This window comes from Rhodococcus sp. GA1, assembly GCF_024321955.1.
GTDB lineage: Bacteria > Actinomycetota > Actinomycetes > Mycobacteriales > Mycobacteriaceae > Rhodococcus > Rhodococcus pyridinivorans.
Genome location: NZ_CP097186.1, coordinates 2867609 through 2981847 on the forward strand (window position 1 = coordinate 2867609; position 114239 = coordinate 2981847).

A 114239-nucleotide genomic window follows, 5' to 3' on the forward strand; every position below is an offset into this window, starting at 1 on the left:
CCTGTTCCTTCGGGTTGTCGTCCCGTTCGTGGAACTGGACGACACCGACGCGTCGGCCCAGGCTTACACCGACGCCGTTGAACCCGAAATCGAGGTTCGCGGGTTCTTCACCGGCGATACGGCTGAGAACCGTATCGGCCGCAGCCAGGCCGGTGGGCAGGGCGGACTGGCATGCCATCCGCACCGGCTCTCCCGACGGTGCCGCGCAGTCACCGGCGGCGATCACGCGGTCGTCGTCGATGCTGGTCATCGTTTCGTCGGTGAGGATCCGGCCGAGTTCATCCGTCCTGAAGCCGCTGGAGTGGGCCAGTTCGGGAACGCCGAATCCGGCGGTCCAGACGGTGATCGCACTCTCGAGGACGGTGTCGTCGTCGAGCGTGAAGCCGTCGGGTCCGACGAGAGTGACACGCGCGTTCTCGATGATCTCCACCCGCAGGTCCGCGAGCCGTTCGTAGGTTGCGGCACGGGCCTTCTCGGACAACATCGGGCCGATGACACCGCTGCACACGAGGCGCACGCGACGTCCCTGTTCGGCCAGCTCGCCGGCTGTTTCGAGCCCTGTGAGTCCGGCGCCGACGACGGTGACGACGGCATCCGGCCCGAGGCTGCTCAGCGCGTACTGCAGGCGCTCGGCATACTCGAATTCGGCCACCGGAAAGGCGAACTCCTCGACGCCAGGAACGGTGGACCGTCTTGTGGCGGTACTTCCGACGGCGTAGACGAGATAGTCGTAGTCGACCGTTCCACCGGATGCGAGATGGACGGTGCACGTGCCGGGTTCGATGCGGGTCGCGGTATCGACCAGAAGGTCGACTCCTTTCGCCAGAAGTTTGCGGTAGTCGCCGGATGCATGGTGGTTGCCGACCGCGAACTGGTGCAACCGGGTTCGCTGGACGAAGTGCGGCCGGGGATTGACGACGGTGACCGCAGCCTTCCTGCTCATGCGGTTGGCGGCGACCGTTCCGGCGTATCCACCGCCGATGACGACGACACGGGGGCGTGTGTTGAACATGGCTTCTCCGATCCGTTCGTTGGCTCTGTGGGGAGCCCTCGTCATCTAGGACCGGACAGCTACGTCGTTTGTGACATGCCGCGCCGAACAATCGGGAGGATTCAAGGTCGTTGCAGGTCACGGAGCTTCTGGGCGAGCACCCGCACATCGGCCACTCGCCCCAGGTGGGCGAGCTTGTCCGGGTTGATCAGCACCCGGACCGCGCCGATCTTCCCGTCCGTCACGTCGAACGTCATGACCTGCACGATGGCGCCGTCGGCGTCCCGCACGATCAGGCCGGGGAGCCTGTTGATCTCGTGGGATTCGAGCGACATGCCGAGCTGGTCCATGGGCGAGACGAACGAGGCCAGCAACCGCATGACCTTCTCGCCGCCGACCACGATCTTGCGGATGGCGGGTGCCTTGCCACCGCTGTCGGCGACGAGTTGCACATCGGCGGCCAGCAGGTCGCGCAGGGCGTCGACATCGCCGTCCTGGAACGCCGTGAGGAATCGTGCGGTGAGTTGCTCGTGCGCCTGCGGGTCGGTGTCGAACCGCGCCGAACCTTGATCGACGTGGCGTCGCGCCCGCACCGCGAGCTGCCGGCACGCCGTTTCGGAGCGGTCGACGATCTCGGCAATCTCCGAGAAACCGAATCCGAATGCCTCGCGCAACACGAAGACGGCGCGTTCGAGCGGACTGAGACGTTCGAGCAGTACCAGCGCTGCCGTCGAGATCGATTCCCGCAGTTCGGCCGAGCGCGCCGGATCGTCGTAGGGCTCCTCGAGTATCGGTTCCGGTAGCCACTCGCCCACATATCGTTCGCGCCGCGCCCGGGCCGATTCGAGCATGTTGATCGACACCCGGGTGACGACGGTGGACAGGAATGCTCGGGCCGAATCCGGTTCGACGCCGGAGGTTTCGTATCGCACCCAGGTCTCCTGGACCGCGTCCTCGGCTTCGGTCACGCTCCCGAGGATGCGGTAGGCGATGGCGAACAACAGTGGACGCAGGTTCTCGAACTCTTCGACGCCGGTCACGTCGGCCCCTCCCGTAGACCCGTGCTCCGATCACAGCACTCCACCCGGGGTTCGCGCAACGAGGATGAATTCGATCGGGAACGAATCGGGCGCCCTGCGGGCGGCTGCCCTCGACCGATCGGAGACCCTTCGGGTCCCTGAGTCGTCGTCCCCTTCCCCAAGGCTGCCCGGTCGCCATACCCCGATAGACCGTCTCGGCCAGCACGGATAGCCCCACGTCGCGGAGGACGTGCGGCTCGCACTGGACCCGGTCGTTCGTGTCGACCCGCACGATCGGGTGCTCCACCACCAGCTGTGGAGACGAAGGATACTGGTGCCCAGTCGGTTTCGAGACAGGGAACGACCCCGGCTCGCAGCGTCGGCGCGCTGACGTCGGACTGTGGGAGACGAGCGACGAGCTGCGTCGACGCGCCTCGGCTACCGGAACAGCCCTCGTGCGCGGCGATGCAGGTGAAACGCCTCGAGCCCTCCGATCACGGTGGATCGGAGGGCTGGAAAGTCAGGACGTCGGGCGTGAACCCGGGGGAGCGGGTGTGCGGCGACCGGCGCGGACGAATGCGCTCGCGGCTCGTTGCTGGAATACGCCTCTCGAAGGCGTGTGGATAGACTCCACCCTACGGTGCATGACAGTCCCTATCTGTCTTGTGCCCAGACCCCGGTGAGGTGTTGGCGCACCTTCCGGGGTCGACCTGTTTTCAGGTCGGTGGAGGGATGGTCGCACGGGTGTGCGAAGTCGTCAACTCGAACACACGTTCTGTTTCTGTCTGTTCTGCAAGTGCGGAAAGCGCAGTGATTCGTCCGAATGGCGCCTCTTGCAACGATTGTCGCGCTTGTTCATGGATAGACCAGTGGTTCGGATGTAAAACCGATTGTCAGCCGTCATCGAATCCGACGCGGCCTATGGTGAGACTTCTTCGCGTCGAGCTCCAACTTCCCACAAGTGCGCGTCGAGATGGCACAGTGCGGCACGGCCGACATCCGAGAAGAAGGGGACTCGCGTGGGAGCTGTGCGACGCACGGTGGTGGCGACCGCAGTCGCGGCCACAGCCGCGGTAGGTGTATCGACGGGGCAGGCAGCGGCGACTCCTGCAATCGACACCGTCGTGAACGGTGCACTGTCCGTCACCCCGCTGTGCCAGGGAACCATCGACGCGCTGATCATCGCGTGCACCGAGCTCGAGAAGCTGACACCGCACTTCCCGCTGATGCTCGACCTGAATCCGCGGGGTACGCATCTCGTCGTGCTCGGGGCCGGACTCACCGATGACGGCAAGATCCGGCCGGTGCTCGAAGAACGGCTCGAGGCAGCTCTCCGTGCAGCGCAACGCTATCCGGAATCTCCGATCGTCGTCACCGGTGGCGTGCCGCGCAACGGCGTCACCGAAGCGCAGGCCATGAAGGACTGGCTGGTCGTGCGAGGCATTCCGCCGGAGCGCATCACCGAGGAATCGCAGTCGACCTCCACCGTCGAGAACGCACGCTTCACCAACGACGTTCTGCTCGAACGGCGAGCCACGGGCGCTGTGCTGGTGACGAACCGCGACCACCTCGAACGCGCGATGATCAACTTCCGGCAGGCGGTCGACGCACGTATTCCGGTCGCGGGCATCGTCGCAGCGTGAGCGCCGGAATTCTCAGCCCGGCGTGTTCGTCTTCCGCGCCAGTACCTGACTGATCTCCGAAACATTCTTCGCCAGTTCGAAGTTGACCCACCCGGCTACTTCCCACAGAGGTGAAGGTTCGGGCATGAGGCCGACGATCGTCTTCTCGATGTCGGCAGTCTCGAGAAGCGCGGCCCATTCGGTGCGAAGAGCCCGGATGCGGCCGGTCGAGCCGGACCATTCGTAGGCGTCCGGCCCGACCGCAGTTCCCCCACTGCAGACCGCCACGGTGTTCGTCCACCACCACTCGATGTGCCAGAGCAGCCACGCAATCGTGGGCTCGGGGAGGGCCTCGGCCGTCTCGTCCGGCCAGTCGGCGACGAGGCGACCGTCGACTGGTCGAACGCCCACACAGTTCGACGACGGCTCCCAGTGCACGGCCGTCTCGTCGATCCGCGGCAGTACGTGTTGTTCCGTGAAGAGCCAGACCAGGTCGAGTTGCTTCAGCAGCGTGCGCGCCGCGAGGGCGGGGCCGTCGGAAGTCATATTCGAATGATCCGGGACGATCGAGGCCCGATCAAACAGGTTTCGTGAGAAGGTCTATCAGTTCTGGGGCAGCGGCAGGGGTGCGGGATCGATACCGGTGTAACCGCACTGCTGCAGTGGAGTTCCGGTGATGAGGCAGTTGATCGCAGCCTCCGCCAGGTGCGGCAGAATCTGGATGTAGTTGTTGGCGACCTGGGCGCTTCCGGAATCCGCACTTCCGGTAGGAGCAGCGGACGCTGTTGCCGGGGAGACGAGCACGGCGGCCAGGCACGCGACACCGGTTGCGAGGATGCGACGCTTCATTCGATAGTTCCCTTCGACGTACGGACAGTCATTGGGAAATCGTTACATTCGTCCCGATCGTTACCCCTCTGAGAACATGAAGGCCCGCTTGCTGGATAGGGTGCGGATGTCACGACGTCCGTCCCCTTCCCGAGGAAACCCCATGACCGAACTTGCGCGCGGTGAGAACACGACAATCGCAACCGGGGTCGTCACGGTCTCGGTGGCGGGAGCCAGGCAGGGAACCGTCGACCTGATGGTCTTCCAGCTCGGCGCCGACTCGCGCGTCCGCAGCGACGCCGACTTCGTGTTCTTCAACCAACCGTCCTCACCGGAGGGCGCGGTTCGCCTGGTCACAGCGGACAAACTCTCGATCGACCTCACGGCGGTGCCGGCAGCCATCGAGCGGTTGTCGATCGCCGTCGCACTCGACGACAGCGTCCCCGGGAGCCTGGCGACGGTGACCGGCCTGGGTGTGGAGGTCGCGCACCCGGCCGGCACGGCCTCTGCGCGAGCATTGGATCTGACGACGGAACGCGCCGCGGTGCTGCTCGAGATCTATCGTCGGAACGACTCGTGGAAGGTCCGCAACGTCTCCGCGGGCTGGGACGCCGGACTGTCCGCGCTCGTGCGCGAACACGGCGTGCAGGTCGACGACGAGCCTGCCGCGCCCGCCGTCGACCCGCACGGTGTGCGCACCGTGGCGGGTGAGGAGAAGCTCTCCCTCGAGAAGCGACAGAAGCTCGACATGCGTAAGCGCGAGGTCGCGAAGGTGCTGCTCGACAAGGGTGCTCCGGGGGTTCGGGCTCGCGTCGTGCTTGTCATCGACAAGACCGGCAGCATGAACCGGGAGTACTCGAGCAAACGCATCCACGAGGTCGTCGAACGTATGGTGCCGATCGCGGTGCAGGTCGACGACGACGGAAAGCTCGAACCGTATCTGTACGCGAAGTCGTTCGCGCGGCTGCCCGACATCGTCGTCCACGAGGTCGACGGGTGGTCGTCCACCTACCTGCACCTCAGCGGAACACATGGCGGTATCGACTACGGACGGATCGGCGGCGTCAACGACGAACTACCGGTGATGAGCGAGATCATCGACTCGCTCGTCCCGGGAGCGACGATGCCCACGCTGGTGCTGTTCTTCACCGATGGTGGCTTCACCCAGAAGCAGAAGATCGCCGACCTGATGAAGAGCGCCTCGGCTCTGCCGGCGTTCTGGCAGTTCGTCGGGCTGGGCAAGGCCAATTACGGTGTGCTCGAACGGCTCGACACGATGTCCGGCCGCCGCGTCGACAATGCCGGCTTCTTCAGCGTCGACGACATTTCGAAGGTGACCGACGCCGAGCTGTACCGGCGCATGCTCAGTGAGTTCCCCGACTGGCTGAAGGCGGCGAAGAACGCGGGGATAGTCGGCTGAACAACGCCGATTACCGGGAGGCCTCGGCGACTCCCAGCGACAACGCACCGAAGAACTTCGGCGTCATCTCCTCGTAGAAGGTGTCGAGTTCGCGGATGTCGAACCCCGCCCCGCGGATGAGGTCGGCGATCCGCCGTGTCAGATGACAGCCACCCGCGACGCGCTTCTGGATCGGTTCGAGCCGGTGCTGCCACCGTCGGACGTTCTCGTCCGGGGCGAGCCCGTGTTCGACGAAGTGCAGGGTGCCGCCCGGTGCGAGGACACGACGTACTTCGCGCAAAGCCGCGTCGGCATCGGGGATGGTGCACAGGGTCCACGTCGACAGTGCGCTGTCGAAGGTGTTGTCCTCGAACGGGAGTGACTGCCCGTCCAGGCCGGATCGTTCGATGCGCACGGGGGAGCCCTCGATGCGCGGACGTGCGAGCTTCCATCCGAGGTCCGCGGGTTCGACGGCGCTGACGGACTCGACGGTGGTGGGGTAGTAGGGAACGTTGAGACCGGATCCGAATCCGATCTCGACGACGCGGCCGCTGAGGCCGGCGCACACTCGTTTGCGGTTCGATTCAGTGAACGACGGTGCACAGGCGATGTTCACCAGTCGCGGTACGACGTGATCGTTGTAGAGGCCCATGGCAGTCCCTTCGCCTCGTGGCGTCTCGATCTGCTCGATCCATCATGACACCTGCCCGGCCGAACGGAACCCCTCGTTTCCGCTGCGCCGAGAAGGCTGTTAAGTTACCTTTACATGTAAAGCACGCTTTACGGTGAAAGGGGCGATGATGGACAGCGGGGGTGCCGGATCGGCGGTGGCGCGGAGCAAATGGGGCAAGGTTCGAGTGGGCACACGGTGGATCGCCGCCGTACCGCCGGCCATCGTCCTCGGCATGGTGGCGGCGGTGGCACTCGGAGTGGTGGGTGCACTACTCGAACTGGTGCCGGAACATCCTGTCGTCTCGGGCATCGCCGTGGCGTTGGCGACCGTGTCTCCGCTGGTCGGTCTGGCATGGGTGCTCCTCGTGGATCGGTCGACTCTCGAAGGTGCAACGGACCGGCCGGAGGATTCGGTCGAGGCGTCCTGGTACGAGAAAGCCGCCTCGGGCGCTTTCACCGACATCCTTCTCGTCACGGGCCTCGGATGCACCGCTCTGGCGTTCGCACCGATCGAGGTCGAGGGCCTGCACGCGCTGATGGCGGTCGTTCTCGTGGCCTTCGCGTCGTTCGGTGTGCGCTACGCCGTGCAGCGTCGGAAGGTCTGAGGTGCGCAACTCGCTCGCGGCCCTGCGAGCGGAGAGCGGATGGTCGCAGCAGAGGCTCGCCGACGAACTCGGCGTCTCGCGGCAGACGATCATCTCGATCGAGAAGGGACGATTCGACCCGTCCCTTCCGTTGGCGTTCCGCATCGCGCGTCTGTTCGGGCGTCGCATCGAGGACATCTTCGTACCCGACGAGGAATAACGGAGTGGCCGAGCGGATTCCCCGACAGAACCCGCTCGGCCACTTGCCCGATCACTTGAGCGTACTACCAGCGTCAACCGTGAGCGTGAGTCCGGTGACGTAACGGGACTCGTCGGATGCCAGGAACAGGACGGCATTACTGATGTCTTCCGGTTCCACCCACCCCACGGGCAGGACGTGCATGAACTGCGTAGCCGCCTTCATGTCCTCCGGACCCGGGTTCTCGAGGTCGGGACGGAACATCTTCATGGCACCCTCGTTCATGAACATCGGTGTGTTCACGTTGGTGGGGTGCACGGTGTTGACCCGGATGGAGTGCTGCCCCAGTTCGACGGCGAAGGTGCGCATCATGCCGACCATCCCGTGCTTCGCGGAGATGTACGGCCCCATGGTGGGGTATGCCTTCAATCCTCCGACCGAGCTCGTCAGGACGATCGATCCACCGTTCCCGCCCGCAATGATGTGCGGCACTCCGGCCTTGATCGACTTCCACACGCCGGACAGGTTGATGTCGAGCATCTCCTGCCAGTCGAACTCGTCCGTCTCGTGCAGCATCGCGCCACCGGTGCCGATGCCGGCGTTGGCGACGATGATGTCGAGACGGCCCAGTTGTTCGACGCCGTTGTCGACGGCGGCCTTCACCGCGTCGAAGTCGCGGACGTCGACTTCGGCCGTGACGATCCGTCGGTTGAGACTCTTGACGGCTTCGACGGTTTCGGCCATGTCTTCCGGGGTGGACGGTTCGATCTGCGCGTTCTCCCGGATCGGGCCGCAGATGTCGAGTGCGATGATGTCGGCACCCTCCTGTGCCAGCCGGATGGCGTGACTGCGCCCCTGTCCGCGTGCGGCTCCGGTGATGAACGCGACCTTGCCTTCGACTCTTCCTGCCATTGAACACCTCTCACTTCGTGCACCGTCCAGTCGGGCGATGCAGAGCCATGGGATTGCCGGGTTACTGCGTGCTGCGGGTGAACTCGATATGCAGATCGACGAGCCCGCGAAGGAGGAAGGTGGGTTCGTAGGCGAACACGCGGTCGTTCTCCGGGCCGTGTGCCTGCTCGCTGAGGCGGATGTCCTCCATCCGATCGAGCAGGCGGTTGAGGGTGACGTGCCCTTCGATGCGTGCGAGCGGTGCACCGGCGCAGGTGTGCAGACCGCGGCCGAATGCGATGTGATCGTGCGAGTTCTTCCGATCGAGCCGGAACTCGTTGGGATCATCGAACTTACGCGGATCACGGTTCGCAGCGGCGAGGCTCAGCATCACGACGGTCCCGGCCGGCACCTCGACGTCGCCGATGGTCGTGGACTTGCGCGCCAGGCGGAAGTCCACCTTCGTGGGGCTGTCGAAGCGCAGCGATTCCTCCATGAACGGTTTGATGAGACTGCGGTCCTCGCGCAGGATCTTCTGGTACTCGGGACGTTCGCATAGGACCCGCAGCGACGAACTGAGGAGTTTCGTCACCGTCTCCTGGCCGGCGGCGAACAGGAAGGTTGCAGGTCGGACGACCTCGAGGAGTTCGGGTATCGAGCCGTCCGGATAGGTCGCTGCGGCCAGACCGCTGAGGATGTCGTTGCGGGGTTCGCGACGCCGGTCGGCGAGATACTTCTCGAAACGTCCGTCGAGGAATTCGAGGGGGTTGATCCCGACGGGTTCGTGATCGAGTGCGCCGACCCGCGTGCCGGGCCGTTCACCTGCGCCGAGTACCCGCCGGAACTCCTCGCGATCCTCTTCCGGCACACCGAGCAGGTCGGTGATCGCCATGGTGGCGAAGGGTTTTGCTTAATCGCCGAGGAACTCGCATCGGCCCTCGCCGACGAATTCGTCGATGACGTCGTCGGCCAGTCCCCAGAGGTACTCCTCGTTCTCCTTCAGTCGTTTCGGGGTGAGGAGTCGTCCGAGCAGCGACCGGGCGCGCGTGTGGTCGGGGTGGGTCCATCGTCACCATGTGCTCGAAGATCGGGAACTGGTGACGGTGGGCCTCGATCTGTTCGGTGATGTCGTCGCCTTCGGGTTCGAAGGGCAACGGCGGGAACGGACCTCCGATCGAGTTGACGGCCGACAGTCCCTCGCTGTTCTTGAATCCTTCGACCACCTCCTGATAGCCGGTGACGACCACGACCCCGTAGTGGGGTTCCCGGTACACCGGGTTGCGACTGCGCATGTGGTCGAAGTACTCGAACGGACTCTGGGCGATCTCTCCGTCGGTGAAGTAGTCGGAGGATGCGAGATCGGTCATCGGATCACTGACCTTTCGGGGAGGAGGGGAGGTTCTCGACGATGCCGATGGCCTGCCGAGGACAGGCGGTGGCGGCGGAATATGCCTTGGGCCATAGTCTTTCCGGAGGGTTCTCGTCGCAGGTTGCGATGTCGTCGTCGGAAAGGTCGAGCCTCGTCGGCCGGTGCATCGAGGGGCAGATCGGGATCGCCGAAATCATGCCGACGATCGATCGCACGGTCTACTGGCTGACCACGGGGTACGAGGCTGCGCAACGCGAGGGGCGCGGCCAGGACTCCTGACCGCGCCCCTCGTTGTCGGGGTCACTCGACTTCGGCGAGTCCGTACTCGGGTCGCCCGGCCGGCCGGTACACGGTGATGAGGACACCGGACGAGGTGGTGCGCGATTCGACGAGATCGAACTTCGTGTCGCGACCCCCGACGGGGAACAGTCGCCGCCCCTGACCGAGGACGACCGGGAACGTGATGAGGCGGTACTCGTCGACGAGATCGTGTTCGAAGAGCGTGTGGACGAGACGGATGCTGCCGTGCACCTGCAGTTCCCGTCCCGGCTGCTTCTTCAGTTCCGCGACCGCGGTGGGCACGTCGCCCTCGAGGACGGTCGTGTTCTGCCACTTCGGGTCGGTGAGCGTCGTGGAGGCGACGTATTTCGGGAGGGCGTTGAGTGCACGGGCGACCGGGTCGTCGGGATCGGTCGAGTTCGGCCACGACGCAGCGAAGACGTCGTAGGTGTTCCGGCCCAGCAGGAACGCATCGACCTTCGAGAACACCTCGTCGATGAACTTGCCGGTGTCCTCGTCGAACAGCGGCACCACCCAACCGCCGCGGTCGAAGCCGTCGCTGCGGTCCTCGTCGGGGCCACCCGGTCCCTGGGCCACACCGTCGGCCGATACGAAGGTCGTCACCGTGAGCTTCATCGTCGTCCCCTTTCGAAGGTTGTCGCCGAGTACAGACCCGGGAAGCGCGGAGAACTCATCGCTTGCATCCCTCCGGCGCGGAAGGTATCTCTGGACGCAGCGTCGCGTGTCGATGACGGACTGCGTCAGGCATGGAGGCGCGGGACCACAAGGAGTTCTCCTTGAGTATTGCGTTCGACCACACCATCGTCGCGGCCGACGACAAGCAGCATTCGGCCTACTTCCTCACCACCCTGTTCGGGCTGCCCGATCCGGTGCCCGCCGGGCACTTCCTCGCTGTCGAACTCGCCAACGGCGTCACCCTCGATTTCGCCGAACCGCCACCGGATGTGGAGTATCCGCCGCAGCACTACGCATTCCTGGTGTCGGAGGAGGAGTTCGACGAGATCTACGCCCGGATCCTCGAGCAGAAGATCGAACACTGGGCCGATCCCCGGCAGTCGGCGCACGGCATCAACAGAAACGACGGGGGTCGAGGAACCTACTTCCTCGACCCCGCCGGTCACTTCATGGAGATAATCACGCGTCCCTACGGTTGGCGCTCCTGAACCGTCTCGACCCGAGCCGTCCCGGCCGCAGCGCGTCGCCGTGCCAGCATCGTGCAGGTACCGGCGATCGCTGCGGTCAACGCGCCGGTCGCGAGCAGCTGCGTGCGGGCAGCGGTGTCGAACAGGGCGAGCACCGCGATGCCGGCCAGCAGACCGAGCGTCGCGTACGAAAGGTACGGGAAGCCCCACATCTTCAGCGGCAGTGCATCCTCGGTGCCGTTGCGGCGTGCGCGACGACGGAGCACGAGGTGCGAGACCGCGACGAACGTCCACAGCACCAGGATCGTGGAGCCGACGGCGTTGAGCAGCAGCGGCAGCACCCGGTCGGGGTAGAGATAGTTCAGTCCGACCGTGACGAAGCCGAACGCCACCGAGGCGAGCACCGCATTGCGGGGAACGCCGTTGGACGACAGCCGCCCGAAGACGGGGTGCGCCGATCCGCGGTGCGACAGCGAGAAGATCATCCGGGAAGCGCTGAACAGCATCGCGTTGAGCGACGAGAGCAGCGCGACCACGACGATCACGGTCATCACCGCGGCGGCGCCCGGGACGGCCCCGGCCTGCAGCACGGCGACGAACGGACCGGTCGCGAGATCCTCGGAGGTCCACGGCAGGATCGTCACCATCACGAGCACCGACCCGATGTAGAACACGAGGATGCGCCACACCAGGGTGCGCACCGCGCGGCCCACGTTGCGACGGGGATCGGCGGTCTCCGCGGCGGCGATCGCGATGATCTCGGTGCCACCGAACGCGAAGACCACGATGAGCAGGCCGGCGGCGATACCGGCGATACCGGTGGGGGCAAACCCGCCGTGCGTCGTGAGGTTGGAGAAGCCGGTCGTCTCGAAGGTGGGCATCCACCCGGCGATCATCGCGATGCCGATCACCAGGAAGCCGACGATCGCGACGATCTTGATTGCGGCGAACCAGAATTCGACCTCACCGAAGCGGCGGACGCCGACCAGGTTCACGCCCGTCAGCACGACCATGTAGAACAGCGCGGACGCCCACTGGGGGATGCCGGGCAGCGCCACCGCGGTGATCGCGGCGGCGCCGGTGGCCTCCGCGGCGATCACGATGATGACCTGCACCCAGTACAACCACCCGATGGTCCGTCCCGCGACAGGGCCCAGCGCGTTCTCGGTGTGCTCGGAGAACGCACCGCTGGCGGGGTTGGCCGCGGCCATCTCGCCCATCATGCGCATCACGAACACGACGAGAACGGCCGCCACCAGGAACGAGATCAGGATCGCCGGGCCGGCGACGGCGATACCCGCCCCCGACCCGACGAACAGGCCGGCCCCGATGGCGCCACCGAGGCTCATCATGACGAGCTGGCGGGGCCGCATGGCACGATGCAGGCCGGCGGTGCTCTGGGCGCCGGTCGTCGTCCCGGCGGTGCTCTGGGCGCCGGTCGTCGCCGTGACCAGGGTGTCAGTCATCGATGCGCTCCCCGGCCGGGACCAGCTGGTCCAGTGCGATCTCGAAGGCGGTCGCGGCGAGCCCGGTGAGCTCGGTCGACCGGTCGTGGCAGCGACGCAGGGCCGTCTCGATGGTGGTGGACACATCGCCGAAGATCGCGGCGTCGGAGACCTCCACGTCGCCCTCCATGAGCTGGGCGAAGGCCCGGGCCATACCGCAGTTGGCGATGAAGTCGGGGATCACGGCGACGGACTTGTCGGCGTGCTCGTAGGTGGGGCCGTAGAAGATCTCGTCGTCGGCGAACGGAACGTTGGCGCCGGAAGCGATCGACTCGAGTCCCGCGGCGACCATGCGGTCGACCTGCTCGCGGGTGACGAGGCGGCTCGCGGCGCAGGGGAGGAAGATCTCGGCTCCGAGATCCCAGATGCGGGCGTTCACCTCGTCGAAGGGGATCATGCGGTCGCTGCGCAGGGCGTTACCGTCGCGCTCGAGCAGCAGGGTGCGGACCTCGTCGAAGGAGAAACCCTCGGGTGCGAGGATGCCGCCGTCGCGGTCGATGATGCCCACGATCGAGGCGCCGGCCTGGGCGAGATAGTAGGCAGCAGCGGCGCCGACGTTGCCCCAGCCCTGCACCACGACGCGTTTGCCGGCGAGGTCGGTGCCCCGATAGACGAGCTGGTGGTGACGGACCGACTCGGCGACGCCGTAACCGGTGATCAGATCGGCGACAGTGTATTTCGTGCTGGTGGCAGGGGTGAACCGCGCGTCCTCGACAACCTTCGCGACGCCGAGTCGCAGCTGGCCCACCCGCTGGATGCGCTGGCGCTCGTCCTTGCCGAAGTGTCCGTTGACGACACCTTCCTGCGGGTGCCACAGGCCGTTGGACTCGGTGAGGGGAACGACCTCGTTCATCTCGTCGACGTTGAGGTCGCCGCCGGTGCCGTAGTAGGCACGCAGCAGGGGAGTGACGGCCGCGAACCAGCGGCGCAGCACGCCTTCCTTGCGGGGGTCGGACGGATCGAAATCGATGCCGGACTTGGCACCGCCGATCGCAGGTCCGGAGACGGTGAACTTGATCTCCATGGTCTTCGCCAGCGACTCGACCTCGCGCCGGTCGAGGCCGCGGCGCATGCGGGTGCCGCCGCCGGCCGCGCCGCCCCGCAGCGAGTTGATGACGACCCAGCCCCGGGCGGTGGTCTCGGTGTCGTGCCACTCGAAGACGATCTCGGGGGCTTTTTCTTCGAATCGCGTCAGCAGGTTCTTCATGGCGAAAGACTGTGACGTCAGTAACAAATGCTGCGCAACTGTGCTTCATCGAACTGTGCAGCGTGCGGAGGGTCCGGATGCCCGAAGCGCTTTTTTCTGTGCAATCCGGCTAGTCGGAGACGGATTGTGGACGTGGTCGGTTCAGCGGCGGTAGGCCGGTGCCTTCGCGGATCGTTCCGGCTCGAGGGTGCGCAGCAGCGGCATCGCCCGGTAGTGCACCACTTCCGACAGCACCATCACACTCGTGGACCGCGCGACGATCGAGGAGCGGTTCAGCTCGATGAGGGTCTGCTGGAGACCGAGGTGTGATTCGGCTCCGATGCGGCACAGGACGTCGCCCGCGCCGGTGGTGGCGAACGCCTCGAGGACGCCGGGGATGCCTTCGAGGACCTCGGTGACGTCTTCGAGCGCGCCCTGCACGATCTCCATCGTCACGAACGCCTGCACTTCGAAACCTGCTGCGGCGAGGTTGATCCGGGGTTCGTAGCCGGCGATGACCCCGGTGTCCTCGAGGCGTCGCAGGCGGGCCGAGACGGTGGCGCGCGCGACCTTCAATCGACGGGACAACTCGAGCGCGCCGATCTTCGGGTCGGCGTGCAGGGCCTCGAGGAGGGCGAAATCCAATTCGTCCAGCTGCACGGGCTCGCGCATCGCGGTTCCTTCCCATCGAGCGCCGAAAACTAGTCCGATTGTATAGGTGAGTGTGCAGATTCCGGCGAATTCCAGTCAGTCGGGCCAGTTGCCGAAGGCGACGTTGCGTCGCACCGACGGGTGGGTTTCTCCTGGTGACACACGACACAACGACTGTGCCGCAGTGAGCGGCAGGAGGTTGCAGCGATGACTCTGGAATACACCCTGACCGACAGCGAACGACTTGCTCAGCTCGACGCCGAGGAGCTCCGGCGCCTGGTCGGTCTCGTGGAGTACGACAGCGAACGGGATCCCTTCCCCGTCAGCGGCTGGGACGCCGTGGTGTGGGTGGTCGGAAACGCCACGCAGACGGCGCACTACTACCAGTCCGCCTACGGCATGGAACTCATCGCCTATTCCGGACCCACCACCGGCAACCGCGACCATCACGCCTACGTACTGCGCAGCGGCGCCGTGCGATTCGTGATCAAGGGTGCGGTGGATCCGGACAGCCCGCTGATCGAGCACCACCGCCTCCACGGTGACGGCGTCGTCGACATCGCGCTCCAGGTTCCGGACGTCGACAAGTGCATCGAGCACGCCCGCAAGCAGGGGGCGACCGTCCTCGAGGAACCCTACGAGATCAGCGACGAGAACGGCTCCGTCCGCATCGGCGCCATCGCGACCTACGGCGACACGCGGCACACGCTCGTCGACCGGTCGCGCTACAACGGCCCGTACCTGCCCGGCTACATCGAGCGCACCTCGACCTACCGCAAGCGTGAGGGTGCGCCCAAGCGCATCTTCCAGGCGCTCGACCACGTCGTCGGCAACGTCGAACTCGGGCGCATGGACGAGTGGGTCGACTTCTACAACCGCGTCATGGGTTTCACGAACATGGCGGAGTTCATCGGCGACGACATCGCGACCGACTACTCGGCGCTCATGAGCAAGGTGGTGTGCAACGGCAACCACCGCGTGAAGTTCCCGCTCAACGAGCCCGCCATCGCGAAGAAGCGTTCGCAGATCGACGAGTACCTCGACTTCTACCGCGGACCGGGTGCACAGCACCTCGCGCTGGCCACCAACGACATCCTCACGGCGGTCGACCAGTTGCGCGAGGAGGGCGTCGAGTTCCTCGCGACTCCCGATGCGTACTACGACGATCCGGAGCTGCGCGCCCGTATCGGTGAGGTCCGGGTGCCGATCGAGGAGCTGAAGAAGCGGGGCATCCTGGTCGACCGCGACGAGGACGGCTACCTGCTGCAGATCTTCACCAAGCCCGTCGGCGACCGCCCGACCGTGTTCTTCGAGCTGATCGAGCGCCACGGCTCGCTCGGCTTCGGCAAGGGCAACTTCAAGGCGCTGTTCGAGGCGATCGAGCGGGAGCAGGCTGCGCGCGGCAATTTCTGAGTCCGGTCCTAGACGAGCTGACCGAGCCGCGTGCGCAACGCGTGCTCGGTCTGCCGGATCGCCGTTCCCACAATCGGTTCGATGAGCATGCCGAGTGTGCGGCCGGCGATCCCGCCGGGCAGTCGGTAGCCGAAGTCGACGTCGAGCCGCGTCGCGTCGCCGAGGTCCGTGAAGGTCCATGACGACGCGGCGCGGAATCCGGCGATCGAGTCGAGGACGATCACGCGATTGCGTTCCCATTCGACGACTTCCACGCGCGAGCCGAGATCCTTGGGGCCGATCCGCATGGTCGAGTCGTAGATGGCACCAAGGCCGGAGACCTGCTCGCTCACGGGTTGGAAGCGGGCCACCCCGAACATCCAGTCGGGGACGTTCCGGTAGTCGTCGACGTAGGTGAACGCGAGGTCGATAGGGATGTCTGCGACGGCGCTGTGGCGGACGTGAATCATGGCTGGAGCCCTTCACGAGAAGTTGTCTGTTACCGAATGTAGCGGGTAACTGCCCGCTATGGAAGGGGTCCGAACTCGTTGCTCTAACGTCCGATAAGTGTTTGAATGCCGTGACGCACATCACACACACTTTCGGTTCAGGAGGCTCGGGTGAAGACGAAGGCAGCAGTCGTCAAGGGAATCAACCAGCCGTGGGAGATCGAGGAGATCGATCTCGGCGATCCCGTCGCAGGTGAGGTGCAGATCCGCCTCGCGGCCTCGGGTCTGTGCCATTCCGACGAGCATCTGCGCTCGGGGGCGACACCGCTTCCGTCCTTCCCGGTCCTCGGTGGTCACGAGGGCGCGGGCGTGGTCACCAAGGTGGGTCCGGGAGTGCGGGGTCTCGAGGAGGGCGACCACGTCGTCCTCGCGTTCATCCCCGCCTGCGGCCGCTGTCGGGCCTGCGCCAAGGGCATGCAGAACATCTGCGACGAGGGTGCCGGCCTGCTCACCGGTCAGGCGATCTCCGACAAGACCTACCGCGCGACGCTGAACGGCGACCCGGTGCTGCAGATGTGCCTGCTCGGCACGTTCGCGCCGTACGTCACGGTCAACGAGGCGTCGGTCATCAAGATCGAGAAGGACATCCCGCTCGAGAAGGCGGCCCTGCTCGGGTGCGGTGTCGCGACCGGCTGGGGTTCGGCCACCGAGATCGGCGGCACCAAGCTCGGCGACACCGTGGTCGTCATCGGTGTCGGCGGTGTCGGCATCAACTCCGTCCAGGGAGCGGCGCACGCCGGGGCGCGGTTCGTCGTTGCGATCGACCCGGTCGAGTTCAAGCGGCAGAAGGCCAAGGAGTTCGGCGCGACGCATGTCTTCGCGTCGATCGAGGAGGCCGCACCGGTGATCGGTGAGATCACGTGGGGTCAGATGGCCAACGTCACCGTCATCACCGTCGGCGAGATCACCGGCGACATCATCGGCCCCGCACTGGGTCTCACCGCCAAGGGTGGCCAGGTCGTGGTCGTCGGCATGGGTCACGCCACCGACTCGCAGGTGACGATGAGCCTGTTCGAGCTGACGCTGCTGCAGAAGCGTCTGCAGGGGGCCATCTTCGGTGGCACCGGCCCGCGCTCGCAGATCCCCAAGTTGCTCGAGCTGTACCGGAACGGGCAGCTCGACCTCGACAACCTCGTCACCAAGACCTACAAGCTCGAGGACATCAACGAGGGCTACGCCGACATGCACGCCGGCAAGAACCTCCGCGGTCTCGTCCTCTACGGCGAGGACGACTACTGATCCTGTGAGCGCCGACGTCGCCGGAGCCGTCCCTTACGGTGTTGAGCATGGACACGCGTGAGGATTCGGTTTCCGGCGACGTCGGCTCTTGGCGGGACTACGGCCCGACCGACCTGCCGAAGCCGCTCGCCGCTGCACTCGAGGCGTTCGCCGAACGCGGTTACGACGGCACGTCCATCCGCGAGGTTGCGTCGCGGTCCGGTCTGTCGGTGCCGGGTCTGTACCACCACTACCCCTCGAAGCAGGCGCTGCTCGTCTCGCTCACGACCACCGTGCTGCACGACCTGCTCGCCCGCAGCCGGCAGGCGATCGATGAAGCCGGACCCACCCCCTCCGAGAAGTTCGACGCCGTCGTCGAGTCGCTGCTGCGCTTCCATATGTTCCGCCGCGATCAGGCGTTCGTGGCGTCGACCGAGATGCGCAGCATGGAACCCGAGGCCCGCCGTGCATTCGTCGCCCTGCGCGACGAGCAGCAGTGCATGATCGACGAGATCGTCGAGGCCGGTGTCGCCGACGGCACCTTCTCCACGCCCTATCCGAAGGACGCCAGTCGCGCCGTGACGACGATGTGCGTCGCGGTGGCGAGCTGGTACCGGCCGGACGGTTCGTTGTCGCCGGACGAGATCGTGCACCGCTACCTGCAGGTCGCGCGGAACGCGGTCGGAGCGAAGTAGCCGACACCCCTTCCGGGCTTGACCCGATGGCGGGGATATGCCACCGTGAACTCGACCGAGCGATCGATCGGTCGGTACGGAAGGAGCTCAGCATGGCGGTCGACCTGTCCTACTCGGATCACGTCCGGGACCTCATCGCGCGGACCGAGCAGTTCATCCGCGACGAGGTGCTTCCCGTCGAGGACGCCCACGGTGGTGACATCACCGCGGCCGGTGGCGACGCGATCCGGGCGGATCTGCAGAAGGCCGCCAAGGCTGCCGGTGTCTTCGCTCCGCACGCGCCCGTCGAATACGGCGGCCACGGCCTGGACATGTCCGACCGCGCCCCGGTCTTCGAGGCGGCCGGCTACTCGCTCTTCGGTCCCACCGCGCTCAACATCGCCGCGCCCGACGAGGGCAACGTGCACATGCTCGCGCACATCGCGAGCGACGAGCAGAAGCAGCAGTTCCTCGCGCCCCTCGCCGCCGGCGACGTGCGCTCGGCCTTCGCGATGACCGAGCCCGCCCCCGGTGCCGGTGCCGATCCCAACGCTCTGAACACGCGCGCCGAGAAGGTCTCCGGTGGCTGGAAGATCAACGGCCGTAAGCACTTCATCACCGGTGCCGACGGCGCCGGATTCTTCATCATCATGGCCCGCACGTCCGGCGGGCCCGGACAGCGCGGTGGCGCCACCATGTTCCTCGCCCCCGCCGACACCGCGGGCCTGAAGGTCGGTCGCCACATCAACACCCTCGACCGCTCCATGATCGGTGGTCACTGCGAGGTCGACTTCGAGGACCTGTTCGTCCCCGACTCCGCCGTGCTCGGCGAGGTCGACCAGGGCTTCGCCTACGCGCAGGTGCGCCTCGGCCCCGCCCGCATGACGCACGTGATGCGCTGGCTCGGCGCCGCTCGCCGCGGTCACGACACCGCCGTCCGCTACGTCTCGGAGCGTGAAGGATTCGGCTCCCGCCTCGGCGATCTCGGCATGATCCAGAAGATGATCGCCGACAACGAGATCGACATCGCCGCGACCCGCGCGCTGCTCGTGCAGGCGTGTTGGGAACTCGACCAGGGTTCGCACGCCTCGAACGCCACGTCGATCGCCAAGACCTTCGCCGCCGAGGCGATCTTCCGCATCGTCGACCGTTCCGCTCAGATGTGCGGCGGTCTCGGTGTCTCCGAAGATCTTCCGATCGCACGCCTCACCCGCGAGGTCCGGCCGTTCCGCGTATACGACGGTCCGTCCGAGGTGCACCGCTGGGCCATCGCCAAGCGCGCCGTCGGTGCCGTTCGCAAGGCGGCCCGCGAGGCCGCGAAATGACCGCCGTACACGAGGGACTCGATCTTGCCGTTCTCGAGCGTTTCCTCGCCGATTCCGGTGTGACCGTTCACGGTGAACTTCGGGCGGAGCTCATCTCGGGTGGCAAGTCCAATCTCACCTACGGGTTGCGCGACGAGAAATCCCACTGGGTGCTGCGTCGCCCCCCGACCACGGGCCTGACCCCGTCTGCGCACGACGTCGCCCGCGAGTTCCGCATCACGTCGGCGCTCAAGGGCACCGGTGTGCCGGTCGCGCCCACCGTCGCCCAGTGCGAGGACGATTCGGTGATGGGCGCACCGTTCACCGTCGTCGAGTTCGTCGACGGACGTGTGGTGCGCAGCAAGGCCGACCTGGATGCGCTCGGCGACGACGAGATCGACCGCTGTGTCGGTGAACTCGTGCGCATCATCGCCGAACTGCACAATGTCGACTTCGAGGCCGTCGGCCTCGGGGGACTGGGCCGGCCGGACGGCTACGTGACCCGGCAGGTGAAGCTGTGGGCGAGCCAGTGGGGCCGGGTGAAGACCCGGGAACTGCCGGATCTCGAACGGCTGCACGCCGCGCTCGCCGAGTCGATTCCGGAATCGCCCGCTCCGTCGATCGTCCACGGTGACTACCGTATCGACAACACCATCCTGGACCCGAACGACCCGGCACGCGTTGTCGCCGTGGTGGACTGGGAACTGTCCACCCTCGGCGACCCGCTCACCGATCTCGCCATGATGTGCGTGTACCGGCATCCGGCACTCGACGACATCCTGGGCTTCCCGGCGGCATGGTCGAGCGAACGACTGCCGGCGGCGGACGATCTGGTGCAGCGCTACGCCACGGCGTCGGGGCGCGACATCGCCGACTGGAACTTCTACATGGGTCTGGCCTACCTCAAGCTCGCCGTCATCGCGGAGGGTATCAACCATCGGTGGCGTGCCGGGGCGACCATCGGCGACGGTTTCGACCGCGCCGGTGAAGCCGTGCCCGACCTGGTGGCAGCAGGACTCGCAGCACTGAAGGGAGCCCACGCGTGACCAGCGCGCTCGTGACCGGAGCCTCGAGGGGTATCGGCCTCGGAATCGCCACCCGTCTCGCCGAACGCGGCTACGCACTGACGATCAGTGCCCGCGGGGCGGAACGCCTCGAGAGTGTCGCCGAGCGTCTACGGGAGGCGGGTGCCAAGGAGGTACGCGCCGTCGCAGCCGATCTCGCCGATCCGGAAGCCACCGCCCGCGTCGTGGAGACGCATCGCGAGGCGTTCGGTTCCATGAAGGCGCTGATCCTCAATGCCGGTGTCGGCACGGCAGGCTCGATCGCCGAGTTCCCGGCCCGACGGTTCGACAAGACGGTCGCCGTGAACCTCAACGCTCCGTTCGCGCTCATCCAGGCGTCGCTGCCGTTGCTGCGCGCCGAGGCGGAGAACGATCCGGCCCGCGGATCGAAGATCGTTGCGCTCTCGTCGATCACAGGTGTCTACGCCGAGGCCGGTCTCGCCGCCTACGGTGCGACGAAGGCCGCGTTGATCTCCCTGGTCGAGACGCTCAACGCCGAGGAGTCCGGCAACGGCATCTCCGCGTCGGCGCTCGCACCCGCATACGTCGACACCGACATGTCCGACTGGATCAAGGACAAGATTCCGGCCGAGTCCATGATCGAGGTGAACGACGTCGTCGAGATCGTCGACGCGCTGCTCGAGCTGTCGTCGCGGGCAGTGGTGCCCAAGCTCGTGCTCAGCCGCGCGGGCGCAGGTCTCTACACCGCCTGATTCTCTACACGGCCTGACGTTCGGGGTCGGTCGACCGCTGTTTCAGGTCGACCGGCTGGCCGTCGGACGGGAACGGCAGCGACGTGAAGTCGAGCGGGGCGACGTAGCCGGGGTCGACGTGCCACTCGAAGCGCAGCAGCAGTTGGTGGACGATCGCTTTGACCTCGACCCCGGCGAAGTGCATGCCGAGGCATTTGTGCACGCCCCCACCGAACGGCTCCCACGCATAGCGGTGCACCTTGTCCTCGCGTCGATGGTCCGCGAAGCGTTCGGGATCGAAACGTTCGGGCTCCGGCCAGTATTCCGCCATGTGGTGCGTGAAGTGCGGCGCGACAGAGGCATACGTGCCGGCCGGCACGAAATATCCCCGGACCTCGGTGTCGCGCACGGCCCGTCGCGCCAGGACGGGCACCGGCGAGACGAGGCGGAGGCATTCCTTCATCACCAGATCGAGACTGCCGAGCGCATCGAGGTCGGCGTGACTCGGTGCGGCGGTGCCCAGCGCGAGCGACTCGGCCCGGCACCGGTCCTGCCACTGCGGGTGTTGCCCGAGATACTGCATCATCGTGGAGATCGTGATGGTCGACGTGTCGTGCGCGGCCATCAACAGGAAAATCATGTGATCGACGATCTCGTCGTCGCTGAACCGTTGTCCCGCTTCGGATTCGATGTGGCACAACACGGAGAAGAGGTCGTCCGTCTCGCGCGAGCGTCGTGCCGGTAGATAGTGCCGGAAGAAGTCCTCGAGCACTCGGCGTCCGTCGAGTCCGCGCTTCCACCGGGTGCCGGGGACGGGGTACCGGACGATCGAGGTCGCCGCCTGCACACAGTCGATGAATGCCTTCTTCACCGCTTCGATCTCGGCCGGTGTGGAGTCCTCGGCCCCGCCCATGAAGATGTCGGTGGCGAGATCGAGCGTGAGTGTCTTCAGTGCCGTGTAGGCGCGGAATCCGTCGCTGGGAACCCACCTGTCGAGCTTCTGGGTGATCGACGGATTCATGGCATCGACGGTCTTCTCGAGGCGTGATCGGGTGAACGCCTGCTGCATGATGCGGCGGTGCCGGAGATGTTCCTCCGAGTCGAGGAGCATGAGGCCACCGTGGAAGAACGGCCCGATCAGTGCCGACCAGCCGTCGCCGTTGGCGAAGGCCCGGTCCTTGTTCTGCAGCACCTCCTGGCAGGCGTCGGGTCCGAGAACCGAGATCCAGCGTCGACCGGCCGCAGAGAAACAGGAGACCTCGCCGTATCGGTCCCAGTGCTTCTGCATCATCGCGAGTGGATCGCGGATGTATTCGAGGACGTGCCCGATACCGGGTATTCCCGATCGTCCCGGGACCGGGCGCAGACGGGAGTGGGCGGGGGGAGCCGCCAGGATCCGGGTCACGACGAACCTCCAGTTCTGCGGATATCTGACAGGAGACCCTGTCAGATTGGGGTGTAGTCTGTGTCACATCGGTCCGGTCTGTCAAGATCGGTCCCATGACTTCCCCCGCGCCCCGCCGCTATGCCGGTCTGAGCGGCGAACAGCGTGTCGCGCTGCGGCGCGAAGCCCTGCTCGAAGCAGGACTGGAACTGTTCGCGGCCTCGGGGAAGAGCGGCGCCACCATGACCGCCATGTGCGCCCACGCCAAGCTGACGGAGCGGTATTTCTACGAGAATTTCACCAGCAGGGACGATCTGCTGCAGCAGGTCCTCGACAAGATCGCCGACGAGGTGCGCGAGGCCGTACTCGCCGCGCTCCGCACCGGCACGGGCACACTCGAAGACCTCGTGCGGAACGCCATCGCGTCGTTCGTCGCGATCCTCACCGACGACCCGCGCAAGGGCCGGGTCTCACTCATCGAGTCCGCCGGCTTCGAACCCCTGCGCACCCACAGACGAGCGTCGCTACGGAGTTTCGCCCAGATGGTCGCCGACGAAGCGACCCGCATGTACGGCGACCGGGCGTGGCCGCCCGAACGGGGCGAGATCAACGGACTGCTGTTCGTCGGGGGTCTGGCCGAACTGGTCACCGCGTGGTTGAACGACGAGATCGCCATCTCGCCCGACGAGATCGTCGACGTGGCGACGCACCAGTTCCTCTCCACGGCCCATCAGTAGAGCCGTCCGGGGCGGTCAATCATCACCGACCGCGGTGCGGTCAATCATCACCGACCGCGGTGCGGTCAATCATCACCGTTGGTTTCCTTCTCCTCGCCGCGTCGGCGCAGGAAGTTGAACCCGGGCACGCCCACGATGGCCTGACGGACGTCCTTGGCGACGAGGAGCAGTTCGTGGATCTCGGGGGAGACGGTGTCGAGTGTCGCCATGATGGGCAGGACCGCGTCGACCCGCTCGGTGATCTCGGGGAGCCGGTCGATGAGCTTGATCGCGGCGCGCAGTTCTTTTGGTGAGAACTCCTCGACGAACTGGGTGGCGAGGGGAGCGGCACGTTCGGCGAGGGGTTTGTAGGTCTCGAGCAGTTCCCCGGCGGCGTCGGAGCTGCGGCCGGCGGACTCGACGACGATCCGCGCGTCGGCCGCGACCACCGTCGCATCGCGCACGACCCCGCCCGTCGAGTCGATGATCTCCGTGGCGCGCGTGACCGCATCGGCGGCTTCCTCCACCACACCGATGGTCGAGGCGATCACCTGCGTGGCCTGCGCGACGGCCACCGACGCTCCCTCGACGATGTCGGTGGCGTCGGTGACCACGCTGTCGATGCGGCGGATCAGCGATTCGACCGAGTCGATGAGCGATTCGGCCTCGCTGAGCAGGCCTTCCACCCGCGTCGGGAGCGACAGTGCGAACTCGGCGGTCTCGCGGGTGCGTCCGAGCACGGTCCGGGTGACGTCGACGATGGAACCGGCGACCGAGACTCCGAGCGCGGGCACAGGCAGCGAGATCATGTCGTCATAGTGCAGTACGTCCGATCGTCGTGATCGCGGACCTCACATTTTCGGCGTCCCGTTCGTCTACCCGGTACAGAGCACACACCGGATGGAAGGATCGAGGCCGTGACCGCATTGCGCACCCACACCGTGATCGACACACCGATCGGCGAGTTGACGTTGGTGAACACCGACGGCGTCCTGAGCGGCGTGTACATGGCCGAGCATCACCCCGCGCCCGACCGCGCCGGTTTCGGCGAGCAGGTCACCGGGGGATTCGACGAGACGATCACCCAGTTCGATGAGTACTTCGCGGGTCGCCGTACCCGGTTCACTGTCCCCATCGCTCCCGTCGGCACCCCGTTCCAACGCGAGGTGTGGGAGGCGCTGATGACGATCGAGTACGGCACCACGCGCACCTACTCGGAGATTGCACTCGCCCTCGGCCGACCTACTGCGGTACGGGCGGTCGCTGCGGCCAATGCCCGCAATCCGCTCTGCATCATCGTGCCGTGCCATCGCGTCATCGGTAGCAGCGGCAAGCTCACCGGTTACGCCGGTGGTCTCGAGCGCAAACGCTTCCTGCTCGACCAGGAGGCACGGGTGCTGAGTTCCGCCGAGCCCGATGTCGCCGGCGATACCCATGTCCCTGCCTGATCACCTACCGCGGGCGAGCCTGCCTCCTTTCGAGGAGGTGGTCACCCGCCACGGCGCGACGGTCCTCCGGGTCTGCCGCGCACTGCTCGGACCGGTCGACGCCGACGACGCCTGGTCCGAGACCTTCCTCGCGGCGTTGCGCGCCTATCCCGACCTGCCACCGGGCAGCAACATCGAAGCGTGGCTCGTGACCATCGCGCACCGCAAGGCCGTCGACATCCACCGGGTGCGCGGGCGGACGCCGGTGCCCACCGAGAACCTCCCCGAACCCGCGTCGGCCACGGGAAACCCCGGTGAGGGCGACGACGAACTGTGGAGCGCGGTCGCCGAACTTCCCTTCACGCAGCGTGCGGCGCTGGTCTACCACTATGTCGGAGGCCTGCCCTATGCGGAGATCGGCACGATCCTCGGCAACAGCCCGGCCGCGGCACGTCGCGCGGCGGCCGACGGTCGGGTTGCGTTGCGTCGTCGGATCGAACACGGAACAGGGTGTCGCTCATGAACTTTCCACAACCCTCGGTCGGATCGGCCGATCTCGCGTGGTTGCGGGAGAAGCTCGTACTCGATGCCGAGGCGGCCGGGTTGCTCGATGTCGCGTTCCGCGTCGTCGACACCCCCGTCGGTCCGCTCCTGCTGGCCACCACCCCCGTCGGACTCGTGCGGGTCGCCTACGTCGCCGACGGATCCGACGCCGTGCTCGACGAACTCTCCCGCCGGATCAGCCCGCGCGTGCTCGACGCGCCGCGGCGACTCGACCCGGTGGTCCGGCAACTCGACGAGTACTTCGCCGGTACGAGGACACATTTCGACGTTCCGCTCGATCTGCGTCTCGCCGACGGATTCCGTCGTGAAGTGATCACGCGTCTGCCCGAGATCGAATACGGGCGCACGGCGAGCTATGCCGAGATCGCCGCCGCGGCCGGGAGCCCGCGCGCGGTGCGGGCGGTCGGTACGGCGTGCGCGAAGAACCCGCTGCCCGTGGTGGTGCCGTGCCATCGGGTGGTGCGCAGCGACGGCAGCATGGGGCAGTACGTCGGGGGAGTCGAGGCGAAGAGGGCGCTGCTGCAACTCGAGTCGGTGGCATGATCACCACCCTCCGGATCCCGGTGGCCGAACCCGTTGCGGTGGGGCCGATGCTCGCGTCGCTGCGAAGCCACACCGTCCCCGGCTGTGAACACCACAACAGCGCTACCGGCACCCATCACCGCGCGATCCGCACGAACGGCGGCGCCGCGCACGTCGCCGTCCGCTTCGCCGACCCTGCGACACCCGACGACGGGAGACACGGGGATGTGCGACATCTCGAGGTTCATGTCGAGACCGCAGGTCGCGCGGATGTCGAGGAGATCGAAGAGAGGGTCCGGAAGTGGCTCGATCTCGGCGTCGACCCGTCCGTCGTGGATGCGGCATTCGAGCCCGATCCCGTGCTCGGGCCTCTCGTGCAGACCCACCCCGGTCTGCGCGTGCTCGGCACCACCGACTGGTTCGCCACCGCCGTGTCGACAGTGCTCGGGCAGCAGGTGAGTGTCGCTGCGGCATGCACATTCGCAGGACGACTCGTCGCAGCCTTCGGCGACGGTGCACCCGGTGGGTTGCGATGCTTCCCTACGCCGCACCGACTCGCGACGGTCGAGCAGAGCGAGCTGCGTGCCGTCATCGGCACGACGCAGTCGCGCGCCCGCACCGTCGCCGAACTGGCCCGGGCCGCAGCCGACGGGGTGGCGCCGGAGCATCTGTCGTTCGCGGCAGACCTTCTCGCGCTTCCCGGGATCGGACCGTGGACCGTCGACTATCTCGCTCTACGACTCGGCGACCGCGACGCGTATCCGTCCGGCGACCTCGTTCTCCGACGAGCCCTGCAGGTGGAGAGTGCGCGCGAAGCCGCCGAGCGCGCCGAACAATGGCGGCCGTGGCGGGCCTACGCCGTCATGCATCTGTGGACACACGCCACCTACTCGCCGCCCGCATCCTCGGCGTAGACGCTGCGCACGGCGGTGTCCATCGGGAAACGAACCTGCGTGTCGCCGAATATCAGGCGCGTCGCCACCTCGACCGACGCCGTGATGTGCGACGACGCGAGTTCCGGGTTGCCGGTGTGCACCACCACCTCGTCGTGCTGGAAGAACACGAGATCGCCGGCCGTCGGGTCGGGATCGGTGGTCAGCCGCCGTCGCAGTTCCGCAAGCACGCACAGCGCCCACTCGGCCGCGGTGGCCTGCACGACGAAGTTCCGCGTGAACCGGCCCCGCGCATGCGCATCACCGTGGGAGTGGAAGCCTTCCGGAGCGGGTGGGCACGCACGGCCCAGCCACGAATGCACCACCTCGCCACGTTCACCCGCACGGGCGGCACGTTCGACGAAGTCGACGGCGGTCGGGAAGCTGCGACGCAGCACCGTCAGCAGGGCACGCGCGTCGCCCGACGTGGCGCCGTACAGAACACCGAGCACCGCGACCTTCGCCTTCGCGCGGTCGCCGCCGAAGGACGCCGCGGCGACCGGGGCGTACAGATCGTCCGAACCGGCAGCCGCGACCATGCGCCGATCGCCCGACATCGCCGCCAGGATGCGCGGTTCGAGCTGGCCCGCGTCGGCGACGACGAACGACCGCCCCGGGTCGGCGATCACGCTCGACCGCAGCGCCTTGGGGATCTGCAGAGCGCCACCGCCGCGACTCGCCCACCGGCCCGATACGACCGCGCCGGGAACATAGACCGGACGGAACCGGTCGTCGCGGACCCAGGTGTCGAGCCAGTGCCAGCCGTTCGTGCTGTACAACTTCGACAGCTCGCGGTGCCGCAGCAACAGAGGCACCGCGGGATGGTCGATCCGCTGCAGCACATGCTTGCGGGTCGACTCGACGGTGATGCCCTCGCGACGGAACGCCTCGAGCACCTCGCTGTGGGAGGCGGGATTCACGGGGCGGCCGAAGACCGCGCTGACCTCCTCGACCACTTCGGCGATACGGCTCGGCAGGTCGTAGCCGGTCGGGCGCGGCCCGAGGGTGTCCTCGAGGAGGCGACGATGCGCTTGCGCCGAGAACGGCAACCCGTCGAAACCCATCTCGGCCGCTGCGAGAGTGCCGGCCGATTCGGCGGCGGTGAGCAACTCGAGGCGGGCGTCGCCGGAGATGCGGCGACGTTGCTCGGCGAACTGCTCGACCACCGCCTCGACGTCGATCGCGGGAGCCGCATCGAAGAGGCCGGGCCGCTCGTCGACCGGCTCCTCCGCAGTGGGCGGGGGTAGGCCCTCGCGTACGGCAAGGATGGCGCCAGTGGTGGCGAGATCGTGGCATCGCTGCACCCGAACATCGGCGCGGAGCAGCTCGGGATAGACCGATGCCGTCGAGGTCCACACCCAGCGCGGTCGCGATTCGGCTTCGATCGCAGCGACTGCATCCGCGAATCCGGGGTACTCCCGCACCGAGCTGAGCGGCGCACCGAATGCGTCGACCTCGACGATGCTTGCACCGCGACGGCCCCGGCCGTCCGCAGGATGAGGAACGACGACCGTGCGCACCCATACAGTGTGCTCCATCACGGCGACAGACCCCGACGCGCGGTGACCCCCCGATTCACCCTCGAATTCACCCGTATCGAGAGCGATCCCCGCGAGAACCGCCACTACCGTGGTAGTGGAGGGGCTCCGCCGCTACCCCCGACGCGCGGCGGGGTCCCCCATTTCGTTCGTGGGCCCGTCGCTTTCGCCCGCATGCTCGGAGCTGCCGGAGGATTCGCCCGTATCGTCACGATCGTCCTCACCGGCGTCCACGCTGTCGTTCGAACGAACCGTGTCGGTCGCGACCGCAGAATCCCGAACCTGCTGTCGCGACGGCCGCCAGGGCAGACGCACGGGTGCGTCCGCGGCCCGGTGGAAACCGACGCGGTCGTAGATCCACGTCACCAGGGCGCCGACGACGAGACCGAACACGACGCCGACGATCGTCATCGTCACGCCGTGGCCGAGCCCGGCGTCGGGTCGTCCGTCGAAGTAGAGGATGGACCGCACCGCGAGATAGATCTGGTGCATCGGCTCGAAGGTCGACAACCATTCGAACATCCGCGGGGTGGCCTCGATCGGAATGGTGCCACCGGACGACGGCAGGCCGAGCACGATGAACACGATCAGGTTCACCAGCAGGCCCGCCGCGCCGAAGATCGACATCACCGCGAGGGACGTGATGCCCACGGCCGAGATCGCGAGCGCCCCGTACTCCCACAGCAGCAGCGCGCGCGGCGCCGGCATGCCGAGTGCGGTGGCGATCCACACATACAACGCCGAGACGATCAACGACATGACCACCGTGATGCCCCACTTGAGTGCCAGCACCTGCAGGCGCGACATCCGGGTGGTCTCCCGCGCGATGTAGAGGGGGCCGTATTCGGTGGGCACGAAACCGAGGGCGCTGTCGACGACCGCGTTGATGATCGTGGCGCCGGTGAAGCCGGCCAGGATCAGCAGCAGGGTGTAGAAGAAGGCGGACAGGCCGGCGCCCGTCCCGTCGGGCAGCGGCTTGTGCTCGACGGTGAGTGCATCGATCGGCTGGGTCAGGACGAGGCTGGAAGCTCCGGACAATTGCAGGTCGGGTGCCGACTCTGCGAGCGTCGCGGTGACGGTCTCGGTCAGCTGCTGCCCGACCGTGTCGTTCACCTGGGTCAGCGCGCGGTCGCCGATCGTCGTGACGATGCCCGTCGCGAACGCGCCCGTCCGGGGATTCGTGTAGAGGGTGATGATCGGCTTCTCGATGTCACCGGGAACGACCGAGGCCTGCGCGAGGATCGAGATGCGTTTGGTGAAGTCGCTCGGGATGACGATCGCGCCGTACAGGCTGCCGTCGTCGAGGCCCTGGTTGGCGGCCGAGATTCCCATCCGTCGGAGATCGATCTCCTCGGGATCGATGCCGTCGAGGATGCCCTCGGTGATCTGGTCGCCGAAGTTCTGTCGCTCGTCCGATCCGGGCAGCACATCGCCGACGTCCTGATTGACGATGGCCATCGGGAACTGTCTCAGGTTCTCGCTCGGATCGAGGAGTGCGCCGAGATAGAAGTAGGCCAGGGCACTCATCATCGCTGCGACGACAGCGAAGGGCGCGAGCCAGAAGCGCGGGCTGCGAAGGGTGCCGTGGTGCGGATCGGTGGTCGACTGGGTTGAACTCACCTATCAATTGTGCACACAGATGTGTGCTCTTGGAGGGCTCGAGTGCTCGAATGCACGCGAGGTCGGGTTGCGTGATCTGTCACTCGAAGGCGTCCTCCCCGCCTGAATTGCCGGAAAGCGTCGGAGATCGACAATTTCGGTTTGTCGTATCGGACCCCGCGGTCCGTGTTTCGATGTGGTCGACGGACGGATCCGACAGAATGGGTGGAGGGAACGATGGCGAACGGATTTCGGCGGGTACTGCGAGCGGGAGCGGTCGCCGCAGTGGCAGGAGGGATCGTCCTCGGCGGCGCCGGCATCGCGGCGGCGCAGGACGAGTGGCCGGTCCAGCAACCCAACAGCCCGATCTACGTGTACGACGTGGACCCCGCCAACTGGCTCACGCCGGACGAGCTTGCCTACTGGAATCCGCTGGTGAACGAGCCGCGGCTGACCTCGCCCTTCGGCACGAACACCCGCATCGTGTGTCAGGGCTTCCACGGCGTGACGACCGATTGCTGGCAGGCCGACCTCGAAGGCCGTCCACATAAGCTTCAGCGTCTGCCCGCGAACCTTCCGAATGTGACGGGGTCGAGCGCACCCGGCGGAGGCGTCGGGCACTTCGTGTATCCGCTCTTCTGATCCGTACGGGGCGTCAGCGGTCGTCCCGTGAGCTCGGGGTGCCTGTGCTCTCGAGATAGAGGAGAACCGCCCGTACCCGCCGACTACGGTCGGCCTCGCGCGGCAGGTCGAGCTTCACGAAGATCGAATTGACGTGCTTCTCGACGGCGCTCACCGACATGGTCAGACGATCGGCGATGCCGGTGTTCGTCAGCCCCTGGGTGAGGGCCTCGAGCACCTCGCGTTCGCGTTCGGTGAGGGTGGCGACAGGGTCGGTGCGGCGGGTGCTCGCGAACAGTTGCCGCACCACCTCGGGATCGAAGGCCGTCCCGCCCGCGGCCACACGTTCCAGGTCGGTGAGGAACGCCCCCACGTCCGACACGCGATCCTTGAGCAGATAGCCCACGCCACCCCAGCCGTTCGTGAGCAGGCCGGTCGCGTTCCGGTGCTCGACGTACTGCGACAGCACGAGCACAGCGACCTGCGGGTATTCCTCCTTGATGCACCGCGCCGCGTCGATGCCCTCCGTCGAGTAGGTCGGTGGCATACGCACGTCGAGCAACACGAGGTCGGGCACCTCGCGCTCGACGACGTGGTGCAGCTCGACGGCGTTGCCCACACCGGCAACCACCTCGTGGCCTTCGTCCGCGAGCAACCGGGACAGGCCCTCGCGAAGAAGGGTCGAATCCTCGGCTATCACGATGCGCACGGGATCCTCGCTTCCACGACGGTCGGCCCTCCGCGGGGGCTGTGTACGGAGAACTGCCCGTCCAGCGCGGCGACACGGCGCGCGAGACCTGTCAGCCCGGAGCCCGTCATCTCGGCCCCGCCACATCCGTCGTCGACGACCGTGACCGTGACGACGTGACCGTCCGCCGCGACGGTCACCGACACGTTGTCGGCGCCGGAGTGCTTCGTCGAGTTCGTGACCCCTTCCGCGGCAACGTAGTACGCGGCTGCCGCGACATCGTGTGGTGGTTCCGGGTCGATCGACAGATCCAGGTCGACGGGGAGGAAGGTGTGCGCGGACAACCCTTCCAGCGCCGCGGCGATTCCGTGCTCGTCGAGCGCGGCCGGGTATATCCGCCACGCCACGTCGCGCAGTTCGGTGAGCAACGCCTGCGCCTGGGCGACGGCGTTGTCGAGGTCGGCGACGAGGTTCCCGCCGCCGCGTTCGGCGGTGCGACGCGCGCGACCGACGTCGAGTGCGAGCGCGACGGCCCGCTGCTGGACGTCGTCGTGCAGGGCGCGTTCGATCCGCCGGCGTTCGTCGTCGATGGCGGTGACGACGTCGGCGCGGGTGCGCTGCAGGTCGCGGAGGCGATGCTGCGTGGCATCGTCGCCGAGCAACCGCAGGGCTGTGCGGACGTCCCACTGGCCCACGATCATCGCCATCCGGACGGAGAGATAGATCATCACGGCGGCGACGAGGAGCGAGACGAGACCGTCGGCGACGGAGATGCGACCGCCTGCCAGCAGGACGAACGCCCAGCCCCCGTAGCCGGTCGCGGAGATCAGGACGAGCAGGACGACGAGGCCGACGAGCGGACCGTAGGCCAGGCGGACGAGGAAATATCCGGTCGGCTCGCGATCCGGAAGATCCCGGACCGCCTCGGCGTCGAACCATCGCACGAGACGAATACGGTCGCGTTCGGCCGCGCGACCCGGTCCGTCGGTGGTACGGCGAGCCGATGCCGCCACACCCGTCACCGCGGTGACGATCCCGAGCAGAAGCCCGACGACGGCGCGGACCGAGGTCCCGAGTGAGCGCCGAAGGTGATCGATCACGGACCGACCCTAACGGGCGCGAATCGATCGGACACGGCGGACGACGAACACCGCCACTGCTGCGACCACCGCGACGATCACGAGTTTCTGCAGCACATCGGCATACGGTTCGACGACTCCCCAGTTCTCACCGAGGAGGTATCCGGCGAGTACGAAGATCGAGTTCCACAGGGCGCTACCGAGGGCGGTCAGGACGACGAACCGACCGACGGGCATGGCCTCCACCCCGGCGGGAACCGAGATCACGCTCCGCACGAGCGGCACCATCCGGCCGAGGAGCACCGACTTCTCGCCGTGCCGGGCGAACCACTCTTCGCCGCGCCGCAGATCGGAGGTGTTCACCAGGGGGAGTCGCTCGACAACGGCATACATCCGCTGACGGCCGAAGGCGCGTCCGGCGAGGTAGAGCAGCAGTGCGCCGACGAGGGAGCCGAGGGTGGTCCACGCGACGGCCGAGACGAGGGAGATCTCCCCGCGGGAGGCCGCGAAGCCGGCGAGGGGAAGGATCACCTCGCTCGGGATCGGCGGGAAGAGGTTCTCCGCGGCGACTGCGACACCGACACCGGGTGCTCCGAGCATCTCCATCAGCTGTAGCGACAGACCCGCGAGGCCGTGGAGTTCGTCCGTGGGGGACTGCGTGAGGGTGTGTGCGAGGTTCATGTCCGGAACACTATGAGCGATGAACGTGCAGGTCGCTGCGGTTTTCCGCCGACTTCGCGGCCTTCGGGGTGCGGTTCTCCACAGTCCTGCCGAATGCCGGTCGCTCGACCGGATAGTAAATAGATGAATTATCTCGGATCTGCGGTACTGTGACCGCATGTCCAGACCCCGCGACCTCGACTACTGGTCCTTCGTCGAACTCGCACAGGAGCGTCTGAACAGCAAGTTCGGCGGCGAACATCACCGCAGCGCAACCGAAGTCCTGCTCACCCTCAATCGGGCCTCGGATATCGTCACCTACGACCTTGAGGCCGCGGTCCACCGTCCGCGTGGCCGGTCGTGGTCGGCCTATCGGCTCATGTTCGTCATCTGGCTCGCGGGCCCGATCGAACCGAACGTCGCCGCGCGGCTCACCGGGATGAGCCGCGCCGCCGTGTCCAACCTCGCGAAACCGCTGGTCGAGGCGGGAATCCTGGAGAAGACTCCGGTCAGTCACGACGCGCGTTCGGTGCAGTTGTCGCTCACCGAAGCAGGGGAGAAGGAGATCCGCGACAGCTTCCGTGCTCAGAACGAGCGCGAGGAGGCCTGGGTGGAGGTGCTCACCCCCACCGAGCAGCAGATTCTCGTGATGCTCCTGAACAAGCTGATCACCAACCGCAGCCAGTTCGACGTGCGCGGACGCAACTGACACAGCCTCGTGACCTCTCCGTGGTTGCGCTCACACCCTCGGATTAGTTAATGTATTTACTAATTCCAGGCGAGCGACCTTCCCTCGCACGCCCGAGATCCGCGAGGAGTCAGATCATGGCGTTCTACCGACAGCTCGGCGTCATCCCGCCTAAGCGTCACACCCAGCACCGCGACGAGAACGGCAACCTGTACTACGAAGAGCTGATGGGCGAGGAGGGCTTCTCGTCCGACTCGGCGCTGCTCTACCACCGGTACATCCCGTCGGCGATCGTCGACGCGACCGAGTGGAAGCTGCCCGATCAGACCACCAGGCCCAACCATCCGCTCGAGCCGCGGCACCTGAAGCTGCACGATCTGTTCCCCGAGACGATCTGGGCCGAGACGGATGTCGTGACGGGTCGTCGTCTGGTCCTGGGCAACGCCGACGTCCGCATCTCGTACGTCGTGTCGACCGAGCCCTCGCCGCTGTACCGCAACGTGGTCGGCGACGAGATGGTCTACGTCGAGTCCGGTGAGGCCACCGTCGAGACGGTCTTCGGTCCGCTCGAGGCGAAGGCCGGCGACTACGTCCTGCTGCCGATGGCCACCACCCACCGCTGGGTACCCAAGGGCGACGCACCGCTGCGCGCCTACACGATCGAGGCCAACAGCCACATCGTGCCGCCCAAGCGCTACCTGTCGAAGTTCGGGCAGTTCCTCGAGCACGCGCCGTTCTGCGAACGCGACCTGCACGGACCGACCGAGCTCATGCAGGTCGAGGAGGAGAACGTCGAGGTGCTGGTCAAGCACCGCACCTCGCAGGGCATCGTCGGCACCCGCTACCTGATGCCGCACCACCCCTTCGACGTGGTCGGCTGGGACGGCTGCCTGTACCCGTACACCTTCTCGATCCACGACTTCGAGCCCATCACCGGTCGCGTCCACCAGCCGCCGCCGGCGCACCAGGCGTTCGAGGGCAACAACTTCGTCATCTGCAACTTCGTGCCCCGCAAGGTGGACTACCACCCGCTGGCCGTACCGGTGCCGTACTACCACTCGAACGTCGACTCCGACGAGGTCATGTTCTACTGCGGCGGCGACTACGAGGCCCGCAAGGGATCGGGCATCGGCCAGGGTTCGATCTCGGTGCACCCCGGTGGTCACGCGCACGGCCCGCAGCCGGGTGCCTACGAGCGCAGCATCGGTGTCGAGTTCTTCGACGAACTCGCCGTCATGGTCGACACCTTCCGCCCGCTCGAACTCGGTGAGGGTGCGCTCGCGTGCGAGGACGCCGCCTACGCCGGCAGCTGGAACCGCAATGCAGGAGCGGCCGAATGACTTTCGGACCTCTCCTGACCGGACTGTGCGACGACGCTGCGCTGTTCCCTCCGGGCAACACCCCGCTGCCCGTCGCCGTTCCCGCCCACGCCGGGCACCGCTCGTCCGCGCACGCACCGCTCGTCGGAGCGTTCGTCTTCCCGGCCGGTCGCCTCGATGAACTCGCAGATCACCTGGCGCAGCACCCGTATCCCGGTGAGCTGACCCTGAGCCTGACCGCACCGACCGGCACCGCCGCCGTCCGGCCCGCACTCGAGCAGGTCGACGCAATGGACTCGGTGTCCGTGGTGGCCCTCGAGATCGCGGTCCCCGCAGAGCAATCCGTCGACGAGCTGTTCGCGGCGCTCGACGAGATCAGGGTGAGTCGACCGGATATCGATGTATTCGTCGAGGTTCCGCGTGACGAGCGCCGAGCCGAGATCCTCGCCCGACTGACCGGGACGCCGTACGCCGCCAAGTTCCGCACCGGCGGGATCGTGGCGGAGGCGTATCCGGACGAAGCCGAGCTCGCCGCAGCGGTCTCGACGGTCGTCACCACGGGAGTTCCGTTCAAGGCGACCGCCGGTCTGCACCACGCGGTGCGCAACACCGACCCGAGGACGGGCTTCGAACAGCACGGGTTCGTGAACCTGTTGGCCGCGGTGGACGCGGTGCTGTCCGGAGCCGACATCGACGAGGTCGCGTCCGTGCTGGCCGAACGTGACGGGGCAGTGCTCTCCGCACGTCTCGGCGCACTCTCCGACGACCGGGCCACAGAGGTCCGGCGCCGTTTCCTGTCGTACGGCACTTGCAGCATCGCCGAACCGCTCGAGGATCTGCTCGACCTCGGTCTGGCGCCCTCGACCGTTTCCCCGATCACCGAAGGAACGAACGCATGACCACCATCGCCATTCCGGAGGGTTCGCTCTTCGGGATCGACAACCTGCCGTACGGCATCTTCTCCACGGCCGACAGCGAACCCCGTGTCGGTGTCCGCGTCGGAGATACGGTTCTCGACCTGAGCCGTGTCTTCGAGGACGACGTCGTCTTCGCCGAGCCCTCGCTCAACGCGTTCATGGCCCAGGGTCGTGCACGGTGGGACGAAGTTCGCGCTGCGATCAGGGAACTCGTGACCGGCGATGTCGCCGACGAGGCGGTCTTCGCCGTTGCCGACGTGACGATGCACCTGCCGATCGAGGTGGCCGATTACGTCGACTTCTACGCCTCGGAGAATCACGCGTCGAATCTCGGCCGGCTGTTCCGCCCGCAGAACCCCGACCCGCTGATGCCGAACTGGAAGCACCTTCCCGTCGGTTACCACGGTCGGTCGAGCACCGTCGTGACCTCGGGGGTCGACATCGTGCGTCCGTGCGGACAGCGCAAGGGCCCCAACGATCCTGTGCCGGTCTTCGGTCCGTCGATCCGCCTCGACATCGAGGCCGAGATGGGCTTCGTCGTCGGTGTCGGCTCCCCGATGGGTTCGCAGATCCGGCCCGACGAGTTCGCCGACCACTGCTTCGGTGCGGTCATCCTCAACGACTGGTCGGCCCGCGACATCCAGGCGTGGGAGTACGTGCCGCTGGGCCCGAATCTCGGCAAGTCCTTCGCGACGTCGATCTCGCCGTGGGTCGTTCCGCTCGCTGCCCTCGAGGCCGCCCGTATCGACACCCCGGTGCAGGACCCGGAACCGCTGCCGTACCTGAAGGGCACCGAGAAGTGGGGTCTGGACATCGATCTCGAGGTCGAGTGGAACGGGCACGTCGTGTCGCGTCCGCCGTATGCGCAGATGTACTGGTCGCCGGCGCAGATGCTCGCCCACACCTCGGTCAACGGTGCCGCGACCCGCACCGGCGACCTGTTCGGATCCGGCACCATCTCCGGCCCGGAGAAGGACCAGCGCGGTGCCTTCATCGAACTCACCTGGGGCGGAGCAGAACCCGTGCAGGTCGGCGACGAGACGCGCACCTTCGTCGAGGACGGCGACGAGATCGCCATCTCGGCCACCGCTCCCGGCCCGAACGGGACGCGCATCGGCTTCGGTGAGGTCCGCACCCGCATTCTTCCCGCGATCGGGGAATGAAAGAAACAGGTCCGTGCGTCAGCCGGAGCGCCACCGGCCGGACCATCGGCGATGCCCGGAACCCACGAGGTTCCGGGCATCGCCGTGTTCGGGGTCGGTCAGTCGACCGAAAGAATGTCGCCCACAGAGCAATCCAGCACACGGCACAGGGCGGTGAGGGTCGAGAATCGGATCGCGCGGGCGCGTCCGTTCTTGAGCACGGACAGATTTACGACGCTCACTCCCACCTGCTCGGCCAGTTCGGTCAACGTCATCCCGCGGTCCGCGAGCAGCCGGTCGAGGTGACACAGGACGGCATGCTCACTCTCGGGTGGCATCAGACCAGGCCTTCGTTGTCGCGGGCCATACGGCTTCCGATCCGCAGGACCACTGCCACGGCGGACAACGCCATGCAGAAGACGTACGCGTACCAGAACTCCGGGCCGATCGGGGCGTTGTCGAGGACGTCGTTCATGTCCACGTCGCGGATGAGCATGTTGGTGCCGAGCGTTCGAGGGATGGTCGGCACGAAGACCGTTGCGATGGCGATGGTGGCGGCGGCGTTCACGAGCCGGATGACGCCACGGTCGAACAGTCGCCCGCGGACGAATCGGACCACGATCCAGCTCAGCAGGCCCAGGGCCGCCAGGTAGCCGAGGGTCTGCAGGGCTTCGGCGGAGCGCAGGAATCCGACGGTGACGGGGGAGAGCGTGTCGGTGGGGGCGTCGACGACGGTGGTCGAAGCGGTCGCGAGGTCGGTGCCGTTCGGCGTGGTGAGCACTGGGGAGGTCGGGTCGTCGAACTCGACCCGTGCCGTCACGATGCCCTCGTTCAGCGAGCGGAGGAGCCCGCCGACGTAGTCGAAGAGCACGATCACCGAGGTCAGCGCGAAGACCGAGAGCGACGCCCACAGTTCGGTGCGGTCCTTCTTCGACGTCTCGGTGGGGGAGAGCGTGTCGGGTTCGGCGCCCGGGCCCTGGGGGCGGTCGGTGTCGTGGGTGGAATTCATGGTCGTCTCCGAACTCGCCGGACGGCGGGGCTATCGATTGTCGATACCATCGATATTCGTTATACCTATCGATAAACGATATGTCCAGAGGTGGGGGCGCCCGCCAGTCCTGCTCGGAGCGGATCAGGGTAGGCGACGCTCGATCGCGTCCCGCGCTGCCAGCGCCTTCGCGCCGTAGTCGGCGAAGAGGTCGGGGGTCAGTCGCGAAGCCGGGCCGGAGATGCTGAAGCAGCCGCGCACGGTGCCACCGCGCCCGCGCAGGGCGACGGCGACGGCGGCGATGCCGTCATGCAGCCCCTGTTCGGTCACGGCGTACCCGCGGGCGCGAATCTCGGCGATCTCCTCGCGCAGAGCCGCCGGATCGGTGACGGTGTGCTCGGTCAGCGAGGGGAGTTCGGTCGCGAGGAAATTCTCGATCCGTTCGTCGGGCAGCGACGCGAGATAGGCCTTGCCGGTGGACGCGGCGTGCAGAGGCAGGCGCGTGCCGAGGGCGAGGAAGGCGCGCAGCTGATGGGCGCTGTCGAGTCGCTCGATCAGGACCAGCTCGTTCCCGTCCGGCACGGCGAGATGGACGGTCTCGCCCGTCTCGGTCTGCAGCCGGTTCAGCTCGGGGAGTGCGACCTCGCGCAGGTCGTCGCCGGACGACATCGCGCTGCCCAGGCTGAATGCGCGGCCGGTGATGACCCACTGCCCGGCGTTCGTCGTCGAGGGGCGCAGCCAGCCGGCTTCGGCAAGGGTCTTGAGGCATCGCTGAACGGTGCTCTTGGGGACGTCGAGTCGCTTGCTCAAGTCCGAGAGTCCGACCGGTTGCGTGGTCGCGACCTCCTCGAACACGCGGAGTGCGGTGAGAACGCTGTTCATCGGAACCTTTCGCGCGGTCGTTGACGGCAGGCGGCACGGGCTATAGGTTGAGCCGGACCGCATCGTAGCACGCTGGTCCACAATATGGACCGTGCACCGCGCGACACCGTCCGGCAGGACGTCGAGAAGGGACCACCACCGATGACCACCACCACGCCCGTGCCGTTGCTGACCTCGCTCACCGAGTCCGGAGCAGGCAGTGACGACCGCAGCGCTGTCCGCGTCGGAGACGTCTCGCTCACCCGATCCGAACTGATCGCGGCTGCCGCCGCTGTGGCCGACGAGGTCGCAGGCTCCTCGCGGGTCGCTGTCGACGCCACCGCGAGCATCGAGACGGTGATCGCCACGACCGGATGCCTCATGGCCGGTGTGGCCGCCGTGCCGGTGCCGCCGGATTCCGGTCCGGCCGAGCGCGCCCACATCCTGAAGGACTCGGGTGCGCAGCTGTGGCTCGGCGCGGCCCCCGAGGACGTCACCCTGCCTGCGATCCCTGTCGACGCGAGCGCGCGTTCGTCGTCCTCGCACGCGGAGGCCGATCCGGGCAGTGCCGCGATGATCATGTACACCTCGGGAACCACGGGCGCCCCCAAGGGAGTCGTGCTCTCGCGGTCCGCCGTGGCGGCCGGTCTCGACGGTCTCGCCGAGGCATGGAACTGGACCTCCGACGACACGCTCGTCCACGGACTTCCGCTGTTCCACGTCCACGGACTCATCCTCGGTGTCGTCGGCGCGCTCCGGCAGGGCTCGCCACTCGTACACACGGTGCGACCGAAACCCGAAGCCTATGCGGCAGCCGGTGGTTCGCTGTACTTCGGTGTTCCTACCGTGTGGTCGCGGGTCGCCGCCGACGAATCGTCCGCTCGCGCACTGTCGTCCGCGCGACTTCTGGTGTCGGGCAGTGCGCCCCTTCCCGTTCCGGTCTTCGAGCGCATGCTCGCCCTCACCGGTTCCGCGCCGATCGAGCGGTACGGGATGAGCGAAACGATCATCACGATCAGCACACGCCACGACGGTGAGCGCCGGCCCGGCTGGGTGGGACTGCCCATCCACGGCGTCTCCACCCGCCTGCGCGACCAGGCCGGCAACCTCGTGCCGCACGACGGCGAAACCCTCGGCCAGTTGGAGGTGTCCGGCGCGACCCTGTTCGACGGCTACCTGAACAACCCCGAGAAGACCGCCGAGTCGATGACCGAGGACGGCTGGTTCAAGACCGGCGACATCGCCGTGATCGACGACCAGGGTTTCCACCGCATCGTCGGCCGCGAATCGGTCGACATGATCAAGTCCGGTGGCTACCGGATCGGCGCCGGCGAGGTGGAGCACGCGCTGCTGAACCATCCCGGCGTGCAGGAGGCCGCGGTGGTGGGTGTGCCGGACGACGATCTCGGACAGCGGATCGTCGCCTACGTCGTCGGGGATCTCCGTGATCCGGGCGAACTCTCGGACTTCGTCGCGCAGACCCTGTCGATCCACAAGCGCCCCCGCGAGATCCGTACCGCCGACGCACTTCCGCGCAACGCCATGGGCAAGGTGCAGAAGAAGATCCTCGTCGAGGATTACCTCGCCGGGAAGTGACCCGGTCTACCCGATCCCGACTTCGTCGCCGACGGTGATGTCGCCGGGAGTCGGGACGGTCGCGTAGATGCCGATGCACGGCATCGGCTTGCCCTCCGGCACAGTGGGCACCTGATGCGCGGTCATCACCTCACGCAGCATGTCGCGCCGCGCGGGAACCTCCTGATGGGGGAGCGTCACCATGACGCACCGCGCGGTGCGCTTGTGCGGTTCGAGAACTGCCGAGCCCACCGACACCCGTCGGCCGATCCATTCGTCCTCCACGAAACCGGTCGTGTCCGGAGTGTCGACGACCAGCTGCGGCCGGAACCGCCGCAACGCGACATCGGTGGGGTCGCCGGTGCCGAGCGCTTCGACCGCGGAGCGGGAGACGAGATGCACAGGCGCCTCGTCGTAGGTTCGGTCGCGCGGTTCGAGCCGCACGTCGTGACCGACCAGCTTCGACAGCAGGTCGTCGACCTCGGGATCGTCGCCGCGCACCACCGTGCCGTCGGCGAGCGTGAGTTCGAGTGCCGCCGGATCGCGGGGGTCGTCGTCGTTCAGAAGTCGTGCGGAGCAGGTCAACAGCAGTCCGTAGCGTCGGAAACGCTTCGCACTCGCGATGTTTCCGGTTTCGGCGTCGACCAGCGCCCACAGGTGGTCGCCGCGCACACCGTCCGCTTCGATCGCTGCGGCGTCGATCCGTTCTCCTCCGAACGATTTCACCGGATAACGCCACACCTGATCGATACGCACGACTCGTGAGCATACGGGGAACTGGGGAAAATGTTACGTGCGATTCCAACTCGCGGACGAAAACACCCGAGTCTCCGCCATGTTCTTCAACGGCGCATTGCAGATGACCTCACCACTGTTGGAACCGATGAGCGAATCCACCGCACCACTGCTCGCGATCTACCCCAATCGCAGAAACATGAGGTGGACACGTGGATGCTGCGCCGTGCCGCGGTCGATGCACGCCGCCGACTCCCGAAGCTGGATGACCCGAATCCCTCGACCTTGCTGGCTCAACGGAAGCTGCCGTCGCAGCTGACCGCGCTACGCGCTGTCCATGTCCCCGCATCCAAACAGCACGCAGAAAAGGGACGGGACGGACAGGCCTATGACGAACTCCTGCGGTCGCAGCTTGCCCTCGGAGTGCTTCGAAACGCACAAGCCGCAGAAGTCGGCATCGCCCACAAGCCCACCGGGCGACTGCTCGATGCATGGTTGGCCGGCCTGCCGTACACCCACAGGTGCACAGCTGCGGGTGATAGCCGATATCCACACCGACATGACCGCCTCCGGCCGACGAATCGGCTGCTGCAGGGAGACGTCGGCGCCGGAAAGGCCCCTGTCCTGGCAGCCACTGCGTTTGCGTTACTGGTAATCGAAGGCGGCTTTCAGGCGGTCCTCATGGCCCCGACCGATATTCTCGCTCGGCGCAACACTTCGAAGAGATCGCCGAAGCATTACGGCCTCTCGGCGTGACCGTCGACCTGCTGGTGTCCCGGACCTGCCTCTCCCCCGATCGACGCCGGTCGAGTTCGAAACCATCATGACCACACCAGTCGCACAGGCTGCGTGACCGAAACTGTCGCCGAATCGTGCAGCAGTCCCCATCGAAGGCCAGCTGTGCGGACGAGATCCCGATCTCCTCGAGTCAACAGTCGATGACGTATAGAAGAGTACCTCCTCGTAGCTCGTACAGGACGGGCCGACTTCGCACCGCTCCGACGACCGGACCAGCTACATCTGCAGCGAGACGAGTCGGGTGTTAGGGTCTGTGACGTCCCCACGGGAGCCCTATTGCAGGGGCTGAGATCGGGCTGAGGCAGCCTGCGACCGTCGAACCTGCCCGGGTAATGCCGGCGAAGGAAGTAGGAACGATTCCGATGAGTGCATCCAATTCGCATGCCCTGAGCTATGTCCTCGACGAGGAACACGGCCTGCGTGTACCTGTCACAGAGATCCGCTTGAACGACTCTCCCGGCGGGGTGCCGAACCCGCCGCTGCAGGTCTACCGCACTGCAGGTCCCGGTAGCGATCCGCTGGTCGGGCTCCCGCCGACGCGCGCCGACTGGATTGCTGCTCGCGGCGACGTCGAGCACTACCCGGGGCGAGAACGGGATCTGCTCGACGATGGCCGCTCGGCTGTGCGGCGTGGAGAGGCGTCCCAGGAGTGGAAGGGGCCCCGACCTGTCCCGGTGCGAGCGAAGACAGGCCGGACGGTCACGCAGATGCACTATGCCCGGGCGGGGATCATCACCCAGGAAATGCGGTTCGTGGCGCTGCGGGAGAACTGCGACGTGGAACTGGTGCGCTCGGAGGTGGCGGCGGGTCGGGCGATCATCCCCGCCAACGTCAACCACCCCGAGTCCGAGCCGATGATCATCGGCAAGTCCTTCCTGGTGAAGATCAATGCCAACATCGGCAACTCAGCGGTTACCAGCTCCATCGTCGACGAAGTCGACAAGATGCGCTGGGCCACCCGTTGGGGCGCGGACACTGTGATGGACCTGTCCACCGGCGAAGATATCCACACCACCCGAGAATGGATCATTCGCAACTCCCCGGTGCCGATCGGCACGGTGCCGATCTACCAGGCTCTGGAGAAGGTCGCCGGCCAGGCCGATGCGCTGACGTGGGAGATCTTCCGCGACACCGTGATCGAGCAGTGTGAGCAGGGTGTGGACTACATGACCATCCACGCCGGAGTGCTGCTGCGCTACGTACCGCTCACGGCCGAACGGCTCACCGGCATCGTCTCCCGAGGTGGGTCGATCATGGCCGGTTGGTGCCTCGCCCATCACGAGGAAAATTTTCTCTACACCCACTTCGACGAACTGTGCGAGATCTTCGCCCGCTACGACGTGGCATTTTCCCTCGGGGACGGGCTGCGACCGGGGTCGATCGCCGACGCCAACGACGCCGCGCAGTACGCCGAACTGGACACCCTTGCCGAACTGACCACCCGTGCCTGGGCTCACGACGTTCAGGTGATGGTCGAAGGCCCTGGCCACATCCCGATCCATCGGGTGCGGGAAAATGTGGAGCGTCAGCAGAAGCTATGTCATGGAGCGCCTTTCTACACCCTGGGGCCGCTGGTGACCGACATTGCTCCGGGCTACGACCACATCACCTCCGCGATCGGGGCCACCGAGATCGCCCGCCATGGCACCGCGATGCTGTGTTATGTCACCCCGAAGGAGCATCTGGGACTGCCGAATCGGGACGACGTGAAGACCGGGGTCATCACGTACAAGATCGCCGCTCATGCCGCCGACATCGCCAAGGGCCATCCCGGTACCGTCGAGCGCGACGACGCGTTGTCGAAGGCGCGTTTCGAGTTTCGGTGGCGGGATCAGTTCGCTCTGTCGCTGGATCCGGATACGGCCGAGCAGTTCCATGACGAGACGCTTCCGGCCGAACCGGCCAAGACAGCGCACTTCTGCTCGATGTGTGGGCCGAAGTTCTGCTCGATGCGTATCTCCCAAGACATCCGGACCAGGTTCGGTGACGCCGCCGACCAGGCCGCCGTCGCCGGGATGCAACATATGTCCGACCAGTTCAGGGCCGCCGGCAGCACGGTGTACTTGAACGCGCCCACCGTTCCGGCCTTCGAGGATGTGGCGGGGCACGAGTCGATTGGAGCCGAAACGGGCGGTGTGCCCACGTAAGGAGTCGGGTGAGTTCCCAATGTCGCTGGCGGTCACAGTGCGACGGAGGAAACTCGCCAGCGCTGCATGACTGGACAATCGTCGACGCTATTGTCTGTCGGCTCCGGATTCGTGCCATGTTGATGTGCGCTGCCTCGAAGGCGCTCGTCGGAGTCGTACCTCGAACGAGGGGTAGTGAGCATCTGTCCCGGTGACATGGGGGCAATGGTGTCGTGCGGCGAGGACGAACTGTTCGAAGGACCCGTCGAGTTCGAGGTGGATCGTGTCGTTTGCGACTACCACACGGTGTGCGTCGAGACCGAGCAGTCGGGCGACGACGAAGGTTGCACTCAAGGTTGCGACATTCCTGGTGATCCCTAGCGCGAGGAGGGATCCGGTGTCGGTGAGGGCTTCGTGTTCGCCGGCTCTGAGGACGAGTCTGGCGTCGGGGTGCACTCCGTGGGCTGCTACGGACACGGCGATGTTGTCACGGTCGTCGGAGCCCACGGCGGCAAGGCATCGGGCCCGGTCGAGGCGGGCGCGTTCGAGGAGGGTTCTGTCGGTACCGTGCCCGACGATGGTGGGAATGTTCAGTGCTCGGGCCAGGCGCAGATTGCGGGCTCGATCGTCGCGTTCGATGGCGACGACGGGAATGCCGAGTTTGCGGAGTTCGAGGCACAACCGGAGACCGACCTGTCCCAATCCGACGACGATGACGTGGTTGCGGCGGGGGAGAACCCGTTGACCGATCAAGCCGATGAGGCTGGTTCCGAGCAGACGTTCGATTATCCCGGCGGTGAACATGGCGGTGAACACGATCGCCGCCAACATCGCCAGAGCCGCGAACACGTCATAGGTGTGGTCGCCGTGTGAGGCCGGTGCGGGACCGACGGTGGCGACGACCTGGACTGCTTCTTTGAGGGACTCGACCCAGTGGTGGCCTTTGCCGACAGTGAGCCATATCCAATCGATCAGGAGGATGGCGAGCAGTCCGATAAGGCCGGTGAGCAGCATGCGGGTGCCGGCGTCGTGGGATCGCAGTGTGCCTACGGAGTGGACGAATCGGCGGCGAATTCTGCTGGTGCGGCTGTGGGGTAGCGGCTGCCAGGTCGGTTGGTCACCGTGGGCGGATTGCCGGAGGACGCGTGTGGTGCCATCGGGCGCGGTGTGCGCGGCGTCGATCGTGGCAGCGATGCACGGGCCGGCCAGGGACGGTGTCGCGAGGTCTGCGGGGGAGGTTACCTGACAGTGGGGAATCAATCGGGTGAGCTGGTTGGCGATGGTGCGATCGAAGACGGTCACGACCATCGGTGTGTGGGGACTGATGTGGGCGATGGCGAGGGCATAACGGACGGCGACCGCGTCGTCGTGGGTGACGACGGCGACCCCGGCCGGGTCGTGCTGGGTGATCTGCAGAAGTTCCGGGTCGTCGGGTGCATCGAGGTGGACAACATCGAAGTGGCGTTGGGTGAGCGACGCGCACACGAGCCGGGCAACATTCGACGCGCCGATGACAACGAATGGGGACATCGGGCCGACGCCGATCACCGCACAGGTGCAGGGAACGAGGTGTAGGCAGTGAAGATGCCACCGGAGCCGATATCGGATGTTGGGTCGATCAGCTCCGGCAGCACCGCTTCGAGGCGTATCGGGGCAGCAGCGGTGACACTTGTCTCCGGAGTCGGGGTGGGTACCAGACGAATATTGTTGATCCGCAAGAGGTTACTGCCGAGTTCACGTCCGGCGGCGAGAGCGAAGGATTCGATTGCACCGTCCATGGAGTCTCGCGCCGGTCCTCGATCGGTGTCGGTGATTCTGCGGAGCGTGTCCAGGCCGGTGACGGTGACGATCGATCCGATGCCGCCGGTGCGGTGGAGGGATACGGCAGCACGTCTGGTCGTGTGGAACAACAACGCCATGTGGTCGTAGGTGAACCGGCCCCAGTCGGCGGGGCGGATCTTGCTCAGCGAGTGGCATGCTGTTTCCGGGCCGGGTAGCCATGCGGTGTGCACGAGCGCGTCGATGCCGCCATATCGTCGCTCGAGGTGGGTGAACATGTTGTCGACGTCGGATTCGAGGGTCAGATCGGCCGCGACCGGATGAGCGATCCCGTCGTCATCGGCGACTCGGCCGGCGAGGTACTCGGCAGCATCGAGGGTGAAGCTGTGCGTGAACACGTGGTGTCCAGCGGCTGCCAACGTTCGGGCCACGTGGGCGCCTTCGTTCTGTTCGACGCCGGTGACCAGGACACGCAGTGAGGTGGTGGGTAGAGCCAACGGGTGCAGCGACGGTTCGGCGATGCTCATCTGGACTCGTTTCGAGGGTGCCGGGGGCGCGGGGGGAGGAGTTCCGCGCCCCCGGGAATCGGGGTGGGATGGATGTCTGTCGAGGTCCACGGCCGTGGGATCGTGTGCGGACGAATCGGCGGCCGGCCGAAGGGGGCGGGGCGTCGGCGACCGGGGACCGGTGCGTGAGCGTGCTCAGTGAGAGGTCGGTGACAGTTGTTCCTGTCCGGAGGTTTCGTCGTTGTCGGACAGGTCCTGTCGGTAGGTCTCGCGCATGGCGATCACGCAGACGACGGAGACGGCGCACATTGCGACCATGAACAGCGCCACGGCGACGTACGAGCCGGTGCGATCGAGCAGGTAGGTGGCGACGATCGGTGCGGGAGCGCTCGAGGCGAGGGTGCCGATCGTGTAGCCGAAGGAGATTCCGGTGTAGCGGATGCGGGTGTCGAAGGATTCGGCGAAGAAGGCTGCGAGGGGACCGTAGGAGGTGGCGAAGGCGAGGCAGAACACCACGAACCCGATCATCGCCAGCGCGAAGGATCCGGAGTTGACCAGCCAGAACCAGGGGAAGGTGAACAGCAGCATGGCGAGAACCCCGGCGAGGAAGACCGGCTTTCGGCCGTAGGCGTCCGACAGCTTGCCGAACAACGGTAGTGCGACGAACGTGACCGCCATGGCGACGAGGACGAGTGTCAGCATCTGGTTTCGGGTGTAGCCGACCTGCGTGACGCCGTAGCTGAGGCCGAATACCGTAGTGCCGTAGAAGGTGACGCCGATGGCGAAGTAGGCACCACAGGTCAGGAGGACCTGCTTGGGGTAGTGGCGAAGGACCACCCCGATGGGCAGCTTCTCCAACTGTGCGTTCTTCTTGACGCGGGCGAAGTTCGGGCTTTCGCCGACATGCAGTCGGACGAACAGGCCGATCGCGACGAATGCGCCGCCGATCAGGAAGGGAACGCGCCATCCCCAGGATTCGAATGCTTCGGGAGACAGTCCGGCCATCAACAAAAAGACCGTGTTACCGAGCATCAGTCCTGCCGGCACGCCCATCTGCACCCAGCTGCCGTAGTAGCCGCGTTTGTCGGCGGGAGCGTGTTCGACGGCCATGAGGATCGCCCCGCCGATCTCACCACCGAGTGCGAGACCCTGCACGAAACGCAAGGTGACGAGGATGATCGGTGCGGCGACGCCGATGGTCTCGTAGCTCGGGAGCAGCCCGACTCCGAGAGTGGTCAAGCCCATGATGGTCAAGGTGATCACGAGCATGGACTTGCGTCCGATCCGGTCACCGAAGTGACCGAACACCACTCCGCCGAGCGGGCGCGCCACGAAGGCGGCAGAGAACGTGGCAAACGCGAGCAGAGTGCCGATCAGAGAGTCGAACTCGGGGAAGAAGATCTTGTTGAAGACGAGTCCGGCTGCGGTGCCGTAGATGAAGAAGTCGTACCATTCGACTGTTGTGCCGACACCGCTGGCAAAGCCTACTTTCGATGTTTGGGACATTTTTGGCATGTGGGGCCTCCGTTGCCGCGAGCGCGAGATGATTTCTGCGGCTCAATATATGGGTGACCCAGAACACATAACATCTCCATGTGGAGAGGTGGAGTGCGCTCCGGGTATAGCGAATTCGATTCAGAGCAAGCGAAGTTCGTGAGCGCGTGCAATGGCTTCGACGCGATTGCGCGCGTTCAGTTTCTGCATGGCGCTCTGCAGATAGGTCTTCACGGTGTTGCGGGTGAGAGACAGTTCCTGAGCGATTTCGGGATTGCTGTGACCCATGGCCGCAAAACGCAGCACTTCGTACTCGCGCCGGGTCAGGCCGGCCCGGTACAGCGCCTCGGAGGTCACGACTTTTCGTGGTCCCGTCAACCTCGGGTCGACCACCCGGATTCCGCTGGACACACGGTGAATGGCTGTGGCGAAGTCCTGTCCGCTGATGTCCTTGACGAGGCAGCCGTCGGCGCCTGCTTCCATCAGTAGATCGATGGCACCGTGATCGGCGAACGCGGTGAACAGCAGTATCCGCGCGTGCGGCGCGACTCGACGAAGACGCGGAATCAGTTCCGGTGCAGGGATATCGGGGAGCCGAAGATCGAGGAGGATGACGTCGACGGACAGGGTGCGGGCCAATTCGACCGCGGCAGAGCCGGTCAGTGCACCTCCCACGACTTCGAGGTCGGTGTCCTCGCGGGCGAGTAGTTCCACGCCGCCACGCACGATCGGATGATCGTCGACGACGAGGATGCGGATGGTCTTCGGTGGCGCGGTCATGTGCTCGGTCCCTCCAGAGCGTCTACCCAGCCGCGCACGGTGGTGCCGCTTTCGTCGTCGCTGACCACCGACATGCCGCCCCCGAGTCGCTCGAGGCGCCCTGCAGCCAATCCGAGCCCCAGCTGGCTTCCTCGCATCGGATCGTCGGTGCCGTCGACGCCCCGGCCGTCGTCGCTGATGACGACCGTCACCTTGCCCGACCGCGCCGACAAGCTGACCACCACAGTGGACGCGTCGGCGTGTTTCTCCACGTTGACCAGCGCTTCGCGAACAAGGCGTTGGAGTGCCTCGACGCGGCTGACATCGAGGTCGGGGGATTCGGTCAGTGGCACGAAACGGGCCGGGATACCGGTCCGGAGGGTGAATGCCTGGCAGTCCTCCTCGATGCCGACCGGAAGATTCCGTTCGGGGGGCCGCGCGGTGAGGTCGGTCAGCGATCTGCGGATGGAAGCATTGACGGCGTGTACCTGTTCGGTGATCTCCTGCAGGCGATCGTGGATCGCCTGCGCGTCAGCGAGGGCGCGCAGGCTCTGCAGTTCGGCACCGATCCGGAAAAGGACCGGGCTCACGGAATCGTGTAGGGATTCGGCGAGCCGTTTCCGTTCGGCTTCGAGGGCGAGTTCTGTCTGGGTGGCGGCCCTTTGGGCGCTGAGGAGAGTGACGGCGGCCGTTTCGGCGATCGATTGGATCTCTGCGATGACTCGATCACCGAAGGACGAATATTCGCGGGTGCCGACATACATGGCGCCGAGTACATGACCTTCATAAGCCATGGGCACGGCAAGCATTCCTCGCAGTGACTCCTGTTCGACGAGCGCGTCGAAGTCGTGGGTGATTCCGGGATCGGACAGATAGTCCCGTACCCAGACGGGTTGTTGGAGCATGATGCTCTTGCCGCCGAGCCCGATCCCTTCCGGCACCACCAGTCGGTGCAGAGCGTTGCTCTTCGTGCCCTGCCAACTGCGGTGAACCATCACCCCATCGACCTCGACGCGCCCGATGAGCGACATGTCGAAGTCGCCGATCTCCCGGATCCGCTGGCCTGCTGTGGTCATCGCCGACGCTTCGTCGGTCAGAACCAGCAGCTCGGCGCGCGAAAGTGCGAGATTGTCGAGGATCGACGGTTTGAGGTCCGAGTGGGTGAACTCGTGAGCTGCAGTAGGTGTATTTTCCGACACCGGCTTTCCTCGATCTTCTTTCCGGGGTCTCGGGTGACCCGTCATGGTGGTTCGGTCACAACTTCAGCGTATCGGACCGGTTGTTCAGGTTGATCAGGCACTCGAGCAAGAAGTAGTCGCCCCAGATCAGTTCGTTTCGGGTCGCGAAGTCGCGGCGTTTGTCGAAGCAACCGTCCATCAGGATCCCGGCCGGTCTGCTGTCGTGTGGTCCGGTGGGGGTGAGGTGATCGAGGAGTGCCTCGACGTGGGCGACGGCCCGGTCCCGGAAGTCGGTCCGCTCAGGGACGAGCCGATCGAGCTTGAGCAGCGCGGCAGCGGCGATGGCCGTGGCGGAGGTGTCGATCGGTACGTCCGGACCGGTGCCGGCGTCGAAGTCCCAGGACACGACGCCGCCGTTCGGTGTGCGGTCGAGCCACCATTCGGCCAGTCGGACGGCGGTCGGCAGGAAGGACGGCGATGCCCACTGCGCAGCCTGGGCGTATGCCACCATCGCCCACGCCTGTGCCCGGCCCCAGGTACTGTCGGCGTTCATGCCCTTGTGGGTGTAGCGATCCAGCAGTGCACCATTGGATGTGTCGAATCGTGCCGACTGGCAGACCGAGCCATCGGTGCGGATGCACAGTTCGATGTGCCGCTGCGCGTGGCGGATCGCGGCGTCGAGGAAGCGCGGGTCGCCGGTATGTGCCGAGGCCCACGACAGCAGCGCGACAGTGCCCGGGACGGCGTCGATGTTCGCGGCGCCTTCTCCGACCGCCTCTGCTTCTTCTGCTTCTGCTCCGAGTGGGATGATGCCGGCGCGATCGTTGAAGCTGGTGAGCAGGCCGTGGGCACCTGCCAGAGCGGTCTGCGCCGCGTCGTCGCTTCCGGTGACGAGGTGGTTGACTGCGGCCCCGTACCAGAAGAGGAAACCGCGGAATGCGGTGTCGGAATTCTGCCGGGGCAGGATCTGCGCGGTGATGTCGTCGGCGAGGTGCGCCAGGCGCTTGTCACCCGAGGCGGCGAAGCCGAGTGCGGCCAGGCCACCCCAGAATCCTCCGGTCCAGTTTCCGTCGGCGGTGGTGGTCCATTCGCCGGATTCGATGTCGCCGTAGTGCGGGAAGGTGCCGTCGGTCTGCTTGGCGGTCGAGTCGATCCGCTCTAGCATCGCCTCGATCGCCGCGGTGTACCGGGAGTTGGTCACGACCGGCCTCCGGTGGTGAGGACCGACTTGAGCGTGCGCCCGTCCCGCATATCGGTCATGGCATCGTCCGCCTCGGTGAGCGGGTATTCGGTGACCATCGACGCGAGATCGAAGTGGGCGGTCAGCCGGGGGAGGGATTCGACGTATTCGAGGTGGTTCTGCGGAGAGAACGCCCAGCTTCCCAGCACCTGCAGCTGCTTTTTGGTGATGTAGTGGGGGTTGATCGGCGTGGTGCCGTGGTCGGTGTACTGCCCGACGACGAGGTACTTGCCGCCGCGGCGGGCGAGGTCGATGCCTTCGGCTACTGCGGTCGGGACGCCGGTGGCCTCGATGACGACGTCGGCGCCGCGCCCGTCCGGTGTGTGCGCGAGGATCCGTTCCAGGCGGGCCTCTTGATCGGTCTCGGTGAAGATGTCGATGTGGATGTCGCCGATGCCGGCGGCCTGCGCGACCTCGAGACGGTTGGCCGGCCCGCCGACGATGATCACTTTTGCTGCGCCGGCGAGTGTGGCGTACATGGCGCAGGCCAGGCCGACCGGTCCGCTGCCCTGGACCACGACGACATCACCTGTCTGCGGCTTGGCGATATCGTTCACGGCGTGCACGGCCGTCGGGCCGGCGCAGCCGAGTGCGATCACCTGCTGCGGGGTCACCGAGGACGGGATGCGGATGATCGTCGAGCCGGGCTGGAGGTAGATCTGTTCGGACCACCCACCCGACAGATGGGGCCAGTCGGCCGACGACTGGTTGATGCCGTACACCTTGCGGGTCTCGCACAGCGACGGTTCGTGCTGGTCCTGGCAGTAGTAGCAGTGCCCGCACGGGATGTTGGACGCCCATGAGATCGCGTCCCCGACGTGCAGTTGCTCGCCCCGGGCATCGGTGGTGACTCCCTCGCCGAGGGCGTGTACGCGACCGACCGCCTCGTGTCCGAGGATGAGCGGTACCGGAATGGGCAGGCGACCTTGCTGCAGGTGGATGTCGGTTCCACAGATTCCCGCGTGCGTGACGTCGACGACGACCGCACCGGCATCGGGGGTCACGCGCGGAAACGTCGTCGCGGTCATGGTCTGTCCGAAGCCTTCGAGCACCATCGCGGTGGCGGTGCCGGTGGTCGGGCTCGTCGGGTCCGTCTGCATCGCATTACTCATCGGATCACTCCCTTATTGCGCAAGGTCTGGACATCGGACTCGGAGATACCGAGCTCATGGAGGATTTCGTCGGCATGTTCACTGACCGCCGGCACCCCACGGTGCACCTGGGCGGGGGTGCGGGACAACGTGACAGGGTTGCCCATCAACCGGGTGGTGCGCACACCCTCGATCTCGACGTCGACGAGCGTGCCGTTGTGCCGCGTCTGGGGATGATCGAGCGCTTCTTGCAGGGTGAGCAGCGGTGCGCACAGCAGATCGACCCCGTCGAACAACTGTGCCGCCTCGGCGGTGCTCAACTGTGCGACCAGCGGACGCAGAACCGCGTTGGCGGCCTCTTTGTTCTCTGCCTGGAGCTGTGGTGTGGCGAACGTCGGCTGGACGGACAGATCGTCGATGTCGAGAGCTTTGCATGCCAGACCCAGAGCGTTCTCGCGGAACAGGCCGAGTACCAAGAGCAGACCGTCGGTCGTTTCGAAGATGCCGCTGTACCAGTCGCTGACCCAGTTGGTCTCACGCTGGTACGCCAGCAGTGTGGAGCTTTCGAGAGTCTGCAGGGCCAGTGCTGTATCGAAGAGGTTGACGCTGACCTTCTGGCCGCGGCCGGAGCGCTCGCGTTCGAACAGTGCTGCCAAGATTCCCTGGGCGAGGGCCATACCCGAGGCGTAGTCCACGGTCGGTACCGGATGTACGTACGCCGAGATCGACGGGTCGCCGCACGCGCGTGCCATTCCGCTCAGTGCCTGCGCGAGCATGTCCTGGCCTGCTTTGTGGGCGTATGGCCCGGTCTCGCCGAATCCGGTCGCAGTGCCGTAGACGAGCCGAGGATAGCGCTCGTGCAGATCGTCGTAGGTCAAGCCCAGTCGTTCGACTGCCGCGGTCCGGTAGCTGTGGATGAGAACATCCGCCTCCGCGAGGAGCTGATGGAGAATGTCCTGCCCCTCAGAGGTTTTCAGGTTCAGTGCGATGCTGCGCTTGTTGCGGTTGACCGCGGCGAAGTAGGCACTGGGGCGACCTTCGTCGAGTGACTCGCGATCGAGGCCTCGCAGCATGTCTCCGTTGACACCGCGCTCGACCTTGATCACTTCGGCGCCGAGGTCGCCGAGAACCTGCGCGGCCACGGGCGCCTGCATGATCTCGCCGAGGTCGAGGACCCGGATGCCGCTCAGCGCTTGTTGTTGCTGGGGGTGGTGCACGGTGCGCCTACTTTCCGTATACCGACTTGGCGATGATGAGTCGCTGGATCTGGTTGGTGCCCTCATAGATCTGGGTGATCTTGGCGTCGCGCATCATCCGCTCGACCGGATAATCACGGACATAGCCGTATCCGCCGTGCAGTTGGAGCGCATCGGTGGTCACCGACATGGCGGTGTCGCTGCACAGCAGCTTCGCCATGGCCGCCTTCGTCCGTCCCGCCGGTTCCCCGTCGTCGATGAGACGGGCTGCGTCGTACAGCAGCGTGCGGGCCGACTCGATCTTGACGGCCATATCGGCGACCATGCCGCGCAGAAGCTGGAAGCGGGAGATGGACTGGCCGAACTGCTCGCGGTCGGTCGTGTACGACACGGCGGCATCGAATGCGCCCTGTGCGATGCCGAGAGCCTGCGCGGCGATGAGTGCCCGGCTGACGTTCAGTTCCTCGGAGATGTACGCGAACCCCTGGTAGGGGTCGTTGACGACCCGGACGGCGGGCAGTCGGCACTCGTCGAAGTTCACGTCGGTCGTGGGGCTGCCGCGCATACCCATCTTCTTCTCGGGAGCGCCGAAACTGACGCCGGCGTCGTCCTTGTGCACCATGAAGATGCCGAGTGACTTCTCTCCGGTCTTCGCCAGCACGGCGTACCAGTCGGCCCACGGCGCATTGCTGATGAACCGCTTCTGACCGTTGAGGATCCAGTCGGACCCATCCTGGGTTGCGGTCGTTGCGATCGCCGACAGGTCCGAGCCCACGCGCGGCTCGGTCATGCACCATGCGGCGCCGGCGGCGCCCGATGCGACGTTCGGTACCACCAGTTGCTTGAGTTCGTCGGAGCCTTGACGGAGCACGGTGGAGGTGCCGGCCCAGTTGACCAGCATGACCAGTGCCGTGCTTGCACAGGACGCTGCGACTTCTTCTACAGCGATGACCTGGGCGAGCAGGTCGGCTCCACTGCCGCCGAGGCTCTCGGGGTAGGCGAGTCCGGGCAGGTCGTTGCTGCGCAGGGCTGCCCAGGATTCCGAGGGGAATCGTTCCTTGTCGTCCACATCGGCGGCGTGCGGTGCGATCTTGGTCTGCGCGAGTTTGCGGACGCTCTCGCGGAATTCGCGATACTCGATACTCATGAGTTACTCCTGGTCTGTGTGGGGAAGGTGATGATTCGGAAGTTCGACGGTCACAGTGGGGGCCAGCTCAGACCCGTCACGGACGAGGGGATACCGGCTGCGGCCGCCCGGTGGGCGAGGTCTTCGGCGACACCGGCACGGCGCAGCACTTCCTCGGTCTTGACGTGGGTGTCGGTGGCGCGCCGTGTCGGGCCGTCGGAGAACACCGGGACCACGGGGACCGAATCCAGTGCGAAGTCCGGGTCCCGGGCGACGATCTGATCGAAGGTGGCCAGTTCGTGCGGTTCGAGTACCGGTGTCACGCAGGCATCGACATCGGCGAACACTGTGGTCCACTCCACCATCGTCTTCGTCTCGAATGCTGTGGTCAGTGACTTTTCGATGTGGTCCCAGGTGGACTCGTCGAAATGGTTCGGAACGGCGCCGAGGTCGAGGGTGGTCCACAACCGTTCGAAGAAGGCGGTCTCGAGTGCCCCGACTGCGACGTAGCGATCGTCGGAGCAGCGGTAGCACCGATAGAACGGCATCGATCCGGTCAGTACGCCGTGTCCACGTCCGGGCAGCGTCGGCGTCTGCCAGTCGACGAAGTTCATTCCCATCATCGACAGCACGCCGTCGACCATGGCGGCATCGATGTACCGGCCTTTGCCTGTACGCGTGCGGTCGTAGAGGGCGGACATGATGCCGAATGCCGACAGCAATCCGCCGCCTGCGAAGTCGGCGACCAGGTTCAGCGGCAGTGTCGGCGGGTGATCCGAGGGGCCGAAGGTCCCGAGGGCACCGGCGATGGCCAGGTAGTTGATGTCGTGCCCGGCGCGCTGCGCCATGGGCCCGTTCTGGCCGTAGCCCGTCACGCTGCAGTAGACGAGTCCGGGATTGAGGGCCGACAGTTCCGCGTAGCCGGCGCCCAGCTTGTCTGCCACTCCGGGGCGGAATCCTTCCATGAAGACGTCGGCTTCCGAAACGAGGGTGTGCAGGGCGTCGAGGCCGTCGGCGGTCTTGAGATCGAGCGAGATGAATTCCTTGCCTCGCGACAGCGCGGGCACCGGAAGCCCGGAACGACCACCACCGATTGCGATCACTTCTGCGCCGAGGTCCGCGAGCAGCATGCTCGCGTACGGTCCGGGCGCCAGACGTGTCATATCCAGTACCCGAACCCCCGCGAGTGGTCCTGTCGTTGCGGTCATCGTCGTCCTCCAAAGTCATCCGGTATCTCGTGTGATGCCCATCCTGGAGGCGGTGACTGCACTCACACCATCTCCATGTGGAGATGTCGCATCACATCGGTTCTCCCGCACACTGAGATCCACACACTCAGCACGGAATGCTCCGAATTCGACAGGACAGCAATGGAAACCACTGCGACAGAAACTCTTCTCGACACCTCCGCGCAGGATTACGAGCGGATTCTCGACGCCGCCGAGGCCGCCGCGGCGCCTCTTGCTCGTACGGACCTGCACGAGCGAGCGCACCTTCTGCGGTCGGTGGCCGATGCGCTCGACGCCACAGCGTCGGAACTGGTACCGCTGGCGGCCGCCGACAGTTCACTGCCCGAGCCGCGCCTGCGCGGCGAAGTCACGCGGACGACGACGCAGCTGCGGATGTTCGCCGAGGTCGTCGAGGAGGGCTCCTGGCTGGAAGCGATCATCGACACGGCCGATCCGGATGCGCACCCTGCTCCGCGTCCCGATCTGCGCCGGATGCTCGTACCCACCGGACCTGTCGCAGTGTTCGGTGCGAGCAACTTTCCGTTCGCATTCGGACTCGGCGGCGGAGACACTGCTTCGGCATTGGCTGCCGGCTGCCCCGTCGTGGCCAAAGCCCACCCGGCTCAGCCGCGATTGACCGCCGCTTATGCGCGGGCGATCGACGAGGGACTGCGGGCGTGCGGCGCCCCGGACGGCACCTTCGGGGTTGTGCAGGGCGCCGAGATCGGACGTCAGCTCGTCCAGGATCGGCGTATCACCGCCGTCGGGTTCACCGGCTCGACATCGGGTGGCCGTGCGCTGGCCGATCTGGCAGCCGGTCGCCCGGATCCCATCCCGTTCTACGGTGAGCTCGGCAGCACCAATCCGGTGTTCGTGACACCTGCGGCCGCCGAGGACCGGTCGGGCAAGATCGCCGGCGAGTTCCTCGAATCGTTGCTGCTCGGCGCGGGGCAGTTCTGCACCAAGCCGGGGCTGCTGTTCGTTCCCGAGCAGAGTTCGATCGAGTGGCTCGTTCGAACCGCGGTCGCCGATGATTCGTTCCGTCTGCTGCACGCAGGGATCCGGCAGTCGTTTCTCGAGGTGTCCCAGCAGATCCTCGACCATCCCGAGGTCCGGCCGGTGGCAGTGCCCGAGCAGAGTGGTCTGGACGAACTGTCGGTGCGGCCGGTCATCGGCGTGACCGACGCTCGGGCACTGCGTCGAAACCCTCAGGACCTGCTCGAAGAATGCTTCGGTCCGTTCGGGCTGATCGTGACCTACACATCGATCGAGGAGCTGTACGCGGCGATGGCTGTCCTGCCGGGCACGTTGACAGCGACCGTCCACGGAACCGATGACGATCCCGATGCTGCGGGACTGCTCGGTGCGCTTGCGCGCGGTGCGGGGCGCGTCATCTGGAATGGATGGCCCACCGGTGTGGCCGTGGGTTGGGCTCAGCACCACGGTGGTCCCTACCCGGCCACCAACTCGGTACACACCTCCGTCGGAGCGACCGCGATTCGGCGGTTCCTGCGTCCGGTCGCCTACCAGTCGGTGCCCGAAGCGAACCTGCCGTCCGCTCTCGTCGATGCGAACCCGTGGGGTATCCCCCGCCGGGTGAACGGCCGGCTGTCGTAGGGCCATCGCTGCTCGCGATGTCGCCTCGGTTCGGACTGGGTGCGCAGAGGACTACGTCTGTTGCGTGGCTCCGGACCGGGTTTGCATGTGGCGTTGTGTCACACGACCTTCCGGAGCAGCGCGGGTAGTCACGCCCAGGTGTGCTGCACAACCAACGACACGGCGGTCTCCGGAGGGAGGCCGCCGTGTCGTTGGGTGTCTGCAACAGGTCCACGTCGGCTCGGGAAAGACCGTGACCGTTCGTGACGTCGAGCGGTACTCGCACGCTGAGCAATGGGTTCGGTAAGAAGACACCAGTGATCGGAATGCTGATTCGAGGGGCCAGGAGAAGTCAGCCTGTCGTGCGGTGGGCACCTTCGGTGATCGAGTTGTGAGGCCGGGTGGACCATGCTCCGGGCACGGTGTGGAGCGAGGCCACAGCGCGTGCTGTGTCGATGAAATCCTGTACGGGTTTGGACGCGACATCCGTGCGCCAGGCGATGGACAGCGCCGTGGGCGGGATGTCGGTCACCGGCACGAATGCCAGGCTCGGTCTGCTGTAGAAGCGTTGCGTCGATGCTTGTGAGAATGCCACGCCGCGCTCGGCGAGGATCGCTTCGAAGCATTCGTCGACGGTGGCGACGTCTGCGCCGACCCGCACCGGTTCGCCTTGGCGCGATTCTGTGGCCAGCCAGTAGTTTCGCCAGTTCTCGGGGGCTTTGCGTGCGACGAAGAACTCGTTGGTGACCTGTTCGACGCTCACCTCGGGCAACTGGGCGAGCGGATGATTCGCGGACACGACCATCACCCGGGGTTCGACGAACAGGGCTTCCATGCCCAGCCAGTCCTGCATCAACAGCGGGGGCCGGACGAAGGCGACATCGGAGGATCCGTCGGCCAACCCGACATACGGGTCGGAGAAATCGTAGGAATGCATCTGCACCTGGATGCCCGGATGCAGCGACTGGAACGTACTGAGAATGTGCGGTGTGAGCTCGGCAGCTGCGTTGCCTTGAAAGCCGATGACCAACTTGCGGGTACTGACGCCGTGGGCGGCTTCGCGGGTGAGGTTGACGGCTCGTTCGGCGTTCGCCAGCAACCGGCGGCTTTCGTCGAGCAGGATCTGGCCGGCAGGGGTCAGTTCGACATGCCTGCTGCTGCGCAGCAGCAGCACCGCGCCGAGGTTCTGCTCGAGTTTGCGGATCTGCACGCTCAATGAGGGCTGAGCGATGTGCAGACGGGCGGCTGCGCGCCCGAAGTGCAGCTCTTCCGCAACTGCCACAAAATAGGACAGAAGTCGCAGGTCGAGCTGGGGTTGCATGTTTTCGAAGATAGCCAACACCACCCCGGGAGACCAGTAGTCATTGCCTATCGATCCGGGCCGGATAGGTATTGGACGCACCCGGCGGACACGAGGTGTGATGGCTGTCATGGCCGGCACGGCATCCGGGAGGCCAGCACTTTCCGGATTCGGGTCGGCATACCGGAGCGAGTGCTCGCACTCGGCCTCGCTGTCTCCCTCATCGAAGGAATCCCACATGACCGTCACTACGCGTGCCCTCGACACGGCCGACTGGGCTGCCTCGTTCACCGAGGCGAACAACACCGACCCCGAGATCCAGGCACACGGCAAGTACCTCACCTGCTCGTACCTGCTCGACATGACCGACCACACGTTCGTCATCCAGATGAGCCGCGGCAACGTGGTGGACATCGCGATCGACCCCGGTCCGCTGGATGTGCCGTACCAGTTCGCGCTGCGTGCCAGCGCCGAGACCTGGCGCAACTTCGGCGTCCCGGTGCCCGCCCCGATGTACCACGGCATCTGGGCCGCGAGCTTCCAGCGCGACATGAAGCTCGAAGGCGACATCCTGGTGTTGATGCAGAACCTGCGGTGCATCACCCGCCAGATCGAACTCCTGCGCACCGTCGGCGTCCCGGTCTGATCCTCCCACCCCCTTTGAGCCGTAAGGAACACTGATGAGCAAGATTTCCCCGGTCACCGGCCACTACGTCGACGTCGACGTCGACGGACTGCTGTACAAGGTCTTCTACCTCGAGAACGGCACCGGCCAGCCGCTGGTGTGCCAGCACACCGCCGGCTGCCACAACCACCAGTGGCGCGGTCTGCTCGAAGACGAGGAGATCACCGCCAACTACCGTGTCATCGCCTACGACCTGCCGCGGCACGGCAAGTCCGATCCGCCGGAGAACACCGAATGGTGGACCGAGGAGTACCAGCTTTCCGCGGACCACTTCGCCAATTTCATCGTGGCGTTGTGCGACGCGCTCGAACTCGAGAACCCGATCTTCATGGGATCCTCGTTCGGTGGGAACATCGCCCTGCAGCTTGCGCTTCGGCACCCTGACCGCTTCGCCGGCGTCATCCCTGTCGAGGGTGCGGACTATTCGCCGGGCTTCTACCTCGACTGGTGGCAGCACCCCCACGCCAACGCGGCACAGGTCTGCGCGAGCGGCGTGTGGGACCTGATGGCACCTCAGTCGCCGGAGGCGGATCGCTGGAAGACCTGGTTCTACTACAGCCAGGGTTCCGAGTCCTTCCGCGGTGACCTGCACTTCTACTCGGTCGATCACGACCTGCGCGGAAAGCTCGCGGACATCGACGGTGACCGGTGCCCGGTTGTGATGCTGACCGGTGACTACGACTACCTCACCACCCCCGAGGACAGCGCCCGGACCGCGGCGCAGATCCCGAACGCCGAGTTCATCGAGATGAAGGAGATCGGCCACTTCCCGATGAGCGAAAACCACACTGTCTTCCGTGGATATCTCATCCGGGCACTCGAAACCCTCCAGGACAAGGCACGCAAGTCCATCACCACCAGCTAGTACCCCGCTCGCCCGCTCGGGTGTGGCCACCGAACGCGCGTGGCTACACCCGAGCGACCTGCATCGGCCTCGGCTCCCGGTTCGGGTGCCGACTGGTCGGGCGTGGCGATGAACCTTCACACACTCGGCAGGAGCTATGACCCACACTCTCCCCGCGGGCGTCCCCACCCAACTCTGGGTCGGTGGAGAACTCGTCGATTCGTCTACCGGCACCACTTTCCCCGTAGAGGACCCCGCGACCGGTGCCGTGATTGCGCATGTCGCCGATGCCGCGCCCGAGGATGGACGCCGAGCTCTCGAACACGCCACTGCTGTGCAGGGGGACTGGGCGCGGACTCCCTCGCGTCGACGTGCCGAAATACTGCGCACCGCATTCGAACTCATCCACCAGCGGGCAGACGACCTCGCGCGCACCATCACTCTCGAGATGGGTAAACCGCTCCACGAGGCGTATGCGGAGATCGAGTACGGCGCATCATTCCTGCACTGGTTTGCCGAGGAAGCGAACCGAATCAGCGGGCGAGTCTCGCCGTCCCCCTCGGGAACCGGCACCATCGTCGTCACCAGAGAACCGGTCGGGCCGGTACTGGCCATCACCCCCTGGAACTTTCCGTTGGCCATGGCCACGCGCAAGATCGGTCCAGCATTGGCGGCCGGATGTTCGATCATCGTCAAACCAGCGGCCGAAACGCCTTTGACGATGCTGCTCGTCGGTCAGATTCTCGCCGATGCGGGTCTGCCCGAGGGTGTGCTGTCGATTCTGCCGACCTCCGATGCTGCAGCGCTGACCGCGCCACTGATCAGCAGCGCTGATCTGCGCAAGATCACGTTCACCGGATCCACCGGTGTCGGCAAGATGCTGGTTCGTCAATCAGCGGATCGGCTCCTGCGGATGTCGATGGAACTCGGAGGCAATGCCCCCTTCCTCGTGTTCGATGACGCTGATGTCGATGCAGCGGTCGACGGCGCGATGGCTGCAAAATTCCGCAACGGCGGCCAAGCATGTACAGCAGCCAACCGATTCCACGTCGCACGTAGCGTCGCAGAAGAGTTCAGCGAGAAGTTCACGGCACGCATCGGTGCCTTGCGCACCGGACACGGTCTCGACGCAGGAACCGATATCGGACCGCTGATCACCGCGAAGCAGTGCGCCACCGTCGATGCTCTGGTCGAAGACGCCGTCGCGAGGGGTGCGCGTATCCGCATCGGCGGTGGCCGTCCTGACGGGCCGGGAACGTTCTATTCCCCCACCGTTCTCGACGGCGTGAGTCCCGACGCGCGTCTGCTGCGTGAGGAGATTTTCGGCCCGGTAGCCGCGATCACCACCTTCGATACGGAGGACGAAGCGATCGCGGCGGCGAACAACACCGAATACGGCCTCGCTGCGTACTTCTACACCCAGAATCTCGACCGAGCGTCCAGAGTCGCCAACGCACTCGAGACCGGCATGGTCGGAATCAACCGAGGCATCATCGCCGACGCGGCCGCGCCCTTCGGAGGGGTGAAGGAGTCCGGCTTCGGCCGCGAAGGATCGGTCGAAGGTATCGACGAGTATCTCGCCACCAAGTACATCGCACACTGATCATCAGTGGCAGCATCCAGACCGGCGAATGACCCTGCCCTCAAAAAACACTCGTGCGCCGGGGGCTGGTGAAGGACCCGCCGAACGGTGGGTCCTTCACCAGAGAGGTGGTTACCGCACTCGTTCGTGTGGCACTACCTGCACATCACCCTTGCGAAGGGGGTCGGCAGGTCGACGCGGAACGTCTCGACGGGTGTCGAGTTCAGCTGTGGCCTCCTGCCCTCGGTCACCGGGGTAGGGGACAGCATCATTGATCTCCGCGCTCCACGTGGCGATCGCTTCGTCGACCTCGGTGTCGGCACTCTGACGAGCGGGCGCCAATGCGACGAGCGGCGCCGCCAGTATGGTCGTGCCGAAAATGTATGCCTGAAGCATCGAATCGAGGAGCGTCGCGCCCTCCGGCGTGGTGGCCGTCGAGTCCAAGGACGCGTGAAATCCAGCCATGCCGCAGTAGTGCATCAGGCTCACCGCGAAGCCCATCATGGCGATGAAGTGGGTCATCCGGATCCCGACACCGCTGATGGACAAGGCTGCCATCACCAACCAGCGCCAGCATGTCGGACCGAGTGGGGTGGTAGCGGCTCGGCGAGCGCAGGACAGGCCGACGAAGGACCCGGCGATCGAGGTGCCGTAGGCGAGAAAGAGCGCCCACAGTCCCAGATCGAGATGGTGCATTTCGTGTGACATCAGTGTTCCTTACCAAGGCACGCTCGAGCACCTGCGCCGGCGGTGATGCGCCGAACCGTCCGGGCAGGACTGCGATCTCGGCCCTCCGAACAGCGACAGACTGTTCGTTTTGCATGATCATGCGCACTCTGAACAGGTTTATTCGGTCTCGTGGCCATGATTCGGTGAATTTCCCTTTCATTCGGGTAGTCGGGAAGCTGTGGTTCGTCCCGTCTTCGTGGCGGCTACCGGGGGATGAGGGATCGGGCGATGGCAATTCGAATTGCAGCTACCAGAACAGAGTTCGGATTCTGTGGCATCCAACGGTCGCGGTTGGAAGGCCGGAATGTGTCGGATCGCCGACTGTGTGCTCATATCGGTGCGGCGGCCACCCGAATCGAGATGGCGATCGCGGCGGTGTCGAGCATGCGGCAAGATGGGTCCGGAACTGGACCGGTGGTAGAAATTATTGCGTAACAGTATATTCCGGATATATTGCAGGCCTCTGTGCCGAAGGTTGCCCACCGCGTCGTCGAAAACATCCCCCGAGTTGTAGATCGGTTCTGCTGGGGTGCTGGCGGTGCGAGAGGCGCCGGACTCGGTGATATCCGTGTCTGCGAAGCCGGGAAGTGTCCGAAGATGGGACAGCTGAGTGAGGTGCACATCACGATGATGGCATCCACGTGACCTGAACTACAGAAAGGCTAGGGCATGTCGCCTCACTCTTCCTCTGCGGTCGGACTTGCTGATACCGAGGTGTCACTCGAGCTGGACGCGTTGATCATCGGTGCGGGAGTCGCCGGCCTGTATCAGCTGCATCAGCTTCGCGAGCTGGGGCTGCGGGTGCGCGCCTTCGATACCGCCTCCGACGTCGGCGGCACCTGGTACTGGAATCGTTATCCGGGTGCTCGATTCGATTCGGAGGCCTACATCTACCAGTACCTGTTTTCCGATGAGCTGTACAAGAACTGGAGCTGGAGTCAGCGTTTCCCCGGCCAACCCGAGATCGAGCAGTGGTTGCATTATGTGACCGACAGTCTCGATCTGCGTCGCGACATCCAATTCTCGACGACGATCACCAGTGCGCATTACGTCGAGGACTCGAAGCGATGGATCGTGCGCACCGATCGCGGGGACACGATTGCCACCCAGTTCCTGATCACCTGCGCCGGCATGCTGTCGGCACCGATGTCGTCGGTGTTCGAGGGTCAGGAAAGCTTCGCCGGCCCGATCTTCCACACCTCTCGATGGCCGAAGGAGGGCGCCGATGTCGCGGGCAAGAAAGTTGCAGTGATCGGTGTCGGCGCCACCGGGATCCAGGTCATCCAGACCATCGCCGACAAGGTCGAACATCTGAAGGTGTTCATCCGTACACCGCAGTACGCCCTGCCGATGAAGAATCCGTCCTACGACGACCGGGATGTTGCCGCGTACAAGGAGCGCTTCGAGGAGCTTCGCGCGACGTTGCCGCATACGTTCAGTGGCTTCGAGTACGACTTCGAGCATGCATGGGTCGACCTGACTCCCGAGCAACGGCGGAAAAGGCTCGAAGAGATCTATGACAACGGTTCACTCAAGCTCTGGCTCGCTTCTTTCGCGGAGGTGTTCTCCGATGAAGAGGTCAGTGAGCAGGTGTCCGAGTTCGTGCGAGAGAAGATGCGTGCGCGACTGAAGGATCCGAAGCTGTGTGAACTGTTGATTCCGACCGACTACGGCTTCGGTACACACCGGGTACCGCTGGAAACCAATTATCTCGAGGTCTACCACCGTCCGAATGTCGAAGCAGTGGGGGTGCGCACCAATCCGATCAGCCGAATCGTCCCGGAAGGGATCCTGTTGGACGACGGCACGCTGCACGAAGTCGACCTCATCATCCTGGCCACGGGATTCGATGCGGGATCCGGCGCGCTGACACGAATCGACATCCGTGGACGTGAGGACCGATCGCTCACGAGCGACTGGTCGCGTGACATCCGCACGACGATGGGCCTGATGGTGCACGGCTATCCCAACATGCTGACCACCGGTGCCCCACTCGCCCCCTCCGCGGCTCTGTGCAACATGACCACCTGTCTGCAGCAACAGACCGAATGGATCACCGAATGCATCCGGCACATGCGTGAGCACGGGTACACCGTCATCGAACCGACCGTCGAGGGTGAGGGCGAATGGGTCGCCCACCACGACGAAACCGCGAATGCCACGCTGATCTCGAAGACCAATTCCTGGTACAACGGCGCGAACGTTCCCGGAAAACCTCGCCGCGTGCTGTCCTACACCGGCGGGGTCGGCACCTATCGAGAACTCACTCTCGCGGCCGCCGCGGCCGGCTACAAGGGATTCCAGCTGAGCTGACCTTCTCGGATATCCGACCCCTGCGGTCGACCACTGCTCGTCTCACGGCGGCGTACGCACATGTCATCGGGTGAGCACGCGCTGCTACCGCTTTCTCATAGCTCAGGAGGACGATCTCGATGATCGACAACCCGTACTACACGCACGACTTCCACGGTGATTACGACCTGATCGGCATCGGAGCCCTCGACCTCGAGGAGGGTGGCTCGATCCCGGACTGCCGGCTCGCAGTGGCAACGTTCGGAACGCTGAACGAAGCCAAGGACAACGCAATCCTCATCCCCACCTGGTACTCGGGGACCCACCAGATCTGGCGCGACGCATACATCGGTCCTGACCATGCTCTCGACCCGAGCAAGTATTTCATCGTCTGCGTGGATCAGATCGGCAACGGTCTGTCGACGTCTCCCCACAACGTCACCGGCGTCAACGCAGAGATCGCCATGTCGAACTTCCCTCGTGTTCGGATCGGGGACAATGTCGTGGCCCAGGAGCGGCTGCTCCGGGAGCATTTCGGTATCGAACGCCTCGCGTTGGTGACGGGAGGCTCCATGGGAGCTTCAACAGACCTACGAATGGGCGGTGAGGTTCCCCGACAAGGTTCTGCGCGCCGCACCGATTGCCGGTACGGCACGCAACACTCCCGGTGATTTCTTGATCGCGGAGATCATGCGCGAAGCGATCCTGTCGGATCCGGGCTGGAACGGCGGCGAATACACCTCGCATACGCAGGTCGTCGACGGCCTCACCAGGCAGGCTCACATCTGGGGAGTGCTCGGATTCTCGACCGAGTTCTGGAAGCAAGAAGTATGGCGAGCAATGGAGTTCGAATCCCTGGACGCGTTCCTGACCGGATTCCTCGAGCCCTACTTCACGGCGATGGATCCCAACGCACTCCTCACTCAATCCTGGGCCTGGCAACGCGGCGACGTCTCTCGGCATACCGGGGGAGACCTGGCCGCTGCACTCGGACGGATCACCGCCAAGACCTTCGTGATTCCCATCGATGAAGACCAGTTGTTCCCGGTCCGCGACTGTGCTGCCGAGCAGGAACTGATCAAGGGCAGTGAACTGCGCGTGGTCGAAGATGTGCTCGGGCATTTGGGCCTGTTCGCTGTCGCTCCGACCTACATGCCGCAGATCGACCGCCACCTTGCGGATCTTCTCGCGATCGAGGTCTGAAGCGGTGCCGCCACGACAACGGTCCACGTGGGCGGGACGGTAGTGAGTGTGCCCGCCGGCGGTCGTGGCGGCAGAGAACATCGAGATTCTTGCGCGGTTGCCGGCGATGTCGACCTCTATGCGTAGGGCGGGGCAGGTGATGGAACGGGCTCGGCTTCCCCTGGGGGGGGGTTAAGCCGAGCCCGGTGATCCGGTCGCCGTCGACGACCTGATGTCAGTCTCCTGATGGTGGTGTGCACCCCGGATCGCGGCAGTCGGTGGTCCGAGGAGTAGGCGCGGTGCGGACCGCGAGTGCCGATCTCCGGCCGGCGGGGTGGCCGTACCCGCCCCGCTACTGCCGTTGGAGACGGCAGATCGATGTCCTATTCTGGGACATCCATAGAATGTGACGTGCGGCACATTGAGGGGGATGGCAGTACTGCGACCTGCAAGGAAATGTGATGGACAGTGATAACCGCCGGCGCCGCGTGACCACCGCCCGGCATCTCCATGACCTCGCCGGTTCCCCCTCCGAGGACGTCTCACCCCTCATCGCACAGTCATGGCGACGCTCACGTCAGGCGGGTGTCATCCCGGACGGCTCGCACCTTCCACAGCTGCAGTACGTCGAAGACCTCGATCTTCGCCGACGACTGGTGCGATGCGCCCTGCCGATCCTCGATCGGCTCCATGACGACCTGTCCGACATGTCCCTCAGTGTCGCGTTGAGTGACGAGCATGCGCGTGTGCTGGTCCGGCGGGACAATGATCCCGTCCTCGCCGCGAAGCTGGACAAGGTGTACTTCGCTCCCGGGTTCACCTACGCCGAAGAGCTCGTCGGTACCAATGGAGTGGGCACAGCCCTCGAGACCGGGATGGCCGTCTACGTCGACGGCGCTCAGCACTATCACGAATCGATCCAGTATTTCACCTGTGCCGGCGCGCCCATTCACAACCCCACCACCGGCCGTGTCGAAGGACTGATCGACATCACAGGCTTGACCCACACATCGAACCCATTGATGCGCCAGCTCGCCCTTGGAGCGGCTCGTGATATCGAGTCGGCTCTTCGCGCCACGGGATCGATCAAGCAACAGCTCGTGCTCGGCGAGTTCCTCGTCGCCTGTCGGCGCCGGCAGACGGCGGTGTACTCACTCAGTTGCGGTGTTTTCATGTCGAACGAGATCGGCTCGCGCCTTCTCGACCCGATCGACGAGGCTTTTCTCCGCGAGGAAGCACAGTCGATGCTCGATCCGTCACGAGTTGCCCAGTTCGACCTGCGCCTTCCGTCCGGAGGTAGCATCACCGTCAAGCGCACTCTCGTCGAACATGGCGGCGACATCGCCGGCATCGTCTTCGAAGTCGAGGCGACATCGTGTCCCACGAAGATCATGCAACCCCGGCGCACGGTTCCCGTGTTTCCGGGGGTGGCGGGGTCTTCGCTCCAATGGAACCGGTGTCGAGGGGAGTTGACGTCCCTCGCCGTGACAGATGCCAACGTGATCCTCAAAGGTGAACCAGGAAGCGGCAAACTCACTCTCGTTCGGGGCATGCACCTGTACAAGAATCCGCAGGCCCCGATTGTCGTCGTGGATTGCTCTGCTGAAAAGTCCGCTCACGAGGAATTGCGCACTGCGCTCGACTCCGCGGCGACCACGATCGTCCTTCGTCGCATCGACCGACTCGACGCGAGCACCGATGAGCTCTTTGCCGACCTCATATCCGCCGACCAGCACCGATACCCCGCTCGGTGGATCGTCGCGACCACATCCACTGATGGGGAAGCACTTCAGGATTCTGCTCTCGCCGAGCATTTCATCGCCACCGTCGAGGTCCTCGCATTGCGTCATCACCCCGATGACATCCCGGACATCATCCGAATGCACCTTGCACCTCACCGCGAAACCGCTTTCAGCGACGACACGATGCGAACCCTGAAGAAGTACCACTGGCCCGGCAACGTCCGTGAACTGGTCGGCACTCTCAATCACGTACTTCGCGCCAAGCCCGCGGGAACGATCGCAGTAGCTGATCTGCCTCCAGCGCTCAGCTCCGCGCCTCGCCGGACGATGACGGCAATGGAAAGAGTCGAGCGCGATGCCATAGTGGCTGCGCTACGGGACAGCGGTGGCAATCGTGTCGCCGCCGCGAAATTGCTGGGGATCGCAAGGTCGTCTCTCTACCGCAAGATCGACACGTTCGGCATCCACGTGTGATCGCGCAGAATGCGTGATCCGAGAGTCGTCCTATGGCCTTGCGTGCGGTAGCGGTGACTGTCGGAAGGTGCGGCCCTCGCGGCAAGCCCGTGGGAGACGACGGTGTTCGCGCTCGACCTGTTGCACTCAGACCTCGAACAGCGTGGCAACACCACACCGCTGCGGGTGTTTCGACACCCGCAGCGGTGTGGTGTCCGTGCGTCGGGTGGGGATTTCACCCGATCTCGTTGATGTCGTCGTGTGGCTGTTCGGCGAGCGCGCCGGTTACGCGAGCGGTCAACGGATCGAGGTCGATGTCCGGTGCCGCGGCCCGGGATGGAACCGGGGTCAGGAAAGGGCTCGGTAGACGGCGGTCTCCATGTCGAGGTAACCACCGAGCGAGCTGGGGTCGGCGAACGGGAAGATCTGCGTCGCCCAGTAGCCTCCGATCTTGTTGTGCCGGTCGATCCAGTAGTAGAGGTTGGCCAGGCCTGCCCAGGCGAGAGAGCCTGCGGGACGGCCCGTGGGTGCTTCGGTTTCGTTGGTCATGAACGTGTAGCACCAGCCCTTGCGCTGGCCAGGGAAGAACTCGGCGTCGTTCGACAGAGACCTGATGACACCCGGAAGCATCTTCACGGTCAGGTCGCCGAGGTCGTTTCTGGTCGCCCACTCGACGGTGTCGGGGCGGAGGATGACGGTGCCGTCGTCTGCCTCGCCGTCGTTGAGCCACATCCGGATGAAGGTGAGGTAGTCACCGACGGTGGAGAACAGTCCGTGCCCACCCATGTCGACCTCGGGCGGGGTGGGGATGACGAAATCGGTGGCCTGGAGTCCGTCGTCGGTGCGCTGGTGCATGGTCGCCAGACGCGCGCGCATGTCGTCGGACGGAGTGAAGGACGTCGATGTCATGCCGAGGGGGTCGAGGACTCGTGTCTTCAGCGCCTCGCCAAGGCGGGTGCCGACGATGCCTTCGATCACCTGGCCTGCCCAGTCGATATTCGAGCCGTACTCCCACTGGGTGCCGGGATCGAACAGCAGCGGTGTCTCGAGCGCGTCCTTGGTGGCGGTGACGATGCTGGGCTGACCGTGGTTCTCGGCGAGGCGGTTGTACGTCTCGTTGAAGAAGTCGTATCCGAAGCCGGCGGTGTGCAGCAGTAGTTGGCGGGTCGTGATGTCGGTCTTCGGTGCTCGCAGCATCGGCTCGCCGTTCGAGTCGAAGCCCTCGATGACCTGGAGTTCGCCGATCGCGGGCGCGTACTCCTCGGCCGGGGAATCCAGGTCGAGATCACCGGATTCCACGAGTTGCAGCGCCACGGTGCCGGTGAGGGCTTTGGTGGTCGAGAAGATGCTGAAGACGGTGTCATCGGTCATCGGTTGATCGTTGTCGACAGACCGCACCCCAGCGGACTCGATGAACAGGGTTTCCTGGTCGTTCGTCATGCCCGCTACTACTCCGGGCACGGCACCGCTGTTCACCGTGGTGTGGATGACTTCGCGGGCTGAGTCGACGACGCGTTGGGTATCGGACATGGGGGTTGTTCCTCTCGTTCGGCCGACAGTGACGCTGCTCCAAGTTTCACAAGAGTGTGATGGGTGTCTCAACCGACGCAGCGGCGCAGTTTCGCTCTGTTTCCCCGCCGAATGGCGGGTCCCTCGGTCGAGCGGCCGCCGTATCCTCGATCCGAGTCTTCGAGGAGGTGACGTGACGATGGCCCGAGCCGTGCCCCGTCCACCATTCGATGCCGAACTCAAGGCGGGATTGGCTGTGGTAGGCGGTATGTTCCCTCCGACCATCACTGCGGACCTGATCGAGTTCATGCGTACGTCCTATGCGTCCCCTCCGATGGACGAGGAATTCGACCGCCGACGGATCGCGGTGAACGACGTGACCTTCCCCGGGGGTGATGGCGCTGCCGTCAACGCTGCGGTGCTTCGTTCCCGGGACTTCAGCGGGCCCCGTCCTGCGGTGCTGTACGCGCACTCCGGAGGATTGATGTTCGGAGACATGTTCAGCGGCCTGGACCTGGTGCTGGACTGGGTGACCGAACTGGGGGCGGTTCTTGTCACGGTCGAATATCGTTTGGCCCCTGAGTATCCCGACCCCTACCCGCGTGAGGACATGTATGCCGCCCTGGAGTGGTTGGCTGCGCATGTCACCGATCTGGACGTGCGGGCGGACCGGATCCTGGTCGCAGGTGCCAGCTCCGGTGGCGGACTGGCAGCCGGTCTCGCGCTGGCTGCGCGGGACCGCGGTGGTCCCCGGTTGTGTGGGCAGGTGCTCGACTATCCGATGCTCGACGACCGGTGCACGACCGCTTCGATCGAGCAGTTCGACGGTATCGGTGTGTGGGACCGGATCAGCAACGAAACCGGCTGGACCGCCCTGCTGGGTGAGCAGCGGGGCACCGACCTTGTCTCGCCGTATGCAGCCCCGGCCCGCGCGCAGAATCTGCGCGGATTGCCGCCGGCCTTCATCGACGTCGGTGCGGCCGAGATCTTCCGGGACGAGGCGATCGACTATGCCAACAGGATCTGGCAAGCCGGTGGCGATGCCGAGTTGCACGTATGGTCCGGCGCCTTTCACGCGTGCGACATTTTCGCCCCGCACACCAGAGTGGGCCGGTCCATAATCCGGACCCGCAACACCTGGGTCGAGAAAATCCTTGCGGACTGAGGGCAGGAACGAATATGCAAGAGCTACTCGGACGGATCGCCCGCCTCGATCCCAGCGCCAGTTTGGGTCTGCGTGTCATCGCGTGCTTCGACGAGTTGATCGTCGGCAACGTCAACACCCGTGCCCTGCTCGCAACCGCTGCCGCGCTGGCCGGTTGTACTGCAGGGTTCCGGCAGAGCGTCCCGCCGCGGACTCTACGAGTCACTCCGAAAGGAGAAGCAGTGCAGGGTCAATCGCCGACAGATCCTTCGAATCTGCACGTGGCGTCGGAGGACGGCATCGACGTCTGGCTCGAACGCGGCGGTGCTGCTGGGCCGAACGACGCACTCATCCTCGAGCGCTTGGCACTGGCTGTGCGGATCCGGAACGGGCGTGGAGCCCGGGAGATCGACAATCGCCGCCACCTCGGCATACTCACCGGTCGCGAGAGCATTCCCGACGAGCGCTTGACCGCGGCGAGTGCGCTCGGATTGTCGGCAACGGGCCTGTATCGCCTCGTTGTGGCACCGCTGTTCGCGGTGTGGCGCAATCATCCCGCCGGCCCGGAGGACGTGATCGCCACCCCGTTCGGTCCGGTCCACGCCATCGTTGTGCCGGAGCGGTACCCGCCGTTCGGCGCTTCGCCGTGCGGTATCGGAACAGCCACGCCGCCGGACTCGTTGGATCGGTCGTTCCGGACCGCGATGGTCGCTCTGCGCCTGTGCCGAACCCCGAAGGAACCCCAGGTTGTGGCCGACTCCTACGGGGGTCTGATCGAACTGCTTGCCGACGCCGATGAGCACGCTCCGCACAGCGACGCCGACCGTGTCGAGGCCATCGCACACTACGCCTGGGGGATGGCGACGATCGATGCCGTCGTCGCTGCGCAGTCCGTTCGGGAAGCGGCGCGACTGCTCAACATCCACCACAGCACGCTTCAGAGCAGGATCGATACCATCACTGCGACACTCGGTTTCAACCCGTTCGAGGGATTCGGGCGCAGCCGGCTCGGGGCAGCGTTCCTGCTGCATCGCTTGCGTACGTCGACGGTCCTCGACCTGCCGGCGGCTGCGGCACCCGGCAATGTCGCCGTGCTCGGTCCTGCTCGCCGCGCGACGGTATGAGGCCGTCAACGCTTCATGATGTGGTCTCGGTCATCTCGGTGCCGGTTCGGTGCGTTGGCGTGTCGGTGATCGCCGGAAGCGGCACAGCGTTGTGCGGGTGATGTCCCTGCGACGTCAGCTCCGGGCGGCGGAGCCGTCTTCATCCCAGTCGGGCAGGGCCGGCACTCGGGTGGCGAGGGCGGTATCGGCGACGATCAGTACGACTGCGATTGCGCGAGCCAGAGGCCGGATTACGAGGCTGGAAATCACCAGAGAACGGTCTTCCTTGGTCGTATGTCGTTCGGTGGAGCCGAGGCGTCCCGTCGGGAGAACGGGTCTGCCGATCGCGATCAGACCTGCCATCTACGTGCCGGAGGTGATCGTCCGGGCGGTTCAGCTCGGACGACAGCAGCGGTAATCGAGTATTCAACTATAATTATGCTACCCGGTTCCGAAAATCAAGTCGATCATGTCACGCGCCGAACGAGCAGCCGGACTCCCGAATCGGTCTCTGTGAGCGGCACTGCCCTCGTTCGTGGGAAAGCGTAAAGAGGATTCCGATAAGGGAGAGCGCTCCGACGGTGGGAGCGATCGGCGTACCGGCTGTCCCGCAAGCAAACACCGACGAACGGCATCGATGGGACATGGCGGGCCCTTCAATCGAACGGATAGGACACAACCCGCCCTACACGGGTCGGCGTGGAAGTTCCCGGATGCCCTGCCCGTTGGAGGGGGCAGGCAGGGCATCCGGGGCGGGGTCGGTTCACCGACCGGGAACCACGGTCCGCCTACAGGGGGTGACGGATCGTGGTGGTGTTGCAAGATCGTCTTTATCGGTCGCATCGCGCGTCGCCTATATTTACGGTACCGAGTACCCAAAATCAAGTCTCGGGTCGAAAAGAGGGGGGGAATGCGATGGCTACCGGCAGACGTGGGCGTCCTCGGGTGTCGTCTCGCGCGCAGGTCGAGGTCGCCGCGTTCGAACTGTTCCTCGAACGAGGCTATGCGGAGACGTCGATCATGGATATCGTTGCGGCCGCGGGGATCAGCAAGACCACCTTCTTCCGGTACTTCTCCAGCAAAGCGGCACTCGTGTGGTTTCCTTTCGAGGAAAGTACCCGCGATCTCCAGCGCTCCTTCGGCACGGTTGACGACGAGGTGCCGGTCATGGAGGCGATCCGGGCCGGGGTGATCGATACGGTAGCGGCCCGACTCGACGACGAGGGCGTCTGGACCGCCCAGATTCGGATCCTCGACGCCTCACCGGAATTGCAGGCCGAGGGTGCTCAACGGTGGTTGGTGTGGTCCGAGGTCGTCTCGACGTTCGTTGCGTCCCGTATCGGTACGCGTCCGGCGGCGGTGGTGCCGGCTGCTGTCGGGGGTGCGGTGCAGTCCGTGGTGCTCGCCGTCCTGCGCGAGGGAGTGAGGTCTCCCGCATCCCCCGGTGAGGTGTTGACCACTCTCGATAAGTCGTTGGCTTCGCTGGGGAACAGCCTGCAGAAGTGGATCGACGAACAACCTTACAAGTAAGGCGCATCGGCCTCCTCTGCAGTGGCGGACCTACGTGCGAGATGTACCCGAGGTCCAGTGACGTGCGCATCATCGATGTACCGGATCGATGCACCGCCGGTGGCGGTGGTGGTCTGCCCCCGGACGGGACCCACCGTTTCCCGACCCGTCGCCGTCCGGAATGCCGGCCGTCGATCGTGAGGCGCCGCATCGTGCCGACCCGCAGGCCAGGCAGGGTTCGTCGCCGCTCGACCCAATGGGAACTGATGAAGTATCTGGCCGGTGATGCGCGTGGCGCCGCTGGGTTCGGTATTCGCGACACTTCGAGGGATCGGAGTGGGTGCGCAGGTGCGAGGCGCACTTGTTCGGATATCGAACTGCATCGCAGGTCGTGCCGGTGATGCACATCTCAAATATTGCTCGCACACGATTCGTTCGCGCACGACTGAGTCCGGTATGCTCGTCCTGTGACCACAGGTGACCTCGCTTCGATCGGGAACGACGACCTCCTGGCGTTGGACCGGCAGGTCTGCTTCGCGCTTGCCGTTGCCAACCGGGCCGTCCTGGCTGTCTACCGGCCTATCCTCGAGCCTCTAGGCCTCACTCACCCGCAATACCTGGTGATGTTGGCGCTGTGGGAGAAAGCTCCGATGTCGGTCAAGGCGATCGGCGAAGCGCTGGCTCTGGACTCGCCCACGCTCTCGCCTTTGTTGAAGCGCCTCGAAGCCTCACAGCTGATCACTCGTTCGCGCAGTCGTGTAGACGAACGTCAACTGGTCATCGATCTCACTGCCCAAGGTCGAGCCCTGCGGAACGAAGCCCAGAAAGTCCCGGTCGCCGTGGTCGAGAAGCTCGGTGTTTCGCCGGCGGAGCTCCAGGAGCTGCATCGGGCACTGACCCTTCTCAATGATGCTGCAGCACATGCAATAACCAGTTCGGATCGACGTCCGTCCCGAGATCCATCCGAGCCACCGGATACAACGAAGGGAACGCTGTGACGACCCCGCTTCGCACACGACCTACCGTAATTCAGCGCCTGGCCTATGTGGTTGGCCGCCCCCTGCCTCCGCAGATGCAGGACTGGGTCCGTAACGACATCCTGGGGCCGGGCGGCGTGCGCCGCTATCTCCTCAGGTGGAATGTACCGGTCATCCCGCTGCTGCTGTTGTTCCTGCTGATCCCGGGACCGGTATGGATTCCCGTCTCCATGATGATGTTGCTGCTCTTGCCCTGGACGTACTTTTCTGTGGCGTTGATGAGCATCTGGCAACGTCATCGACTTCAGCAACACGGTCTCGATCCTGATCTGCTCGGTGCGAAGGCGCAGGCGCGTGCCTCGCGTGAACGCGAGGACTACGAACGTCGGTTCGGTCGCGCAGCCTAGTACTACAGCTGTAGATCGAGCTCAAGGATGCGCTGACCTGCGGTTCTGATGATATATCCGAGCTCGTTGCTGATGCTGTCGCCGCCAGATCGACCAATCCAAGACCCGACTACCACCGAGATGTAATGGCGTCAGCACCAGAGCGACGAACAACCGTCGGAATTCATTGATGCTCAACCGAATCAACGAGGAATTACCCTGCTCGACGGTGCGCTGGGTAGCAGTGGCCGCAGCGAGAAACGCGTGGGCGAGCATGACCAGAACGGTCCAGCGATGCCAGGACGTCCACGTGCGAAGCTGATGTTGATCCAATCCCGTCAGGCCTTTGCCGGTCTGGAAGGATTCCTCGACGGTCCAGCGGCGACCGGCGACGCGCACCAACTCGGCCAACGTCACTGGGGCGGGGCTGTAGCAGTGGTAGTAGGCCAACTCCCCGGTCGTGTCGTTGCGGCGGGCGAGCACCGAGCAGTGCCCACCGCAGGCGGGGGCATCGGTGGTGTCGATCCACGCCCACGAATACCAGCGCGGCCCCTTGGCTCCGTCCCCGGCCGACAGTCGCCGCCACGCTCGTCGTGGCAGCGCAGCAACAAGTTCGTCGACACGACACCGACCGCTGACGGTGTCCACCTTCCGGTTGCAGCCGATCGCCAGGACGTACCCGATCTGCCTTTCCTGCAATGCCGTTCGCAGGTCCGGGCAGGAACCGTAGACTTCGTCGCCGGCGACCCATGCGGCAGGGGTGCCGGCGTCGAGAGTGCGGGTGATCATTTCGGTGGCCAGGGCGGGCTTGGTCGCGAACTCCACATCCTCGGGCACTCCGGCGTCGGTGCGGCGGTCGTGGTCCTCGGCCCACGAGCGTGGTAGGTACAGGGCACGGTCGATCAGAGCATGGCCTTTCGAGCTGGTGTAGGTCATGTAGACGGCAACCTGGCAGTTCTCGATCCGCCCGGCGGTGCCGGAGTACTGGCGCTGTACCCCGACGGTTTTCGTGCCCTTCTTCACGTGCCCGGTTTCGTCGACGACGAGCACCGCGTCGGGTTCGGCGAACGCGTCGATGATCATCGCTCGGAGGTCGTCGCGGATCTCGTCGGCCTCCCACGTGGCCCGCGACAGTAAGTGCTGCAACTTGTCCGGTGTGGCATGTCCTGACAGTTCGGCCATCGTCCAGCAGTTCTTGGTTTCCAGCGATGAGAGCACCCCTACGACGAACGCGCCCGCGTTCCGTGCCGCTTCACGGCGGGCGAACCGGGGCGTGATCGTGTCGATCAGCGCGTCCAGGCGCTGTCGCCAGCGTTGATGGTCTACCCTCAAACCCGCGGTTGCCGTGGGTGTCTTCGATGACTTCACAAACCACGAATCATGCCCCGGCAGCCGCCTTCACCAGCGTCAACGCGCCGCAATCCCGACAGATCAGCGATCTACGGCTGTAGTACTAGGCAATGTCCGCAACCCTGACGCGGAGTCAGGGTTGCGGACCGGCGCCTATCTCACCCATGTCGGCGGGTTGTCGGGCAGCAGGGCCATCCCCGGTGTAACCGGAGGGTGAGTGTGTACTGCATATGGCGGCGACAGTCGTCGTTCGGAGTAGCGGTGCTGCGCAAGCCGGGGAGAAGAAGATCAACTCGTCGGCGGTGACGACGACGATGTTCAGTCCCCGGTCGCCGCGATCTCCGTCGACCCCCAGGGCTCCGCAGTCTGGTGGGCCTCACGTGTCGAGGAACTGCCGTTTATGATCGACCAGGTCCACGACAACCTCGACGTGCTACGTAATCTCGACAAGTTGCCCGGCATCAAGCACGTCTATGTCGACACCCCGGGCTGGATCGACCTGTCCGGTGCCGACGACGGCACCGATGTCCTCGGCACCGGTAGTTCCGCCGACGCGTTGCGCGCGGTGCTCGAGGTCGCCGATCTGGTCATCGTTCCGATCGAACCCGAGCCGCTGTGTCTCGATCCCACCGCGCGCACGATCAAGCAGGTCATCGAACCGCTCGGCAAGAAATTCATTGTCGTGGTGAACAATTGGGATCCCCGCGACGGCAAGGTCGACCTCGAACAGACCCGCGAGCCTGCAGTAGTGCACTGCTTGATAGCCGCGGCGGTGCGGTGATGGTCGCGCTCAGTCGGATTTGTCGAACAACGACAGGAACCTTTTTCGTGGGTTCAGGTGCCGGTCATTTCGTGTGGTTCGAGGAGAGGGTGAGGGCTGTCGTGATTGCGAATCCTGCTATCCACTCCGGGATTGCGCGGTAAAAGCTCGAGGTGACCTGGTAGGGGCCGTTGGCGTGGAGCGCGGCGTAGGCGACGATCCAGGTGCGCACCTCATGGGACGAGTGGCCGGCCTGCTCGACGAACCAGTCATTGGTCCACGTGTCGATTTGTTCGAGTTCGCCGGATGCCAGAATCTCGAGAAGATGCTGGTCCCAGTGGGGGTTCAACGGCTGAATGGTGGCGGTACCGGCAGCGAAGTCTCGACCGGCGGTGATGACGCGTTGTTCGCGGGCCTTGCGTTCGGCGTCGCTCGGATTGCGGCCGTCGATCAACCGTTCGCGCACCTGCTCAGGCGAGCTGGTGAACTGCGGAATCGGTGGGTCGTGGGAGAGCCCTCCGGATCCGACGAACACGACGCGTTTGTCCAGTTTGTTGGCTGCTCGTCCGACAGCTTCGCCGAGCAGCCGAACTCGGCTGACGGGGCCGAGGGGTTCGGGGACGGAGTTGATGAAGATCGGCACGGTCGGTACTGCGATGATCGATCCGACGAGTAGTTGTAGAGCCTGGGCGAAACCGTGGTCGACGTGCATGCGTTCGGAGAACGCGGCGTCGATACCGCTGTCGAGTACTTCGCGCGTAATAGTGCGGGCGGCGTCGCGGTCGACGTCGAGGGGGCCTGCGCTGGGGCGTAAGGCGATGGAGATGGCCGGGGTGGATCGGCTCGATGCGCTGTACACCGCGATCGACGCCGTGCGGCGCGGTGGAACGATCTCGATCAGCGGGGTCTACGGCGGCATGAAGGATCCGCTGCCGATGATGACGATGTTCGACAAGCAGCTGCAGCTGCGTATGGGTCAGTGCAATGTGCGGCGGTGGACCGAGGATTTGCTGCCGCTGGTCGACGATCCCTCGGACCCGCTGGGCGTGCTCGACCTCGAGACGCACACTGCGCCGCTGGATGGGGCGCCGGCGATGTACGAGAAGTTCCAGAAGAAGAAAGACGGCTGCATCACGGTGGTCCTCAAGCCGTAGCCCCGGCCGGGCGGCGCGACTTCCCCGTGGGATCGGGCTCGGACGGTCATGCCTCGACCGTGGTCCGGTGGTCATGGGCGCAGTGCGCTATCCAGTGATGTGCTTGTGGTGACATGCGGACCGAACGGGCGGTACCGACGGTTCGCGAAGCACGACAGTGAATCCCTGGCTCTGCCGTCGAATGTCGGTGCCGCGGGCTAGCGTCGAGTGTGTCCACCCGGCGGAGGAGCAGCGATGAGCGCGGTCACCACGAATCAACCTCTCGGCACCCCCACCTGGATCGACCTGGGCATCCCGGATCTCGACCGGGCGATGGCCTTCTACGGGTCGGTCTTGGGTTGGGAGTTCGACATCGGACCGGAGGAGTACGGCAGGTACACGATGTGTCTGCTCGGCGGCAAAAAGGTCGCCGCGCTGATGCCGAATCTGGACGAGAACGCGACGGAGTTCTGGTGGAACGTCTACCTGGCGACTTACGATGTCGATGCGACGGTCGCTCGGTCCGTCGCTGCGGGCGGCGCGCTGCTGACGGAGCCGATGGACATCGCCGACCAAGGTCGGATGGCGATAGTGCGGGATCCGTCCGGTGCGCAGTTCGGCCTGTGGCAGGGACGGGCACATGTCGGTTGCGAGCTCGTGAACGAGCCGAACACATTGTTACGCAACGACTTGGTGACCCCGAACCCCGGTCCGGCGCGGGAATTCTACGCGGCGGTGTTCGACTTCATCTGGACGGGAACGACGACCTGCCCGGCGTGGATTTCACCTTTCTGCGCAGACCGGATGGGCACGAGATCGGCGGCATCGTGGGTGACCCGTCCGCCGCGGCGTCCTCCTGGGGCACGCTCTTCCAGGTAGTCGATAGCGACGTGGTCGTCGCCGCGGCCCGGGCCGGCGGGGGTACCGCGGACGATCCAACGGATATGCCGTACGGGCGGACTGCGGAGGTCACCGATCCGTTCGGTGCGAAGTTCACAGTGGGTTCCCCGCTGCGGGGTGTACAGGGGTAGACGCTCCAATCGTGCTATCTGCCCGCAGTTGGTGCGTGCTCGGTGGCGCCGACAGTGATCGCGGCCCGTCGGCCTGGGTGCTTTGAAGAGGCGGCAGCGCCGCTCCTTGCGAGCGTCGCTTCCTTTCGGCTTTTGCGTTGAGCGGATCCGCCATCGGATTGTTGGTCAGAGTGGAAGCAAGGTGTGCGGGGAGTCGAGGGGTTATAGCCTCCACAACCGCAGCAATGCTGCGCGCAGGCTCGGGGAGATGACACGGTGATCGTTGTGCAGGCGCGGGTTCGGGTGGCCGTGCTCGGCGAGGCTTCGCGCGGCGTCCGCTATTGAGATGGGGTCGAGGTCGGTGCGGACGCGTAGCCGGTAGGCCACCGCAGAGCGGGTGTGGGGGATGCGGTGCGGGCCGGTGTCGACGACGGCCGGCGGATGCAGCCGGGTGTCGTCGACGCTGATCCGGAGGATGACGTCGCCGGGCTGCAGGAGGGTGCGGCGGTCGGGACCGGGAGTGTTCTGGCGGATCCATGCGGTGCGGTAGCGCGGAGCCGACCCGTTTCGGCCGGTGGTGGTTGCGGCCCATGATGTTTCGTCGTCGTTGGTGCGGGTGTAGTCGCTGAGGTGCCGTAGGAACATCCGGCGCACGGGGGTAGGAAGAAAATCGTGACCGGTGCGGGTGCGGCTGCCGATCCCTGTTAGGGGCACCACTCGTCCGATCTGCCAGATCGCGGTGGCACTGTCGAGGAATACGTCGTCGACCACGACAGTGTCTTCGAGATCGTCGAGGAAGGCGTGTGCGGCGGCGATGGCGTCGGGGTCGTCGGTGATCAGCGCGGTTTCGTCGGCCACGGTGGAGCTGATCGAGGCGCTGGCAGGGCCGACGATCACCGTCTCGCCGGTGAGGATCAGGCCGGTGTGCAGGTTCGGAGTCGACAGCACGCGCACGCCGGCGTTGAGGAAGTGGGCGAGGACGGTGGGGGAGGTGGCGTGCGCGCGGACGGCGGGTCGTGCGGCGTTGACGATGAGTTGGTCCCCGGCGCGCAGTGGTAGCAGGTCGGGGGCGGTGTGGTCGAGGTAGGCGATGGCGACACGGTGGGGACCGGGTCCGCGGAGGGTAGCGGTGATGTGTGGCCAGGGGTGGGGTGCGTGCAGGGTCGTACCCACGGTCGGCACGGTAGCGAAGGATGATGCGGTGCGCGGGCTAGTGTCCTGAGTCGTAAATTATCCACCAGTTGATACTGTTGGGTATGGCGACTCGGGGTCCGCGTGCTGCGGTGATTGTTCTCAGTGACGCGGAGCGGGCCGAGTTGGAGGGCTGGGTTCGCCGTCGTACGAGTGCGGCGGGGTTGTCGGCGCGGTCGAGGATCGTGCTGGCCTGCGCGGACGGTGGATCCAATTCTGAAGTGGCGCAACGACTCGGTGTGGACCGTTCGACGGTGCGGCGATGGAGGGATCGGTTCGTCGAGGCTCGCTGCGATGGGCTCCTCGACGAACCGCGCCCGGGCCGGCCGAGGACGGTGAGCGACGCAAAGATCAAGGACCTGATCACCGCGACGCTCGAATCGACACCGAAGGATGCGACGCATTGGTCGACACGGTCGATGGCGGATCATCTCGGCATGTCGCAGTCCACTGTCTCGAGGGTGTGGCGAGCGTTCGGCCTGGCTCCGCACAAACAGGACTCCTGGAAGCTGTCGAAGGATCCGCTGTTCACCGAGAAGGTTCGTGACGTCGTCGGCCTGTACCTGAACCCGCCGGAGCGGGCTTTGGTGCTGTGCGTGGACGAGAAGACCCAGATCCAGGCGTTGGACCGGACGCAACCGATCTTCCCGATGCTGCCAGGCACGCCGCAACGCGCCAGCCACGACTATGTCAGGAACGGAACGTCGAGCCTGTACGCGGCGCTCGACATCGCCAGTGGGAAGGTGATCGGCTCCCTGCACGCCCGGCACCGTGCCACCGAGTTCTTGGCGTTTCTTCGCAAGATCGATGCCGAGGTGCCCGCAGATCTCGACGTGTGCCTTGTGATGGACAACGCCTCGACCCACAAGACCCCGGCCGTCAAGCGCTGGCTCACAGCGCATCCCAGATTCGTTATCCACTTCACGCCTACGAGTTCATCGTGGATGAACTTGGTGGAGCGGTGGTTTGCGGAGCTGACGAACAAGAAGCTTCGCCGCTCCGCCCACCGATCCGTGCGACACCTCAACGCCGACATTCGCGCCTGGATCGATACCTGGAATGAGAATCCGCGACCCTATGTGTGGGTGAAGACCGCGGATCAGATCCTCGAATCCATCGCGAACTACTGCGACCGAATTAACGACTCAGGACACTAGCCGGCCCGTTGCAATCATCGCTTCCAGATGGGCCGAGATTTCGACGCTTACGCTGTTGGCTCGTCGCAGATTGCCAATGTTGTTGTCAGGAAGGCGAAGTGATTCTGCTGGAACCGGTATTCGGTTCCCGATGGTGGGCGCTCCCTTGCCAGCAGGCCAATGAGGCCGGGCGGTGCCCTGATCCACGGTGACATCCGATCTACTCGATTAGTTGGACTGATTGGTTCGACCAACCTGACCGTATGAGTCAAGGAGTCGAACCAAAAGCCTTGGACAGGCATAGAAACTGTTGATTTACAGATCGACATAACGGCGCAATACGGCGCAATTGCCAATGGGGGCTGTGAAACATCGGCACAATATGGCGCAATTGGCGGATGTCTTCAACGCTGTCGAGTCGGTTGGCGAAGGCGGGGCAGTTGATGGGGTTCTGCCGTTCGACTCGAGCGGTCCTCGAATCGGAGGCGTGCAATCACCGCCGGGTCGAGGTGGAGCGTGTTCGCCGATCCGAAGCAGAATCGACAGCACGTGCACCGCGGTTGCTTACACCGCTTCGGGATGAGCCGCTCCACAGTGCTTGTCGGATCACCTTCACAGCGAGGAACGTGCCCAACCCGCATGACCGGCGCAGCAAATGTGAGTGCTTCGACCCATGGGGCGGCTCCTCGGCGAGCCGGAACCAGTCGCGCACCTCTTGAGCTTCCTCGTCACTTCGTCCCCCGGCCGGGTGGGAGTCGGCTGATGTTGCGTACTGCGAGGTCCAGACCGTCGAGGACTTGTTGTGCGGTGTACTCGGTTGCGTCGGAGGCGGTGTCACGGTGTGGCGGGATGTTCAGTGGAAACACTCCTTTTCGCAATGTTCCGAAATGTCGGACCGTGCAGTGCCTCGGGACAATGTCGGAAGTGTGACTATTCCGACAGCGTCCGTGGCAAAGGAAATGGAAGCAGCGGCTACGGAGTACGACGTATACCCGCGGGGCGGAGGTCGACCCGTGGCGAGAGTTAGTTGACGCCGGGGCCGGCAATGGAGCGTGTCATGCGACCATCCCGCTATTCGTGGTGTCATGGGAATTCTCGATGCCTCCTGCGGCATGTTCGATGAGGGTCAGCACTTCCGCCGCGACACTGACGGCGATCGAGGCGGGCCGTTTGTCGGTGATTTCTGGCACGCCGATGGGGCAGCGGATGCGCTCTAGGTTGCCGAGGCCGGCTCCGCTGAGTTTCTTGCGGAAGTTGGTCCATTTGGCTGAAGACCCGATCAGACCGATTGACCCCAGTCCAGCGGTCCGCAGCGCGGCATCACAGATCGCCAGGTCCTCGGCGTGGTCGTGGGTCATCACCAGGATGTGGGTTCCCGCTGGAAGTCCCTCGAGCGCCTGCTCGGGGAGCAACGAATGGTGACGGGTCATGACCCGTGCAACGGCGTCGTCGACGAACTTCAGGCGCTCGGGTGCGAACTGCGGTTCCCGAGAGTCGACGAGATACAGGTCCAAGTCGTGGCGGGCGAGGATGCGGGCCAGTTCGAGTCCGACGTGGCCGAACCCGAACACCGCGACCGCGGGCGCTGTGGCCATCGGTTCGAGCAGGAGGGTGACCTCGCCGCCGCAGCATTGCACACCGTGCTGATAGGGCGCCTTGTCGGACAGCGCGATCGTCACCAACTCCGGTGACGAGCCCAGGCTGCGGGCCCGCTCGATGGCGACCTCCTCGAGGTTGCCGCCGCCGACGGATCCGAATGTCGCGTCGGCGGTGACCACCATCTTCGCGCCGGCCTCGCGCGGTGCGTGACCGCGCACCGCTGCGACGGTCACGAGAACTCCGCTCACGCGGTCGCGGCGCAGGCGTTCGAGCGTATTCATCCAGTCCATACCGTGCTCCGATCACCCGTGCCAGCGGCCTCGCGCACTCGGCAGACCGCCCAAAAGACCTGCTCGGGCGTCGCGGGAGAAGCGAGGTCGACACTGGTCCCGGGCGGGCCGAACGCCGCGACGGCGTCGCGGATCGCTTCGCGCGCGGACATGGCGAGCATGAACGGCGGCTCACCGACAGCTTTCGATCCGTACACCGCGCCGTCTTCCGTTGCATTCTCGAGCAACTTCACGTTGAACACTTCGGGAACCTCGGAAAAGCTCGGCAGTTTGTAGGTGCTGGCGCCTTGGGTCTGCAGGCGGCCACGGTGCGGGCCGTTGCTTTCGTCCCACCTCAGATCTTCAAGGGTGAGCCAGCCCAGCCCCTGAATGAATCCGCCTTCGAGCTGTCCGATGTCGATCAGCGGTGAGAGGCTGTCACCGACGTCGTGGACGATGTCGACACGACGGAAGGTGTAAGCGCCGGTGAACCCGTCGACCTCGACTTCCGTGGCGGCAGCGCCGTAGGCGAAGTACTTGAACGGTCTCCCGCGCATCGCGGCGCCATCCCATTCGATGCCTTCGGTACGGTAGTAGCCGGCCGCGGAGAGCTGGATCCGCGACAGGTATGCGGTGGCGATCTTCTCCTCCCACGTAGTGCCCGCGACACCGTCGAGACGGGCAAGTATCTGCTCGCACGCGTTCTTGACCGCGGCACCGTTGAGATCTGCGCCGGACGAGGCGGCGGTGGCGGACGTGTTGGGGACCTTGTCGGTGCGTGTCGGCGCCAGCCGGATCTTCTTCATCGGGATCCCGAAGGCGGTGGCCGCGACCTGCAGCATCTTTGTGTGCAGGCCCTGCCCCATCTCGGTGCCGCCGTGGTTGATCAGGACCGAGCCGTCCTTGTACACGTGGACAAGAGCACCGGCCTGGTTGAAAGCGGTCAAGTTGAACGAGATTCCGAACTTCACCGGTGTGAGCGCCAGGCCGCGTTTGCGGTGGGGTTCGTCTCATTGAACGCCGCCACCTCTGTGCGGCGGGTGGCCAGGTCGCCGCACTCGGCGAGTTCGGTCCAGATCCGGTCGAGTCGTTCGGGGTGACGGACCGGCTGCCCATATGGCGTCGTCTGACCGTCTCGGTAGAAATTGTGGTGCCGTAACTCGACCGGGTCGATGCCCAGCAGTGGGGCGCAGCGGCCGAGGATGTCCTCGATGACCAACATGCCTTGGGGACCGCCAAACCCGCGGAACGCGGTCTGGGATGTCTTGTTGGTCCGAGCGATTCGCCCCGTTGCTCGCAGGTTCGGGATCCAGTAGGCGTTGTCAACGTGGCACAACGCGCGAGAGAGGACGGGTTCGGACATATCGAGACTCCACCCGCCATCAGAGGTGAGCTGTGTGTCCAGGGCGACGATGCGCCCGGTGTCGTCGAAGCCGGCGCGCCACGTGGTGTGGAAACCGTGTCGCTTACCGGACATCGTCATGTCGAGGTTGCGAGTTAGGCGTACGCGCACTGGACGGCCCGTGAGGGTCGCCCCGAGCGCGGCGATGGCGGCGTAGCCGTGTGGCTGCATCTCCTTTCCTCCGAAAGCTCCGCCCATTCGCAGGCACTGCACCGTGACCTCGTTGCTGCGGATACCGAGGACGTGCGCCACGATTTCCTGGGTCTCGCTCGGGTGTTGGGTGCTGGACTGGATGAACACCTGGCCGCTCTCGTCGACGAGGGCGAGGGAGGCATGTGTTTCCAGGTAGAAGTGCTCCTGCCCGGAGAACTCGAACTCACCGGAGAACACGTGGGCGGCGTCCGCGAGGCCCGCATCGACATCGCCGCGGTCGAGCTGGAATGCGTTGCCCTGGAAGCTCTGCGCAGCAATCGCTTCCCGGACCGTGATGATCGAGTCGAGTTGCTCGTACCGCACGTTGACGGCCGCGGCACCGAGTCGCGCGGCTTCGAGGGTGTCGGCGAGGACCCAGCAGATCGCCTGTCCGTAGAACATGACCTCGTCGGGGAACAAGGGTTCATCGTGCTTGATGCCGCCGTCGTTGACACCGGGTACGTCGTCGGCGGTCAGAACTCGTACGACGCCCGGGACCGTCAGTGCTGGTGCAGGATCGAGTTCAGCGACGCGCGCGTGCGCGTAAGGAGCCCGGGCCGGAAAGGCATGCAGGACGTTCATCGTGCGCTCGACAAGGTCGTCGGTGTAGAGAGCCTGCCCGGTCACGTGCAGGCCTGCGCTCTCGTGAATCATGCGGATTCCCACGCTCATGCTCGCGTCCCCTCGAGTTCGCTGTGGAACTTCACGAGCGCCTGGCCGAGCATCGCGGACCGGTAGGCCGCGGTGGCGCGGTGATCGTCGAGTGGTGTTCCTTCCGATGACAGGACCGCGGCCGCAGCACGGACGGTCTCCTCGTTCCACGATTTGCCGAGGAGGGCGGCTTCGGCCGCGCGGGCACGGATCGGAGTCGCTGCGACCCCGCCGACCCCGATCGCGGCCCGCCGTACGCGGCCTTCCTCGATATCCAAGGCGAGTGCAACGGCGATGCTGGAGATGTCGTCGAAGCGGCGTTTGGCGACCTTGTGGAACGCGGTCAGTCCGGCGAGGGGCCGGGGAATGCGCACCGAGACGATCAGTTCATCGCTGCGCCGTACGCTCTGCCGGTAGCCGGTGAAGTAGTCGGCGAGTGGGACGATTCTGCGGCCTTCTGTCGAGACCAACTCGACCTCGGCGTCGAGCGCAAGGAGGGCGGGGGCCATGTCACCGATCGGTGATCCGGTTCCCAGGTTGCCACCGATGGTGGCGGCGTTGCGAATCAGTCGTGATGCAAACTGGGGGATCAGCTGCGCCAGCAGAGGAACCGTGCCGTCGAGGCGGCGCTCTATCTCGCTCAAGGTGAGCGCGGCACCGATCTCGACATGGTCGTCATCGACGAGCAGATGGCGCAACTCTTCCAGGTGCCCGATGCCAATCCGAAGTGCGGGACGGGCTCCGCCGATATTGGCTTCGACCGCCACATCCGTCGAACCGGCCACCGGCCGCGCCGAGGGGTCCGCCGCGATCATCACGAGTGCCTCGCTCAGGTCGCCGACACGAATGTAATCGGCGAAGCGTGTGGCGACGAGTGCAGGCGGCGGATCGAGCCTGCGTGAGGTCAGGGGATCATTGTCGTCAACCGATCCGATGGAGTTGGCGGCGTCGCGGATCGGCCGGTATCCCGTACACCGGCAAAGGTTGCCGCTCAGTGCGTGGATGTCGAAGTCCTCCCCGCGGTCCGGGCGGTAATACTCGGCTGCCATGCTGCAAACGAATCCCGGTGTGCAGTAGCCGCACTGGGAACCGCCCTTGATGGCCAGCTCGTTCTGTACTGGGTGCAGATCGTCGGGGGTGCCGAGGCCCTCGGCGGTGACAACCTCTTGCCCTGTCAACGCCTGTGCCGGCATGAGGCAGGCGTTGACAGCCACCCACTCGGTCGGTGCTGCCACACCGGGGCGTGCGAGGAGGATCGCGCAGGCGCCGCACTCACCCTCGGCGCAGCCTTCCTTCGCGCCGGTTAGGCCACGCTGGCGGATCCAGTCGAGAGCATTCATGTGTCCTGGTGGGTCGAGGGGAACAATTGTGCCGTTGACGGTGACGGCTCCAGGCATCATGTGATGCTCCGATCATGCAGGGTGGTGGCTACCCACCCGAGTGGGTGGCGGTCTTGGGCGGTTAGTTGACTGAAGCGGCCATGGCCCGGCGGCGCAGATACTCGCCGGCCTGAATGCTCGGCAGGCCGGTGTTCTTGCCGATGGGTGCGGGCATTGGCTCGATGACGGCATCGACGTTGGCGTCACAGAACTGGATCAGCGAGATCAACTCTTCCTTCGGCGCCTCCTTCTGCGGCGGGAGGACGCGATGGCGGGTCGAGCACCAACGGTCTCCGGTCCAGCGAGCCATGAGGTCCCCGATGTTGACGACGAGGGTGCCCTCCACGAACGGGGCATCGAACCATTCGCCATCTGATTCGACCTGGAATCCGCCGTAGCCCACCTGCCGGTCGAGGAGGGTGAAGATGCTCCAGTCGGTGTGTGGTCCGACGCGGAACTGTCCGTCCTGCGGATCACCGGTTTCCTCGAGCGCCGGGTAGCGGTTGATGTTGAGGGTGCGGCTTCCGTTGGAAGTGCGGTCGATGAACCACTCCCGACCGAGATCGAGGGCTTCGCCGCAGATCCGCAGGAGCTCGTCATAGAGGCCATACATCACGTCCATGTAGCGCACGGCGTGCAGTTCGAGCTCGGGTACTTCGGTGGGCCAGACGTTCGGTTGGAACCAGTAGTCGTCGATGTCTGCGTTACCGCTCAGGTGGTTTCGGCCGATTGTGTAGCTCTCCTTCATATCCGGTCGCGACGCATCGGGATCCTCACCGTCGAAAGAGTTGGCTTCCTTGCCGCTTGGCAGCCAGCCGCGGCCACCGACGGTGGTCTCGTACTTCGCCTTGACCTCGAATGGAAGGGAGAAGAACTCCTTCGCCGCCGTCCGCAGGTCCGCGCCCAGCTCGGGGGGCACGCCGTGGTTGGCGAGCATCAGGAACCCGGATTCCTGCATGGCGTAGTCGAGTTCGCGTGCGACGGCCTTCTGGGTGGTGGGGTCGCCGGAGCGCCAGGTATCGAGATCGATGATGGGGATGTGTGGTGTGCTCATAGTTACTCCGCTCGTGTGGTGGTGTGGGTCGGCGTCGACGACGCTGTCGAGGCCGTGGTCGTGGCGCACTACCGCGGCAACGCGGGACGTGCAGTCAGTCTTGAGGAGTCGACGAGGTCGGCGGTCGCGCGGGCTGTCTTGTCGGCCAGAGGCAGCGAGTTCGCGTGGCGGGTGCAGCGAGCGAGACCTCTGCGCTCCTCTTGCTGTCGGCACCGGTGTAGGGGCTGGAGTCGACCACCGGCACCCCGCAACCGGAGGGTGGATTCAGGACGCGACATGCGGCTCCACGATTGGTCCGGTGGGGTGTGCGGTGATATTCGGTGGCGTAGTGAGAGCACTGCGCGCCGACGCGCCGAGACGGGTGTGATTGAGAACGAGGTTGAGAACGAAAGCGGTGAGCGCGGCCAGGGTGATTCCGCTGCCGAGTACGATTTGCGCCGAATCCGGGAACTTGGTGAACATTCCCGGCATGAAGGTCGGCAACAATCCGACGCCGACGGTTGTCGCAGCGATGGTCATGTTGATTGGGTCGCCGAGGTCGACCGTGCGCAGGGTGTTGACTCCAACGATCGCGACGACGGCGAATAGGATCAATCCGACCCCGCCCACAACGGGTGCGGGAAGGCCGGCGACGAAGGCGCCCAGCTTCGGGACCAAGCCAAGCGAGATCAGGATGATGCCGCTGACCGCAGTGATGTAGCGGCTGTAGATACGTGTGGTCGCGACCGCGCCGACGTTGTTGGCGTAGACAGTGTCGATGAAGGCGTTGAACACGGCGCCCACCACACCCGAGACGCCATCAGCCGTCAGGCCTCGTGCGAGATCGCTTCGGCTGACTGGTTTTCCGGTGATCTCACCGAGTGCGAGGATGCTGGCCGTGGACTCGGCGAAGATCACGACCATCACGATGCTCATCGCCGCGACCGCTGTCACCGGGAATTCGGGTGCACCGAAGTGGAACGGGGTGGGAATACCGAACCAGGCGGCGGTTCCGACGGCGCTGAGGTCGTAGAGCCCCATCGGGATTGAGAGGGCAACTCCGATTACGAGGGCGATTAGCACGCCGAGTTGCCGCCACAGTCCCCGGCCGAGGCATAGCACTGCAACAGCGACCAGGATGACCAGGGCGGCGAGGCCGATGTTGGTGGGAGAGGCGAAACTCGATGCGGTGGCGTCCTGCCCGACGATCAATCCGCCGGCCACGCCGATCAGCGACATCCCGACCACGGTGAGGACGGATCCGGTGACAAGTGGCGGAAAGTACCGAAGAAATCCGGAGAACAGCCAGGCGAGGGGGATGCCGATCAGGCCACCGACGAGCATGGACCCGTACACCGCGGGCATGCCGTACTGATGAGCGATAAGGATCATCGGGGCGAGCGCAGAGAACGAGCCGCCGCAGATGATCGGCAGCCTGATCCCGATCACCCGGCCAACGCCAAGGCTCTGGACGACGGTGATGACACCCGAGATCAGCAGGTCTGCGCAGATCAGCATGGCGATTGTTGGGGCGTCGAGGCCGACGGCGGCACCGAAGATCAGCGGGACGCTGACGCAGCCGGTGTACATGATCAGCACGTGCTGCAGGCCGAAGGCGAACAAACGTGCGATGGGCGGACGAGTATCCACAGGATGTACGGGCATGAACTACCCTCCAAAGGACGCAGGATGGAATACCAATATTGTCCTGAGTAATAGTTATTTGACGAGGTCGATAGCGTCACGCTTAGGTTTCCTCGTGTGACATCTCGTTAACACGCTCGCGCAGTGGCACTGTGCGCTGAGTCGCGCAGGCCAGCTCCTGGAGACTGCCTGGTAGTTTTTCGCTGTGGACGATGACCAGCTCCTACTTGCCCGTTCACTGGGCGCCTCCATTCGATCGGCGCGCAACGCGGCGGATATCACTCTGACCGGACTGGCCGAGAAGACGGAACTGTCGCAGCCGTTTCTCAGCCAGATCGAGAACGGTCACACGACGCCCAGCGTGTTGAACCTGCACCGCATCGCCAAGGCGCTCGGTACGACGGCACACGATCTTCTCGAGCGGGGATCCCGGCTCCCGACCAGAGTGGTGCGTGCAACCGAGAGTCGCTCCTACAACCTCAGTCCGTCTTCGGTGATGCGATTCTGTGTTGCCGGCACCCGGCTGATGGATTGCAACGAGGTCACGGCGGAGCCGAACAGTCGAGCCGACGCGGCCACCACTCATGAGGGCGAAGAATTCGTCTACGTCGTCGAGGGCGAGGTCCGACTGACCATCGACGGCAGCGACTACACCCTCGGCCCGGGCGACACTGCCTACTATGCCGCCACGACCCCCCACCAGTGGTCTAACGACACCGACCAGCGGGCGCGCTTCCTCTTCGTCGGAACCCCGCCGAGTTTCTGACCGGTCCCCCGCCCCTCCAAGTCGTGGTCTCGGCCCCGCAGGGCAATGTCACCGATTTCCGTTCTCGCTGAACGGGGCATCCAGCGCGACGTCGGCCCCGCCCAAGTGGGCAGCTTGGGCGGGGGATCGGCGATCACGACGACTTTCGCGCCTGTCGCGGCGGCAGCCGAGACAGGCGCCGCCATGTGGGCGCTGCCGCAACTATTGCGTCTCTCAAGGACCGAGGCCAGCATTGTCCTCGCCAGGTGATCTGCCCCAGTACTAGTGCAGCGAGGGGCGTCCCTGGACGGTCATCGGAGGCATCTCGGCGGCACCGCATGTCGCAGAGGGTGTTCGAGGGGCGTGTCGGCCGCCTTGAGTTCCTGCGGCTGGCGGGGCGTGCGCTCGTGGTATTCGGGTCTGAATCTGCTCTCAGGGGTAGAAGCCCATGGCTGGACTCTCGCGTCAGCTGTTGCAGCAACCGTGAGGACGGCAGCTTCCAGGGCATCAAGTCCGCGGGCGACGTCGATCTCGAGCACATCCTCGCCTGGATGGTGGCTGATGCCGTCGTAGCAGCGAAGGAAGAGCATGCCGATGTCGGTGACCGCCGCCATCGCCATTGCGTCGTGGCCCGCGCGGCTCCACAGACGCATCGGCTCGGCTGCGCCGGCGTCGTCGGTTGCGCGGATTCCATCCTGGACTGCCGCGGTCAGCCAGGGGGCGCACGGCGCGGCGGGCGCATTGTGGGTTTCGGTGTAGTCGAAGGTGAGCCCGCGCTGGTTGCACAGTCGCGACATCTCGGCGTGCAGGTCCTGCCACAGTGCGTCGCGCTGTACGTCGGTGGCGGCGCGCAGGTCGAGGCTGAACTCGGCGCGCCCAGGGATGACGTTGACGGCGCCTGGGGTGACCTCGATCTTGCCGACGGTGGCGATGCAGCCTTGCGGCCCGGTCTCCTTGGCCATTCGTTCGATGGCCGTGATGCATTCGCCAGCGCCGACGAGTGCATCACGTCGGCGCGGGTAGGGCGTCCCTCCGGCGTGCCGGGTTTCGCCGGTGACGGTCAGGGTGAACCGGCGGGCGCCGGCGATCGTGCTGACGTAGCCGAGGGATCGTCCGGCCGCCTCGAGTTCGGGGCCCTGTTCGATGTGCGCCTCGAGGTAGCCGATCAACTCGTCGGGGCGGCGGGCCGCTTCGCCGACGCGGTCGGGGTCGAGTCCGAACTCGATGAAGGCTTCCCGCAACGAGATTCCCTGTTCGTCACGCAGATCCCACCACTGCGGGTCCCACTGGCCACTGGCGGCCTGTGACCCGAGCAGGGCTTGCCGAAGCGGGTGCCTTCTTCGTCGGAGAACCCGACGACTTCGAGTGCGAACGGAAGGTCGTGGTCGCGCAGGCGTTCGGCGACGGCGATTGCCATGACGACGCCGAGCATGCCGTCGTAGGAGCCCGCGTCGGGGACGGTGTCGAGGTGGCTGCCGAGCACCAGCGCCTTCTGGCCGGGCTCGCCGCGGCGGCCCCAGATGTTGCCTGCCGCGTCGATGCGTGGTTCGAGGCCAGCGGCTCGCATCCACGCGTCGACGGCGGTGTTGGCGCCGCGGTGTTCGGGCGAGAGGTAGACGCGGGTCAGGTGGTCGGGCGATGAGGAGTAGCGATTGAGCTCGGCACAACGGGTGAGTGCGACGGCTGCGGTGGTCATGCGTACACCTCCCGGGCGGCGCCGACGCCGCCACCGGCGGTGACGGTGGCACCTTCGCTGCGCAGGACCTGCTCGAGCGCGGCCAGGGTGGTGAGGACAGCGTCCTTGCGCGCGTTGTACGCCATGGTGCCCACGCGCCACACCTTTCCGGCCAGGGGGCCGAAGGACATGCCGATCTCGATGCCGAAGTCGTCGAGCAGTGCCGTGCGGACCTTCTCGCCGTCGACACCGTCGGGGATGTGCACGGCCGCAACGTTGGTCATCTTGTGGGTGGGATCGCCGAAGGGTGTCAGGCCGAGGCCACGGAGGCCTTCGAGCATGGCTGTGCCGTGCAGTCCGTGTCGAGCGACGGCGGCGTCGAGGCCCTCGTCGAGGAGAAGGCGTGCGCATTCACGGGCGGCGTAGAGCATGGAGGTGGCCTCGGTGTGGTGGTTGAGCCGCCGGGGCCCCCAGTAGTCCATGATCTGGGCGAGGTCGAAGTAGTTGGACGCGATCCGGGAGCCGCTCGGGGTGTCGCTATCGGTGGCGATGCCGGCCTCGATGTGCTTGCGGGCGTTGATCATCGCGACCGCGACGGGGGACAGGGTGATCGGTGCGGACCCGGAGGGCCCGCCGAGGCACTTCTGCAGTCCGGCGGTGACGACGTCGATGCCCCAGTCGTCGGTGACGAAGTGGTTGCCGCCGAGGGATGCCGTCGCGTCGACGTAGGAGATCACGCCGTGGGCGCGGCAGAGGGCACCGATCTCGGCGAGCGGCTGGCACATGGTGGTGGACGTGTCGCCCTGCACGATGGCGAGCACCTTCGGCTGCACCTGCTGCAACGCGGTTTCGATCTCCGCGGGATCGAACACCTCGCCCCAGGACCGGTGCAGAGTGTGTACCTCGGCGCCGCAGCGCTGTGCGATCTCGACGAGCAGGTGCCCGAAGCGACCGAAGACGGGTACGAGCACTCGATCGCCCGGTTCGAGCAGGGACACCAGGGCGGCCTCGATGCCGGCGCGGGAGGTGCCGTCGACGAGGAAGGTCTGCTCGTTGGCGGTGCGGAAGACGCCGCGGTAGAGCTCCATCACCTCGTTCATCGCGGCCGTCATGGTGGGGTCGTACTGGCCGACCAGTTGGGTCGACATCGCCTGCAGCACCCGCGGGTCGACGGTGATGGGGCCCGGCCCCATCAGCAGCCGCGGCGGCATGGACAACGGGTTCACGTGTTTCTCCTCAGCTGGTTACCCCACCGATGGTTGGGGCGTTCGGTGTCGACGACCTCGCCGCGGACGACGGTGTGGGTCACCCGCCCGCCCAGGCTCAGGCCGTCGAAGGCGCTGATCGCATTGCGGTGAGCGAGTTGATCTGCGCGAATGTCGAACGGGATGGCGGTGTCGTAGACGGCCAGGTCCGCATCGGCGCCGATCGCGATGCGGCCCTTCTGCCCGAGGCCGACGAGGTCGGCGGTGTTGCGGCTCATCCACGTGCTGACATGCGAGAGCGGGATGTCGCGTCGACGGGCCTCGTGCGCGATCGCGGCGAAGCCGACCTGCAGGCCGGAGACGCCTCCCCACGCTTGCTGGTAGTCACCGTCGCCGCGGAGCTTCATCTGCGGCGTGGTGGGGGAGTGGTCCGAGACGACATGGTCGATGATGCCGCTGCGCAGCCCTGCCCAGAGCTCCTCGCGATTGCCGCGATCGCGGATCGGTGGGCAGCACTTGAACTGGGGCGCGGCGTCCGGGATCGTCTCGGCGTCGAACACCAGGTAGTGCGGGCAGGTCTCGACGGTCACCCGCAGGCCTTCGGATTTCGCCTCCTCGATGAGCTCGAGTGCCCTCGCGGAGGACAGATGCAGGATGTGCACCCGCGCACCGGTTTCCCGAGCCCCGTCGAGGACCTGCCGGATCGCGGACAGTTCGGCCTGTTCGGGGCGGCTGGCGACGAAGTCGGAATACGCTCGGGAGCCGCCGGCCGGGGCATGGGCGGCGAGAACGCCGGCGTCCTCGGCATGCACGATCATCAGTCCGTCGAAGCGCGCGATCTCGCGCAGCGCTGCGAGGAACCGTGTCGGCTCGAGGGGCGGGAACTCCGGTACTCCGGAGTCGGCGAGGAAGCACTTGAACCCGAACACTCCCTGTTCCCAGAGGGATTCGAGGTCCGCCAGGTTGTCCGGGACGGCACCACCCCAGAATCCGACATCGACCATCAACTGTTCGGCAGCGGCTCTCTGCTTCATCCTCAGGTGGGCCACCGTTGTGGTCGGAGGGATGGCGTTGAGTGGCATGTCGATGAGCGTGGTGACGCCGCCGAACCCCGCGGCCGCGGTGGCGGTGGCGAAACCTTCCCATTCGGTGCGCCCGGGCTCGTTGATGTGCACGTGGGTGTCGACGACGCCGGGTACGACGTACGCGGTGTCCGCGACGTCGAGACAGAGTCCGTCGACGCGTTCCTCGAAGGGCAGGAACTGCTGGATCCGGCCGTCGTGCATAGTCACGGTGGCCGGCGTGAACTCCTCGCCGAGGAGGATGTGTCGGCCGCGGACGGCATCGAGTTTCATCACGATCCCCTGTAGGTGGTGTAGGCGAAGGGGCTGAGCAGCAGTGCCACGTGGTGGTGTTCGCCGGCGTCGAGGAGGAACTGCACCTGCACTTCTGGATGGAAAGTCGTGCGCTGCTGCGCGGCGAACCATGCCCCGGTGTCGAAGGTGATGCTGCTCGGCCCCGGCGGCAGGTGCGCCGGCACCCGGGCCCGCCCGTCGGTGTCGGTGATCCCGTCGAGTGCTGTTCCGTCGGCGGTCCGCACGGTGAAACGCAGGTCAGCGGCGGGCTGCCCGAGAGCGGCGTCGAGAACGTGCGTACTCAGGGTTCCGCCCTCGGTGTCGGTGCGATCGGTCATGCGCTCATCAGCTCCTTCAGGCGCAGCAGGGTGATCTCGGCGAGTTGTTCTCTGGTGACCTGCCATTCGGTCGAGTCGTCGTTCTGTAGCCGCTGTTCGAGGATCGCGAGCAGTTCTTCGGCGCTGCGGCCCTTCGCACGAACCAGGTAGATGCGGCCGAATCGTGCTTCGTACCGAACATTGCCGCTGTGCAGGCGGCGTGAGGTCTCGTCGTCGGAGGCGACGCCCGCCTGCTCGGCGCGGCTCCGGGCGTTGTCGGTGCGCTCGCCGATGCGAGGATGTCCCGCCAGAGCACGTTCCACCTCGTGATCGGTCCACCCCCGGGTCAGCGACTCCGCCTGCATCAGAAGTGCTTCCGTGGTCCGATACGGCCGCCCCTGAGCGAGGAGAGTGCCGAACGAGGGGATGTCGACGCAGGATCGAACGGCTGCGATGGCCTCCGGTTCGGCCATCGCGTCGTACCGGTCGATCGGGAGTTCGTGTGCGCTCATCGGCCCTCACCCCGTTCGGTCAGGTCGACCGCGAGGTCGAGCAGATCCCGGTCTCGGCCGGCGGCAGCCACGAGACACACGCCGGTCGGTAGCGGGGTGGTCGGGTGCGGAACGGTGACCGCAGGAAGTCCGCCGATTCCGGCAAGGCAGGTCAGACGCATCGTGGCCTGCCGCGTCGCCTGAAGGTCCGAGGCGGATGCGGTCAGGTGCGACGCGACGCTCGCAGTGCTGGGCAGGATCAGGACGCGATCGCCCACCAGCTCTCGGATCTCGCTCCGGGCTGCGGCAACGGTCTCGCGAGCGCGCATCACGTCGTCCGCCGCGATGGTGGCCGCGTGGTCGAAGCGCGCCCCGACATCGGGCCCCAGAGTCTCTCGGTGGGACCTCACCCAGGAACCGTGAACCTGCCAGGCCTCCCACGCCTGGACGGTCTGGAACGCTGCGAGCCAGCCATCGAGCTGCTCGAGCGGCCAGTCCTCCAGGAGTGTGTTGCGGGGGAGCCAGTCGTGGACCGCCCGCGCCACATCGGGTTCTGCGAGGTCGAGAAGAGCAGGCACCGCGACCAGGGTGCGGGCTGCAGTGCTCGCAGGTGGCAGAAGGACATCGCCGACGGAACGGAGCAGGGACGCCGTGCGTGTCATCCAGCCGACCGTGTCGAAGCTGGGGGCCAGCGGCAGTAGGCCCGCTCGGTCGACGGCACCGTGGGTGGTGCGAATGCCGAAGAGCCCTTGATAGGCCGCCGGCACGCGGATGGAACCACCGGTATCGGTGCCGAGACCGATCGTTGCGTGTCCGAGACCGACCGCGCTGGCGCTTCCGCTGGACGATCCTCCGGAACCACGATGCGGGGCCTTCGGGTTCGGTGGTGTGCCGTAGTGCGCGTTCGCGCCGGCGAGACTGTAGGCGAACTCATCGGTACGGGCGATTCCACGGATGTCGGCGCCGGCTGCCAACAGGCGCGCCACCGCGGCCGCATGCTCCGCCTCCGGGTCGGCCTCGGCCAGCCAGGCAGGATTCCCCGCTCCGATTCGCTGCCCGGCCACCGCGTACAGGTCCTTGACCGCGATGCTCTCGCCCGCCAGCGGGCCCTGAGCCCGAGGCGCGGGGACGAGCGGATCACCGAGGATGCGCCAGATACGGCGGTCCATACCCGCATCCGGAACACTGACATGGGCCGCGGTCACCTGCCATCCGTCCATGTATGCCTCTCGGCGGTTCCTCACCCACAGCTGAGTCTGCTGGCCGCGGCCGCCTCGCACGAGTTCGGTGACCGCGACGACGAGAGCATGGTCGGTGTCGATGGTCCGGACGTGAACATCGACGAGTGTGCGCTGGGGCGCGCCACCGCGCCCGGAACGGAACGTGCTGATCTGTTCGTGCCCGACCAGCAGGCCGGCGGCGTCGCCGCGCAGGGTGTCGGCGCCTGGGGCGAAAAGCTTGTCCAGCGCCTCGAGGTCGTTCGACATCAACGCGGTCTCGTAGGCGTGGAACGCCTCCAGCAGACCTCGGGGTGCCGCCTGGTCGGTGTTCATGCGAAGTCGGCCTTGCGGATTCGTGCGTGCACGCCCTTGACCACGTCGACGACCTGGGAGATGTCGAAGTCGGTGGCTGCGGAGAGGTAGGCGTACGCCTCTGGTGCCGTCATTCCGTAGCGGCTCTCGAGCAGGGCGATCGCGGCGCGAACGCAGTTCTGGACGGCGACGTCGAGATCCTCGTCGAGGCCCGTCGGAACGAGATGGTCGCCGGTCTCGGCGAGCGGGCCTGCCAGCGTGCCGAACATCGCCGTGGCGTCTTCGCGGGCGATGACGTCGAAGCGCAGGGTTGCACGGAGGCTCGCCTCCAACGCGGTGAGGCTCACTTCGCCATCGCCTTGTGCGAAGTGCGGGTCACCGACGTAGGCGAGGGCTCCATCGACCTGGATCGGCAGGTACAGTGTGGCGCCGGCCGTCAGCAGCTTGATGTCGATGTTGCCGCCATGAGGGCCCGGAGGGACGCTGTGCGGACGCTGGTCCGTGTCGGGGGCGACCCCCATGATTCCGAGAAACGGTGCGAGCGGGAACCGTGCGGGTCCGATACGGCCGTGGGCCGTGCCGTCGGGACCTTCGACGACAGGGGTGAACACGCTGTGGAGTGGTTCGCCGTCCAGTGGATAGGTACCGGGCAGGGCGCCTTTGCCATGCCGGTTGGAGACCACGCCGTAGGGCACCCGGCGCAGCGTCTCCACAACGGTGATGGCAAGGAGGTCACCGGCTTTGGCGTCACGCACAGCGATCGGTCGGGTCACCACATGTGGTCCGTCCGGTCCGGGGGTGTGGTCGACGTCGCTGGCTGCCAGGGCGATCGCGTCCTCGAGGACTTCGTCGACGCCGAACTGTCCGAAGAACCTCCGGGGGTCGCGGCCCTGGTCTTCGAGGATCCCTTCGTGACTGATCGTGTCGATGGTGACCTCGGTGCCCGAATCGATCGTCAGGACCGGTTCGTCGACGGCGCACGGCAGGCGTCCCCACAGGACGTTGTCAGGGGTGCTGGGAAGATAGGCCGCTGACCGGATCGGGCCCTCGCCGGTCTGCAACGGTGGCTGCGTCTGTCGTCGATCATGGAGTGACTGATTCACGGTTGTTCCCGTCGTTCGTTGCGCGTACTGAGGTCGTCACGACAGCCAGGTCGAGTACTGCTGCCAGGCCGGACCGGCCGCCGGCGCGTCGGTTCGTTCGACCGCCGCCTGGATCAGTCCATAGGGACGGTCGTCGGCGTGGAAGACCTCGCCGCGACTGGCGATGCCGAAACGGTCCAGGTCGTAGTCGAAGTGGTGCTTGTTCGGGGCCGAGAGCCGAACCTCGGCGATGAAGGGAAAACGCTCGAGCACGGCCTGCCCCATATGGAAAAGGGTCTGCTGCAGCGCGCGGGAGTGCAGTTCGGCGAAGACTCCGGTGGCGGTCTCCTTGACCGCTTCGTACACGGTGTTCCAGTCCACATCTGTCGATGCGTACCGCCACTGCATCACCAGTGAGGTGGCCATGATCCGATCATCGGTCGGCTGTAGCGTCGTGTACTCGTCCTCGAGGAACCCCGTGAACTCGCTTCCGGTGGACTTGAGGATCACCAGGTCCTTGAAGCCGCTGACCACCCAGGTGCCATCGGTGTCGACTGTGACTGCGGTGGTGCGGGTTTCGGATCCGCGCCGGGTCCAGGTGTGGTTGTGCTCGGCCCCGTGCACGAGGAGTCGATCCCATGCGTACTCCTCGACCTCGACACGTGCGCTTCGGACCGGATCGATGTCGTCGACGAAGTGCTGCGCCAGGGCACGCGCGTATTCCTCGATCGACGCGACCCCCTTCTCCTTCGCGTAGGAGTAGGCGGTGTTCTTCTGGGTGTCGGTCGGCAGCACCGCCGCCTGGTCCCCGGTGAGGTACGCGTCGTCGAAATCTCCTCGAAGGCACGTCGTCACATTCATGTCTCGAATCTCGTGACGAGGGGTGTCGCGGGTGATTCGCACGACCCGGTTCTCGGCTTTGCCGTACTGGTGGTCGCTCAGCACGATGTTGCCGGTCAGTTCGGTGCTGGTGGTGACGGTCATGTCAGCTCCTGCGGTAGGTCGGGTGGGTGAGGGTGGCAGGATCCGGATAAGGTTGCCCGCCCCGGAGTGTCGGGTAGATTCCCCTCCAGGTGGTGTGGGTGCGGTATCGCATTCACGGAATATGAAATATGAATCGACACAGTCGAATTCGTTCCCATGATCTGTGGAGAACCTGGGCGGCAGGACTTAACCATCCAAGTGGAGTGTGAAGTGCCGCCGAACAGGCTGCGAGTCAGGATCTCTAGTGTCCTGAGTCGTTAATTCGGTCGCAGTAGTTCGCGATGGATTCGAGGATCTGATCCGCGGTCTTCACCCACACATAGGGTCGCGGATTCTCATTCCAGGTATCGATCCAGGCGCGAATGTCGGCGTTGAGGTGTCGCACGGATCGGTGGGCGGAGCGGCGAAGCTTCTTGTTCGTCAGCTCCGCAAACCACCGCTCCACCAAGTTCATCCACGATGAACTCGTAGGCGTGAAGTGGATAACGAATCTGGGATGCGCTGTGAGCCAGCGCTTGACGGCCGGGGTCTTGTGGGTCGAGGCGTTGTCCATCACAAGGCACACGTCGAGATCTGCGGGCACCTCGGCATCGATCTTGCGAAGAAACGCCAAGAACTCGGTGGCACGGTGCCGGGCGTGCAGGGAGCCGATCACCTTCCCACTGGCGATGTCGAGCGCCGCGTACAGGCTCGACGTTCCGTTCCTGACATAGTCGTGGCTGGCGCGTTGCGGCGTGCCTGGCAGCATCGGGAAGATCGGTTGCGTCCGGTCCAACGCCTGGATCTGGGTCTTCTCGTCCACGCACAGCACCAAAGCCCGCTCCGGCGGGTTCAGGTACAGGCCGACGACGTCACGAACCTTCTCGGTGAACAGCGGATCCTTCGACAGCTTCCAGGAGTCCTGTTTGTGCGGAGCCAGGCCGAACGCTCGCCACACCCTCGAGACAGTGGACTGCGACATGCCGAGATGATCCGCCATCGACCGTGTCGACCAATGCGTCGCATCCTTCGGTGTCGATTCGAGCGTCGCGGTGATCAGGTCCTTGATCTTTGCGTCGCTCACCGTCCTCGGCCGGCCCGGGCGCGGTTCGTCGAGGAGCCCATCGCAGCGAGCCTCGACGAACCGATCCCTCCATCGCCGCACCGTCGAACGGTCCACACCGAGTCGTTGCGCCACTTCAGAATTGGATCCACCGTCCGCGCAGGCCAGCACGATCCTCGACCGCGCCGACAACCCCGCCGCACTCGTACGACGGCGAACCCAGCCCTCCAACTCGGCCCGCTCCGCGTCACTGAGAACAATCACCGCAGCACGCGGACCCCGAGTCGCCATACCCAACAGTATCAACTGGTGGATAATTTACGACTCAGGACACTAGATGCTCGCAGCCATGTTCGGTCAGGGTCCATGGCCGAGCTATGCACTCGCAGACTTGTTGATGCGGAAGACGTTGGCCTCCGGGTCGAGCAGGACCGCTTGCCAGGCGCCGTAATAGGTCCGGAACGGCTCCTTCAGATACGTTGCGCCTGCGTCGACCGCTTCCGCGGCGAGCTGGTCGACTTCCTCCTCGGTTTCGGTCTCGAACGTCCAGAACGTGGCCGGGGATGCGTCGAGGTCGCTGCTGGGAAGGTTGAGCAGGTCGTAGGCAACGGTGGTGTTGAATCCGAGGATGGTGTCGCCGAGGCGAAGCGCACGGAAGTATTCGCCTTCGAGTTCGGTGATGTGCTCGAGCCCGAAAAGGTTGGCGTAGAACGTGGAAAGTCGCTCCATGTCCTTGCACACCTGGGTGACGAACGAAAGACGGACTTTGGGAGTGCTCATGCGGGGGTCTCCATGTTGTAGGTGCGACGAAGCATCTCGTCGAGGTGGTCACCGACCGTGATCTCCGGGCGGGCGGGTGCGCCCTCGGCGAGGGTGCTCGCGATGGGCTTGACGACGTAGTCGTAGTCGAGATCGAAAAAGGTCGGCACCGAGTACCGGTCAACACCGGCAGTGTTGAGGACGCGGTGCGCGTTCGACCGGTAAAGGCCGTTGGTCAGGACAGGAACCAGGTCGCCGAGGTTGACGACGAAGGTACCCGGGATGTGGGGGGCGCGGATCCAGTCGCCGTCGGCATTGAGGACTTCCAGGCCGCCGACCTCGTCCTGAAGCAGAATTGTGATCAGTCCCCAGTCGGTGTGGGCGCCGGCTCCGAGTTCGTTACCCTCGCGGACGTGCGGCTGAGGGGGGTAGTGCAGGAGCCGAGTGGTGACGACGTGGTCCGGGAAGCCGGCGTCGAAGTAGTTCTCGGGCTGGTCGAGTGAGAGCGCGAGCAGCCGTGCCAAGTGCTGGCCGAGCTCAGCAATGCTGTCTCGGTAGGCCTCGAGGTCGGTGCGAAGCTCCGGCATCACCGACGGCCACACGTTGGGTCCGTGGTTCGCGACGCCACGCACGACCTTCGGATGATCGGGGGCCAGGTCGCGGCCGATCTGGAACCCTTCCTTGTTGTCTGGCTTCGAGCCTTCGTCCAGGGTCTGCACGGCAAGGGGTTCGTAGCCGCGGTAGCAGGTCGAGTTCTTGATGTCGGCTTCGAGTTTGTCCTCGAGGGGCAGCGCGAAGAACGACGCGGCAGTGCGCAGCAACGAGTCGAGGGTTTCGGTCGGGATGCCGTGGTTCTCGATGTAGAAGAAGCCGATGTCCCGGGCAGCCTTGTGGATTTCCCAGGCAACAGCCTTGCGGGCGGCGGGGTCGGGGGAGAAGCTGTCGGCCAGGTCGATCACCGGGATCGACGTGGCGGCCTTCGGCGGCGTGTAGATGATCATGATCGGGGTCCTGTTCGGTGAGAGTGAGAGCCGACAGAGGCTGCGAACGACGCCAGCATTTCTGCCAGCTCCGCGGTTCGGGACAGTTGAGGGGCATGGTCGGAATCGAGGGCGAGGACCTCGGCGCCCGGACTGAGTTGCTGCATTCGGCGTTGCACGTCCAGCGGAAGGGATCGATCGTGCAAAGCCTCGATGTACAGGCGAGGTATTCTTCCGAATCGCTCTGCAGTCCAGGTGGGAGCGATCGAACGGGCAGTGTCCATCTGGGGTACCAGCCGGCGGGCGGCGGTGATCGCCGACTCCGGTTCTGCGAGGTGAAAGAAGATCGACGCCGCTACCTCGGGAGGGACTACCGAGCCCCGACCGTCCGCGGTGAGCTCGAGGTAGGGCCCGACCCCGACAGGCTGATGGAAGCCCAGGCCGGCGCACAGGTCACGGTAACTCATCCCGGGTGGGAGCATCATGCCTGCGACGTAGGCGACTCCCGCGATCCGGTCGGGTATCAGTTCGGCGACCTGGGTGGCGACGATGCCACCACCGGAATGCCCTGCGAGTACCAGTGTCCCGTCGAGATCGGCGATCTGGTCGAGGACGCTCGAGACCAGATCGCCGAGCTCGACTTCTTCTTCCGGCGCCCAGTGTCCGACACCCGGAAGCGTCACCGCGTGCGGCTCGATGCCGGCGTTCTCCAAGGGCTCGATGACGGCGTTCCATACCCACGGCCCGGCCCAGGCGCCGTGGATCAACACCAGACGAGTGGTCATCGTTGCTGGCCTTGCGCAGCCAGTACTCGGGCGGCTTCGCGGACTGCGGCCGAATTGGCCTTGCCCTTCTGGGATCCTTCGAGCTTGGCTTTGACATGCTCGCGAACGGTGATGGGTTCGTAGGCGAGGCCGTTGTCGGCGTCGAGGTGGCTGGGCAGGGTGGCGATGACAGCGTCGGCATTGCCGTCATGGAAGAAGGCGACCGAGCGGCGTCGTTTGATGACGCCATCGACGACGGGTGGGGCCACTCGGTGGAGGGTCGACATCCAGCGGTCGTTGGTCAGGCGCGCAGTGAGGTCACCGAGATTGACCAGGAGGGCACCGTCGCTGGGCTGGACGTCGTGCCAGACACCGTCGGTGCCCAGGACCTGCAATCCTTCGACCTGGTCAGCCCACAGCACGGTGACGATCCCGAAATCGGTGTGCTCACCCATGCCCTTGAGGTCGCCGTCGAGTCGGACGGTGCCTTCGGGCAGGGCATAGTTGACCATCCTGAGCACGTCGATCGAGTGGTCGCAGAGGTATTCGAAGTAGTCGCTGGGAAGGTCGAGTGCGTCTGCGAAGATGGTGGTGAGCGTGCGGGCCACCCGGGCGGCCTCGTGGTAGTAGGCCATCACCTGGGGTTCGAATCCGTCGACGTCCGGCCAGGTGTTGGCGGTGTAGTCCTGCGCGGACAGATTCAGTGCCGGGTACCACGAGGATTCGCTGCCGATGTTGAAGGCTTCGAAGAAGTCGTTCATGCGGTTCGCGTTCTCGATGCCGAGGCTCAAACTCAGCGATTCCGACTTCGGAGCGGTGTATCCACGGTTGCCGTCCGCGAGAGACTGCTTCTTCTCGGCCAGCGGGAGGCCGAAAAATGCGTCGTGTGCGTCCTGAAGTCCGTCGAGGATTTCCTGGGGAATGCCATGGCCGAGGATCTGGATGAACCCGACCTTCTTGCACGCGTCGTCGAGTTGGCGGGCGGTCTCGGCGCGTGCTTCGGTTGTGCCGCCAGCGACATAGGCGGTGATGTCGACGGCCGGAACCTCGAAGGTCGCGCTCGTCGCGGTGTGGTCAGTGGTGGTGGGGGGCATGTGTGTACTCCGGGCTTTGTGTGGCGGTGTGCCTGTCAGGCGAGTGCGAGGGCGTCGAGTTTGCGCTGGAAGTGCTCACCGGAAGTGATCGCGGGATACTTGGCGTCCTGGGTGTTGTCGAGGCTGCTGATGACGGCGTCGTGGTGCGGCTGGTGGAAGAAGGCCAGTGAGTAGCGGGCTTTGTCCCAGTCGCCTTCGACCGGGTTCGCAACGCGGTGCAGAGTCGAGTTCCACTGGTCGTTCGTCCAACGCTGCATGAGGTCACCGATGTTGATGACGATCGAGCCGTCCACAACAGGGGCGTACTCCCACTCCTCGCCAGTCCAGACCTGCAGCCCGTGCACCGACGGGCTGCCGTGGAGCAGGGTCAGGCTGCCGAAATCGGTGTGGGCGCCACCGCGGAGTTGGCCGGGCAACGGCGGCTCGGTCATCGGCGGATAGTGGTAGATGCCGAGCTGGCTGTCGTGGCGGTTGGTGAACTGGCGGAAGAATCCGGCCGGCCGGCCGAGTGCGAGTGCGAAGATCTCCATGACGGTGTCGGCGAGCTCGTCCATCGCGGCGTAGTAGGCGCTGATTCCGTCACGTAGTCGGTCGTCGCCGTTCCACAGCGGCGAACGCCAGTCGATGACATCGAGCCGACGGACCCGAAGCTCTTCGCGGAGGTCGGGTGGGGCGTCGTGGTCGTCATTGGATCGGGCGAGAGCCATATTGGCGAACTGGTAGTAGCCCGATCCTCGGCTCTCGTTGCGGAATGCGGCTTTGGCGCCGGTCGGCTGGTCGAAGAACTCTTGGATCTGGGTCATCGCCTCCGCGGTTACAGCGGGATCGATTCCGTGACCCGTGATCACGAGAAAGCCAGTGTTACGGCAACTTTGGTCGACAGCAGCCACGACGGAGGCGGGATCGGTTCCGTTGCGGAATGGCTCGATGTCGATGACGGGTACGGCACGGCTCATAGCTGTCGGTCTCCTCGGGACGGGGAAGGGCCGTCCTCTTCAGGGTGCGCTGCCTGCATGCACCGAAGTTTGCTGACATCAATATTCTTGGGAGTATCTATTGCCGATGGGTTAACGACTCGTTGCGACTCTGGATCTCGAGATATGCACTGGGTAAGCCTAATCGGCTGGTAGGCGTGCTTTCGGCCAGCCTTTTAGGGTGGCGGCAATCGATTTGTTCAGAACAAAGTAACAGTGTGGCGTTATGCAGGCCTGTCCTGTGTCGATATGCCTGCCCATGAGAGGATGGCGGCCTCGGCTATGGCGGCGATGGCATAGAGGGCGACAGCGGCGACAGTGATGACCGCCACGATGGCCCACACTTCGGTGAAGTTTGATTGTGTTGTAGCGGAAACGATTCCGGCGCCGAGTCCGACGTATGTGAACAGCCACTCGTAGAGCATTGCGCCGGTAATGGCGGCCGGAACGGAAATCCTGAGCGAGGCGAGGATGTGAGGCAGGGCCGTGGGAATAGCGACCTTACGCATGACGGTCCACGCGTTACCGCCGTTGACGTGTATGACATCGAGCGCCTGGGGGCTGACGGAATTGAATCCGAGTGTGACGTTGACCAGGACCGGAAAGAAGACGACGACGGTCACGATCAAGGCGGCGGTGACCTTGCCTCCGCCGAAGACGAGATAGATGACCGGGGCGGTGGCCATGAGAGGAACAGTTCGCATGAGCATTGCCAGCGGCATGAACATGAACTCGACTGGCTTGACGAGCGTGAACACAACGGCAACGAGCATGGAAAGCGTCACTCCGATAACGAATCCCAGCGAGGCGTGGCCGAGGGTCACCCACAGCAACGACAGTAGGCGATCCCGATTCGCCGAACTGGTCTCGCCAAGTACCGACCCCGAACCGAAGAGATAGTGCCACACGTCGACTGGCGTTTTCCCCACGTACGGGTTGACGTCCATGACCTTGAGTGTGACGTCCCAGATCAGGGCGAACACGCCGAGGGCTACGACGATTCCGATGGCGTTGGTCAGTGCGCGGCGTACGGCTGGGATCATGACTTGGCTCCTGTCGACCAGGGAGTGATGTACTTGCTGATCAGCCCGATTGCCCAGAATGCTGAGCCGGCGACCGCTCCGCACGCGACACCGATGACCCACAGCCGTACCGGCTGGTTGTGGGCCTGCGCTGCCAGCAGTTGAATGCCGAGACCGGTGTCGACCCCGAGCAGGAAGTATTCGCCCAGGACCGAGCCGAGAAAGGCAGCCGGGGCTGCCATCTGCAATGCCGCCAAGATCGCGGGTAGCCCGGCGATGATCCGTACTTTGCGCAATTCGGTGAGTGATCCGCCTCCAGCCACCCGGATGACGTCGAGTTGGGAGGGGGTTGCAGCTTTCAATCCGAGCACGATGCCGATGACCGAGGTGAAAATGACGCTCAGGGCGGCCAGTACAACCGAGGCGAAGTGGCTACCCGGCCCCGACATCAGTGCCAGGATGGGGCCGATGGCGGTCAACGGGATACAGGTCGAGACGACGGCGATCTGGCTTATTGTTCCCTCGAGGCGGGGAACCACAAGGACGATTGCGGCCAGCCCGAACGCGATGAGGTTGCCCCACAGGTAACCAACCGCGGCCGGACGCACGGTGGCTGCGACGGCATTCCAGAAACTGGCCTGACCAAGCGCTTCGACGAGGCCGGCCGCGACGCGGTGCGGATAGGGAACCGACTGATCCTGTCGGAAGAACAGAAACGAGATAATCCACCAGGCGATGACGAGGGCCAGTAGTCCTACGATGCCACCGACCCATGCGGGGGCGTCGGAGATTCGCGGACGCTGCCGATGTCGGTCCTCTTTCTGAGCAAGCGACTCGGGCGTCAACACTTGCTCGACGACCGTTTCGCTCATCGTGCCAGCCCTGTCTCGATGCCGAACAGCAGGTCTGCAAGGCGATCCTCGTAGGCGTGGAACTCGGGTGTACGCATGATCTCGGGGGTGCGGGGACGCGGTAGATCGATCTCGACGAGCTCGACTATCCGGCCTGGTCTGGGGGACATGACGGCGACGACGTCGGAGAGAAAGACCGCCTCGGAGATTCCGTGGGTGACCATGAGAGTGGTGGTCGGCCGTTCTCCGACGATTCGGTGCAGTTCGATGTTCATCCGCTGGCGTGTCATGTCATCCAGGGCGCCGAACGGCTCGTCGAGCAGCATGACGCTCGGCTGCACGGCCAGGCATCGAGCGATTGACACGCGCTGACGCATTCCGCCCGAGAGCTGGGCTGGCTTCGCTTGCTCGAATCCCCGCAATCCGACCAGGTCGATGAGTTCGTCGATCAGTCCTTCGTCGGGGGCGATGCCTGCGACTTCGAGCGGAAGCCGAATGTTCTTCGCCACCGTGCGCCACGGCAGTAGTGCTGAGTCCTGAAATGCGACGCCGATCTCGTGGTGTCGCAGGATTTCGGTCGGGGTCAGGCCGTTGACGAGGATTTGGCCGGAGGTAGGTGCCTCCAGTCCGGCCAGCATCCGCAGGATCGTCGACTTGCCACAACCTGACGGTCCTATGAGTGACAGGAAGGTGTCCTTCCGGGTTCCCAGATTGATGTTCGTGAGGGCATCGACGGGCTTGCGGCCCAGCTTGAACTGTTTGGAAACGCTCTGGAGGTTGACTCCGGTCGCCAGAGCCGGTGCTGCGATCGGATCGATGGTGGCGACGGCCGGCGTCGTCGAGATGCTCACTGCGTTCACCTCTCCTCGTCGATGGGAAGCTGCACGACGAGTGAGGGGTTTTCGGAGTAGATCTCCTCCATCAACGAGGGGTCGAAGACCTGCTCGGCATCGAGATCAGTACCCATCAATTCGAGTGCAGCCAGGTTGTCGGAGATCAACTGGTCGGAGAGCGTCATCAGGCCGTGAGTGTTCGTGTCGGCGGTCACCATCAGCCCGACCTGCGCGTTCATCTGGGCGGTCTGCTGGGCAAGGTCGAGCTTGAGATCGGCGCCGTACTTGTCGTAGGCGATCTGTGCCGCTGCCGCCGGATTCTGAACCGAGTCGGTCCACCCCCTGACTTCACCGATCATGAATGACTTGACACGATCGCGATCCCGCTCGAGGGTGTCCTTGGTGACGAAGTAGAGGTTCGAGGTGAAGGCCATGCCGTGGTCGGCGAAGTTCAGGAGGACGGGCGTGTAGCCGTCCTGTTGTGCGGTGATCGGCTGGTTGGTCCGGTACGAGAGGTACGCATCGATGTCCCCGGTTTCCAATGGGGCCAGCGAATATTCGACGGGGACCGTCTCGACGTCGGATTCGCTGAGGCCGTTCGCCTCCAAGAAGCCCTTCCAGAGGACTTGGTTGATCGACTGGACGCCGACGCGCTTGCCCTTGAGGTCCTCGATCGACCTGATCGGGGTGCGCTCCTGCAAGGACAACAGGGTGTAGGGATTCTCCTGGAGTAGAGAGGCGATGACGACCAGGGGCGCTCCTTGCGCGATCGCAGGGCCGGTGGTGGCCATCGAGTTCATCCCCACCAGAGCCTGCCCAGAGACGACGACGCTTTCCGCGCTGGTCGAACCGGAATTGGCCAGGATGTTGCTCTCGGTCATCCCGTCCAGTCCTGCTTCGGTGTAGTAACCGTTCTCCAAAGCAAACAGTTCACCAGAGGCGGTGACATCTTTCAGCCAGCTCAGCTGCATCGTGACAGGCGCGGATCCGGCAGAGGAAGAGTTGGTAGCGGACGTATCGGAGCCGCAGGCCGCAAGCGCGCCGGCAAGGAAGAGTGTGGCGGTGGTCGTGCTCACACGCCGAAATCTGCGCCGCTCGAGAACGGTGTTGTGGGCCATCAATACTCCTTCGGGTGGGGGTATGCGTGGTCGTGTCATGGAGTTGTCGTCGCAGCTCGGAGGGGGCCGCATTGTGGTAGAAACACTGTTTGATGTGGGCAAATAGAGTTTGATTGCCCACGTCAAACTAATTTGACGACAGCAAAGAGTGTTGACACCATGCATGACACACATGTTTCGCAGGCGTTGAGTTCCGGTGACGCCGTGCAGGAGGTCGGTATGGAGGACGATCCTGCCGCAGTCGCGAGAGTTGTCGGCGCCCGAATCCGAACTCGCCGCACTGAACGAGGCATGCGCCTTAAGGACCTGGCCGAGGCGGCCGGTCTCAAGCAACCCTTCCTGAGTCAACTGGAAAGAGGTCTGGCGTCACCGTCCATGCACAGCCTCTATCGGCTGGCGAGGGCACTCGACGTGACCCCGGGTGATTTGATGCCACCGGCAGAGTCTGTGCCAGGCGCGCGTGTCGTTCGCGCATCCGAAGGTCGTCGCGTCGAAAGTACCGACTCTACAGCTGCTTTCGTTCGTCTCATCGTCAGCGATGGACAACACCCGTTCGAGCTTTCCGAAATCGAGGTCGACGAATCGCGCAACAACCACGAGTGGTTCGAGAACCCAAATGCTGCCGCAACCTATGTCATCGAAGGCCGGTTGGACGTAGAAGTCGAGCCTCCCTACCAGACATACACGCTGGGCGCAGGTGACTCGATCTTCTACCCCCAGAATGCTCGTTCACGCTGGACCGCTCTTGGCCAGAAGCCGACGCGGCTACTCCACGTTGTGGCGCGGCCTCGGCAAGTCTGACGCGCATGGCACATCAACTTGAGTTAGCAGCCCCAGCGCGAGGGCGGTTCCGGGCAGTCGGTTGACGGTGGTCGTATGGGGCGCCGCGTGATCTGACGGCGCCCCGATATACGCCTAGCCCGCGGCGTCGGGAGTTTCCGTTGGTGTCGCGAACCGCACCGCCACCGCCGGTGACGGCACTACGGGTTGATCCGCAAGCGACAGCTGTTGCGGGCCCGCAACCCCAAATTCTAGGCCTGCGTCGTGGCAGATGGCAGGCCTGAGATTGGCGTGAGCCCATGCCCCGAGCTGTTGATCTACTGCGTGGTCGCGGCGCTCTCGATCCGTTCCTCGGGCCGGTTCCTTGATGCGGAATCGAGGGCTACCGTGGGTGTTACGCCATCTGAATTCCGCCGACTCGTTCTAGATCCACATAGAACGAGCACTGTCGTGCGCATTCGCGAAGGTGGTGATCAATACCTCTGATACCTCGAAGGACACCGAGGCGCATTCGGTGCCCTTCTGAATTCGTCAGCCAGGATCCTGCGGGATCGATGTGACTCATGAGGTTGTGACCACTCATGACAATACCCCTCTGCGCCCGGATAGGGCCAGGAAGCACGCGGTGCACTGCGCTATCCGATGACCTGGGTGATCGATGATGGCCGCGTACCGGCGCCGCACCGATGATCCGGAGTCGATTGCGGCGTGTATCAGGAACTTTGAACCACGATCGGTTGATCCGGGCGCGTGGGCGGTGGTGGGGCCGTGGGTGCGGGAGACGGTCGAATTGTCTGCACCGACGCTGCTCAGTCAGGCTGCGAACGCGCTCAAGGTACTCACCCGGCTGGCGGTGTGGGCTCTCGACGAGGGACTCGGACTCGACAGGGAGGTGGTGCTGACCCCGGATGTGCTCGAGCGGTACCGCCTGGTCGGGATGAGGGAGTTGGCGCCGACGTCGCGGGCTGCGGAGATGTCGCGGCTGCGGCGGCTGGCCCGGGTGGTGACGGTGCGGGCCCCGTGGCCTCCCGCCGGTGAGCGTTCGTCGCGACACGAGCTGTCGCCGCCCTACACCGATGCCGAGATCGCGGCATTCTGGAGATGGGCGCCGCGCCAGAACGGGCCGTTCCGGGTGCAGGCCATGACGGCTGTCCTGGCGCTGACCTTGGGAGTGGGCGTACGCAGCGGTGAACTGTTCGCCGTCACTGCCTCGGACGTGGTCACCGTCGGCGGTGTGCCCGCGGTGCGTCTCGGGTCGCCGCAGCGGGTGGTTCCGGTTCGCCGGCATGTGGTGCCCAGGTTGCGGGCCGCATGTCGCGGTGCCGGGCGCCGGCCGTTGGTGGCGTCGGCGCGGACCGGGCGGGATCAGGCTGCAGCGCTTCTCGCATCGTTCGAGTGCCCACGAACGGCCCCGAAGTTGACGGTGTCGCGTCTGCGATCGACCTGGCTGGCCGAGGTTCTGTCCGATTGTGCTGTAGCGGAGATCTTCTCGGCCGCAGGAATGAGAAGCGGGAAAGGCCTGTCGGATCTTCTTCCGTATCTGCCTGCACCGCAGGCTGGTTCGATGGCCTGGAAACAGCTGCGAGGCAGGTCGTGATGGCGTCTCGGACGGTGGAAGAGTCGATCGATCTGTTCACTCCGAACATACCGGCGCAGTTGTGGGAGGAGATCGGTCCGTTCGTCCGTGACGTGGTGCGCGGCGGATTCGAACCGACCTCGGTGCCGCAGGTCGTTCGTGGTCGGATGGGAATCGTTGCGTCGATGGTCGGTTGGGCCGTTGAGCAGGGTCTGGATCTCGATGTCGAGGAGATCTTCCACCCTGCGACGGTCAACCGGTATGCGGTGACCTTCCCCGGGTTGTCGGACGCCACCCGATGCACGCGCCGTGCCACGCTGACGACCCTGTCCCGGCGTATCACCCGCACGGCCCCGTGGGAGCCGCCACGTGATCTCCTGCCCTATCCGGTGGCCTATCGCCCGTACACCGATGGCCAGACCCGGCTGCTGCTTCGCTGGGTGGACCGGCAGGCGACAGTGCGGCGCAGTCACGGTATGTCGTGTGTGCTCGGGCTCGGGCTCGGTGCGGGCCTGCAGACCTCCGAGGTGCTCGCGGTGACCGGCGACGACATCGTCAGGCGGCGATCCCACCTCGCGGTGCGGGTGCGTGGCACTCGGCGGCGCACGGTCCCGGTCCTCGAACGGTACGTGCCGATCGTCGCCGACTGCGCCACCCGGGCGGGCCGTGCGCATCTGTTCTGTGAGCCGCAACCGCGGGTCGAGTACGTGTCGATGGTCTTGGGCAGATGCGAAATCCCGGCGCGGCTACGACCGCTGCGAGTGAGCCGGCTCCGCGCGACCTGGGCGACCGCGATGATCCAGACGGTGCCGTTGCCCGTTTTCCAGACGCTCTTCGGCTCCACCGACGTCGGTGCCCTGCACAGGCTGCTCGCCTTCGTTCCCTCCGGTCGCCGCGTGTTCGACGATCCGGAGCTGGTCGACCTCATCATCGGTGCGGCGCCCCCATGAGACACAGTGACACACGTCCGTTCCGCGACGTCGACACCCGCGTGAACCGCTGCGAACCGTGGCAGTTTCGACGTGCCCTTGCGGTGGTCGAACATTGCGGTGCCCGCGAATTCGTCAATACGGTGTTCGCGACACGTGCCGGTGCGAAACGGGTCCTGACGGGCGACGCCCTCATGGTTGCCTTCCTGCTGACTCCGATGCTGAACGTGGACCTGCACCTGGAGATGGTCACCGCCACGATCCGTGGGTGGAACCAGTCACAGCGGGAGAAGGCCGGCCTGGACCCCTCCGCGGACATCTCCTACAAGATGGTCTGCGGAGGGTTCGCCAAGCTCTGCCGGGAATGTGATCGCGTCGAACAGGCCGAGGAGGATGCCCCCAGCGGCACCTCCGACCTGGACGCCGCGGCGTTCGCACAGGAGCTGCTCAATGCTTCCCTGTGTGGGCACCCACCCACCGGTGCGGCGGCGGTCGACGGCACCGATGTCGAGACCTGGGCCCGGCCGCGCTACTCCAAGGTCCTCGTCGAGGACGACTCCGGACCGTCGCAGGAGTACGACACCACACTCGCCAAGCCGAAACCACGTGTGCCGAGGCGTCATCGCCGTCCCGCCGCGCCCGAATCGCCCGTGGACGGAAAGCCCATGTACACGATCGATGAGGATGCGCGAGCGGCGCACCGCAGCGCCGGATTCAACGAGACCGAGTACTACCTCGGCTACGAAGCGCACGTCGTCACCGACGTCCCCGCCAAGCCCGGTGCGGGACCAGTCCCACACGTGGTGCGAGGACTGCACGTCACACGCGCCGGGTACAACCGCGGCACAGCCGGATTGATCGCAGTCCTCGCCGCGGGCGAGCTTCCCGCGCCGCGGCAGGTCGTCTGCGACCGCGCTTACAACAACACCGACGAGTGGAGATACGCACTGCCGCTCCATTGCTGCGGATATGTCCCGATCGTCGACCTGCACCCCACCATGTATCGAATCGAGGACGGACCCGTCCCCGGCTCGGTCTGGATCGACGGGACCCTCTTCACCACGTGTCTGCCCAAACGGCTGTGGAAACTGCCGAAGATTACGAGGGACATGACCGCGGCCGAACTGGCACAGGCACAGAAGCTACGGGAGACCCGCGCCCAGTACGCATTCGTGCCACACGGAAGACTCCATTCCGATGGCACCCAGCGATTCCGGGGACCGGCAGTGGGAGCCTCTGCCAGTATCCGCAGCCCGTTGTCCCCCCGATCGATGAGGCTGGGCTACGAACACCCCACCGTCCGATGCAATCGCCGCAAGCCGGATGATCCGTGCGCGTGCTGCAAGACCGTCACGATCCGCAACCAGGACCAGCCCCGAACTCGCATGCCGTTCCCGCACGGAACCAAGCAATGGTTCGCGTCCTATCACCGCAGAGTCGGCATTGAATCCGTATTCGGCGACCTGAAGAGCAACGTGTTGCACTTGCGGCGCGGGTACTACCGAATATTCGGGCTCACCGCGCATCGACTACTGCTCGGATTCACCATGGCTGCGCTGAATGTGATCAGCCTCCACGATTGGCACCTCAAGCGTGGCACTCTCGACTTCTGGGGCAAGTTCCTCGGCGAACCGGAACCTGAACCGCTCAAGCCGCGACGCCGCGGCTACTGCCGATCGCCGTCACTGCCGGCAACGACAGCGCTCCACGGCACCTAGTGTCCTGAGTCGTAAATTATCCACCAGTTGATACTGTTGGGTATGGCGACTCGGGGTCCGCGTGCTGCGGTGATTGTTCTCAGTGACGCGGAGCGGGCCGAGTTGGAGGGCTGGGTTCGCCGTCGTACGAGTGCGGCGGGGTTGTCGGCGCGGTCGAGGATCGTGCTGGCCTGCGCGGACGGTGGATCCAATTCTGAAGTGGCGCAACGACTCGGTGTGGACCGTTCGACGGTGCGGCGATGGAGGGATCGGTTCGTCGAGGCTCGCTGCGATGGGCTCCTCGACGAACCGCGCCCGGGCCGGCCGAGGACGGTGAGCGACGCAAAGATCAAGGACCTGATCACCGCGACGCTCGAATCGACACCGAAGGATGCGACGCATTGGTCGACACGGTCGATGGCGGATCATCTCGGCATGTCGCAGTCCACTGTCTCGAGGGTGTGGCGAGCGTTCGGCCTGGCTCCGCACAAACAGGACTCCTGGAAGCTGTCGAAGGATCCGCTGTTCACCGAGAAGGTTCGTGACGTCGTCGGCCTGTACCTGAACCCGCCGGAGCGGGCTTTGGTGCTGTGCGTGGACGAGAAGACCCAGATCCAGGCGTTGGACCGGACGCAACCGATCTTCCCGATGCTGCCAGGCACGCCGCAACGCGCCAGCCACGACTATGTCAGGAACGGAACGTCGAGCCTGTACGCGGCGCTCGACATCGCCAGTGGGAAGGTGATCGGCTCCCTGCACGCCCGGCACCGTGCCACCGAGTTCTTGGCGTTTCTTCGCAAGATCGATGCCGAGGTGCCCGCAGATCTCGACGTGTGCCTTGTGATGGACAACGCCTCGACCCACAAGACCCCGGCCGTCAAGCGCTGGCTCACAGCGCATCCCAGATTCGTTATCCACTTCACGCCTACGAGTTCATCGTGGATGAACTTGGTGGAGCGGTGGT

Annotated in this window: 105 protein-coding genes, 6 pseudogenes and 1 riboswitch (2 of these 112 running past the window's edge); of the genes and pseudogenes, 47 read left to right on the top strand and 64 right to left on the bottom strand. The window is 65.3% G+C overall.

Annotation, left to right across the window (positions count from 1 at the left end; genetic code table 11):
- Nucleotides 1-1012 carry the 5' portion of an NAD(P)/FAD-dependent oxidoreductase gene (locus M3330_RS13605; protein ID WP_255024936.1) on the bottom strand. Its footprint begins 173 nt before the window's first position, so 1012 of the gene's 1185 nt are visible here — the first part of the coding sequence; the start codon lies at nucleotides 1010-1012; the stop codon falls past the left edge of the window.
- A gap of 101 nt (nucleotides 1013-1113) precedes the next feature.
- On the bottom strand, nucleotides 1114-2031 hold the full coding sequence (locus tag M3330_RS13610) for an RNA polymerase sigma-70 factor (protein WP_255024937.1): 918 nt from the start codon (nucleotides 2029-2031) through the stop codon (nucleotides 1114-1116).
- A 998-nt stretch (nucleotides 2032-3029) separates the two neighbouring features.
- Between M3330_RS13610 and M3330_RS13615 the strand changes: the two genes are divergently transcribed.
- Nucleotides 3030-3653: a YdcF family protein gene (locus M3330_RS13615; RefSeq protein ID WP_308089023.1), complete on the top strand. Its 624-nt coding sequence runs from the start codon at nucleotides 3030-3032 to the stop codon at nucleotides 3651-3653.
- Nucleotides 3654-3665: 12 nt separating this feature from the next.
- Here the strand turns inward: M3330_RS13615 and M3330_RS13620 are convergent, their stop codons facing one another.
- Entirely contained in the window at nucleotides 3666-4178 is a 513-nt protein-coding gene (locus M3330_RS13620; RefSeq protein ID WP_255024938.1) for a DinB family protein, read from the bottom strand.
- 57 nt (nucleotides 4179-4235) lie between these two features.
- Nucleotides 4236-4481 (bottom strand): hypothetical protein, encoded by a 246-nt coding sequence (locus M3330_RS13625; RefSeq protein WP_219129582.1) that lies wholly within the window; start codon nucleotides 4479-4481, stop codon nucleotides 4236-4238.
- A gap of 142 nt (nucleotides 4482-4623) precedes the next feature.
- Here M3330_RS13625 and M3330_RS13630 point away from each other — a divergent pair, with 142 nt between their 5' ends.
- Nucleotides 4624-5880 (top strand): VWA domain-containing protein, encoded by a 1257-nt coding sequence (locus M3330_RS13630; RefSeq protein ID WP_255024939.1) that lies wholly within the window; start codon nucleotides 4624-4626, stop codon nucleotides 5878-5880.
- Nucleotides 5881-5890: 10 nt separating this feature from the next.
- Here the strand turns inward: M3330_RS13630 and M3330_RS13635 are convergent, their stop codons facing one another.
- Nucleotides 5891-6511 (bottom strand): class I SAM-dependent methyltransferase, encoded by a 621-nt coding sequence (locus M3330_RS13635; protein ID WP_255024940.1) that lies wholly within the window; start codon nucleotides 6509-6511, stop codon nucleotides 5891-5893.
- 145 nt (nucleotides 6512-6656) lie between these two features.
- On the opposite strand from M3330_RS13635, the gene M3330_RS13640 reads away from it, so the two are divergent.
- Nucleotides 6657-7136: a hypothetical protein gene (locus M3330_RS13640; RefSeq protein WP_071936048.1), complete on the top strand. Its 480-nt coding sequence runs from the start codon at nucleotides 6657-6659 to the stop codon at nucleotides 7134-7136.
- Between the two features lies 1 nt (nucleotide 7137).
- Nucleotides 7138-7335, top strand: a complete 198-nt coding sequence (locus M3330_RS13645) for a helix-turn-helix transcriptional regulator (RefSeq protein WP_060652687.1) — start codon at nucleotides 7138-7140, stop codon at nucleotides 7333-7335.
- 51 nt (nucleotides 7336-7386) lie between these two features.
- On the opposite strand, the gene M3330_RS13650 is transcribed toward M3330_RS13645, so the two are convergent.
- Together M3330_RS13650 and M3330_RS13655 are read right to left on the bottom strand one after the other, a co-directional pair.
- A complete protein-coding gene (locus M3330_RS13650) occupies nucleotides 7387-8226 on the bottom strand; it encodes a mycofactocin-coupled SDR family oxidoreductase (protein WP_060652688.1) in 840 nt (279 codons plus the stop codon).
- 61 nt (nucleotides 8227-8287) lie between these two features.
- Nucleotides 8288-9572 (bottom strand): annotated as a pseudogene (locus M3330_RS13655) (cytochrome P450).
- Between the two features lie 152 nt (nucleotides 9573-9724).
- On the opposite strand from M3330_RS13655, the pseudogene M3330_RS13660 reads away from it, so the two are divergent.
- Nucleotides 9725-9853, top strand: a pseudogene (locus M3330_RS13660) (TetR/AcrR family transcriptional regulator); the annotation flags it as partial.
- A 21-nt stretch (nucleotides 9854-9874) separates the two neighbouring features.
- Here the strand turns inward: M3330_RS13660 and M3330_RS13665 are convergent.
- A complete protein-coding gene (locus M3330_RS13665) occupies nucleotides 9875-10489 on the bottom strand; it encodes a dihydrofolate reductase family protein (RefSeq protein WP_255024941.1) in 615 nt (204 codons plus the stop codon).
- Nucleotides 10490-10620: 131 nt separating this feature from the next.
- On the opposite strand from M3330_RS13665, the gene M3330_RS13670 reads away from it, so the two are divergent.
- Nucleotides 10621-11037, top strand: coding sequence for a VOC family protein (locus M3330_RS13670; RefSeq protein WP_094979899.1), 417 nt, complete (start codon nucleotides 10621-10623; stop codon nucleotides 11035-11037).
- On the opposite strand, the gene M3330_RS13675 is transcribed toward M3330_RS13670, so the two are convergent.
- The 3 genes from M3330_RS13675 to M3330_RS13685 all read right to left on the bottom strand — a co-directional run bounded on the left by M3330_RS13675 (nucleotide 11019) and on the right by M3330_RS13685 (nucleotide 14379).
- Nucleotides 11019-12389 (bottom strand): amino acid permease, encoded by a 1371-nt coding sequence (locus tag M3330_RS13675; RefSeq protein WP_255028905.1) that lies wholly within the window; start codon nucleotides 12387-12389, stop codon nucleotides 11019-11021. The two genes, M3330_RS13670 and M3330_RS13675, sit on opposite strands and share 19 nt — an antisense overlap.
- Before the next feature lie 85 nt (nucleotides 12390-12474).
- Nucleotides 12475-13728 (bottom strand): Glu/Leu/Phe/Val dehydrogenase dimerization domain-containing protein, encoded by a 1254-nt coding sequence (locus M3330_RS13680; protein WP_255024942.1) that lies wholly within the window; start codon nucleotides 13726-13728, stop codon nucleotides 12475-12477.
- 141 nt (nucleotides 13729-13869) lie between these two features.
- Complete coding sequence (locus M3330_RS13685; protein ID WP_006554689.1) at nucleotides 13870-14379, bottom strand: Lrp/AsnC family transcriptional regulator; 510 nt, start codon at nucleotides 14377-14379, stop codon at nucleotides 13870-13872.
- 186 nt (nucleotides 14380-14565) lie between these two features.
- Between M3330_RS13685 and hppD the strand changes: the two genes are divergently transcribed.
- Complete coding sequence (gene hppD, locus M3330_RS13690; RefSeq protein ID WP_039583747.1) at nucleotides 14566-15771, top strand: 4-hydroxyphenylpyruvate dioxygenase; 1206 nt, start codon at nucleotides 14566-14568, stop codon at nucleotides 15769-15771.
- Between the two features lie 8 nt (nucleotides 15772-15779).
- Here hppD and M3330_RS13695 read toward each other — a convergent pair whose 3' ends face one another.
- Nucleotides 15780-16220: an SRPBCC family protein gene (locus tag M3330_RS13695; RefSeq protein ID WP_019288265.1), complete on the bottom strand. Its 441-nt coding sequence runs from the start codon at nucleotides 16218-16220 to the stop codon at nucleotides 15780-15782.
- Nucleotides 16221-16370: 150 nt separating this feature from the next.
- Between M3330_RS13695 and M3330_RS13700 the strand changes: the two genes are divergently transcribed.
- From M3330_RS13700 to M3330_RS13720, 5 genes are all read left to right on the top strand, one after another.
- Nucleotides 16371-17498 (top strand): NDMA-dependent alcohol dehydrogenase, encoded by a 1128-nt coding sequence (locus M3330_RS13700; protein ID WP_006554686.1) that lies wholly within the window; start codon nucleotides 16371-16373, stop codon nucleotides 17496-17498.
- A 47-nt stretch (nucleotides 17499-17545) separates the two neighbouring features.
- Nucleotides 17546-18172: a TetR/AcrR family transcriptional regulator gene (locus M3330_RS13705; RefSeq protein ID WP_019288267.1), complete on the top strand. Its 627-nt coding sequence runs from the start codon at nucleotides 17546-17548 to the stop codon at nucleotides 18170-18172.
- Nucleotides 18173-18264: 92 nt separating this feature from the next.
- Nucleotides 18265-19476: an acyl-CoA dehydrogenase family protein gene (locus M3330_RS13710; RefSeq protein WP_255024946.1), complete on the top strand. Its 1212-nt coding sequence runs from the start codon at nucleotides 18265-18267 to the stop codon at nucleotides 19474-19476.
- Nucleotides 19473-20501: a phosphotransferase family protein gene (locus tag M3330_RS13715; protein WP_039583732.1), complete on the top strand. Its 1029-nt coding sequence runs from the start codon at nucleotides 19473-19475 to the stop codon at nucleotides 20499-20501. Before M3330_RS13710 ends, M3330_RS13715 begins: the two co-directional genes overlap by 4 nt.
- A complete protein-coding gene (locus M3330_RS13720) occupies nucleotides 20498-21232 on the top strand; it encodes an SDR family oxidoreductase (RefSeq protein ID WP_039583730.1) in 735 nt (244 codons plus the stop codon). The genes M3330_RS13715 and M3330_RS13720 overlap by 4 nt, the downstream gene beginning before the upstream one ends.
- 4 nt (nucleotides 21233-21236) lie before the next feature.
- On the opposite strand, the gene M3330_RS13725 is transcribed toward M3330_RS13720, so the two are convergent.
- The gene (locus M3330_RS13725) at nucleotides 21237-22616 is read right to left on the bottom strand and encodes a cytochrome P450 (protein WP_255024949.1); all 1380 of its coding nucleotides are present in this window, start codon (nucleotides 22614-22616) and stop codon (nucleotides 21237-21239) included.
- Nucleotides 22617-22711: 95 nt separating this feature from the next.
- On the opposite strand from M3330_RS13725, the gene M3330_RS13730 reads away from it, so the two are divergent.
- Nucleotides 22712-23332, top strand: coding sequence for a TetR/AcrR family transcriptional regulator (locus tag M3330_RS13730; RefSeq protein ID WP_006554893.1), 621 nt, complete (start codon nucleotides 22712-22714; stop codon nucleotides 23330-23332).
- 65 nt (nucleotides 23333-23397) lie between these two features.
- Here M3330_RS13730 and M3330_RS13735 read toward each other — a convergent pair whose 3' ends face one another.
- Nucleotides 23398-24120 carry a hypothetical protein gene (locus M3330_RS13735; protein WP_006554654.1) on the bottom strand — a complete coding sequence of 241 codons (723 nt, stop codon included), beginning with the start codon at nucleotides 24118-24120 and terminating at the stop codon, nucleotides 23398-23400.
- A gap of 108 nt (nucleotides 24121-24228) precedes the next feature.
- Between M3330_RS13735 and M3330_RS13740 the strand changes: the two genes are divergently transcribed.
- The 4 genes from M3330_RS13740 to M3330_RS13755 are packed head-to-tail and all read left to right on the top strand — an operon-like array spanning nucleotide 24229 to nucleotide 26738.
- On the top strand, nucleotides 24229-24759 hold the full coding sequence (locus M3330_RS13740; RefSeq protein ID WP_255024954.1) for a methylated-DNA--[protein]-cysteine S-methyltransferase: 531 nt from the start codon (nucleotides 24229-24231) through the stop codon (nucleotides 24757-24759).
- Nucleotides 24746-25261, top strand: coding sequence for an RNA polymerase sigma factor (locus M3330_RS13745; RefSeq protein ID WP_037215917.1), 516 nt, complete (start codon nucleotides 24746-24748; stop codon nucleotides 25259-25261). The genes M3330_RS13740 and M3330_RS13745 overlap by 14 nt, the downstream gene beginning before the upstream one ends.
- Nucleotides 25258-25845: a methylated-DNA--[protein]-cysteine S-methyltransferase gene (locus M3330_RS13750; protein ID WP_071936527.1), complete on the top strand. Its 588-nt coding sequence runs from the start codon at nucleotides 25258-25260 to the stop codon at nucleotides 25843-25845. The genes M3330_RS13745 and M3330_RS13750 overlap by 4 nt, the downstream gene beginning before the upstream one ends.
- Nucleotides 25842-26738 (top strand): DNA-3-methyladenine glycosylase, encoded by an 897-nt coding sequence (locus M3330_RS13755; RefSeq protein WP_006554658.1) that lies wholly within the window; start codon nucleotides 25842-25844, stop codon nucleotides 26736-26738. Before M3330_RS13750 ends, M3330_RS13755 begins: the two co-directional genes overlap by 4 nt.
- Here M3330_RS13755 and M3330_RS13760 read toward each other — a convergent pair.
- Both M3330_RS13760 and M3330_RS13765 read right to left on the bottom strand, forming a co-directional pair.
- On the bottom strand, nucleotides 26711-28381 hold the full coding sequence (locus M3330_RS13760) for a bifunctional 3'-5' exonuclease/DNA polymerase (protein ID WP_255024955.1): 1671 nt from the start codon (nucleotides 28379-28381) through the stop codon (nucleotides 26711-26713). The two genes, M3330_RS13755 and M3330_RS13760, sit on opposite strands and share 28 nt — an antisense overlap.
- Before the next feature lie 27 nt (nucleotides 28382-28408).
- Nucleotides 28409-29914 (bottom strand): YhgE/Pip domain-containing protein, encoded by a 1506-nt coding sequence (locus M3330_RS13765; protein WP_006554660.1) that lies wholly within the window; start codon nucleotides 29912-29914, stop codon nucleotides 28409-28411.
- A 216-nt stretch (nucleotides 29915-30130) separates the two neighbouring features.
- Here M3330_RS13765 and M3330_RS13770 point away from each other — a divergent pair, with 216 nt between their 5' ends.
- A complete protein-coding gene (locus M3330_RS13770; RefSeq protein ID WP_033097552.1) occupies nucleotides 30131-30535 on the top strand; it encodes a hypothetical protein in 405 nt (134 codons plus the stop codon).
- A 13-nt stretch (nucleotides 30536-30548) separates the two neighbouring features.
- Here the strand turns inward: M3330_RS13770 and M3330_RS13775 are convergent, their stop codons facing one another.
- Genes M3330_RS13775 through M3330_RS13785 form a run of 3 tightly spaced genes read right to left on the bottom strand, consistent with a single transcriptional unit; the run spans nucleotide 30549 to nucleotide 32962 of the window.
- Entirely contained in the window at nucleotides 30549-31223 is a 675-nt protein-coding gene (locus M3330_RS13775; protein WP_255024957.1) for a response regulator transcription factor, read from the bottom strand.
- Nucleotides 31211-32302 (bottom strand): sensor histidine kinase, encoded by a 1092-nt coding sequence (locus tag M3330_RS13780; RefSeq protein ID WP_019288278.1) that lies wholly within the window; start codon nucleotides 32300-32302, stop codon nucleotides 31211-31213. Before M3330_RS13780 ends, M3330_RS13775 begins: the two co-directional genes overlap by 13 nt.
- Nucleotides 32303-32311: 9 nt before the next feature.
- Nucleotides 32312-32962, bottom strand: a complete 651-nt coding sequence (locus M3330_RS13785; protein WP_255024961.1) for a DedA family protein — start codon at nucleotides 32960-32962, stop codon at nucleotides 32312-32314.
- Between the two features lie 157 nt (nucleotides 32963-33119).
- On the opposite strand from M3330_RS13785, the gene M3330_RS13790 reads away from it, so the two are divergent.
- From M3330_RS13790 to fahA, 4 genes are all read left to right on the top strand, one after another.
- Nucleotides 33120-33650, top strand: coding sequence for a MarR family winged helix-turn-helix transcriptional regulator (locus tag M3330_RS13790; RefSeq protein WP_006554665.1), 531 nt, complete (start codon nucleotides 33120-33122; stop codon nucleotides 33648-33650).
- 116 nt (nucleotides 33651-33766) lie between these two features.
- On the top strand, nucleotides 33767-34969 hold the full coding sequence (locus M3330_RS13795) for a homogentisate 1,2-dioxygenase (protein WP_033097433.1): 1203 nt from the start codon (nucleotides 33767-33769) through the stop codon (nucleotides 34967-34969).
- Nucleotides 34966-35847, top strand: coding sequence for a hypothetical protein (locus tag M3330_RS13800; RefSeq protein ID WP_255024964.1), 882 nt, complete (start codon nucleotides 34966-34968; stop codon nucleotides 35845-35847). The genes M3330_RS13795 and M3330_RS13800 overlap by 4 nt, the downstream gene beginning before the upstream one ends.
- On the top strand, nucleotides 35844-37028 hold the full coding sequence (gene fahA / locus M3330_RS13805) for a fumarylacetoacetase (protein ID WP_247848073.1): 1185 nt from the start codon (nucleotides 35844-35846) through the stop codon (nucleotides 37026-37028). Before M3330_RS13800 ends, fahA begins: the two co-directional genes overlap by 4 nt.
- Before the next feature lie 98 nt (nucleotides 37029-37126).
- Here fahA and M3330_RS13810 read toward each other — a convergent pair whose 3' ends face one another.
- From M3330_RS13810 to M3330_RS13820, 3 genes are all read right to left on the bottom strand, one after another.
- A complete protein-coding gene (locus tag M3330_RS13810) occupies nucleotides 37127-37345 on the bottom strand; it encodes a helix-turn-helix transcriptional regulator (RefSeq protein ID WP_006554669.1) in 219 nt (72 codons plus the stop codon).
- Nucleotides 37345-38016, bottom strand: a complete 672-nt coding sequence (locus M3330_RS13815) for a hypothetical protein (RefSeq protein WP_006554670.1) — start codon at nucleotides 38014-38016, stop codon at nucleotides 37345-37347. Before M3330_RS13815 ends, M3330_RS13810 begins: the two co-directional genes overlap by 1 nt.
- Nucleotides 38017-38139: 123 nt before the next feature.
- Complete coding sequence (locus M3330_RS13820; RefSeq protein WP_019288282.1) at nucleotides 38140-38877, bottom strand: IclR family transcriptional regulator; 738 nt, start codon at nucleotides 38875-38877, stop codon at nucleotides 38140-38142.
- 141 nt (nucleotides 38878-39018) lie between these two features.
- Between M3330_RS13820 and M3330_RS13825 the strand changes: the two genes are divergently transcribed.
- Complete coding sequence (locus tag M3330_RS13825; RefSeq protein ID WP_255028906.1) at nucleotides 39019-40452, top strand: acyl-CoA synthetase; 1434 nt, start codon at nucleotides 39019-39021, stop codon at nucleotides 40450-40452.
- Nucleotides 40453-40458: 6 nt separating this feature from the next.
- On the opposite strand, the gene M3330_RS13830 is transcribed toward M3330_RS13825, so the two are convergent.
- Nucleotides 40459-41187 (bottom strand): MOSC domain-containing protein, encoded by a 729-nt coding sequence (locus tag M3330_RS13830; protein ID WP_255024969.1) that lies wholly within the window; start codon nucleotides 41185-41187, stop codon nucleotides 40459-40461.
- Between the two features lie 195 nt (nucleotides 41188-41382).
- On the opposite strand from M3330_RS13830, the gene M3330_RS13835 reads away from it, so the two are divergent.
- Together M3330_RS13835 and thiC are read left to right on the top strand one after the other, a co-directional pair.
- Complete coding sequence (locus M3330_RS13835) at nucleotides 41383-41922, top strand: hypothetical protein (RefSeq protein ID WP_255024971.1); 540 nt, start codon at nucleotides 41383-41385, stop codon at nucleotides 41920-41922.
- Between the two features lie 296 nt (nucleotides 41923-42218).
- Nucleotides 42219-42329: riboswitch (TPP riboswitch) on the top strand.
- The gene (thiC, locus tag M3330_RS13840) at nucleotides 42327-44111 is read left to right on the top strand and encodes a phosphomethylpyrimidine synthase ThiC (RefSeq protein WP_255024973.1); all 1785 of its coding nucleotides are present in this window, start codon (nucleotides 42327-42329) and stop codon (nucleotides 44109-44111) included. (Overlaps the previous riboswitch by 3 nt.)
- 87 nt (nucleotides 44112-44198) lie before the next feature.
- Here thiC and M3330_RS13845 read toward each other — a convergent pair whose 3' ends face one another.
- From M3330_RS13845 to M3330_RS13890, 10 genes are all read right to left on the bottom strand, one after another.
- Entirely contained in the window at nucleotides 44199-45620 is a 1422-nt protein-coding gene (locus tag M3330_RS13845) for a TrkA family potassium uptake protein (RefSeq protein WP_255024976.1), read from the bottom strand.
- A 14-nt stretch (nucleotides 45621-45634) separates the two neighbouring features.
- Nucleotides 45635-46396 (bottom strand): SDR family oxidoreductase, encoded by a 762-nt coding sequence (locus tag M3330_RS13850; RefSeq protein WP_019288289.1) that lies wholly within the window; start codon nucleotides 46394-46396, stop codon nucleotides 45635-45637.
- 174 nt (nucleotides 46397-46570) lie between these two features.
- Nucleotides 46571-47881, bottom strand: coding sequence for an MFS transporter (locus M3330_RS13855; RefSeq protein WP_033097428.1), 1311 nt, complete (start codon nucleotides 47879-47881; stop codon nucleotides 46571-46573).
- Between the two features lie 129 nt (nucleotides 47882-48010).
- Nucleotides 48011-48595 carry a response regulator transcription factor gene (locus tag M3330_RS13860; RefSeq protein ID WP_230826507.1) on the bottom strand — a complete coding sequence of 195 codons (585 nt, stop codon included), beginning with the start codon at nucleotides 48593-48595 and terminating at the stop codon, nucleotides 48011-48013.
- 50 nt (nucleotides 48596-48645) lie between these two features.
- On the bottom strand, nucleotides 48646-49827 hold the full coding sequence (locus tag M3330_RS13865; RefSeq protein ID WP_024102243.1) for a GAF domain-containing sensor histidine kinase: 1182 nt from the start codon (nucleotides 49825-49827) through the stop codon (nucleotides 48646-48648).
- 55 nt (nucleotides 49828-49882) lie between these two features.
- Complete coding sequence (locus tag M3330_RS13870; RefSeq protein ID WP_006552212.1) at nucleotides 49883-51007, bottom strand: glycoside hydrolase family 88 protein; 1125 nt, start codon at nucleotides 51005-51007, stop codon at nucleotides 49883-49885.
- Entirely contained in the window at nucleotides 51004-52158 is a 1155-nt protein-coding gene (locus tag M3330_RS13875) for a zinc-binding dehydrogenase (RefSeq protein WP_033097427.1), read from the bottom strand. The genes M3330_RS13870 and M3330_RS13875 overlap by 4 nt, the downstream gene beginning before the upstream one ends.
- Complete coding sequence (locus tag M3330_RS13880; RefSeq protein WP_112320134.1) at nucleotides 52155-53291, bottom strand: CaiB/BaiF CoA-transferase family protein; 1137 nt, start codon at nucleotides 53289-53291, stop codon at nucleotides 52155-52157. The genes M3330_RS13875 and M3330_RS13880 overlap by 4 nt, the downstream gene beginning before the upstream one ends.
- 70 nt (nucleotides 53292-53361) lie before the next feature.
- Nucleotides 53362-54480, bottom strand: a complete 1119-nt coding sequence (locus M3330_RS13885) for an acyl-CoA dehydrogenase family protein (protein WP_006552209.1) — start codon at nucleotides 54478-54480, stop codon at nucleotides 53362-53364.
- A gap of 50 nt (nucleotides 54481-54530) precedes the next feature.
- The gene (locus M3330_RS13890) at nucleotides 54531-55622 is read right to left on the bottom strand and encodes a CaiB/BaiF CoA transferase family protein (RefSeq protein ID WP_369683120.1); all 1092 of its coding nucleotides are present in this window, start codon (nucleotides 55620-55622) and stop codon (nucleotides 54531-54533) included.
- A gap of 207 nt (nucleotides 55623-55829) precedes the next feature.
- Here M3330_RS13890 and M3330_RS13895 point away from each other — a divergent pair, with 207 nt between their 5' ends.
- Nucleotides 55830-57305: an aldehyde dehydrogenase (NADP(+)) gene (locus tag M3330_RS13895; RefSeq protein ID WP_255024989.1), complete on the top strand. Its 1476-nt coding sequence runs from the start codon at nucleotides 55830-55832 to the stop codon at nucleotides 57303-57305.
- 331 nt (nucleotides 57306-57636) lie between these two features.
- On the opposite strand, the gene M3330_RS13900 is transcribed toward M3330_RS13895, so the two are convergent.
- Nucleotides 57637-58824 carry a LysR family transcriptional regulator gene (locus M3330_RS13900; protein WP_269466036.1) on the bottom strand — a complete coding sequence of 396 codons (1188 nt, stop codon included), beginning with the start codon at nucleotides 58822-58824 and terminating at the stop codon, nucleotides 57637-57639.
- Here M3330_RS13900 and M3330_RS13905 point away from each other — a divergent pair.
- The 3 genes from M3330_RS13905 (at nucleotide 58823) to M3330_RS13915 (ending at nucleotide 61716) form a co-directional block, all read left to right on the top strand.
- Nucleotides 58823-59230: a hypothetical protein gene (locus M3330_RS13905; RefSeq protein ID WP_255024991.1), complete on the top strand. Its 408-nt coding sequence runs from the start codon at nucleotides 58823-58825 to the stop codon at nucleotides 59228-59230. The genes M3330_RS13900 and M3330_RS13905 overlap by 2 nt on opposite strands.
- Nucleotides 59231-59264: 34 nt before the next feature.
- Nucleotides 59265-60134: an alpha/beta fold hydrolase gene (locus M3330_RS13910; RefSeq protein WP_019288297.1), complete on the top strand. Its 870-nt coding sequence runs from the start codon at nucleotides 59265-59267 to the stop codon at nucleotides 60132-60134.
- Nucleotides 60135-60270: 136 nt separating this feature from the next.
- A complete protein-coding gene (locus M3330_RS13915; RefSeq protein ID WP_255024993.1) occupies nucleotides 60271-61716 on the top strand; it encodes an NAD-dependent succinate-semialdehyde dehydrogenase in 1446 nt (481 codons plus the stop codon).
- A 111-nt stretch (nucleotides 61717-61827) separates the two neighbouring features.
- Here M3330_RS13915 and M3330_RS13920 read toward each other — a convergent pair whose 3' ends face one another.
- Nucleotides 61828-62403, bottom strand: coding sequence for an MHYT domain-containing protein (locus tag M3330_RS13920; RefSeq protein ID WP_255024994.1), 576 nt, complete (start codon nucleotides 62401-62403; stop codon nucleotides 61828-61830).
- Nucleotides 62404-63093: 690 nt separating this feature from the next.
- On the opposite strand from M3330_RS13920, the gene M3330_RS13925 reads away from it, so the two are divergent.
- From M3330_RS13925 to M3330_RS13935, 3 genes and pseudogenes are all read left to right on the top strand, one after another.
- Nucleotides 63094-64737 (top strand): NAD(P)/FAD-dependent oxidoreductase, encoded by a 1644-nt coding sequence (locus tag M3330_RS13925; protein ID WP_255024995.1) that lies wholly within the window; start codon nucleotides 63094-63096, stop codon nucleotides 64735-64737.
- Nucleotides 64738-64856: 119 nt separating this feature from the next.
- Nucleotides 64857-65919 (top strand): annotated as a pseudogene (locus tag M3330_RS13930) (alpha/beta fold hydrolase).
- Between the two features lie 467 nt (nucleotides 65920-66386).
- Nucleotides 66387-68114 (top strand): sigma-54-dependent Fis family transcriptional regulator, encoded by a 1728-nt coding sequence (locus M3330_RS13935; protein ID WP_232333399.1) that lies wholly within the window; start codon nucleotides 66387-66389, stop codon nucleotides 68112-68114.
- A gap of 327 nt (nucleotides 68115-68441) precedes the next feature.
- Here M3330_RS13935 and M3330_RS13940 read toward each other — a convergent pair whose 3' ends face one another.
- A complete protein-coding gene (locus M3330_RS13940) occupies nucleotides 68442-69623 on the bottom strand; it encodes a serine hydrolase (protein ID WP_033097422.1) in 1182 nt (393 codons plus the stop codon).
- A gap of 247 nt (nucleotides 69624-69870) precedes the next feature.
- Between M3330_RS13940 and M3330_RS13945 the strand changes: the two genes are divergently transcribed.
- From M3330_RS13945 to M3330_RS13965, 5 genes are all read left to right on the top strand, one after another.
- On the top strand, nucleotides 69871-70767 hold the full coding sequence (locus M3330_RS13945; RefSeq protein ID WP_255028907.1) for an alpha/beta hydrolase: 897 nt from the start codon (nucleotides 69871-69873) through the stop codon (nucleotides 70765-70767).
- Nucleotides 70768-70781: 14 nt separating this feature from the next.
- Nucleotides 70782-71870, top strand: a complete 1089-nt coding sequence (locus tag M3330_RS13950; protein WP_255024996.1) for a helix-turn-helix domain-containing protein — start codon at nucleotides 70782-70784, stop codon at nucleotides 71868-71870.
- 894 nt (nucleotides 71871-72764) lie between these two features.
- Nucleotides 72765-73379: a TetR family transcriptional regulator gene (locus tag M3330_RS13955; protein ID WP_037215953.1), complete on the top strand. Its 615-nt coding sequence runs from the start codon at nucleotides 72765-72767 to the stop codon at nucleotides 73377-73379.
- A gap of 446 nt (nucleotides 73380-73825) precedes the next feature.
- On the top strand, nucleotides 73826-74356 hold the full coding sequence (locus M3330_RS13960; RefSeq protein ID WP_072740544.1) for a MarR family winged helix-turn-helix transcriptional regulator: 531 nt from the start codon (nucleotides 73826-73828) through the stop codon (nucleotides 74354-74356).
- A 74-nt stretch (nucleotides 74357-74430) separates the two neighbouring features.
- On the top strand, nucleotides 74431-74742 hold the full coding sequence (locus M3330_RS13965; protein ID WP_229566219.1) for a DUF5313 family protein: 312 nt from the start codon (nucleotides 74431-74433) through the stop codon (nucleotides 74740-74742).
- 21 nt (nucleotides 74743-74763) lie between these two features.
- Here M3330_RS13965 and M3330_RS13970 read toward each other — a convergent pair whose 3' ends face one another.
- Complete coding sequence (locus tag M3330_RS13970) at nucleotides 74764-76020, bottom strand: IS701 family transposase (RefSeq protein ID WP_255028908.1); 1257 nt, start codon at nucleotides 76018-76020, stop codon at nucleotides 74764-74766.
- A 352-nt stretch (nucleotides 76021-76372) separates the two neighbouring features.
- Here M3330_RS13970 and M3330_RS13975 point away from each other — a divergent pair.
- Nucleotides 76373-76810 (top strand): annotated as a pseudogene (locus tag M3330_RS13975) (ParA family protein); the annotation flags it as partial.
- Between the two features lie 106 nt (nucleotides 76811-76916).
- Here the strand turns inward: M3330_RS13975 and M3330_RS13980 are convergent.
- Nucleotides 76917-77690, bottom strand: coding sequence for a 3-carboxyethylcatechol 2,3-dioxygenase (locus M3330_RS13980; RefSeq protein ID WP_255025002.1), 774 nt, complete (start codon nucleotides 77688-77690; stop codon nucleotides 76917-76919).
- Here M3330_RS13980 and M3330_RS13985 point away from each other — a divergent pair.
- Nucleotides 77632-77985: pseudogene (locus M3330_RS13985) on the top strand (glutathione-dependent formaldehyde dehydrogenase); the annotation flags it as partial. The gene M3330_RS13980 and the pseudogene M3330_RS13985 sit on opposite strands and share 59 nt — an antisense overlap.
- Before the next feature lie 234 nt (nucleotides 77986-78219).
- Nucleotides 78220-78995: pseudogene (locus tag M3330_RS13990) on the top strand (VOC family protein).
- Nucleotides 78996-79196: 201 nt separating this feature from the next.
- Here M3330_RS13990 and M3330_RS13995 read toward each other — a convergent pair.
- Nucleotides 79197-80147, bottom strand: coding sequence for a phosphatidylserine/phosphatidylglycerophosphate/cardiolipin synthase family protein (locus M3330_RS13995; RefSeq protein WP_255025004.1), 951 nt, complete (start codon nucleotides 80145-80147; stop codon nucleotides 79197-79199).
- 83 nt (nucleotides 80148-80230) lie between these two features.
- On the opposite strand from M3330_RS13995, the gene M3330_RS14000 reads away from it, so the two are divergent.
- Entirely contained in the window at nucleotides 80231-81322 is a 1092-nt protein-coding gene (locus M3330_RS14000; protein ID WP_255025005.1) for an IS630 family transposase, read from the top strand.
- A gap of 1034 nt (nucleotides 81323-82356) precedes the next feature.
- On the opposite strand, the gene xdhC is transcribed toward M3330_RS14000, so the two are convergent.
- The 6 genes from xdhC to M3330_RS14030 form a co-directional block, all read right to left on the bottom strand.
- The gene (gene xdhC, locus M3330_RS14005; protein ID WP_255025006.1) at nucleotides 82357-83181 is read right to left on the bottom strand and encodes a xanthine dehydrogenase accessory protein XdhC; all 825 of its coding nucleotides are present in this window, start codon (nucleotides 83179-83181) and stop codon (nucleotides 82357-82359) included.
- Nucleotides 83178-84116, bottom strand: coding sequence for a molybdopterin cofactor-binding domain-containing protein (locus M3330_RS14010; protein ID WP_255025007.1), 939 nt, complete (start codon nucleotides 84114-84116; stop codon nucleotides 83178-83180). The genes xdhC and M3330_RS14010 overlap by 4 nt, the downstream gene beginning before the upstream one ends.
- Nucleotides 84117-84136: 20 nt before the next feature.
- Nucleotides 84137-85435 carry a molybdopterin cofactor-binding domain-containing protein gene (locus M3330_RS14015; RefSeq protein WP_255025008.1) on the bottom strand — a complete coding sequence of 433 codons (1299 nt, stop codon included), beginning with the start codon at nucleotides 85433-85435 and terminating at the stop codon, nucleotides 84137-84139.
- Entirely contained in the window at nucleotides 85432-86754 is a 1323-nt protein-coding gene (locus tag M3330_RS14020) for a xanthine dehydrogenase small subunit (RefSeq protein ID WP_255025009.1), read from the bottom strand. The genes M3330_RS14015 and M3330_RS14020 overlap by 4 nt, the downstream gene beginning before the upstream one ends.
- A gap of 121 nt (nucleotides 86755-86875) precedes the next feature.
- Nucleotides 86876-87916, bottom strand: a complete 1041-nt coding sequence (locus M3330_RS14025) for an isopenicillin N synthase family oxygenase (RefSeq protein WP_255025011.1) — start codon at nucleotides 87914-87916, stop codon at nucleotides 86876-86878.
- A 195-nt stretch (nucleotides 87917-88111) separates the two neighbouring features.
- Complete coding sequence (locus tag M3330_RS14030; protein ID WP_255025014.1) at nucleotides 88112-89491, bottom strand: uracil-xanthine permease family protein; 1380 nt, start codon at nucleotides 89489-89491, stop codon at nucleotides 88112-88114.
- A gap of 184 nt (nucleotides 89492-89675) precedes the next feature.
- Between M3330_RS14030 and M3330_RS14035 the strand changes: the two genes are divergently transcribed.
- On the top strand, nucleotides 89676-90236 hold the full coding sequence (locus M3330_RS14035; protein ID WP_255025016.1) for a helix-turn-helix domain-containing protein: 561 nt from the start codon (nucleotides 89676-89678) through the stop codon (nucleotides 90234-90236).
- 290 nt (nucleotides 90237-90526) lie between these two features.
- Here M3330_RS14035 and M3330_RS14040 read toward each other — a convergent pair whose 3' ends face one another.
- The 19 genes from M3330_RS14040 to M3330_RS14130 form a co-directional block, all read right to left on the bottom strand.
- Nucleotides 90527-91480, bottom strand: a complete 954-nt coding sequence (locus M3330_RS14040; RefSeq protein ID WP_255028909.1) for a hydantoinase/carbamoylase family amidase — start codon at nucleotides 91478-91480, stop codon at nucleotides 90527-90529.
- On the bottom strand, nucleotides 91381-91911 hold the full coding sequence (locus tag M3330_RS14045) for a M28 family peptidase (RefSeq protein ID WP_255025019.1): 531 nt from the start codon (nucleotides 91909-91911) through the stop codon (nucleotides 91381-91383). The genes M3330_RS14040 and M3330_RS14045 overlap by 100 nt, the downstream gene beginning before the upstream one ends.
- Nucleotides 91908-93116, bottom strand: a complete 1209-nt coding sequence (locus M3330_RS14050; RefSeq protein ID WP_255025021.1) for an alanine--glyoxylate aminotransferase family protein — start codon at nucleotides 93114-93116, stop codon at nucleotides 91908-91910. The genes M3330_RS14045 and M3330_RS14050 overlap by 4 nt, the downstream gene beginning before the upstream one ends.
- Nucleotides 93113-94450 (bottom strand): allantoinase AllB, encoded by a 1338-nt coding sequence (gene allB / locus M3330_RS14055; RefSeq protein ID WP_255025023.1) that lies wholly within the window; start codon nucleotides 94448-94450, stop codon nucleotides 93113-93115. The genes M3330_RS14050 and allB overlap by 4 nt, the downstream gene beginning before the upstream one ends.
- Nucleotides 94450-94788 carry a hydroxyisourate hydrolase gene (gene uraH / locus M3330_RS14060; RefSeq protein ID WP_255025025.1) on the bottom strand — a complete coding sequence of 113 codons (339 nt, stop codon included), beginning with the start codon at nucleotides 94786-94788 and terminating at the stop codon, nucleotides 94450-94452. Before uraH ends, allB begins: the two co-directional genes overlap by 1 nt.
- The gene (gene uraD, locus M3330_RS14065) at nucleotides 94785-95279 is read right to left on the bottom strand and encodes a 2-oxo-4-hydroxy-4-carboxy-5-ureidoimidazoline decarboxylase (RefSeq protein WP_255025035.1); all 495 of its coding nucleotides are present in this window, start codon (nucleotides 95277-95279) and stop codon (nucleotides 94785-94787) included. Before uraD ends, uraH begins: the two co-directional genes overlap by 4 nt.
- Nucleotides 95276-96811, bottom strand: a complete 1536-nt coding sequence (locus M3330_RS14070) for an AtzH-like domain-containing protein (RefSeq protein ID WP_255025036.1) — start codon at nucleotides 96809-96811, stop codon at nucleotides 95276-95278. The genes uraD and M3330_RS14070 overlap by 4 nt, the downstream gene beginning before the upstream one ends.
- Nucleotides 96808-97851, bottom strand: a complete 1044-nt coding sequence (locus M3330_RS14075; protein ID WP_255025038.1) for an acetamidase/formamidase family protein — start codon at nucleotides 97849-97851, stop codon at nucleotides 96808-96810. The genes M3330_RS14070 and M3330_RS14075 overlap by 4 nt, the downstream gene beginning before the upstream one ends.
- Nucleotides 97852-97929: 78 nt before the next feature.
- On the bottom strand, nucleotides 97930-98856 hold the full coding sequence (pucL, locus tag M3330_RS14080; RefSeq protein WP_255025040.1) for a factor-independent urate hydroxylase: 927 nt from the start codon (nucleotides 98854-98856) through the stop codon (nucleotides 97930-97932).
- Between the two features lie 241 nt (nucleotides 98857-99097).
- Nucleotides 99098-100189: an IS630 family transposase gene (locus tag M3330_RS14085; RefSeq protein WP_255025005.1), complete on the bottom strand. Its 1092-nt coding sequence runs from the start codon at nucleotides 100187-100189 to the stop codon at nucleotides 99098-99100.
- Nucleotides 100190-100273: 84 nt separating this feature from the next.
- Nucleotides 100274-100678, bottom strand: coding sequence for a VOC family protein (locus M3330_RS14090; RefSeq protein ID WP_255025042.1), 405 nt, complete (start codon nucleotides 100676-100678; stop codon nucleotides 100274-100276).
- Nucleotides 100675-101658 carry an isopenicillin N synthase family oxygenase gene (locus tag M3330_RS14095; protein ID WP_255025044.1) on the bottom strand — a complete coding sequence of 328 codons (984 nt, stop codon included), beginning with the start codon at nucleotides 101656-101658 and terminating at the stop codon, nucleotides 100675-100677. Before M3330_RS14095 ends, M3330_RS14090 begins: the two co-directional genes overlap by 4 nt.
- Nucleotides 101655-102422 (bottom strand): alpha/beta fold hydrolase, encoded by a 768-nt coding sequence (locus M3330_RS14100; protein WP_255025054.1) that lies wholly within the window; start codon nucleotides 102420-102422, stop codon nucleotides 101655-101657. Before M3330_RS14100 ends, M3330_RS14095 begins: the two co-directional genes overlap by 4 nt.
- Entirely contained in the window at nucleotides 102419-103495 is a 1077-nt protein-coding gene (locus M3330_RS14105; protein ID WP_255025056.1) for an isopenicillin N synthase family oxygenase, read from the bottom strand. Before M3330_RS14105 ends, M3330_RS14100 begins: the two co-directional genes overlap by 4 nt.
- Before the next feature lie 35 nt (nucleotides 103496-103530).
- Complete coding sequence (locus M3330_RS14110) at nucleotides 103531-104451, bottom strand: isopenicillin N synthase family oxygenase (RefSeq protein ID WP_255025058.1); 921 nt, start codon at nucleotides 104449-104451, stop codon at nucleotides 103531-103533.
- 242 nt (nucleotides 104452-104693) lie between these two features.
- Nucleotides 104694-105512: an ABC transporter permease gene (locus M3330_RS14115; RefSeq protein WP_255025059.1), complete on the bottom strand. Its 819-nt coding sequence runs from the start codon at nucleotides 105510-105512 to the stop codon at nucleotides 104694-104696.
- The gene (locus M3330_RS14120; protein WP_255025061.1) at nucleotides 105509-106363 is read right to left on the bottom strand and encodes an ABC transporter permease; all 855 of its coding nucleotides are present in this window, start codon (nucleotides 106361-106363) and stop codon (nucleotides 105509-105511) included. Before M3330_RS14120 ends, M3330_RS14115 begins: the two co-directional genes overlap by 4 nt.
- A complete protein-coding gene (locus M3330_RS14125; RefSeq protein ID WP_255028910.1) occupies nucleotides 106360-107136 on the bottom strand; it encodes an ABC transporter ATP-binding protein in 777 nt (258 codons plus the stop codon). The genes M3330_RS14120 and M3330_RS14125 overlap by 4 nt, the downstream gene beginning before the upstream one ends.
- 62 nt (nucleotides 107137-107198) lie before the next feature.
- Nucleotides 107199-108293, bottom strand: coding sequence for an ABC transporter substrate-binding protein (locus tag M3330_RS14130; RefSeq protein ID WP_255025063.1), 1095 nt, complete (start codon nucleotides 108291-108293; stop codon nucleotides 107199-107201).
- Between the two features lie 159 nt (nucleotides 108294-108452).
- Here M3330_RS14130 and M3330_RS14135 point away from each other — a divergent pair, with 159 nt between their 5' ends.
- The 5 genes from M3330_RS14135 to M3330_RS14155 all read left to right on the top strand — a co-directional run.
- Nucleotides 108453-109094, top strand: a complete 642-nt coding sequence (locus M3330_RS14135) for a helix-turn-helix domain-containing protein (protein WP_255025065.1) — start codon at nucleotides 108453-108455, stop codon at nucleotides 109092-109094.
- A gap of 751 nt (nucleotides 109095-109845) precedes the next feature.
- Nucleotides 109846-110670: a hypothetical protein gene (locus tag M3330_RS14140; RefSeq protein ID WP_255025067.1), complete on the top strand. Its 825-nt coding sequence runs from the start codon at nucleotides 109846-109848 to the stop codon at nucleotides 110668-110670.
- Nucleotides 110670-111599 carry a hypothetical protein gene (locus M3330_RS14145; RefSeq protein WP_255025069.1) on the top strand — a complete coding sequence of 310 codons (930 nt, stop codon included), beginning with the start codon at nucleotides 110670-110672 and terminating at the stop codon, nucleotides 111597-111599. Before M3330_RS14140 ends, M3330_RS14145 begins: the two co-directional genes overlap by 1 nt.
- On the top strand, nucleotides 111596-113296 hold the full coding sequence (locus M3330_RS14150; protein ID WP_255025071.1) for a hypothetical protein: 1701 nt from the start codon (nucleotides 111596-111598) through the stop codon (nucleotides 113294-113296). The genes M3330_RS14145 and M3330_RS14150 overlap by 4 nt, the downstream gene beginning before the upstream one ends.
- Before the next feature lie 42 nt (nucleotides 113297-113338).
- Nucleotides 113339-114239 carry the 5' portion of an IS630 family transposase gene (locus M3330_RS14155; RefSeq protein WP_255025005.1) on the top strand. It continues 191 nt past the right edge of the window, so only the first 901 of its 1092 coding nucleotides appear in the window; the start codon lies at nucleotides 113339-113341; the stop codon falls past the right edge of the window.

Excerpts from the sequence above, each read along its gene's own strand:
- M3330_RS13675 (WP_255028905.1), bottom strand. The coding sequence starts at position 12,389 with ATGCGGCCCCGCCAGCTCGTCATGATGAGCCTCGGTGGCGCCATCGGG.
- fahA (WP_247848073.1), top strand. The coding sequence starts at position 35,844 with ATGACCACCATCGCCATTCCGGAGGGTTCGCTCTTCGGGATCGACAAC.
- xdhC (WP_255025006.1), bottom strand. The coding sequence starts at position 83,181 with ATGAATACGCTCGAACGCCTGCGCCGCGACCGCGTGAGCGGAGTTCTC.
- M3330_RS14120 (WP_255025061.1), bottom strand. The coding sequence starts at position 106,363 with ATGAGCGAAACGGTCGTCGAGCAAGTGTTGACGCCCGAGTCGCTTGCT.
- M3330_RS13850 (WP_019288289.1), bottom strand. The coding sequence starts at position 46,396 with ATGAGCATCGCCGAACCGTCGCTGCACCCGTTGGCTCTACCCACCACC.
- M3330_RS14135 (WP_255025065.1), top strand. The coding sequence starts at position 108,453 with ATGCATGACACACATGTTTCGCAGGCGTTGAGTTCCGGTGACGCCGTG.
- M3330_RS14090 (WP_255025042.1), bottom strand. The coding sequence starts at position 100,678 with ATGAGCACTCCCAAAGTCCGTCTTTCGTTCGTCACCCAGGTGTGCAAG.
- M3330_RS13735 (WP_006554654.1), bottom strand. The coding sequence starts at position 24,120 with ATGATCTCGCTGCCTGTGCCCGCGCTCGGAGTCTCGGTCGCCGGTTCC.
- M3330_RS14130 (WP_255025063.1), bottom strand. The coding sequence starts at position 108,293 with ATGGCCCACAACACCGTTCTCGAGCGGCGCAGATTTCGGCGTGTGAGC.
- M3330_RS13680 (WP_255024942.1), bottom strand. The coding sequence starts at position 13,728 with ATGAAGAACCTGCTGACGCGATTCGAAGAAAAAGCCCCCGAGATCGTC.
- M3330_RS13710 (WP_255024946.1), top strand. The coding sequence starts at position 18,265 with ATGGCGGTCGACCTGTCCTACTCGGATCACGTCCGGGACCTCATCGCG.
- M3330_RS14100 (WP_255025054.1), bottom strand. The coding sequence starts at position 102,422 with ATGACCACTCGTCTGGTGTTGATCCACGGCGCCTGGGCCGGGCCGTGG.
- M3330_RS13900 (WP_269466036.1), bottom strand. The coding sequence starts at position 58,824 with ATGTGGGATTCCTTCGATGAGGGAGACAGCGAGGCCGAGTGCGAGCAC.
- M3330_RS13855 (WP_033097428.1), bottom strand. The coding sequence starts at position 47,881 with ATGTCCCAAACATCGAAAGTAGGCTTTGCCAGCGGTGTCGGCACAACA.
- M3330_RS14000 (WP_255025005.1), top strand. The coding sequence starts at position 80,231 with ATGGCGACTCGGGGTCCGCGTGCTGCGGTGATTGTTCTCAGTGACGCG.
- M3330_RS13640 (WP_071936048.1), top strand. The coding sequence starts at position 6,657 with ATGATGGACAGCGGGGGTGCCGGATCGGCGGTGGCGCGGAGCAAATGG.
- M3330_RS13755 (WP_006554658.1), top strand. The coding sequence starts at position 25,842 with ATGATCACCACCCTCCGGATCCCGGTGGCCGAACCCGTTGCGGTGGGG.
- M3330_RS13650 (WP_060652688.1), bottom strand. The coding sequence starts at position 8,226 with ATGGCAGGAAGAGTCGAAGGCAAGGTCGCGTTCATCACCGGAGCCGCA.
- pucL (WP_255025040.1), bottom strand. The coding sequence starts at position 98,856 with ATGACCGTCACCACCAGCACCGAACTGACCGGCAACATCGTGCTGAGC.
- M3330_RS13950 (WP_255024996.1), top strand. The coding sequence starts at position 70,782 with ATGCAAGAGCTACTCGGACGGATCGCCCGCCTCGATCCCAGCGCCAGT.
- M3330_RS14070 (WP_255025036.1), bottom strand. The coding sequence starts at position 96,811 with ATGAACACCGACCAGGCGGCACCCCGAGGTCTGCTGGAGGCGTTCCAC.
- M3330_RS13910 (WP_019288297.1), top strand. The coding sequence starts at position 59,265 with ATGAGCAAGATTTCCCCGGTCACCGGCCACTACGTCGACGTCGACGTC.
- M3330_RS13685 (WP_006554689.1), bottom strand. The coding sequence starts at position 14,379 with ATGCGCGAGCCCGTGCAGCTGGACGAATTGGATTTCGCCCTCCTCGAG.
- M3330_RS13875 (WP_033097427.1), bottom strand. The coding sequence starts at position 52,158 with ATGAGTAATGCGATGCAGACGGACCCGACGAGCCCGACCACCGGCACC.
- M3330_RS14085 (WP_255025005.1), bottom strand. The coding sequence starts at position 100,189 with ATGGCGACTCGGGGTCCGCGTGCTGCGGTGATTGTTCTCAGTGACGCG.
- hppD (WP_039583747.1), top strand. The coding sequence starts at position 14,566 with ATGACTCTGGAATACACCCTGACCGACAGCGAACGACTTGCTCAGCTC.
- M3330_RS14145 (WP_255025069.1), top strand. The coding sequence starts at position 110,670 with ATGGCGTCTCGGACGGTGGAAGAGTCGATCGATCTGTTCACTCCGAAC.
- M3330_RS14110 (WP_255025058.1), bottom strand. The coding sequence starts at position 104,451 with ATGAGCCGTGCCGTACCCGTCATCGACATCGAGCCATTCCGCAACGGA.
- M3330_RS13790 (WP_006554665.1), top strand. The coding sequence starts at position 33,120 with ATGTCCAGACCCCGCGACCTCGACTACTGGTCCTTCGTCGAACTCGCA.
- M3330_RS13665 (WP_255024941.1), bottom strand. The coding sequence starts at position 10,489 with ATGAAGCTCACGGTGACGACCTTCGTATCGGCCGACGGTGTGGCCCAG.
- M3330_RS14030 (WP_255025014.1), bottom strand. The coding sequence starts at position 89,491 with ATGCCCGTACATCCTGTGGATACTCGTCCGCCCATCGCACGTTTGTTC.
- M3330_RS13825 (WP_255028906.1), top strand. The coding sequence starts at position 39,019 with ATGACCACCACCACGCCCGTGCCGTTGCTGACCTCGCTCACCGAGTCC.
- allB (WP_255025023.1), bottom strand. The coding sequence starts at position 94,450 with ATGAAACTCGATGCCGTCCGCGGCCGACACATCCTCCTCGGCGAGGAG.
- M3330_RS13835 (WP_255024971.1), top strand. The coding sequence starts at position 41,383 with ATGCTGCGCCGTGCCGCGGTCGATGCACGCCGCCGACTCCCGAAGCTG.
- M3330_RS13880 (WP_112320134.1), bottom strand. The coding sequence starts at position 53,291 with ATGCAGGCGCCCGTGGCCGCGCAGGTTCTCGGCGACCTCGGCGCCGAA.
- M3330_RS13955 (WP_037215953.1), top strand. The coding sequence starts at position 72,765 with ATGGCTACCGGCAGACGTGGGCGTCCTCGGGTGTCGTCTCGCGCGCAG.
- M3330_RS13715 (WP_039583732.1), top strand. The coding sequence starts at position 19,473 with ATGACCGCCGTACACGAGGGACTCGATCTTGCCGTTCTCGAGCGTTTC.
- M3330_RS13820 (WP_019288282.1), bottom strand. The coding sequence starts at position 38,877 with ATGAACAGCGTTCTCACCGCACTCCGCGTGTTCGAGGAGGTCGCGACC.
- M3330_RS13625 (WP_219129582.1), bottom strand. The coding sequence starts at position 4,481 with ATGAAGCGTCGCATCCTCGCAACCGGTGTCGCGTGCCTGGCCGCCGTG.
- M3330_RS13965 (WP_229566219.1), top strand. The coding sequence starts at position 74,431 with ATGCAGGACTGGGTCCGTAACGACATCCTGGGGCCGGGCGGCGTGCGC.
- M3330_RS14095 (WP_255025044.1), bottom strand. The coding sequence starts at position 101,658 with ATGATCATCTACACGCCGCCGAAGGCCGCCACGTCGATCCCGGTGATC.
- uraD (WP_255025035.1), bottom strand. The coding sequence starts at position 95,279 with ATGAGCGCACACGAACTCCCGATCGACCGGTACGACGCGATGGCCGAA.
- M3330_RS13635 (WP_255024940.1), bottom strand. The coding sequence starts at position 6,511 with ATGGGCCTCTACAACGATCACGTCGTACCGCGACTGGTGAACATCGCC.
- M3330_RS13945 (WP_255028907.1), top strand. The coding sequence starts at position 69,871 with ATGTTCCCTCCGACCATCACTGCGGACCTGATCGAGTTCATGCGTACG.
- M3330_RS13890 (WP_369683120.1), bottom strand. The coding sequence starts at position 55,622 with ATGACACGTCTGGCGCCCGGACCGTACGCGAGCATGCTGCTCGCGGAC.
- M3330_RS13745 (WP_037215917.1), top strand. The coding sequence starts at position 24,746 with ATGTCCCTGCCTGATCACCTACCGCGGGCGAGCCTGCCTCCTTTCGAG.
- M3330_RS13885 (WP_006552209.1), bottom strand. The coding sequence starts at position 54,480 with ATGAGTATCGAGTATCGCGAATTCCGCGAGAGCGTCCGCAAACTCGCG.
- M3330_RS13810 (WP_006554669.1), bottom strand. The coding sequence starts at position 37,345 with ATGCCACCCGAGAGTGAGCATGCCGTCCTGTGTCACCTCGACCGGCTG.
- M3330_RS14105 (WP_255025056.1), bottom strand. The coding sequence starts at position 103,495 with ATGCCCCCCACCACCACTGACCACACCGCGACGAGCGCGACCTTCGAG.
- M3330_RS13920 (WP_255024994.1), bottom strand. The coding sequence starts at position 62,403 with ATGTCACACGAAATGCACCATCTCGATCTGGGACTGTGGGCGCTCTTT.
- M3330_RS13785 (WP_255024961.1), bottom strand. The coding sequence starts at position 32,962 with ATGAACCTCGCACACACCCTCACGCAGTCCCCCACGGACGAACTCCAC.
- M3330_RS13915 (WP_255024993.1), top strand. The coding sequence starts at position 60,271 with ATGACCCACACTCTCCCCGCGGGCGTCCCCACCCAACTCTGGGTCGGT.
- M3330_RS13815 (WP_006554670.1), bottom strand. The coding sequence starts at position 38,016 with ATGAATTCCACCCACGACACCGACCGCCCCCAGGGCCCGGGCGCCGAA.
- M3330_RS14020 (WP_255025009.1), bottom strand. The coding sequence starts at position 86,754 with ATGAATGCTCTCGACTGGATCCGCCAGCGTGGCCTAACCGGCGCGAAG.
- M3330_RS13670 (WP_094979899.1), top strand. The coding sequence starts at position 10,621 with ATGGAGGCGCGGGACCACAAGGAGTTCTCCTTGAGTATTGCGTTCGAC.
- M3330_RS13695 (WP_019288265.1), bottom strand. The coding sequence starts at position 16,220 with ATGATTCACGTCCGCCACAGCGCCGTCGCAGACATCCCTATCGACCTC.
- M3330_RS13905 (WP_255024991.1), top strand. The coding sequence starts at position 58,823 with ATGACCGTCACTACGCGTGCCCTCGACACGGCCGACTGGGCTGCCTCG.
- M3330_RS14045 (WP_255025019.1), bottom strand. The coding sequence starts at position 91,911 with ATGACCACCGCAGCCGTCGCACTCACCCGTTGTGCCGAGCTCAATCGC.
- M3330_RS13750 (WP_071936527.1), top strand. The coding sequence starts at position 25,258 with ATGAACTTTCCACAACCCTCGGTCGGATCGGCCGATCTCGCGTGGTTG.
- M3330_RS13630 (WP_255024939.1), top strand. The coding sequence starts at position 4,624 with ATGACCGAACTTGCGCGCGGTGAGAACACGACAATCGCAACCGGGGTC.
- M3330_RS13620 (WP_255024938.1), bottom strand. The coding sequence starts at position 4,178 with ATGACTTCCGACGGCCCCGCCCTCGCGGCGCGCACGCTGCTGAAGCAA.
- M3330_RS13845 (WP_255024976.1), bottom strand. The coding sequence starts at position 45,620 with ATGTCCCCATTCGTTGTCATCGGCGCGTCGAATGTTGCCCGGCTCGTG.
- M3330_RS13925 (WP_255024995.1), top strand. The coding sequence starts at position 63,094 with ATGTCGCCTCACTCTTCCTCTGCGGTCGGACTTGCTGATACCGAGGTG.
- M3330_RS13730 (WP_006554893.1), top strand. The coding sequence starts at position 22,712 with ATGACTTCCCCCGCGCCCCGCCGCTATGCCGGTCTGAGCGGCGAACAG.
- M3330_RS14150 (WP_255025071.1), top strand. The coding sequence starts at position 111,596 with ATGAGACACAGTGACACACGTCCGTTCCGCGACGTCGACACCCGCGTG.
- M3330_RS13795 (WP_033097433.1), top strand. The coding sequence starts at position 33,767 with ATGGCGTTCTACCGACAGCTCGGCGTCATCCCGCCTAAGCGTCACACC.
- M3330_RS13705 (WP_019288267.1), top strand. The coding sequence starts at position 17,546 with ATGGACACGCGTGAGGATTCGGTTTCCGGCGACGTCGGCTCTTGGCGG.
- M3330_RS13770 (WP_033097552.1), top strand. The coding sequence starts at position 30,131 with ATGGCGAACGGATTTCGGCGGGTACTGCGAGCGGGAGCGGTCGCCGCA.
- M3330_RS13895 (WP_255024989.1), top strand. The coding sequence starts at position 55,830 with ATGGAAACCACTGCGACAGAAACTCTTCTCGACACCTCCGCGCAGGAT.
- M3330_RS13800 (WP_255024964.1), top strand. The coding sequence starts at position 34,966 with ATGACTTTCGGACCTCTCCTGACCGGACTGTGCGACGACGCTGCGCTG.
- M3330_RS13940 (WP_033097422.1), bottom strand. The coding sequence starts at position 69,623 with ATGTCCGATACCCAACGCGTCGTCGACTCAGCCCGCGAAGTCATCCAC.
- uraH (WP_255025025.1), bottom strand. The coding sequence starts at position 94,788 with ATGACCGATCGCACCGACACCGAGGGCGGAACCCTGAGTACGCACGTT.
- thiC (WP_255024973.1), top strand. The coding sequence starts at position 42,327 with ATGAGTGCATCCAATTCGCATGCCCTGAGCTATGTCCTCGACGAGGAA.
- M3330_RS14015 (WP_255025008.1), bottom strand. The coding sequence starts at position 85,435 with ATGAGCGTGGGAATCCGCATGATTCACGAGAGCGCAGGCCTGCACGTG.
- M3330_RS14115 (WP_255025059.1), bottom strand. The coding sequence starts at position 105,512 with ATGATCCCAGCCGTACGCCGCGCACTGACCAACGCCATCGGAATCGTC.